Below are 112,207 nucleotides of genomic sequence, written 5' to 3'. Positions count from 1 at the left end.
GGAAGGCGTGGGTCTCGCGTCCTATCTGCTGATCGGCTTCTGGTACAAGAAGCCGTCCGCATCGGCTGCGGCCATGAAAGCGTTCATCGTCAACCGCGTCGGCGACTTCGGCTTTATCCTCGGCATCGCCGGCCTGTTCGTGCTGTTCGGCTCGATCAGCTTTGAAACCATCTTTGCCGCTGCTGCCAACTACCTGCCGGCTGAAGGTGCACCGGAAGCGACGCAGGTCGTTGCCAATATCTTCGGCATGGAACTGACACGGGCGACAGCACTCACCGTCGTCTGCCTGCTTCTGTTCATGGGAGCCATGGGCAAGTCGGCGCAGTTCCTGCTGCACACCTGGTTGCCGGACGCGATGGAAGGCCCGACCCCGGTCTCGGCCCTCATTCACGCAGCAACCATGGTCACCGCCGGCGTCTTCCTCGTCGCCCGCATGTCGCCGGTGTTTGAACTGTCGCCGGATGCGCTGACGATCGTCACCATTATCGGTGCGATCACGGCCTTCTTCGCGGCAACCGTCGGCCTCGTGCAGAACGACATCAAGCGCGTCATCGCCTATTCGACCTGTTCGCAGCTCGGCTACATGTTCGTGGCACTCGGCGTCGGCGCATATGGTGCCGCCGTATTCCACCTGTTCACCCATGCCTTCTTCAAGGCACTCCTGTTCCTCTGCGCCGGCTCGGTGATCCATGCCGTCGATGGCGAACAGGACATGCGCCACATGGGCGGCCTCCGCTCCCACATCAAGCTCACCTTCGCGATGATGCTGATCGGCACGCTTGCCATTACCGGCGTTGGCATTCCGTTCACGCCGATCGGTTTTGCAGGCTTCTTCTCGAAGGACTTCATCATCGAGGCGACCTACGCATCCCATTCGCCGGTTGCAGGCTTTGCCTTCACTCTGCTGGTCATTGCCGCGATGTTCACAAGCTTCTATTCGTGGCGCCTGATCTTCCTCACCTTCTTCGGCAAGCCGCGTGCGAGCCATGAAGTGATGCATCACGTCCATGAGAGCCCCAACGTCATGCTGGTGCCGCTCTACATCCTGGCAGCCGGCGCAGTGCTCGCTGGTGTCGTGTTCAAGGAATTCTTCTACGGCCACGACTACGACGCCTTCTGGAAGGGCGCGCTGTTCACGTCCGAGCAGAACGAACTGCTGCACGAGTTCCACCACGTGCCGGCACTGGTGGCGCTGTCGCCATTCATCGCCATGCTGATCGGACTTGTCACCGCCTGGTACTTCTACATCAAGTCGCCGGAAACCCCGAAGCGTCTCGCCGCTTCGCAGCAGGGCCTCTACCAGTTCCTGCTGAACAAGTGGTATTTCGACGAACTCTACGACTTCCTCTTCGTCCGCTCGGCCAAGGCTCTCGGCCGCTTCCTGTGGAAGAAGGGTGACGTCGCCGTCATCGATAACTACGGCCCCAACGGCGTCGCCGCCCGCGTGGTCGATATCACCGACCGGGTGGTCAAGCTGCAGTCCGGTTACCTTTATCACTACGCGTTCGCGATGCTGATCGGCGTCGCCGCCCTCGTCACATGGATGATGCTCGGGAGCTCAATGTAATGACCGACTGGCCAATTCTCTCGACGGTCACCTTCCTGCCGCTGGTTGGCGTTCTCCTCCTCTTGCTGACAAACGGCGAGGGGGCGAACGGTCGCCGCAACGTGCTCAACATCGCGCTCCTGACGACGGTCGTCACCTTCATCGTCTCTCTGTTCATCTGGATCGGTTTCGACAATTCGAACCCGGGCTTTCAGATGGTCGAGAAGCATGAGTGGCTGAGCACGGGGATTTCCTATCATCTCGGCGTCGACGGCATCTCCATGCTGTTCGTCATCCTGACGACATTCCTGATGCCGTTCTGCGTGCTTGCCAGCTGGGAAGCGATCGAGAAGCGCATCAAGGAATACATGATCGCCTTCCTGCTTCTGCAGGTGGCCATGACCGGCGTCTTCGTCGGCCTCGATATCGTTCTGTTCTACATCTTCTTCGAAGCGACGCTGATCCCGATGTTCATCATCATCGGTGTCTGGGGCGGCAAGGATCGCGTCTACGCCTCCTACAAGCTGTTCCTCTATACGCTTCTCGGTTCGGTTCTGATGATGCTGGCTGTCATGGCTATGTACTGGCAGGCCGGCACGACCGATATGACCGAGCTTCTGAAGTTCGGCTTCCCGGCCGGCGTCCAGACCTGGCTGTGGCTTGCATGCTTTGCAGCCTTCGCGGTCAAGATGCCGATGTGGCCGGTCCACACCTGGCTTCCGGATGCGCACGTTCAGGCTCCGACCGCAGGTTCGGTCATCCTGGCCGGTGTCATGCTGAAGCTCGGCGGTTACGGCATGATCCGTATCCTCTTGCAGATGTTCCCACTGGCATCCGAGTACTTCGCGCCAATGGTGTTTGCGCTGTCCGTCATTGCCATCATCTACACCTCGCTGGTGGCGATGATGCAGGACGACATCAAGAAGCTGATCGCTTACTCGTCGGTTGCCCACATGGGCTACGTCACGATGGGTATCTTTGCGGCTAACCAGCAGGGCGTGCAGGGTGCGATCTTCCAGATGCTGTCGCACGGCATCGTTTCCGGCGCGCTCTTCCTCTGCGTCGGTGTTGTCTATGACCGCCTCCATACCCGCGAGATCTCGGCTTACGGTGGTCTCGTCAACAACATGCCGAAATATGCCGTCGCCTTCATGATCCTCACCATGGCGAATGTCGGTCTTCCGGGAACGTCCGGCTTCGTCGGCGAATTCCTGACGATCATGGGCGTTTTCCGGGTCAACACCTGGGTGGCACTGTTTGCCGCTACCGGCGTCATCCTTTCCGCGTCCTATGCGCTCTGGCTTTATCGCCGGGTCATTTTCGGGGCACTGGAAAAGGAAAAGCTGAAGGCACTTCTCGACCTTTCGACGCGAGAGAAGTTCCTGCTCTACCCACTGGTCGCGCTCACGATTTTCTACGGTTTCTATCCAATGCCGGTCCTCAACGCGACCGCAGCCTCGGTGGATCTCGTGGTGAACAATTACTCCGCAGCCTTGGCCGCAGCAAAGAACCTTGCACTCAACGTGCACTGAGACGGGACGAAACTGGACATGACCGCTGAACTCTTGAGCCAAAGCCTGCGTCTGGCCCTGCCGGAAGTCATCCTGGCCGTAGGCGCGCTCGCCCTTCTGATGATTGGCGTCTTCTCCGGCGAGAAATCCGCTCCGCTGGTCACCGGTCTTGCGATCGCCCTTCTGGCGGTCGTAGGCGCCATGCTGATCTTCATGACCGGCGACGGCCAGGCCTTTGGCGGCGCCTTCGTATCGGATACGTTCGCCCGCTTCATGAAGATCCTGGCACTGATCGGATCGATCACCGCCATGGTCATGTCGATGGGACAGGCCAAGGCGCTGGAACTCGACAAGTTCGAATTCCCGGTTCTCCTGGTGCTCGCGACGCTCGGCATGATGGTGCTGATCTCGGCCAACGATCTGCTCGCCTTCTATCTCGGCCTCGAACTGATGTCGCTGGCGCTCTATGTCGTCGCCGCCTTTAGCCGCGACAACCTGCGTTCCACGGAAGCGGGCCTCAAGTACTTCGTTCTCGGCGCCCTGTCGTCGGGCATGATGCTTTACGGCATGTCGCTGGTCTACGGCTTCACCGGCAATACCGGCTTTGATGAAATCGCCACCGTTCTGTCTTCTGAAGAGCGCGGCCTCGGCCTCATCTTCGGCATGGTATTCATTCTTGCCGGCGCCTGCTTCAAGATCTCCGCCGTGCCGTTCCACATGTGGACGCCGGACGTATATGAAGGTGCACCGACCCCGGTGACCGCCTTCTTCGCATCGGCGCCCAAGGTTGCGGCCATGGCAATCCTCGTCCGCGTCGTCTCGGAAGCCTTCCTGCCGATCCTTTCCGATTGGCGCCAGATCATCGTCTTCGTGGCGATCGCATCGATGCTGCTCGGTTCCTTCGCGGCTATCGGTCAGAAGAACATCAAGCGCCTGATGGCCTATTCCTCGATCGGCCATATGGGCTACGCTCTGGTCGGCCTTTCTGCCGGCACCGAGACCGGCGTCTCCGGCGTCGTGCTCTACATGACCATCTACATGGTGATGACGCTCGGCACCTTTGCCTGCATCATGGCGATGCGCCGCGAAGACGGTACCTATGTCGAAACCGTGGAAGATCTCGCAGGTCTTTCCTCGACCAAGCCCTTCATGGCGCTGGTGCTGACGGCTCTGATGTTCTCGATGGCCGGCATTCCGCCGCTCGCAGGCTTCTTCGCCAAGTACTTCGTGTTCGTGGCGGCGATCGAAGCTAAGCTCTATGCGCTGGCAATCATCGGCGTGCTCTCCTCCGTTGTCGGGGCGTATTACTACCTACGCATCGTCAAGCTGATGTGGTTCGATGAGCCGAAGGGTCAGTTCGCCCGCGTCTCCGGCGAACTGCGTCTGATCTTCGGTCTGTCCGGCCTGTTCGTCGTCGCCTATGTGCTGATCGGTGGACCGATCGGCTCGGCCGCCAGCGCTGCAGCGAAGTCGTTCTTCTGAGGATGACGTTGAGGGGCCGAAGCCTGTCGCTCGATGCGTTTCGTCACGAAGCCCTGAACGAGGTCGGCTCCACCAACACAGAATGCCTCGCCCGCGCCCGTGGGGGCGAAGCCGGTTTGTTGTGGTTGACCGCCAGCCGCCAGACAGACGGCCGTGGTCGCCGCGGCCGCGCCTGGACGTCAGAGCCCGGCAATCTCTATGCCTCGCTGCTGCTGATCGATCCGGCGCCACCAGAGCGCCTCTCGTCGCTCCCGCTTGCTGTCGCTGTCGCTGTTCACGCCGCCCTGCGGGCCGTTCTTCCCACCGGTGGAGAGCCGCTCGAGGTCAAATGGCCGAACGATATCCTGATCGGCCGCAAGAAAACCTGCGGTATCCTCATTGAAAGCGAAGCGCTTCCGGGCGGCCACCGTGCGCTCGTGATTGGCATCGGCATCAATATTCGCCACATGCCCGATAGCGCACCCTACGGTGTCACACGTCTCCACGACCAAGGGTCTTCTGCGTCCCCAGAGGATGTCTTCGCACATCTTTTCAGGGAGATGGCGACAGTTCTGGAGGAATGGGACGAGGGTCGGGGTATTACCACAGTCGTCGACAGATGGCGCCGCGTCGCATGCGGAATTGGTGAGAAAATTACGGTAAATCTACCTGAGCGCTCGCTAAACGGCACATTCGCAGGTATCGATGACACTGGATTTCTGCTGCTTGATACCGGCCATGGCTCTTTGATGCCGATCGCAGCAGGCGATGTATTTTTTGCAAGAACGGAATAACAATAAAAATGGCTAAACAGGACGAACTGGTGTTCCTGCCGCTTGGCGGCGTGGGTGAGATCGGCATGAACCTCGCTCTCTACGGCTACGGAACGCCGGACAAGCGGCAGTGGATCATGGTCGATTGCGGCGTCACTTTTCCAGGTCCGGACCTGCCGGGCGTGGATCTTGTCCTACCCGATATCCGGTTTCTGACGGCCCAGAAGAAAAACATCAAGGCGATGATCATCACGCACGCGCATGAGGATCATTACGGCGCCATGAATGATCTGTGGCCCGGCCTCAACGTGCCGGTCTACGCCTCGCCGTTTACCGCGGGCATGCTGGAAGCAAAGCGGAATTACGAAGGCACGCGCGCCGAAATCCCGATCACCATCTTCAAGGCTGGCGACCGCATCAATGTCGGCCCGTTCGAGATCGAAGCCGTCGGCGTCAACCACTCGATCCCAGAGCCGATGTCGCTGGTCATCCGCACGCCGCTCGGAAATGTCGTCCATACCGGCGACTGGAAGATCGACCATGCGCCGTCGCTCGGGCCACTGACCGACGAGAACCGTTTCCGCGCGATCGGCGACGAGGGCGTTCTCGCACTGATGTGCGACAGCACCAATGCGCTGCGCGAAGGCGTTTCCCCCTCCGAAGAAGAAGTGTCGGAAGGCCTGCGCCAGGTCATCCAAAATGCTGCGGGCAGGGTGGCGATCACCACCTTCTCGTCGAATGTCGGCCGCATCCGCTCGATCGCCGAAGCAGCGGACGCCGCCGGCCGCGAAGTGCTGCTGCTCGGCTCGTCGCTGAAGCGCGTCGTTGCCGTTGCCCGTGATCTCGGTATCATGGAAGGCATCAAGCCCTTCATCTCCGAAGACGAGTTCGGCTACATCCCGCGCGACAAGGTCGTCGTGATCCTGACGGGCAGCCAGGGCGAGTCGCGCGCAGCGCTTGCCAAGATCTCCCGCGACGAGATGCGCAACGTCGCCTTCGCAGCTGGCGATACGGTCGTATTCTCCTCGCGCACCATTCCGGGCAACGAAAAGCCGATCATCGAGATCAAGAACGCGCTGATCGAACAGGGCATCAAGATCATCACCGACTCGGATGCGCTTGTGCATGTTTCCGGCCACCCGCGCCGCAATGAACTTCTGAAGATGTACGAGTGGACGAGACCGGAGATCCTCGTGCCTGTTCACGGCGAGGCAGCCCACCTTACCGCCCAGGCAGCGCTCGGCGCCACCGCCGGCATCAAGACCATCCCGCGCGTGCGCAACGGCAATATTTTGCGTCTCGCACCGGGCCCGGCCCAGGTCATCGACGATGCGCCACATGGCCGCGTCTTCAAGGACGGCAAGCTGATCGGCGACTTTGAGGAAATGGGTATCGGCGACCGCCGCAAGCTCTCCTTTGCCGGTCACGTCTCGGTCAACGTGCTGCTCGACAGCCGCTTCGACTTCCTGAGCGATCCCGACGTCGTTGCCTTCGGCATGCCGGAGGTCGACTATGAGGGCGAGGACATGGAGGACACGCTTTATGACGCGGTTCTCAATGCGATCGAAAGCATCCCGCGCGCCCGCCGCAAGGATCTCGACATGCTGCGCGAAGCCGTGCGTCGCTCCGTCCGTTCCGCGGCCAACCTGGCGTGGGGCAAGAAGCCGGTCGTGACGGTGTTCGTCTCCAAGGTCTAAGGCGCCGTCGCCAAACCAAGTCTGCCCGCGGCCTCCGACACCTTCTCCTCGCTGTAAGCGTCAAGAGGGTCCGGGGCTGGGCAGATGTGTCAGCATTTCAGCATGTTGGCTGCGTCTGCGGAATCAATCTCGCAGAGCTCGGCCGGACGGGAAATATCGAACCTCGTCCTTTGCGCCCGGCATCCCCTGTTCTATAGGTAGTGCGGAGGAGACACATCATGCCACTGCTGACCGTCGTTGCGATCTATTTTATTCTCTGGTGGACGGTTCTGTTCGCCGTCCTGCCGCTTGGCTATCGCAGTCAGCAGGATGATGGGGAAGTGATGATCGGGACGGTTGAAAGTGCGCCCGTTCGATTCCGCGGAGGCAGGGTCATCTTGTTGACGACCGTGATCTCGGCGGCGCTCTACCTCACCTACCATCTCGCCTCCACCTATTTCGGCTTCGGGATCGACAGCATTCCCAACTTCATGCCGACATTTGAGTAGGGCGCTGCCGGCGGACGTGTCATCCGGCTGTCATTTTCTTCAGGCATAGCAGCGACGAAATGCAGCTTTCGTTCTGGATTTCTGCAGAAGCGGCCCGGCCTGTGAGCAGGCCAAAAAAAAACAAGGCGGTTAAGCCTTGTTTTTCAGTTTCGCGTGATACTCATTCCGTTACCGGGGCTGCGACGAGCGCGCCAGAGATCTGATCCTCCCAAGACTTGACCGCGAACTGGCAAGAATTTGAACTCCTTGCCTCTTTTGTGAGCTGAACCTAGCCCAACGAATGTGCTTTGTCACTCGATTTTTTTGCATTTTTGACACAGTTTGGCAAAAATTTCCCGTGGACGAATTTGTCGCAGGGCTTGTCATCAAACCGTTGAGCTCCAGTCGTTGCAAGCGCAATCTGCTGTTCCGCAGCGTGCGCTATGGGTTCCATTTGCGCCCTCGAACGGCTATGTACGCCGTCAAAGTTTAAACCAAGAAACGGCCGATTCCCTTGTTATCTGGGGAACGCCTCGGAAACCGGAAACGTCCATGCGTCTGTCCCGCTATTTTATGCCCATCCTGAAGGAAAACCCCAAGGAAGCGGAAATCGTCTCGCACCGGCTGATGCTGCGTGCGGGCATGATCCGTCAGCAGAGCCAGGGCATCTATTCCTGGCTGCCGCTCGGCAAGCGCGTGCTGGACAAGGTCAACAAGATCGTCCGCGAGGAACAGAACCGGGCTGGCGCCGTCGAACTGATGATGCCGACGCTGCAGTCGGCCGAGCTGTGGCAGGAAAGCGGTCGCTACGACGCCTACGGTAAGGAAATGCTGCGCATCAAGGACCGCCAGGAGCGGCCGATGCTCTACGGACCGACCAACGAGGAAATGATCACGGATATCTTCCGGTCCTACGTCAAGTCCTACAAGAGCCTGCCGCTCAACCTCTACCATATCCAGCTGAAGTTCCGCGACGAGATCCGCCCGCGTTTCGGCACCATGCGCTCGCGCGAATTCCTGATGAAGGATGCCTATTCCTTCGATCTCAACAAGGAAGACGCCGTCCATTCGTATAACAAGATGTTCGCGGCCTATCTGCGCACCTTCGATCGGCTGGGCCTGCGCGCCATTCCGATGCGTGCCGATACCGGCCCGATCGGTGGCAACCACAGTCACGAGTTCATCATCCTTGCGGAAACCGGTGAGTCGGAAGTCTTCTCGCACCGCGACTTCGTCAATTTCGACATTCCCGGCGAAGACACCGATTTCGACGATGTCGCCGGCATGCAGGCGATCTTTGACAAGTGGACATCGGTCTACGCCGCGACGTCCGAAATGCACGACGAGCAGGCCTTCGATCAGATCCCGGATGCCGATCGCCTCTCGGCCCGCGGCATCGAAGTCGGCCATATCTTCTATTTCGGCACGAAATATTCCGAGCCGATGGGCGCAAAGGTGCAGGGCCCTGATGGCAAGGAACATCTTGTCCACATGGGATCCTACGGCATCGGGCCGACACGCCTTGTTCCCGCCATCATCGAAGCATCGCATGACGATAATGGAATCATCTGGCCGGCATCCGTTGCGCCGTTCGATGTCGTGGTGATCAACATGAAGCCCGGTGACGAGGCATGCGATCGTCTGTCGGAAGATCTCTATGTAAAGCTCAACAAGGCCGGCAAGGACGTGCTGCTTGACGATACCGACGAACGCGCCGGCACCAAGTTCGCGACAGCGGATCTGATCGGTGTTCCGGTACAGATAATCGTCGGTCCGCGCTCCGCCGCCAACGGCGAGGTCGAGGTCAAGGACCGCAAGTCCGCAGCCCGTGACGTCATGACGCTCGAAGCGGCGCTCAACCGCGTCGCCGGATGATCGGACACCGACGTCTCGCCGGGCCAGTCTGACGACAGGCTAGGCAGGCATATCTGATACAGCAGCGCGGGAAGCCTCCCGCGCGCTCCATGTGTAAGGAAGCGTGAATGGCGAGCATCGCGACGAGTGGTGAACCAGAGAAGGTCGACAAGTCTCCGCGGGCTGGCGCTTTCTCGTCGTTCGAGCGAATGGTCGCCTGGCGCTACCTGCGCTCGCGCCGCAAGGAAGCCTTCATCTCGGTCATCGCGGGCTTCTCTTTCGTCGGCATCATGCTTGGCGTCGCGACACTGATCATCGTGATGGCGGTCATGAACGGCTTTCGCACCGAGCTCATTTCCCGCATTCTCGGCATCAACGGCCACATGGTGATCCAGCCGATCGACCAGCCGTTCACCGATTACGCCGAACTGACCAAGAAATTCGCTGCCGTTCCCGGCGTCAAGATGGCCCTGCCGCTTGTCGAGGGGCAGACGCTGGCATCCGGCAAGGGTGGCGCCGGTTCCGGCGCTCTTGTGCGCGGCGTACGGCCGGAAGACCTTGAGAAGGTCACGGAAGTTGCTGGTAATATCAAGCAGGGCGATATCGTCGGCTTCGCGTCGGGGCAGGGCGTTCTTGTCGGCTCCAGGCTTGCCTCGCAGCTCGGCATTTCGGCCGGCGACCAGATCACGCTGATTTCGCCCGAAGGCGACGTGACACCGATGGGTGTCAATCCGCGCGTTAAATCCTATCCCGTGTCCGGCGTTTTCGAGATCGGCATGTCGGAATACGACGCGACGATCATCTACATGCCGCTTGAGGAATCGCAGCTCTATTTCAATGCCGAAGGGCTGGTGCAGTCGATCGAACTGTTCATCGATCACCCCGACAATGTCGAGGACATGCGTCCGCTGGTGGAGCAGGCTGCCGGTCGCCAGATTTTCATTACCGACTGGCGCCAACGCAACCAGACGTTCTTCTCGGCGCTTCAGGTTGAACGCAACGTGATGTTCATGATCCTGACCCTGATCGTGCTGGTCGCGGCACTCAACATCATCTCGGGCCTGATCATGCTGGTGAAGGACAAGGGCTCCGATATCGCAATCCTGCGCACGATGGGCGCGAGTTCCGGCGCCATCATGCGGATCTTCTTCATGACGGGTGCTGCTATCGGCATCGTTGGCACGTTTGCCGGCGTCGCGCTCGGCGTTATCGTCTGCCTCAACATCGAATCGATCCGACAGTTCTTCTCCTGGGTCTCGGGCACCATCCTCTTTGATCCGGAGCTCTATTTCCTCAGCCAGCTTCCGGCCGAAATGAGTTTTGGCGAGACCTTCTCGGTCGTCATCATGGCGCTGGTCCTGTCCTTCTTCGCCACCATTTTCCCGGCATGGAGAGCCTCGAAGCTCGATCCTGTCCAGGCCCTCCGATACGAATAGGTCTCCATGGCTGTCCCGCGTAAAACCGTCCTCAATCTCTCAGGCGTCGAACGTCACTACGGCCAGGGGGAGACGAGCCTGTCGATCCTCAACGGGGCAGACTTCTCGCTCGTGAGCGGCGAGATCGTGGCGCTCGTCGCCCCGTCCGGTACCGGCAAATCGACGCTCTTGCATCTGGCAGGCCTGCTTGAACATCCGGACGCTGGCGATGTGACGATCGGCGGTCGGGCCTGCAACGGATTGTCGGATGAAGAGCGCACCTCGATCCGTCGCTCCGACATCGGCTTCGTCTACCAGTTTCACCATCTCCTGCCGGAATTCACGGCGATCGAAAACATCATGATGCCGCAGTTGATTGGCGGCCTTTCGAAGGGGGAAGCGCGCGAACGCGCGGGCCAGCTTCTCGATTACATGCGAATCGGTCATCGCGGCGAACACCGCCCGTCGGAACTGTCTGGTGGTGAACAGCAGCGCGTGGCGATTGCCCGTGCGGTGGCCAACGCGCCCCGCCTTTTGCTGGCCGACGAACCCACCGGCAATCTCGACCCGAAGACGGCATCCTACGTGTTCGAAGCGCTGGAGGCGCTGGTGCGCCAGTCAGGGCTTGCTGCCCTGATTGCCACCCACAATCATGATCTCGCTGCCCGCATGGATCGTCGCGTCACGATCGAGGGCGGCAAAGTCGTCGAGTTCTAGCGAACGCACTGATCCCCAAAGCGTGCCCCTGATCCGATAGTGTCCATCGTCACATCCTCGAAGGGGCGTGCGATGGACACTGCTGCCATGGAATGACGTCACGTCAGCGATCCGCAGCGATGGCGGGCGTTTGGCTGCCGACCGCGTGCGTCGGCCGGCAACGGCTTGGTCCTATGGAGCGCTGGTTACCTCCAGCCAGCAAGCAGCATTAACCATCGGTCAGAATCTTCTATTCCCGTTTTGTTCTACTATTGACGTTGGCACGAAAAGAGAACAAAGTGCCAACATAAACGAACACGGGAGACGACGATGACTGACCTTCTTCGTGATATTGCCGCATTCGCCTCCATTGCAACTTTCGTTGCCAGCTTGTCGATGATCATGCTGGTGATGTGAGCCGGTCCGTGCTCGCCCAGCTGGCGGGCGCAAGCGGAAAGAGGTTGAGAAGACCATTCTTGACTCGACTCTGAAGCCCCCGCGCCGGACAATGACCCGATTCAAGGAATGGGTATCAGATGGCGGACGCAGCGACTTTACAATCGGAATCGGAGGATTTGGGAGCGACGCCACAGTTCGTGCATCTGCGCGTCCATTCCGCCTATTCGCTTCTGGAAGGTGCGCTGCCGCTTAAGAAAATCCTCTCCAAGGCCATCGCGGACAATCAGCCCGCGATCGCCGTCACCGATACCAACAATCTCTTCGTCGCGCTGGAATTCGCCCAAAAATCCATCGGTGATGGCATTCAGCCGATCATCGGTTGCCAGCTGTCGATTGACATGGAGGATCAGCCAGACGAGCGCCGCAACGGCCATTTGGCGAAGCTGCCGGCAATCGTTGTGCTTGCCGCCAATGCCAAGGGATACGAGCGGCTGGTGGATCTCGTCAGCCGTGCCTATCTCGATGGAGAAGGGCAGGCGGCAACGCATATCTGCCGCGCCTGGCTCGAAGATGGCGGCACCGAAGGACTGATCGCGCTGACAGGTGCTGCCGGTGGCCCTGTCGACATGGCAATGAAGGATGGCAACACCGTACTCGCAAAGGCGCGCCTCCTGTCATTGAAGCAGGCCTTTGGCGATCGTCTGTATATTGAACTGCAGCGTCACGGCACTTACGACCGCCGTCATGAGCAGCGGATGATCGATCTTGCCTACGACCAGGATGTGCCGCTGGTCGCGACCAATGAGGCCTTCTTCCCGGGCAAGTCCGATTACGACGCTCATGATGCCCTGATGGCCGTCGCGCACAATGCGATCGTATCCGACGATACCCGTTTCCGTTTGACGCCCGACCATTACCTGAAGAGCCGTGCCGAAATGGCAAAGCTGTTCGCCGATCTGCCGGAAGCGCTCGAAAACACGGTCGAGATCGCCAAACGCTGCTCGTTCATCCTGAAGACCCGCAGCCCGATCCTGCCGCGCTTCACCGGCGCCACCGATGATCCGGCAGAAGCGGAGCGCGCCGAAACGGCGGAGCTGCGCCGTCAGTCGGTCGAAGGCCTCGAGAACCGGATGGCCGAACTCGGTATCACGGCCGGCTTCACCGAGCAGGATTATCGCGAACGGCTCGATTTCGAGCTCGGCGTCATCGAGAAGATGAAGTTCCCGGGCTACTTCCTGATCGTTGCCGACTTCATTAAATGGGCAAAGCTGCAAAACATCCCGGTTGGTCCGGGCCGTGGTTCCGGTGCAGGCTCGCTGGTCGCCTATGCGCTCACGATCACCGACGTCGATCCGCTGCGCTTCTCGCTGCTGTTCGAACGCTTCCTCAATCCCGACCGCGTCTCGATGCCCGACTTCGACATCGACTTCTGCCAGGATCGCCGCGAAGAAGTGATCCGCTACGTTCAGCGCAAATATGGCCGCGAGCAGGTGGCGCAGATCATCACCTTCGGTTCGCTACAGGCCCGCGCAGCACTGCGCGACGTCGGCCGCGTTCTCGAAATGCCCTATGGCCAGGTCGATCGCATCTGCAAACTGGTGCCCAACAACCCGGCCAATCCCACCACTCTGGCAAAGGCGATCGAGGAAGAGCCAAAGTTTCAGGAAGAGGTCGACAAGGAACCGGTCGTCGGCCGTCTTCTCGATATCGCCCAGAAAATTGAAGGTCTCTACCGCCACGCCTCGACCCACGCTGCCGGTATCGTCATCGGCGACCGGCCGCTTTCGAAGCTGGTGCCGATGTACCGCGATCCGCGCTCCGACATGCCGGTCACCCAGTTCAACATGAAATGGGTCGAGCAGGCCGGTCTGGTCAAGTTCGACTTTCTCGGACTGAAGACGCTGACCGTGCTCAAGACGGCGGTCGAGTTCTGCAAGAAGCGCGATATCGTTGTGGATCTCGCCAAGATCCCGCTCGATGACGAACTGACCTACCAGATGCTGTCGCGCGGCGAGACCGTCGGCGTGTTCCAGGTGGAAAGCGCCGGCATGCGCAAGGCGCTGATCGGCATGAAGCCGGACTGTATCGAGGACATTATTGCGCTGGTGGCGCTTTATCGCCCGGGTCCGATGGAAAACATCCCGACCTACAATGCCCGCAAGCACGGCGAGGAAGAAATCGAATCGGTCCATCCGTCGATCGATTATCTGCTCAAGGAAACCCAGGGCGTCATCGTCTATCAGGAACAGGTGATGCAGATCGCCCAGGTCCTGTCGGGCTATTCGCTCGGCGAAGCCGACCTTCTGCGCCGCGCCATGGGCAAGAAGATCAAGGCCGAGATGGACCAGCAGAGCGAACGCTTTGTCAGTGGCGCCATCAAGAACGGTGTGTCGAAGCCGCAGGCGAAGAACATCTTCGAACTGCTGGCGAAATTCGCCAACTACGGCTTCAACAAATCCCACGCCGCCGCCTACGCCATCGTCTCCTACCAGACGGCCTATATGAAGGCGCATTACCCGGTCGAGTTCCTCGCCGCGTCGATGACCTACGATATGGCGAACACCGAAAAGCTGAACGATTTCCGCGAAGACGCGGGACGGCTCGGCATCAAGGTCATTCCGCCATCGGTCCAGACCTCGTTCCGCCGCTTCGAGACAGGTGACAACCGCATCTATTACGCGCTCGCCGCCATCAAGGGCGTCGGCGAAAACGCCGTCGATCACATCGTAGAAGTCCGCGGCGACACGCCATTCGCGTCGATCGAGGATTTCTGTCTGCGCATCGACCCCAAGCAGATCAACCGCCGCGTCTTTGAAAGCCTCAACGCCGCCGGCGCCTTCGATTGCTTCGGCTTCGATCGGGCGCAGCTCAGCGCCGGTATGGACCGCGTCATCGGCTATGCCCAGCGCGCCCAGGAGGAGAAGGTCTCCGGCCAGTCCGATTTCTTCGGCTCGGGCGCGGCCAGCGGTCCGGAAAAACTCGTGCTTCCAACCTTCAATCCCTGGATGCCGTCTGAAATGCTGATGCGCGAGTATCAGGTGCTCGGCTTCTACCTGTCGGCCCATCCGCTCGATACCTACGGTGCGGTGCTCGACAAGATGCGCGTCCAGACCTTCGCCGACTTCTCGACGGCGGTGAGGGCAGGCGCCACGGCGGGCCGTCTTGCCGGGACCGTCACCGGTCGCCAGGAACGCAAGACGCGCACCGGCAACAAGATGGGCATCGTCATGTTTTCCGATTCCACCGGTCAGTTCGAGGCGGTGCTGTTTTCCGAAGCGCTTGCCCAATACCGCGATCTGCTGGAACCCGGCAAATCGCTTGTCATCACAGTTCAGGCCGACGAGCGCCCGGAAGGCATTGGCCTGCGGATCCAGACAGTGCAGTCTCTCGAGGAACAGTCGGTCCGCATGCAGAAGGCGCTGCGGGTCTTCGTGCGCGACTCAGGGCCGCTGAAGACGGTCGCCCGGCATCTTAATGCCCGCGGCGATGGCCTCGTCTCGTTCATCGTCATCAAGGATGATGGCAAGCGCGAGATCGAGGTGGAACTGACGGAACGGTATCGTATCTCGCCGGAAATCGCCGCCGCTCTGAAGGCGGCGCCCGGTGTGCTGGATGTGGAACTGGTCTAACCGACCACGGTGGCGTTGGCCTCAGTAGAGGCCGACGCCGCCTTGGTAACGGATGACACTGCGCTTGGCGCGCGGCTCGGCGGCAGGCGTTGAGCCAATATCCTGAACTGCCACCATCTCGCTTTTCGACGACTTGGTCAGCGTGACGAAATCGGTGCCCTTGCCGGTCTCCGGTCCAAGCGATTCGTCGTTGATCGTGACCGACGTCCCATCCGCCATCAGCGTCTCGATCCGGTCGCGCACGTCCTGCGAAATCTCGATCCGGTCGAGTGCGGCTTTCGCGGCACCCGGCAGTTTCGCATCGGCCGCCATGGTGATCCCCAGCCGCTTCATCGTCGCATCGGACAGCACGTTCGGCAACGTCACCGCGTGCCAATCGGCTGATTCGATCGAGCGATCGATCTTGTCGACAGTGAAGAGATGCGTGCCGAGGGCCACTTCCGGCGCCTTGATGCCGACAGGGGCCTCAAACAGCGGTTCGAAATTCTGCCGCACCATGATCTGGCCGGCGGGTGGCTTCGGCTGGCCGGCAGAGGCGTAGAGCGCGTCGATGAACTCGCCGCTTATCATCGGGCCCGTCTGCTTCAGGCCTTTCCAGCGCTTGAAGCCGGCAACGGCGCTGCGGGTCAGCGGTCCGACATAGCCGTCGGAGCCGCCGGTCTCAAAGCCCATTTCTTCCAGCAACTTCTGGGCGTCCATCAGCGTCTCGCGGTCGGTACGCCGCGTGATCAGGATGCGCAGCGCGTGCGTCTGCGCTTCCTCAAGATCATCAGGTTGCGGCGGAAGAGCATCCGTGGCGCGGTTTGGATTGGCTGGCGCGACATTCATCGCCACTTCCACCGGCTTCTTTGGCGAGGCCTTGATCGACGCGGTGCGAAGATCGACATCGGTCATCAGCGCGCCGGCAGGCAAAGGCTTGCGCGGCGAAAACAGCACGACATCCTCGATGCGCTGCGGCACCACGTCCGCGTCGGTCACGATCACATGCGCACCGCGCTCGGTTAGGCCGTAAAGCTTGGTCGCAAAACCGCTCGGCAGGCGCACGCAGCCGTGCGACGCCGGATAGTTCGGAACGTTGCCCTCGTGCAGCGCGATACCCGACCAGGTGATTCGCTGCATGAACGGCATCGGTGCGTTCGAATAGATGTTCGACTCGTGGTATTTCCGCTTCTCAAGGATGGAAAAGATGCCGGTCGGCGTATCGTGCCCGGCCTTGCCGCTCGATATCCGCGACCTGGCGACCACGGTCTCGCCCTCGTAGACGGTAAGCGACTGCTTGTCCTTGGAAACGATGATCTGCAGGGGAACACTGTCCGCTGCAAACGCTGGAGGCGACAGCATCGTCGCGGACATCAGACAGAACCCCAAAACCAGGCGACGCATCATGCTAAACCTCATACGCAAAACTTGAGCCGCATTTTACCGAGCGAGGTTTAACGAAGGTTTGCATCCGCGCTGATCTCGTCACGTTTAGCAGGAAAAATTTAATCACGTTTGATTGAAACTATCGGTCGCGGCGCTTGTCGCCAAACGTATAGCCGGTCTCGACGGCCGCAGCTCCGAACTTCTCACGCAGCTTGTCCATGGCCGCTTCCGCAGCCGCCCGGCGTCCGGCCTGAACATCCACGAGATCCGGCGGATCTGCACGGGCAGGGTCGGTCAGATCGGTGACGCCGATCCCAAGCAGGCGAAATTTTGTACCATCCGTCTCCCGCTCCAGCATGGAGATACCGGTGCGAAAGATGCGGTCGGCAAGCTGGGTCGGGTCTTCCAGCCGCTTGTTGCGGGTGCGGCTCTTGAACTCCGCGGTCTTCAATTTCAACACCACCGTATGGCCTGCAAGGTCCTCGCTCTTCAGTCGTTTAGACACCTTTTCCGAAAGCCGGCGCATGATCGGGACCAGGTCGTCGTGGCGGGAGATGTCGTCGAAGAACGTGGTCTCGGCCGACACGCTTTTCGCCGGGTCGTTGAGATGCACCTCGCGGTCGTCGATACCGCGAGACAAACGATAGAGGCGCTGGCCCATCGCGCCGTAGCGGCGCATCAGGTCGGCCTCTTCCATCACTTGCAACTGGCCGATGGTGCGGATGCCGTCCGCTTCCAGAGTCGCATTGAAGGCCCGGCCGACGCCCCATATCGTCGTGACCGGCCGGGTTGCCAGAAATTCCACGGCTTCCGCGCGACCGATCACCGAAAAACCCCGCGGCTTTTCGAGGTCGGAAGCGACCTTGGCGAGGAACTTGCAGTAGGAGAGCCCGACGGAAATACTGATGCCAATCTCGGATTCGACGCGTTTTGCGAGCTTTGCGAGAATGCGGCTGGGCTGATCGTGGTGCAGACGCTGGGTGCCTGCCAGTTCCAGAAACGCCTCGTCGATCGAGATCGGCTGCACCAGCGGCGTCAGGTCCATCATCATCTGCCGCACCTGTCGGCCGGCAGTGACGTATTTTTCCATGTTCGGCTTGATGACGACCGCATCCGGGCAGAGTTCGAGCGCCTTGAACATCGGCATTGCCGACCGGACGCCGCTGATGCGGGCGATGTAGCAGGCGGTCGACACCACGCCGCGCCTTCCGCCGCCAATGATCACCGGCTTGTCGGCCAGGCTCGGGTCGTCGCGTTTCTCGATGGTGGCGTAAAAGGCATCGCAGTCGATATGGGCAAGCGTCAGGTCATGAAGTTCGCGGTGATACACCAGCCGTGGACTGCCGCAGGCGCGACACCGTCGCACCTCTGCCTTCTGCTCGGCAAAGCAGTCTCGACAGAAACCGGGCTTGTGATTTGGTACGACTGTCATCGGCGGAACAAAGGTTGAACATTCCGACAATAGGCCGTAAGCTGCAACCTCTCAAGAGTAGAACGCACATCCTTCAACCACTATTTTGCGGTTCGATGATGCGGGATGTGGGACAGGATGTAGGCGTCGATCATCTCTGCGGCATGCGGCCAGTCTGTGGCCCGGATGATCGGTTGATCAGGCTTCGGAGCAAGCTGGTGCAGAGGACTGTCCGGCATCATGTGGATCAGCAGGCAGTTCTCGACGTGGTCGCGGACCGAATGCAGGTTGTGGGCCATGTCATCGATAAAGACCGAGGGAAGGGGGCGCGCGGCATGGATCATCTGCATGACAGGGCCTTTCTTCTCCTCCGTCGCGACGAGCGGGAAGGTGAGGTCGAGCCGGTCGAGAAGCCGGCGACGCTGTTCCTGATAGCGTGGCGGCATGGCAGTGAGGAAGACGACGTCCGCATCCTTACCGATCGCCTTCAGCGTCTCGATCGAAAGCGCAGAGGGCGTCTGCCAGTCTTCCTGGCGGTCGAAGAACGCGCCGATCAGGCGTTTGACGTCCGCTTCCTCGATAGGGACCTGCGTTTCGACCGAAACGATATTGCCGGTGAGGCGGAAGGAGCGCGGCAGCAGCTCCAGCCCCTCTGCCTTGATGAACTCGGTGAAAGGTGCCGCGAAGTCCAGAACGACGTCATCGACGTCGCAGACGACCAGCGGGCGGTCGCCCAGTTGGACATGGGAGAAATCGAGGGAAATGCCGGACGAGTTCTCCATCTCAGTAGTCGCCCGAATCGAGTGCAGGCTTGGAATAATAGTGTGACGCTGCGGCAACCGTTTCCGGTCTCGTGTTTGTCGCTTCGCAAAAGGCCATCAGCGTCGGCTCGTGGCTCATCAGGAAATCGATCATTCCACCGAGAAAGCCCGGATCGTCGATCACAGAACGCAGCTGACCAGGCTGGAGGCCGGACAGCGCCAGAAACCGGGAGAACATGTCGGGCTCGTCCGCAAGCCAGCTGAGGATTGCGCCGGCCGTCTCTTCGGGGGCTGCGGCGGGTGCCTTGTTATTCAACGGATCGAACCTCATCGGCTGCTCAAGTTACCTATTTCTCAACCAAATGCCCTTAACGTGTGCGGCCAGCGGCTGAAAGAATCTCGTATTCGGAAAGCTTATAGACTGAAAGCACGCTTGCAAGGCGCGATTTAAGGAACGGATCGACATGCCCAAACGGGTCATGATTGTCGAAGACAACGAGCTGAACATGAAGCTCTTCCGCGATTTGATCGAAGCGTCCGGCTACGAGACGATCCAGACGCGCAATGGCATGGAGGCGTTGGATCTTGCCCGCCGTCACCGTCCGGATCTGATCCTGATGGATATCCAGCTGCCCGAAGTATCGGGTCTGGAAGTGACCAAGTGGCTAAAGGAAGACGACGAACTGCACGTCATACCGGTCATCGCCGTCACCGCATTCGCGATGAAGGGCGACGAGGAACGAATCCGACAGGGCGGGTGCGAAGCCTATGTTTCGAAGCCCATCTCGGTGCCGAAGTTCATCGAGACCATCAAGACGTATCTTGGCGACGCGTAAGGTCGGAGAATGACATGACGGCACGGATCCTGGTAGTCGACGACATTCCCGCAAACGTAAAGCTGCTCGAGGCACGCCTGCTTGCGGAATATTTCGATGTGTTGACTGCCGACGACGGCTACAAGGCGCTGGCGATCTGTGAACAGGCCCATGTCGATGTCATCCTGCTCGACATCATGATGCCGGGCATTGACGGGTTCGAAGTCTGCGAGCGGCTGAAAGCCAATCCGCGGACATCCCATATCCCTGTTGTCATGGTCACCGCGCTGGACCAGCCCTCCGACCGCGTGCGCGGCCTGAAAGCCGGTGCCGACGATTTTCTGACCAAGCCGGTCAACGACCTGCAGCTGATTTCCCGTGTCAAAAGCCTCGTGCGGCTGAAGACGCTGAGTGACGAGCTGCGCATCCGGTCAGACACCGCGCAGGATCTCACGCTGCAGGACATGATGAAGAGTGCAGCGGGGCAGGACGCTCAGGACGACGTCGCGCAGGTCCTACTGGTCGATGGCCGCGGAAGCTCGCAGGAACGCATCGTCAGGGCGCTGAAACCGGTCGCGGATATCACTGCGATCTCCGATCCGCAGGCAGCCCTTTTCGAAGCGGCTGAAAACCCGTTCGATCTGGTGATCGTCAATACGAATTTCGATGACTACGATCCGCTGAGGCTCTGTTCACAACTGCGATCGCTAGAGCGGACCCGATTCCTGCCGTTGCTGCTGGTGACGGAACATGGCGACGACCAGGTCATCGTCCGGGCGCTCGATCTCGGCGTCAACGACTACATCATCCGGCCGATCGATCCGAATGAACTCGTGGCCCGGACCCTGACGCAGATCAAGCGTAAGCGTTACAACGACCGCCTGCGGTTAAGCGTGCGCCATACGATCGAACTGGCTGTGACAGATGCCCTGACCGGTCTGCACAATCGCCGTTATCTCGACAATCACATGAAGGTGCTGTTTGCCCGCGCAACAGCCCGTGGGCGGCCGCTGTCCGTCTGCATCACCGACATCGATCGCTTCAAATCGGTCAACGACACGCACGGCCACGACGCCGGTGACGAGGTGCTGAAGGAAGTTGCGGCCCGTATCCGGTCCACGGTACGCGGTGCTGATCTCGCCTGCCGGTTCGGTGGCGAGGAATTCGTTGTGGTTATGCCCGATACGGATAGCGCCGCCGCGGCTTTGATTGCCGAACGATTGCGCAACATCATCGAGCAGACGCCGTTCGTGCTGAAAAGCACTGGCGCCAGCCTGAACATCACAGCTTCGCTTGGGATTGCCTGTAGCCGCAGTGGAGCGGAAACGCCGGAGCAGTTGTTGAAACAAGCCGACCGTGCGCTTTACGACGCTAAGAACAGCGGTCGCAACCGAGTCGTTGCAGCCGCCGCTTAAGATTTGCACGAGAGTCGCAGTATATTAAAATACTCTAATATAATATCTTTCGTCTTGCAGCGAGGCTTTTTGATAAAGAAGCGCTCGTCCCCCAGTTTCCTCAATTAAATTTGACGATTCGTATGCGGCTTCGATCCAAATAAAACGCATATGGGAATGGAAGACCGGTGCTTTGTTTGAGAATTACCGACTGATGTGGTAGCATCTACACACAAGCGAGGAAGTCCTGCTTCTCCTTGATGATTTATAATCGCCTTTTACTTCCGTCTCGAAGTCGGGCTAATCTTCAAGCTCGCATCGAACACCGTACGGTGGGTAAAGCTAAAAACGCTTTGGCTCAGAATAAACCTAACAATTGAAGAGCTGGAATAGCGTCTTTCTACAAAGACGCGTGTGGATTTTAACCATCATATCCAAACAGTTTCGTACTGATCTAAGTATGTGTTGATTTTCCATTGATTTTGCGCAATTTTGGTTTCAACGGGGCGAAGGGTTCCTTCAGCTTACGTCGAGATACCCCATGATGCTCAGGTCCGCCGCATCTCCTGGGTCGTGGGGTCGGTCGACTGGCAAGCAATTTCAACGGCTCCTCGTGCCGCGATTGCAAGCCGGTCGACCCCCAATCAAAGCGCCGCTGTCAGAAATGACGGTGGCGCTTTTTGCGTTTGGATACTCACGCGTAAAAACAGCAGGCAAAGAAAAAGGCGCCCGGCTGATCAGCCTGCGCCTTCTTTCATGCCTTTAAGGGACCAGATCTTACTTGATCTTGGTTTCCTTGAATTCGACGTGCTTCCGGGCAACCGGATCGTACTTCGTCTTGGTCATCTTGTCTGTCATCGTACGGCTGTTCTTCGTGGTTACGTAGAAGAAACCGGTATCAGCCGTCGACAGCAGCTTGATCTTGATGGTCGTAGCTTTTGCCATGGTCTTAGCGCCTTTAAGAAAAGTGGAGCCGCGGACGCAGACGGTCGACGGCGAAATCTGGGGCGAAATTACAAATCGCGGTCAGAATGTCAACCTTGTTTCGTTGGTAAAAACCATCGAGCCCCCGAAACAACTACGTAAAAGCCAAAGAAACCGGCCAGCGCCCAGGCAAAGCCGTCATTGCCCGCGACATCCATGGCAGCGCCGATGCCCTGTGGTCCTGCAACCGTGCCGACGGCATAGCAGAAGATGAAGGCGGCATTGGCAGCGACCAGATCGGCACCTCGAAGGCGAGCTCCCAAATGCGCGAGGCCAACGGTGTAGAGGCCGGAGATACAGCCGCCCCACATGAACAGAAGAACTGCGGTCATCATCCAGTTGCCGATCAGGAAGGGGATCGTCAGAGAGCCGAGAACGCCCAGCACGGCGAGGCCGGTCAGAAGCGGCCTGCGGTCACGCATGCGGTCCGAAATCATCCCCAGCGGGATCTGGAAGGCCATGTTGCCCAGTCCCATCACCGTCAAGAGGATGGCCGCATGCGATTCGGTCATCTGTTCGCGCAACGCATAGATCGGAAACAGCGACAGTCCGCCAACCGAGACTGCACCAAAGGCGAAGACGGCTGCCGTCGCACTGGGAACGAGGAATATATAGTGGAAGAAGTGCCGCTCGGGCTTGCTGTCTAGCTTCGGACTTTCGTGACGGGCGAGAAAGATCGGTATGATGGCCGTCATGATAATGAGTGCGCCGACGATGAACGGAAGCACGCCATCGCTGCCGAGAAGCGAAAACAGCATTGGCCCGATCGCGAACCCGACCGCCAGCACCGTTGCGTATATGCCGAGGACCAATCCGCGTCGTCTGGGTGGCGCGGCTTCATTGATCCAGAATTCGGAAAGGATGAACAGAGCCGTGGTCGCGCCATGGAACGTAAAGCGTAGCGGAAACCACATCCAGAATTGGTCAGCATAGTAGAAACAGATGGCGCTGAAGGCGGCGATCACCACGGCGATCATCATGCTGCGCGCCACACCAAAGTCATGAGCACATTTCGTCGTGATCGGGGCGGCAACCATGGCTGCAACGCCTGCCATGGCAGCGTTCAACCCGATCAGCGTCGATGAGATACCGCGTTTTTCAAGGATGATGCTCAGCAGCGGCAGGCCGAGCCCCATGGCTATTCCCACGGCGCTGACGGCGGCGGTGGCTGCGATCAGGGATGGCCAGTGGATCTCCGCGACATGGCCGTTTTCGTCGGTCGTCGGCTGAGGCATTCAGACTTCCTTACAAGTCGGCTTCGGACTGGACGTCCGTACGCATGAAATAGGACGGGAAGGTGGTAACGAACGGTGGTCCATGATCAGTTCGGTCTGTTGCTCGGACCGCTGGTCGAATCGGTCCCGTCCTCGCCGCCGCCGAACCCATGCATGCGGTTTGCCCATTGCAGGCCGATGACACCGCCCTTGATGGGCTGGATCGTCGCGATGGCGGCAAGCACCGCAAGCGGTGCCCAGATGGCGAGGTGGACCCAAGGAGAGACACGCAGGATCATATCGGTCAGCATGTAGCCGGTCATCAGCACGTGACCAACCACGACGATGACGAGATAGGCCGGAAGGTCGTCTGCACGATGGTGGGAGATATCTTCACCGCAGACGGAACAATGATCGACTGGCTTCAGGAAGGCACGGAAAAGCCGGCCCTCTCCACAGGCAGGACAGCGACAGGCGAGGCCCCGTTTGATGGAGCGGCCAAGAGGTCGATCGACCGGGTCCGACCCGCCGAAGCGGACCGTCTGTTCGCCATCTGACTGCATTGCTATCTCCTGCCGCCACGGAAGGGGCGCGTACCGGGCTTTTTGGGCCCTCCGCCAGATTTGTCTCGTCGCGCAGACTTGTGGAACGAGCGGGCGCCGCCCGGCAGCTTCTTGCCTTCGCTCAGCATTTCAAACTGAAGCGCACCGGCAAGCGGAACTGCCGCCTTCAGCTTCACATCGACGGTATCGCCGATCTGGTAGCCGAGACCGGAACGTTCGCCTGTTAGCGCCTGATGCGCCTCGTCATAGATATAGTAATCGTCGCCGATCGTTGACACCGGCACGAAACCATCTGCGCCATAGGTCGGCAGGGCCACGAACAGGCCTGCCTTGGTCACGCCGGACACGCGGCCCTGGAACTCCTCGCCGATCTTCGTCGAGAGGTGGTGCGCGACAAGACGGTTTACCGTGTCGCGTTCGGCGGCCATGGCGCGGCGCTCGAAGGTGGAGATCTCTGCCGCGATATCTTCGAGCTGGGCTTCCTCGCCCGGCGTGATTCCACCTTCGCCGAGGCCGAGCGACCCGACCAGCGCGCGATGCACGATCAAATCCGCATAGCGCCGGATCGGCGAGGTGAAATGCGCGTATTTCATCAGGTTGAGGCCAAAATGGCCGATATTGTCGGGGCTGTAGACCGCCTGGCTCTGGGAGCGCAGCACCATCTCGTTGACCATGATCTGGTGCGGCGTGCCCTGTGCCTGCGACAGGATGCCGTTGAACGAGTTGGAGCGCATCTGGCCGCCGCGAGCCATCGAAATGCCGAGCGTGTTCAGGAACTCGCGCAGCGTCTCCTGCTTGGCAAGCGAGGGGCCATCATGGATCCGGTAGATCAGCGACTGCTTCTTCTTCTCGAGCGTTTCGGCGGCGCAGACGTTTGCCTGGATCATCATCTCTTCGATGAGCCGATGCGCGTCGAGCCTCTCTGGCACGATCACACGATCCACCGTGCCATCCGGCTTCAGCATGATCTTGCGCTCGGGCATATCGAGTTCGAGCGGCTGTCGACGGTCGCGGCCGATCGTCATGATCCGGTAGGCGTCCCACAGCGGCTTCAGGACAGGCTCCAGCAACGGACCGGTCTTGTCGTCGGTCTCGCCATTGATGGCGGCCTGAGCCTGCTGGTATGAGAGCTTGGCCGCACTCTTCATCATGATGCGGTGGAACGTATGGCCGGCCTTGCGGCCTTCCTTGGAAAAGACCATGCGCACGGCCAGCGCCGGCCGGTCTTCGCCCTCGCGCAGCGAGCAGAGATCATTGGAAATGCGTTCCGGTAGCATCGGTACGACGCGGTCGGGGAAGTAGACGGAATTGCCGCGCTTCTGCGCTTCGCGGTCCAATGGCTTGCCGGTGCGGACATACCAGGAGACATCGGCGATCGCGACGGTGACGATGACGCCGCCCGGATTGTCGGGCGAGGTGTCCGGCTCGGCATAAACAGCGTCGTCGTGATCCTTGGCGTCGGCGGGATCGATTGTCAGGAGCGGCACGTCGCGCCAGTCTTCGCGCTTCGACATGCTGGCCGGCTTTGCAGCTTGCGCTTCTTCCATCACCTCGTTCGGGAAGATGTGCGGAATGCCGTGCGAATAGATGGCGATCATCGAGATCGCCTTTTCCGAACCGACGGAGCCGACAATGTTGAGGACGCGGGCGCGCGGCAGGCCGAACCGGCCGTTGCGCACGACTTCCGACTCGACCAGGTCGCCGTCCTTGGCGTCCCCGATGTCCTCGGGTTCGATCACCATTTCCTCGCCGCGCCTCTCGGTCGGCAGAAGACGCATTTCGCCGTCAGCCAGTCTCTGGACGACGCCGAGGGCCGCGCCGCGGCGCTTGTCGATGACCTTGATGACGCGGGCCGTATAGGCCGGACCTGAGCGGTCCTTGTTCGGGAAGATCTTTGCCAGAATGCGATCGTTGAGACCCGCGGCTGGCGCCTTGCCTTTTCCGCGGCTGTCATTCGACTGGCGGATGAGCACGGCCGGGGCAGCACCCAGATCCTCCGGCCACTCGGTCGGCCGGCCGATCAGTTCGCCATCCTTGTCGCGGGTGGTGATGTCGAGAACGGTGACCGGGGGCAGGGCACCCGGACGCGAGAGCGACTTGCGGTTCTTGGTGAGAAGACCGTCTTCCTCGAGCGAATGCAGCAGATCCTTGAGCTCGATCCGCGTATCGCCTTTCAGCCCGAAAGCCTTGGCAATTTCCCGTTTCGAGCCCTTGTCGGGATTGTCAGCGATGAACTGGAGCAGCACATCGCGCGGAGGAACTGCACCCTGGACAATCACCGGTCTGCTCGCCGACTGGCTGTCGCCACGGTCAGCCTTCGCGGCGCGTTTCTGCTGGCGATTGGATCGCTCGTTCGGTTCTCTCACGTGTCCGTCTTCTTCGCCTTCGATGCGGTTGTCTTTTTGGCCGGTGCCTTCTTGGCTGCGGTCTTAGCCTTGGCAGGCGACTTCTTTGTGGCGGTCTCGGTCGTTGCGTCCGCCTCTGTCTTGGCAGCAGCCTTTTTTGCCGTGGCCTTCTTGGCAGGCGCTTTCGCCTTGGCCTTGCCCGACGATGCCTTGCCGCCCTTTTCGATGATCAGCGCCATCGCCTGTTCCATCGTTACCGACTGCGGGTCCATGCCCTTCGGCAGCGTGGCATTGACCTTGGCCCAGTTGACGTAAGGCCCGTATTTGCCGTCGCGCACGGTGATCGCGCCGCCATCCGGATGCGCGCCAAGGTCCTTGAGCGCTGCCGGTGTGCCACGACCGCGTCCGCCGGGGCCTTTTTCCTTTTTCTCGGCAATCACGGTGACGGCGCGGTTGAGACCGATCGAGAACACGTCCTCGATCGTTTCCAGGTTCGCATAGCCACCGTCATGCAGCAGGAACGGCCCGTAACGGCCAAGACCTGCCGAAATCATCTTGCCCGATTCCGGATGCTTGCCCACGTCGCGCGGCAGGTTGATCAGTGCCAGCGCCTTTTCGTGGTCGATATCGTCAGGCAGCCAGCCCTTGGGCAGCGAGGAACGCTTGGCTTCCTTGCCGTCGCCGCGCTGGATATAAGGTCCGAAACGACCCGACCGCAGCGTCAGCTGCTCGCCGGTCATCGGATCGGTCCCTAGTTCCTTCGGCTCGTTGAGGCCGGAAGCTTCCGCATCCGCGCCGCCTTCGGACGACAACTGACGGGTGAAGTTGCACTCCGGATAGTTCGAGCAGCCGACGAATGCGCCGTATTTGCCGAGCTTCAGCGACAGGTTGCCGGTGCCGCAGACCTGGCAGATACGCGGATCCGAACCGTCTTCCCGCTTCGGAAAGACCAGCGGTGCCAGCGCTTCGTTCAAAGCATCCAGCACATTGGTGACGCGCAGTTCCTTGGTGTCTTCGATCTGGCCGAAGAAGTCCTGCCAGAACTCCCGCAGAACCTGCTTCCAGTCCAGTTCGCCAGCCGAGATCCTGTCGAGCTTCTCTTCGAGATCTGCCGTGAAATCGTATTCGACGTATTTCGTGAAGAAGTTCTCGAGGAACGCCGTCACCAGCCGTCCCTTGGAATGCGGGATCAGCTTGCGCTTATCCATGATCACGTATTCGCGATCGGACAGCGTCTTCAGCGTCGCGGCATAGGTGGAAGGACGGCCGATGCCGAGTTCTTCCATCTTCTTGATCAGCGATGCTTCCGAATAGCGCGGCGGTGGCTCGGTGAAATGCTGGCTCGAGTTGACCTTGTTCTTGTCGAGCTTTTCGCGAGCGTTGATCTCGGGCAGACGACCGTCTTCGTCGTCGTCCTCGCTTTTGTCATCCTCTTCGCGGCGGTCCACATAGGCGCCGAGGAAGCCGTCGAAGCGCACGACCGAACCGACGGCCCGAAGGCCAGCCTTCTCGGCGCCGTTTGTCGCCGAGATCTCCACGGTTGTGCGTTCCATCTCGGCAGATGCCATCTGGCTGGCAATGCCGCGCTTCCAGATCAGCTCGTAAAGCCGCGCCTGATCTGCATCGAGATACTGGCGAACCTTGTCTGGCGTGCGGTTGAAATCGGTCGGGCGGATCGCTTCGTGGGCTTCCTGCGCATTCTTCGCCTTGGTGGAGTAGAAGCGCGGCTTTTCCGGCATGTAACGTTCGCCGAACTGGTCGACGATGGCACGGCGCGCCTGGTCGATCGCTTCGGGTGCCATCTGAACGCCATCGGTACGCATGTAGGTAATGAGACCGACAGTCTCGCCACCGATATCGATACCTTCATAGAGCTTTTGCGCGACCTGCATCGTGCGCGACGCGCCGAAGCCGATGTTCGAGGACGCGGCCTGCTGCAGGCTCGAGGTGGTGAACGGCGGGCCGGGATTGCGCTTGACCGGCTTTGCTTCGACGGTCTCGACGCTATAGGCGGCACCATCGAGCAGCGTCTTCAGGCGGCCGGCTTCTTCGCCGTTAGTGATGGATTTGCTCTGCAGACGCTTGCCGTCGGCCTGCACCAGCTTGGCCAGGAACTCGTCGCCACGCGGTGTCTTCAGGAGCGCGGAAATGTTCCAGTATTCTTCCGAGACGAAGCGCTCGATCTCGGTTTCGCGGTCGCAGACCAGGCGAAGCGCAACCGACTGCACACGGCCGGCAGAACGGGCGCCCGGCAGCTTGCGCCACAGGACCGGAGACAGGTTGAAGCCGACGAGATAGTCGAGAGCGCGGCGGGCGAGATAGGCGTCCACCAGCGGCACGTCGATATCGCGCGGGTTGGCCATCGCATCGAGAACCGCCTTCTTGGTGATGGCGTTGAACACGACGCGCTTGACCAGCTTGTCGCCGATTACCTTCTTCTTCTTCAAGAGGTCGAGGACATGCCAGGAAATCGCTTCACCCTCGCGATCCGGGTCGGTCGCGAGATAAACGGCGTCCGAACCCTTCACGGCGTCGGCAATATCCTTCATCCGCTTCTGGGATGCGCTGTCGACTTCCCAGAGCATCTCGAAGTCCTGGTCAGGCAAAACCGACCCGTCCTTGGCAGGAAGGTCGCGGACGTGGCCGAAAGAGGCGAGAACCTTGTAACCCGAGCCAAGATACTTGTTGATGGTCTTGGCTTTGGCTGGAGATTCTACAATGACTACATTCATCTTGTTTCTCTGCAATAGAGCTTTGCCCGGTCTCGTAACGATCCAGGCGGAAATCTGGTCTCCCGACATGGCGGGCGTTTGTCCCGGGGTCAAGAGGTCATCGTTAATTAGTAGGATACAACGAACTGCAACCTGAGAGTGATGTGCAATTAGTTGCAATCTTAAATAAACATCTCTAAGCTGCGCTGATAAGGTGACGAATAGTTATATTAGGCGGTGTCGCGCCCTATTTGACAGGATGTGAAATGGTCTCTCACGGTGACAAGGACGGACGGGGCGACGAGAATTCGCGCAACATCGCCTACATCCGGCAGATGCTGGCAGAGTTGCGGCAGGTCGCGCTCAGCGAGGGGGCTGATATGCTGTGCTACCTCATCGAGATGGCCTATGTCGAGGCTGGCGACGTGCAGGCCGGGCGACGACCGCGATCAGTCTTCCATAGCAAGTGAGACCATGCCGCCCGGGTGCCGGTGCAGCCGACCGGCAAGATCGAGTTCCAGCAGAATAAGATAGACACTGGCCGCGACAACACCCGTATGGCGGATGATATCGTCGATCTCGACCGGTGTCGGACTGAGCGCCGAAATGATGCGCGTCCTGTCGTCGTCATCGGGCGGCAGGAGTGTGCTGCCTCTGCCGGGCTCTTCGATGACGGTATTTTGAAATCTATCGAGATCGGACAGCGGCGCCAACGCATCCAGCACATCCGAAGCGCCGGTCGTGACGATGGCGCCCTGCTTGAGAAGTCCGTTTGTACCGTGGCAGCGCGGATCGAGCGGCGAGCCGGGGACGGCAAACACCAGCCGGCCGAAATCGGCAGCAAGCCTTGCGGTGATCAGCGAGCCTGACCGCTCAGCCGCTTCAACGACAACCAGCCCGAGCGAAATGCCTGAAATCAGCCTGTTGCGACGGGGAAAATCCCGCGCGCGTGGCTCCCAGCCGAATGGCATTTCGGAGACGGCAAGGCCGCTGCCGGCCGTGATCTCATCGAGCAGGGAGAAGTTTTCCGGCGGATAGGGACGGTCGAGGCCGCCGGCCAGAACCGCGATCGTGCCGGTATCGAGACTGGCGCGGTGCGCCGCCGCATCGATGCCGCGAGCAAGTCCTGAAGTGATCGCATAACCGGCGCGGCCGCAATCCCTGGCAATCACCGCCGCAAACTTCGCCCCGGCGATTGAGGCGTTGCGCGAGCCGACAATGCCGACCGAGGGGCGGGTGGCGGTGGAGAGATCGCCCTTTGCCGCAACGAGCGGCGGCGCTGCCTCGATCTGTCGCAACGCGGGAGGGTAGTCGGGTTCACCGATGCCGATGAACTGTGCGCCCTGGCGGCGTGCGATCTCCAGCTCGCGTTCGGCCTCACTGGCACTGGCGATGCGGATTGCCCGTGTCGATCCGCCGCGCGCTGACAGTTCCGGCAACATGGCCAGCGCATTTTCCGCCGAGCCGCAATGATTGATGAGATCCCGGAATGTCGCCGGGCCGACATTGTCGGAGCGGATCAACCGCAGCCAGGCGATCTTCTGCCGTTCGGTGAGCGCAATTCCGATACGTCTTGCGCTGCTATCCGGCATGATCCGTCCTTTAAGGGACTAGCCCTTTTGGCCGATCTTGCTTTCGGTGCCGGCAATCAACCGCTCGATATTCGTCTTGTGCTTGATAAAGGAGATGATCGTCATGAGAGCCATGACGGCAGCAATCTTTGGTTCCTGTATGAACCACAGCACAACCGGAATGACAAGGGTTGCAACCAGGGCGGACAGCGATGAGTACTTGCTGAGCTTGGCTACCGACAGCCACACCGCGGCAAACACCAGAACCATGAGCGGAGCAACCCCCAGCAGCGTGCCGATATAGGTCGCGACACCCTTGCCACCCTTGAAGCCGAGCCAGACCGGATAGAGGTGACCCATGAAGGCGGCAAATCCCGCGATAAGGCCAGCTTCCGGCCCGAAGGCGTACCAGCCGATCAGGGCTGCGACCGTCGCCTTCAAGGCATCGAGCAGAAGCGTGCCGACGGCGAGCTTCTTATTTCCGGTGCGAAGAACGTTGGTCGCCCCGATATTGCCGGAGCCGATCGAGCGAATGTCGCCGAGACCGGCGGCGCGGGTGAGAAGCAGGCCGAACGGGATCGAGCCCAACAGATAGCCGAGAACAAGCGCGCCGGCTGCGATCGGCAGCGTGATCTGCCAGGTAAGAAGGTCGGTTATCATGTGTTTCCCCCAAAGCCCCTAGTCGGGGTTGCCCCCGTTCCAACCCTTTCGCGCAAGCGCGCGAGGGGTTGGCCCGCCCCATCTCTATCCCAGTTTATAGACGCATTTCCCGCCGACATAGGTCGCGACGGCCCGGCCGGAAAAGCGCGCGTCCTCGAACGGCGTGTTTTTCGAGCGCGACAGAAGCATATCCTTGGCGACGATCCAAGGCGCGTCGAGATCGATCAGCGTGATATCGGCCTTTGCGCCGGGTCTCAGAGTGCCCGCATCGAGACCGAAGATTTCGGCCGGGCGGGTCGACATTGCAGAGACCAGCCGCATCAGCGGCACGCGACCGTCGTGATGCAGCCGAAGGGCTGCAGACAGCATGGTTTCAAGCCCGATCGCACCATCGGCGGCATCGGCGAAGGGAAGACGCTTGGTATCGACGTCCTGCGGATCATGCGAGGACACGATGATATCGATGCTGCCGTCGGCGAGCGCCTCGACCATGGCGATTCGATCGTCTTCGGACCGCAGCGGCGGCGACAGCTTGAAGAAGCTGCGGTATTCGCCGATGTCGTTTTCATTCAGCGACAGATGGTTGATCGACACGCCGCAGGTGACGTTGGCGCCGCGTGCGTGGGCAGCCCGCATGGCTTCGGCCGATTCCGCCACCGAGATTTTTGCCGCGTGATATTTGGCGCGGGTGAGGCCGGCGATGCGCAGATCGCGTTCAAGCGGAATGATCTCCGCTTCCTTGGGCACGCCCGACAGGCCGAGCCAGGAGGCGAACAGGCCCTCGTTCATGACGCCGTTGCCAAGATATTTCTCGCGCAGTTCGAGCGAGATGACCGCATCGAACTCGCGCGCATAGGTCATCGCGCGGCGCAGCAGCAGCGAATCGGACAGGCCGTGACGACCGTTGGTAAAGGCGACGGCACCGGCTTGCTGCAACAGGCCGAACTCGGTCATTTCCTTGCCGGCAAGGCCCTTGGTGAGCGCTGCGGCGGTGTGGACATTGACGATCGCCTTGTCACGCGCCGTCTTCTGAACGAATTCGACCAGCGCGATATCGTCGAGAACAGGATCGGTATCCGGCATCATGATGAACGAGGTGACGCCACCGGCAGCAGCGGCGCGGCTGGCCGACGAGATCGTCTCACGATGCTCAGCACCCGGCTCGCCAACATAGACGCGCGCATCAACAAGCCCGGGCGTTGCGACAAGGCCCTGGCAGTCGCGGACCGTGGCGCCGTCGGGCGTACCCTGGTTCTGGGCATCCTTTCCGGCCGCAAGGATGCGACCGTCGGCTCCGATGATGATCGTACCGGTTTCGTCGAGATTGCGCGAGGGATCGATGATGCGCAGGTTCCTGAGAACGGTGCCATTGGACATGGTCGTGCTCATGCGCGCTCTCCCTGATTGGAGGTCAGGAGCGTTTCCATGACCGCCATGCGGACGGCGACGCCCATCTCGACCTGCTGCTCGATAACGCTCTGCGGACCGTCGGCGACATCGGAAGCAATCTCGACGCCGCGGTTCATCGGACCCGGATGCATGACCAGCGCGTCACCCTTGGCGACTTTGAGCTTTTCCGCATCGAGACCGTAGAAATGGAAGTATTCGCGCACCGACGGCACGAAGGAGCCGGCCATGCGCTCGCGCTGCAGGCGCAGCATCATCACCACATCCGCATCCCGCAAACCCTCTTCCATCGAGTGGAAGACCTCTACGCTCATATCGCGGATGCCTGACGGTAGAAGCGTCGATGGCGCGACGACCCGGACGCGGGCGCCCATGGCATTCAAGAGAATGATGTTGGAGCGGGCGACGCGCGAATGCAAAACATCACCGCAGATGGCGACGATGATGCCCGATAGCTTGCCCTTGGCGCGGCGGATGGTCAAAGCGTCGAGCAGCGCCTGAGTCGGATGTTCGTGCTGGCCATCGCCGGCATTGACCACCGAGCAGGTCACCTTCTGAGCAAGCAGGGCCGCGGCACCGGCCGAGGAATGCCTGAGGACCAGCACGTCCGGGTGCATGGCGTTCAGCGTCATCGCCGTATCGATCAGCGTCTCGCCCTTCTTCACCGACGAATTGCTGACGGACATATTCATCACGTCGGCGCCGAGCCGTTTGCCGGCAAGCTCGAACGAGGACTGCGTCCGCGTCGAGGCTTCGAAAAAGAGATTGATCTGGGTGAGGCCCCGAAGCGTGGACGTCTTCTTTTCCCGCTGCCGGGAAATCTGCACGGCCTCGTCGGCCTTGTCGAGAAGCGTCGTAATGTCCTGCCGGGTGAGACCCTTGATGCCAAGGAGATGGCGGTGGGGAAAGAAGACCATAGGGGGCGTCTCCGCTTGCGTTCGGCGGTCTATAAGGTCTGGGGGGAAAGGCCGCAAGCGGGATGGGAGGTTATCTACGGCTTGTTCGTCATGATCGCCCGGTAATCCCGGCCGCGATAGAAGACATTGACGATGTCGACGGCTGTTTCTACCTCGCGGTAGAGGATGACGGCATGATGCTCGAAGGGGACCATGCGAATGCCGGGACCGAGGTCTGGCCTAGCCGCGCCGCCCGCCGGTGCGTTGCCGATCCTGTCGCAACGCGCCAGAAGCCGGTCGGTAAATTGTCGAGCGGTCTGAAAACTCTGGCTTGCCTCAAGGATGTAGAGAAAGATCGCATCGATGTCGTCGAGAGCGTCCGGCCTGTATTGCACCGGCAGACGCTTCATCGGCGTCATCCCTTATGCGAGGTGTAAAGCCTGTCGAGATGGGCACGAGCCTCATTACCGCTGATACTGGGTCGCGGATCGTCCAGCGATCTTTTGACGCGGTTGCGGATGGCCGCGAGACGCTCGTCCTGTTCGGCGTCTTCCCGAAGAAGTGCATCGACCGCGGCCTGCATTGCCTCATCGGTCGAAGCGTATTGGCCGGTTTCGACACGGCTCACGATCGCGTCCGCCAATTCTTGCGGGAGCATGATGCTGAATTTTCGCAAACTCATGACTGCAACTTTCGTCTCTGCTCCGTGCCAGCATGGATTATGCGCCGGTCGTCAGCTTTTGTGAAGAACCATCGAATTCCTTCTTTGCTGCCGTTCCCACGCCCTTTAACTTCCGCTAGAACCGGCCCATGAACGACATGTCGCGCGATGAAGAAAAATTTGGCGAACTGAATCAGCCGAAGCCCTGGTCGGGAATCAATGCCTACCGCTCCGATCCCCTTGTGGTCGACCTGACCGGCGATCTGAACCGCGCGATCCGCGACGAATACGACCAGCTCGGCAATTACGTGACCTCTCCGGAAGCCCAGGAACTGGCGCGGATGGCGAACGAAAATCCGCCCAAACTGCGCACCCACGGTCCGCGCGGCGAGCGGCAGGACACGGTCGAGTTCCATCCTGCCTGGCATGCTCTGATGCGCCGCTCGATGCAAAGCGGCCTGCATTCGTCGATCTGGGAGACCATTCCCGAGCAGCGTGCCCACGAACACAAGGTTCGCGCCACGCGCTTTTATCTGTCCGCCCAGCTGGAATGCGGCCATCTGTGCCCGCTGACGATGACGAGCGCTTCGATTGCGGCGATGATGGCTTCCCCACGCGTCCACAAGGAATGGGCGCCGAAAGTTCTGTCGCGCAAATACGATTCGACCAATCGCCCGGCCATGCAGAAGTCCGCCATCACGGTCGGCATGGGCATGACCGAAAAGCAGGGCGGCACCGACGTGCGCGCCAACCGGTCTACCGCCGAGCGTGTAGGCGAGGGGATCTACCGCCTTTCCGGCCACAAGTGGTTCATGTCGGCGCCGATGAGCGACGGCTTTATCATGCTGGCAAAGACAAATGAGGGAATCGGCTGTTTCCTCGTGCCGCGGCTTCTTGAGGACGGTTCGGCCAATGGCTTGAACTTCCAGCGGCTAAAGGACAAGCTCGGCAACCGCTCGAATGCATCGTCCGAAGTCGAGTTCACCGACGCCTTCGGCTATCTGCTTGGAGAGTCTGGCGGCGGCATCCGCACCATTCTAGATATGGTGACGCTGACCCGTCTCGATTGTGCTGTCGCGTCTGCCGGCATGATGCGCGCGTCGCTGGCCGAAGCGGTCCATCATACCCGCGGTCGTGCCGTGTTCGGCAAGAACCTGATCGATCAGCCGCTGATGATGCGCGTGCTCGCCGATATGGCGCTGGATGTCGCGGCCGCGACGGCGCTGTCGTTCCGGCTGGCCGACGCGTTCGATCGCGCCCGCGGAAATCCCGGCGATGCGGCCTATGCGCGCGTCATGACGCCCGTCATCAAATACTGGAACTGCAAGATCGCGCCATCGCTGATCGCTGAGGCGATGGAATGCCTTGGCGGCAATGGCTATGTCGAGGAGCGTCCGATTGCCCGGCATTACCGCGAGGCGCCGGTGAATGCGATCTGGGAAGGCTCGGGCAGTGTCATGGCGCTCGACGTTCTGCGCGTGCTGTCGCGAGGCCGCGATCTGTTCGATACGGTTCTGGCCGGCTTCGAGCGGGACCTCGGCGCTTCCGGCAAGAAGACCGTGGAAGTCTTGCGTGCCGCGATGGCGCTGTGCGAGCGCGACGAGGGTGCTGCGAGGCTTCTGATCGAACAGCTGGCGCTGGCGGCCGGTGCCGCAGAGCTTGCGCGACTCGGTGCCGGCAAGATCGCCGACGCCTTCCTCGAAACCCGTCTCGCGGGCGGCTGGCGCTCGACCTATGGCATGCTCGATGCCCGCTTCGACGCCCGCTACATCGTCGATCTTCTCTACCCGCCAGCAGCGTAAGAAGAAGTCGCCGAAAGGAGAGACGAAGACTGCCTGTGGGGCAAGGGCATCCACTGCAGCGCATCCCCTTGTCTCTTGTGTAACGCAGCATGCGCCCGACTTCGGTCTTCTATCCTGTGCACGGCGTCCGTGTGGCGCTTGCGATGATGGGAAACGACGGGGTATCGCAACAGTTAACAAAGAGTTGCGAAACAGGCGGGCGATGCTTCAGATAGCCGAGACAAATACCGAGACCGGTGCTGCATCAGCTCAGGCCATACGTCCGCGCAACCGGGCCGGGACGGAGCGGGCGATCTTCATTGCTGCCCGCACGCTGCTGGCCGAGGAAGGGTTTCAAGGCTTCGGCGTCAATGCGGTCGCACGGCGCGCCGGCTGCGACAAGCAGCTGATCTATCGCTATTACGGCGGGCTGAACGGCCTCATCGACGCGATCGGTGCCGACCTCGGCAACTGGGTCAAGGATCGCATTCCCGAAGATACCGGCGGCATGTTTCTTCTGACCTACGGCGACCTGATGGAAAAGCTCGCCATCTATTTCATGGATGCGCTGCGCGAGGACCCGCTCGTCTGCAAGATCGTCGCCTGGGAAGTCTCGCAGGATACGCCACAGGTGCGGCGTCTGACCGAATCACGCACCAAGGCTCTCGCGAAGTGGCTGGACAAGATGCGCGGCTCGCTCACACCCCCGAAGGGTGTCGATGTCGCGACCACGAATGCCATCCTGTTCGCCGCCATCCAGCATCTGGTTGTCTCGTCTGCCGTCAGCGGCCAGTTCGCCGGCATACCGTTAAAGTCCGAGAAAGATTGGGAAAAGATAGCGTCTTCCGTCCGCCGCCTGGTTCGCGCCATCTACGGCTGAGCAGCAGACGTTCTCCACAGCGACGCTCTGGAAATTAACCATGTTTGGCGTTTTGAATTGCAGCTTTCGCCATGCAGCCTAAATCTCTGGTTAATGATTTCTTAACCAAATCGCGGCCGTCCATGGGCAAGAATGCAACTTCCACAACGAGCATCGCATTGCTGATCGTCATGACGACGATCTTTGCAGTGCTGGCGCTCGACATTGCCATTCCTGCTCTGGTTCTCAGCCTGATGGCGCTGTCGAGATGGGTCGTAACGCTGGACCTGTCTCCAGCGGAACCAGAAGGCGAAACCGCATGAAGTTGCTCTTGATTTTGTGGGCAGGGCCCGTGCTTTTGCTGGGCAGCTGGTACGGGCTTTCCTATTACGACATGAGCTTCGGCTTCTTCATGCTGACCCGTCAGACCCATGATCTGGTCTTTCAGGTCTATGGCGACGTCCTCGGAATTCCGCCCGAAACCATCCCGCCGCTGGTTGCCCGCGCAATCGCATTCGACAGTCTTGTCGTTTTCGCCATCATCGCCTTCCGCAAGCGCAAGCAGATTGCAGCCTGGTGGCGTAGCCGTCAGGTGGGGACGTCGTTGCCGGTTTCTCTGGCAAGGGACGAAAGCCTGTCCAAGGCTCCCTGAAGAATAAAGCTCGCGGCCGCCGAATCGATACGTTCGGCGCGCTTGGCCCGCGACACGTCCATCTCCAGAAGTGCCCGTTCGGCCGCGACCGTCGATAGTCTCTCGTCCCAGAAGACGAAAGGAATGGCAGTCTTGTCCGACATCGCCCGCACAAAGGCGCGGGTTGCCTGGGCGCGTGGCCCGGCCGAACCATCCATGTTCATAGGCATGCCCAGAATGAAGGCCGAGACCTTCTCCTTCTCCGCAAACGCCAGCAGAACCTCGGCATCCTTGGTGAATTTGACGCGCTTGATGACGGTGCGGGGCGTGGCAAACCGCCGGCCGAGATCGGACATCGCAAGCCCGATGGTTTTGGTACCGAGATCGAGCCCTGCAACTGCCTTGCCGGGCGCAAGTGTCGTGGCGAGTTCTTCTATGGTCAGAATTGCCATATGCTGACCTTAGGTTTTCTTGCGCACAAATTCGGTGCGCAGCACGAGGCCCTTGATCGCATCGTGCCGGCAATCGATCTCTTCCGGATTGTCGGTGAGACGGATTGAGCGGATGACGGTGCCCTGTTTCAGCGTCTGACCGGCACCCTTCACCTTGAGATCCTTGATGAGAGTGACCGCATCGCCATCGGCAAGAATATTGCCGGCTGAGTCACGCACCTCGGATGCAGCGGAAGCCTTCGCAGCCGCATCGGCTGCAGACAGCCATTCGCCGGTAGCCTCGTCATAGATATAATCGTCGTCGGCCATGTCGGTTTCCTTAGGGGTTCGGATGTGACGCAATCGCAGCGAGCATGCGACGATCATATCGGGATGCGACCGCTTAACCCAGTGGCAAGTCAGTGGCAACGTGGCGCCGCCTGTGTGTCAATTCCGATACGGGCGCTGCTCGCGCAATCATCGTCCTAGACCTTTGAAATGTGAAAGCGCCGCGTTATTTGATGAGGTGTGAGGTGAGACAACCGAGTTCAGAGTCTCATCCGCTTTCGGTGCTTCGGAACCTCCCTTCCGAAGTTTCATCTATGAATTTTGATTTGGTGTCATCACCTCTCTTTTTGCCATCCTCAAGGACACTTCCCCATGAAAATTACCTGGCTCGGCCATGCCGCCTTCCGCATCGAAACGGCAAAGGCAAAGATCCTGATCGACCCGTTCCTGACTCATAGCCCGACCTTTGCCGGCCAGGATCTGAAAGACGTGACCGAAGGTGTCACGCATATCCTTCTCACCCACGGTCATGGTGATCATGTCGGTGATACGGTCGCGATCGCCAAGGAAAAGGGCGCCATCGTTCTGGCCAACGCCGATCTTGCTTCCTGGCTGGGTGGAAAAGGCGTCGAGAAGCTCGAGATGGGCAATACCGGCGGCACAGTCGGCTTCGAGGGCTTCACCGCGACCTTCACACAGGCGCTCCATTCGTCCGGCCAGATCGACGAGCTCGGCGTGTCCCACTCGCTCGGTTCCGCGAACGGACTGATGCTGCATTTCGACGACGAGATGTCGGTTCTGCACATGGGTGATACGGATATCTTTACCGACATGGGACTCATCAACGAGTTGCACCAGCCGGATATCGGCATCGTGCCGATCGGCGACCGCTTCACCATGGGCGGTGCTGTCGCAGCCGTTGCCTGCCAGCGCTTCTTCGATTTCAAGCACGCCATTCCCTGCCACTACGGCACGTTCCCGATCATCGAGCAGACACCCGACAAGTTCGTCAAGGGCATGGAAGGCAGCCGCACCGCCGTCGAGGTGCCGGGCGTCGGTGTAACGCTGACCTGCTGAACGGGCATTTCAGTTGCAGCGCGCCAGGAAACCGGCGCCCTGCCTGTTGCGAAGGACGGACATGGCCATTATAGCGAAGGTGAATTTTACCACCGGAGCCCTGCCATGTCCGTCGATCTCGCCACCGTCAAGCGCGTCGCGCGCCTCGCCCGTATTGCGGTTACGGAGGATGAGGCCAATCGCATGGTTGGCGAATTGAACGGTATTATCGATTTCGTCGAACAACTCTCGGAAGTCGACGTTACAGGCGTCGAGCCTATGACCTCGGTGATGCCGATGGAAATGCGGTTGCGCGCCGACGTCGTCACCGACGGCAACAAGGCAGACGATATCGTCGCCAATGCGCCCGCAACCGACCGCAATTTCTTCATGGTGCCGAAGGTCGTCGAATAAGCCGCTTTAGCCCAAGCGCCGCCGACCCGTTTTAGCCTTTCGAGAGCACGAAAAATCATGACCGACCTGACCAGCCTGACCATTGCCGAAGCCCGCGACAAACTGGCATCGAAGGAATTCACCTCCGTCGACCTGACCAACGCCTATCTCGGCGCCATCGACGCTGCCAACTCTGTGTTCAACGCTTTCATCACCGTTACACCTGAGATCGCGCTCGATATGGCGAAGGCCTCCGATGCCCGTCGCGCGGCAGGCGAGGCCGGTGCGCTCGAAGGCATTCCGCTTGGCATCAAGGATCTGTTCGCCACCAAGGGCGTCCACACCCAGGCCTGCAGCCACATCCTCGACGGGTTCAAGCCGGAATACGAATCGACCGTTACCCAGAATCTGTGGGATGACGGCGCTGTCATGCTGGGCAAGCTCAACATGGACGAGTTCGCCATGGGCTCTTCCAACGAGACCTCGCATTACGGACCGGTGGTCAATCCCTGGAAAGCCGAAGGCTCGAACACTCAGCTGGTTCCGGGCGGCTCCTCGGGCGGTTCAGCCGCTGCCGTCGCCGCGCATCTTTGCGCCGGTGCGACCGCGACCGATACCGGCGGCTCGATCCGCCAGCCGGCCGCCTTTACCGGCACCGTCGGCATCAAGCCCACCTATGGCCGCTGCTCGCGCTGGGGCACTGTCGCGTTTGCATCTTCGCTCGATCAGGCCGGCCCCATTGCACGCGACGTGCGTGATGCCGCGATCATGCTGAAGTCGATGGCAAGCGTCGACCGCAAGGACACGACCTCGGTCGATCTGCCTATTCCGGATTACGAGAAGGCGCTCGGCCAGTCGGTCAAGGGCATGAAGATCGGCATTCCGAAGGAATATCGCGTCGACGGCATGCCTGAAGACATCGAGGCCCTGTGGCAGAAGGGCATTGCCTTCCTGAAGGATGCCGGTGCCGAGATCGTCGATATCTCGCTGCCGCACACGAAATACGCGCTGCCTGCCTATTACATCGTGGCGCCCGCTGAAGCCTCGTCCAACCTTGCCCGCTATGACGGCGTTCGCTACGGCCTGCGCGTCGATGGCAAGGACATTTCCGACATGTACGAAAAGACCCGCGCGGCCGGCTTCGGCACCGAGGTCAAGCGCCGCATCATGATCGGCACCTACGTCCTGTCAGCCGGCTATTACGACGCCTACTACCTGCAGGCGCAAAAAGTCCGGACGCTGATCAAGCGCGATTTCGAACTCTGCTTCCATGCCGGTGTCGACGCCATCCTGACACCAGCGACACCGTCGTCTGCCTTCGGCATTGCCGACGAGGCACTCGCTGCCGATCCGGTCGCGATGTACCTGAACGACATCTTCACCGTGACGGTCAACATGGCAGGCCTTCCCGGCATCGCCGTACCGGCCGGTCTCGACAAGAAGGGCCTGCCGCTTGGCCTGCAGCTGATCGGTAAGCCGTTCGACGAGGAAACCCTCTTCCGCACGGCACATGTGATCGAACAGGCAGCGGGCAAGTTCACACCTGCGAAATGGTGGTAGCGGCAGGTCGGCTATCCGGCCTCTGCCCCGCCAAATGCGGTTCTAGCCCGAATCGCACGCCGATGATCTACTGTTCCTGAGACAGGGGACGCCATGGCAGTCATTCGCAACGCACGCCAGGACGACGAAGCCGCGCTAGTTCAGATCGGCTTGCTCAGCTGGGAAAAAGCGATGGGCGCCGTTGGCGATCCAAGCAGCATGCGCGAAAGTGCGCTTTCCGCATTCCGCGACTTCGTTTCCTCGTCCTGGCTGACGATTTTCGTGATCGAGGCCCACGGCACGGTCGCCGGGTGGGCGGCCTGCGAGAATCGCGACGACCTGATCACCGACTTCTGGATCGACCCGCAGTTTGAGGGGCAGGGGCTCGGCAAGGCGCTGCTCGCCGATATCGAGGCCGATATCGTTCGTCGCGGGTTCGATAAGGCGAGGGTCGAGACCCATGCGCAGAACGATGGGGCAGTCGGTTTCTTCGAAAAGCAGGGATACAGCGTCCATTGGCTTTCGAGCGCCTATCAGCCGAAGATCGATCGCGACATCCAGTCCATGGGACTGTCCAAGCAACTCGTCTCTGACGATCCGGGAACTTACGGCCCGAATTTTTAAACGCCGACGAGCAGTGTCCAGATCGATGCCACCATTCCGGACGCGGCCAGGATCAGCACGATACTCACGCAGACATGCAGCGTGACGATGGCGGCAAGGATGGTCCTGAACGGTTCCTTGTGCGTCTTGTGACGCAACATGCGCTGGGCAGCGACAGCACCTAGACTTCCGCCGGCCAATGCAAGCAGGAGGAGCGTGGTTTCGCTGACCCGCCAGCGTCCATTCCCGGCGGCCCGCTTGTCGATCCAGTAGATGGAAAAGACGACTGCATTGCAGAGGATGCAGAGAACGACAAGTGTCAGCGCAAGGTTGAGGGTCATGACCCTTTGCTAACTGTGCTTCGGTTAAGAATCATCCTCTGTGGAGAGAGATGTTTCGCCCGGCAAGCCTTGGCCTACGCTTGCACCTCGCCAACATTTGCTCTACCCACAAAGCACTTCGAAACTAAGCCCGAACGAGCATAAGATGACCCTAGTTGACGTCCGCACGCCCGATCCGAAACGCTTCATTCCCGGCGCCACTGGCGATTGGGAAGTGATCATCGGCATGGAGGTGCACGCCCAGGTTCTCTCCAATTCAAAACTGTTCTCCGGCGCTTCGACCGAGTTCGGCAAGCCTGCCAATGCCAACGTCTCGCTGGTCGATGCGGCCATGCCCGGCATGCTGCCCGTGATCAACGAGGAATGCGTCCGCCAGGCTGTCCGCACCGGACTTGGTCTGAAGGCGCTGATCAACAATCGTTCGATCTTCGACCGCAAGAACTATTTCTATCCGGATCTTCCGCAGGGCTATCAGATCTCGCAGTTCAAGGATCCGATCGTCGGCGAAGGCCAGATCGTCATCTCTCTCGGTCCTGATCGTCAGGGCCAGTTCGAGGATATCGAGATCGGCATCGAGCGCCTGCATCTGGAACAGGATGCCGGCAAGTCGATGCATGACCAGCATCCGACCATGTCCTATGTCGACCTCAACCGTTCCGGCGTCGCTCTGATGGAAATCGTCTCGAAGCCGGACATGCGTTCGTCCGACGAGGCGAAGGCCTACATGACCAAGCTGCGCTCGATCGTGCGCTATCTCGGCACCTGCGACGGCAATATGGACGAAGGTTCGATGCGCGCCGACGTCAACGTGTCCGTGCGTCGTCCGGGCGAAGGTTTCGGCACGCGCTGCGAAATCAAGAACGTCAACTCGATCCGCTTCATCGGTCAGGCGATCGAATACGAAGCCCGTCGCCAGATCGCCATCCTGGAGGACGGCGGCTCGATCGACCAGGAGACCCGTCTCTTCGATCCGGGCAAGGGTGAAACGCGGTCGATGCGCTCCAAGGAAGACGCGCATGACTACCGCTATTTCCCGGATCCGGACCTGCTGCCGCTCGTCTTCGACGACGCGTTTGTCGCAGAGCTTGCCAAGGACCTGCCGGAACTGCCTGACGACAAGAAGGCCCGCTTCGTGGCTGAACTTGGCCTTTCGATCTATGACGCCTCGGTTCTGGTGTCCGAGAAGGCGATCGCCGATTACTACGAAGCCGTGGCTGAGGGACGCGACGGCAAGATGGCGGCCAACTGGGTCATCAACGACTTGCTGGGCGCCTTGAACAAAGCGGGCAAAGGCATTGAAGAGACTCCGGTTTCTCCCGCCCAGCTTGGTGGCATCATCGATCTGATCAAGTCGGAAGTCATCTCCGGCAAGATCGCCAAGGATCTGTTCGAGATCGTCTTTTCCGAAGGCGGTGACCCGGCTGACATCGTCGAGAGCCGCGGTATGAAGCAGGTCACCGATACCGGCGCCATCGAAAAAGCGGTGGACGACATCATCGCCGCCAATCCCGATCAGGTCGCCAAGGTTCTGGCCAAGCCGACGCTTGCCGGCTGGTTCGTGGGACAGGTGATGAAGTCGACCGGCGGCAAGGCTAATCCACAGGCCGTCCAGGCTCTGGTCAAGGCCAAGCTGGGCATCGAGGACTAACCTGTTGGTCTACTTCATTCGCACAGCGGGCGACGAGGACGTGGAGAAGATCCGCGTCCTTCTCGCCGAGACGTTTCATCAGTCCTACGACCCGTTCTACGGTGCAGACGCCGTCGAGAAGATGGTGCGCAACTGGCATTCGCCGGTCGCCATCCGCACGCGGCTGATCAAGAAGGACGGCGAGTTTCTCGTCGCCGACGATGGAAGCAAGATCGGCGGCATCGCTTACGCCGCAGTCTATCCCAAGATGGCAAAGACGGTGATGCTGCATCAGCTCTACGTCGCGCCGACCTGCCAGAATGACGGCATCGGTCGGGATCTGTTTGCCGAAATCGAGACCTGCTTCCCGGATGCGGAAATCATGCGGGTCGAGGTGTCGCTGCCGAATGTGCGTGCCGCCTCCTTCTACCAGCGGCTTGGCTTTGCCGAAGTCGACCGCATGGAGGAATGGGGCGCGCCGAACTCCGGCCTGCCGGCGATCATCATGGAAAAGCGGCTCCAGTCGCTTTAGACGGCTCGGATCAGGGGAGGGTGACATGGACGGCATCATCATTCGCAGGGCTCGCGAATCGGACCTCTCCCAACTGATCGCAATGTTTGCTTCCGACGATGTCGGTGGCCACGGCGATACGACCGATGCAGACGCCTACGACGATTACCTGCGCGCCTTCAACATGATCGATGCCTCCCAGAACGAGCAGCTTTTCGTTGCCGAGCGGGACGGCGACGTTGTCGGCACGTTCCAGATCCTGTTCAACCGAACGCTGACCGGTCGCGGCTCGCTGTCGATGATTATCGAAGCCGTGCAGACGAGACCCGACATGCGCGGGAAGGGGATCGGCGCGCAGATGATCGGTTACGCGATCGAAGAGGCAAAGCGGCGCGACTGCCGCCTCGTGCAACTGACCTCCAATGCGGCGCGCACGGATGCCCATCGCTTCTACGAGCGGTTGGGTTTTGCCAAGAGCCATGCGGGCTTCAAGATGAAGTTCAAATAGAGGTCTACATCTCGGAAATGCTGGACATCACCGCTGTCTGGCGGCATAAGCGGTGGAGCCAGTTCGACTGGTCACCTGTTTGCCAATCCTATGGACAAGCCCATGAAAAATCTCCTGCTGCAGATCTTCACCTGGTGGAACGGCCAAACCATGGGCACGCGTTTCTTCACCTGGCGCCATGGCAAGAAGGTGGGCGACGATGAGTTGGGCAACGTCTATTTCGAAGGCCCGATGACCTCCTGGGGTAAGCCGAAGCGCTGGGTGATCTACAAGGATTACGCCGAAGCCTCCGCGATCCCGCCAGGCTGGCACGGCTGGATGCATTACCGCACCGATACGCCTCCGTCGCAGGAGGATTACAAGGCGCGCGAATGGCAGAAGTCGCACAAGCCGAACCTCACCGGATCGCCGCTTGCATACCGGCCTCAGGGTTCTCTGTCGGCCAATGGTGAACGTCCTCGCGTCACCGGCGACTATGACGCCTGGACGCCCGGCAACTGAGCCTGACTGGCACCTGTTTTAGCCATATTCCACAACTAGTCCTCGATCGGGCATTCCCAGGACGCCTTTTCGAGACGGGACCAATAATGACACGTACCAAGCTTTCCCCACGCACACGATCGATTGGCGCCGTTCTTGCCGTCGTCTCGGTTATGGCAGGGGGAAGTGCCTCGGCTGCACGGATCGAAAATCCCGTCGCCGTCTTCAACGGCATCGACAAGATCACCGGCCGCATCACCACATTCGACGTCTATCTCAACGAGACGGTGCAGTATGGCGCGCTTCAGGTGACGCCGAAGGTCTGCTATTCCCGAGACGAAACGGAAGCCCAAAAGATCGACGGGTTTATCGAAGTCGACGAGATCACACTCGACCGCAAGATCCGCCGCATCTTCACCGGTTGGATGTTTGCGGACAGCCCCGGCCTCAACGCCGTCGAGCACCCAATCTATGACGTCTGGCTGACAGGCTGCAAGCAGACTTCCGACGTGCCGGCACCCGCCCGCGCGACCAATTGAAATCAACGATTTCCGGACAGATCAAAATTCGAGATGCGGCGAGTTGACTGCCGCATGCAGCAGCTTGAGATAGTCATCCTTCGGAACGTCGATCGCCCCGAAGGTCTTCAGGTGTTCTGTCGTGAACTGCGTATCGAGCAGCTCGAACCCCTTGGCCTTCATCCGTTCCACCAGATGCACGAGGCAGATCTTGGACGCGTCGGTTCGGCGCGAAAACATGCTCTCGCCGAAGAAAGCAGCGCCAAGCGAAACGCCGTAAAGCCCGCCGACGAGTTCATCGCCGTCATAAGCCTCGACGCTATGGGCATGGCCCATGTGGTGGAGTTCGCGATAGAGCTTGCGGATCGTCTCGTTGATCCAGGTGCTCGGCCGGTCATCGGCCGGTTGCGCGCAAAGCGCGATGACGCCCTCAAAGTCGGTGTCGAAACGGATGTCGAAGGGTTTTTTGCGGACCGTTTTCTGCAGGCTCTTGGAGACGTGAAAAGCGTCGAGCGGCAGGATACCCCGCATCTCGGGATCGACCCAGAATATCTCCGGATCATCGGCGGCTTCCGCCATCGGGAAAAGCCCGATGGAATAGGCTCGCAACAGAATTTCCGGGGTTATTGCCGGGTAATATTTGCCACGACGCCCTGCCATCGGTCTCCTTGATCCGGCCATCGCATTCCGCGCCTCATCTGGCGCGGAATGGTCGACAGCATCTTATGAACCGCTAACGGATCGTGTGGATCCGGTAGGTAGCGTCTAGTGAGACTTGTCGCCGGCCAGATGGTTCTCCAGCCAGTGAATATCGTAGTTGCCGCTCAAGATATCCGGATTGTCCACCAGTTCCTGGAAGAGGGGAAGCGTGGTCTTGATACCATCCACGACGAACTCGTCCAGCACGCGGCGAAGGCGCATCATGCATTCGGCGCGGGTGCGTCCATGCACGATGAGCTTGCCGATAAGGCTGTCATAGTAAGGCGGGATCTTGTAGCCGGCATAGGCACCCGAATCGACGCGAACGCCGAGACCGCCGGGAGCATGGAAATGCGTGATCGTGCCAGGCGACGGAACGAAGGTCCTTGGATCCTCGGCATTGATGCGGCACTCGATCGCATGGCCCTGGAACTGGATCTCGTCCTGGGTCACGGACAGGCCGTTTCCGGAGGCAACACGGATCTGCTCGTGCACCAGGTCGATATTGGTGATCGCTTCGGTGATCGGATGCTCGACCTGAAGACGGGTGTTCATTTCGATGAAATAGAACTCGCCGTTTTCGTAGAGGAACTCGACCGTACCGGCGCCGCGATACTTCATCTTCTTCATGGCGTCGGCGCAGATCTGGCCGATCTTCATGCGCTGTTCGACATCGAGGGCCGGCGAATTGGCTTCTTCCCAGACCTTCTGGTGGCGGCGCTGCAGCGAGCAGTCGCGTTCACCCAGATGAATGGCATTGCCTTCGCCATCACCGACGACCTGGATCTCGATATGCCGCGGCTTGCCGAGATACTTTTCCATGTAGACGGCATCGTTGCCGAAAGCTGCGAGCGCTTCGGAACGGGCCGTGGACACGGCCTCCTCGAGCTCGGCCTCGGTTTTTGCCACCTTCATGCCGCGGCCACCGCCGCCGGCGGTCGCCTTGATCAGAACCGGGAAACCGATTTCGCGGGCAATTTCGAGCGCGTTCTCAGGCAGAACTTCGCCGGGCGAACCCGGAACGACCGGAATGCCAAGCTCAACTGCTGTCTTCTTGGCAGTGATCTTGTCGCCCATCAGCCGGATATGCTCGGCGGTCGGTCCGATGAAGGTGATGCCGTGTGCTTCCAGAATGTCTGCGAACTTCGCGTTCTCGGACAGGAAGCCGTAACCGGGATGAACGGCGTCGGCACCGGTGATCTCGCAGGCGGCAACAATCTGGTGGATGTTGAGATAGCTGTCACGCGAAGGCGGCGGGCCGATGCAGACGCTCTCGTCGGCGAGGCGAACATGCATCGCATCCGAATCGGCCGTCGAGTGAACGGCGACGGTCGCGATGCCGAGTTCCTTGCAGGCGCGCAGGACGCGAAGTGCAATCTCGCCGCGGTTGGCTATGAGGATTTTCGAGATCATGAGATCGCCTTACTCGATGATGACGAGCGGCTGGCCATATTCGACAGGCTGCCCGTCTGTGACCAGGATTTCCGTAACCTTGCCGGACTTCGGCGAGGGGATCTGGTTCATCGTCTTCATGGCTTCGATGATGACGAGGGTCTGGCCTTCCTTCACGGTCGCGCCGACTTCGACGAAATTGCGCGAACCGGGAGCAGGTGCCAGGTAGACGGTGCCAACCATCGGAGCGGTGAGCGCGTTCTTGAGGTCCGGGCCGGCTACGGCAGCGGGTGCTGCAGCGGCGGCAGGGGCGGCCGCAAGGGCAGGCGCGGCTGCAATCGGAGCCTGAACGTACTGGGGAGTGCCTGCGCGTGAAACACGGATGCGCAGGTCATCCTGCTCAACTTCGATCTCGGTGAGATCGGTGTCGTTGAGGATGTTCGCGAGATCGCGGATCAGTCCCTTGTCGATACCGGCTTTCTTCTCAGACATGGCAAACCCTACTGTATTGTTATGTTGTCAGGCGATGGTGGTCTTCAAGGCGTGCAGCGCGAGCACGTAGCTCTGCGTGCCGAACCCGCAGATGATGCCCTTGCAGGCCGGTGCAATCATGGAATGGTGGCGGAATTCCTCCCGCGCATGCACATTCGAGATATGAAGTTCCACCACCGGTACGGAAATGGCCTTGATCGCATCGTGAAGGGCGATCGAGGTATGGGTAAAGGCGCCGGCATTGATGGCGACACCGGAAGCCCGCTCGCCGGCCTCATGCATCCAATCAATGAGCACGCCCTCGTGATTGCTCTGGCGAAACTCGACAGTCAGTCCGAGTTCGGCAGCAACGGCCGCACATTCCTGCTCGACATCGGCCAAGGTCTTGCCGCCGTAGATGCCAGGTTCGCGTTTTCCCAACATGTTGAGGTTGGGACCGTTGAGGACGAAAATCGGTTTGCTCATCGAGATAACTATTTGTTCCACCCAGAATTCAGCGGCCACGTATAAACCGCTGGGACGGCAAGGGAAAGCCCCTGACGCGCCTAAACGCCATGCATCCACCGGCGAACGGGCAAGAATGCAGCATCCCGCTCGAAATCTCGGCCGTCAGCAGCTGGCCTTTCCACAAGCGCGCACATTGGCGACCTTTTCCTCGATCGTATCGAGGCCAACAGCACCGAACACGGCCTCGTCTCCGACGACATAGGTCGGCGTGCCGGTGATGCCGATCGCGGTGGCCAACTGATAGGCCTGGCGTACGAGATCGTCGTTGGGATTGTCCTTCATCGACTTCCGCAGTGCTGCTCCGTCGATCCCAAGCGCGGTGGCGACAGAGAGCGCGGTCTCTTCGGACGCGTGCTCGGGGCTGCCGAGCAGCGTGCGGTGGAACTCGGCATACTTTGTCGGGGCGACCAGACGCACCGCATTGGCAACCTTGTGCGCGGCAATCGAGTCCGGGCCGAGGATCGGGAATTCCTTCAGCACGAAGCGGACGTTCTTGTCCTTTTTGAGAATGGTGTCCATGTCGGTCAGCGCATGCTTGCAGTAGCCGCAATTGTAATCGAAGAATTCAACGACCGTGACGTCGCCCTTCGGATTGCCAAGCGTGATGTCGGTGGGGGAGGCAAAGATCGCCTCCTTGTTGGCCGCGACCGCCTTGGTGGACTGGTCGACGCGCTGGTTCTGCTGCTTGGCCTCCAGCGCGTTCTGGACCTCGATCATCACTTCCGGGTTCTGGATAAGATATTCCCGGATGAATTCGCCCATCTCCTTCTTCTGCTGGTCATCCAGGGCAAAGGCCGGAACGGCAAACGCCGTTGCGGCCAGCATCGAACCGGCAGCAAGCGTCTTCAGTATCGGGTTGAGAAGGCGGGTCATTCGTTTCCTCGTCGGTCTATTGGGCGTGGCTTCGCGCGAAACGCCGCACCATCATGTCTGTTTGCGCCAAAACTAAGCCAGCGTGGCGCGAGGCGATAGAGTAAAAACGGCAGGGGTGCCCGGGACTGCGCAACAGTGGCCGACTCCGCAGGGCAGGCGGTAGAAAAAGCACTTGCAATCAGGGCCTTAGATCCGTTTCCGGAATCAATCAGCAAGCGACTTGAATCATTTTCTGAGGACATGCCGCAGACAAAAAAACGGCCGCGTCAGACGCGGCCGTTTCGATTTCTAGGATGGGTTACGGCTCAAAAGAAGCCGCGCTTCTGCCACCAGCCGCCCTTTTTGGGCTTGGCCGGATCGCCGTCGCTCTCGGTCGCTGCCTTGGCAGGATCGGAGCTCTTCACCACCGCTTCGCTGGACGAAGAGATGTTGGAGGCGCGGTTGGCGCGGGCAGGCTTCGAGTCGTCCGAATCGTCGGCAGCGACAGCCTGTGGAGCAGGCTCTGCGACCGGCGCTGCTTCTTCGGCCTCCGGGGCTTCTGCGACAGGTGAGGCTTCAGCGGCCGGCGTAGCTTCAGGGGCCTCGGCAGGTGTCTGTTCACCAAGGGCTGCATCGACCTGTTCCACGATCGCTGCGACCGGAGCTTCCACCGGAAGTTCGACCGGCGCAGGAGCCGGAGCTTCTGCAGCAGTCTCGACGACGGCATCAGGTTCGGCAACAGCCTCAACTTCGGACGAAACCTCTTCCGTCTTGGAAGACGCCTTGCCACGGCGCGAACGGCGTGGCTTGGGCGCAGGCTCGACCGGCGCTGCAGCAACGTCAACAGGCGCAGCTTCGGTTTCAGAACCGACATCAGCACCCGCGTCAACAGCGACCGTCTCGGCCGGACCGGCTTCGGAACCGTCACCAGCTTCTGCGGTTTCGGTCTCGTCGTCGGACACGTTCAGCTCCTGACCGTCTTCGGTCCGGTTGCGACGTCCGCCACGCTTGCCGCGACGACGGCGCTTGCGACGCGAGTTCTCGTCCGAGTCGTCGCCGTCTGCGGCAGGCGCAATTCCGTCGGCAGCGACTGCTTCGTTCTCGTCGCCGTCTTCATCGTCCTCTTCATCGGCACCCGATTCGGCATCGCTTGCGGCGTCGAGCGTCTGGCCTTCGCCATTCTTCTCGCCGTTGCGGTTGCGACGACGCCGGCGACGCTTGCGCTTGCGGCCGTTCTGATCATCGCCTTCGGTCCGCTCGCGGTCCTGCTTGGCGGCAGGCGCGGCAGCGACGATCTCCTCGTCTTCTTCCTCTTCATCAACCTCGATGATGATGTCGTCGTCCTCGTCTTCAACGGGGATCGCCGCAAACTGCATCAGGCTTTCGATCTTGACCGGGTTCTCGACGGCTTCGCCGCGATCGATCGCGAAATGGTTGGAGCCGATGGTGACGTCGGATTCGATGAAGATCGACACACCGAAGCGGTTCTCGTAATCCACAACGCTGCCGCGCTTATGGTTGAGCAGGAAGAGCGCGATGTCAGGCGTGGTCCGCACGGTGATGTCGTGCGTGGTGTTCTTAAGCAGGTATTCCTCGACGCCGCGCAGAACATGCAGCGCAACCGACGACTGCGAGCGCACATGACCTGTGCCGCCGCAATGCGAGCAGATCTGCGTGGTCGATTCGAGAACCGATGCGCGGATACGCTGGCGCGACATTTCGAGCAGGCCGAAATGCGAGATACGGCCGACCTGGATGCGGGCGCGGTCGTTCTTGAGGCAATCCTTCAGCTTCTTCTCGACAGCGCGGTTGTTGCGCTTTTCTTCCATGTCGATGAAGTCGATGACGATCAGACCGGCAAGGTCGCGCAGGCGAAGCTGACGAGCCACTTCTTCGGCGGCTTCCAGGTTCGTCTGGAGTGCTGTGTCTTCGATCGAATGTTCGCGGGTCGAGCGACCGGAGTTCACATCGACTGCAACCAGAGCTTCGGTCTGGTTGATGATGAGATAGCCGCCGGACTTCAGCGTCACCTGCGGCTGCAGCATGCGGTCGAGCTGTGCCTCGATGCCCGAACGGGAAAAGATCGGGTGAAGGTCGCGGTAGGGCTGAACCACCTTGGCATGGCTCGGCATCAGCATCTTCATGAAGTCTTTCGCTTCACGATAGCCTTCTTCGCCGGAGACGATGACCTCGTTGATGTCCTTATTATAAAGGTCGCGGATCGAGCGCTTGATCAGCGAGCCTTCCTCGTAAACGAGGCAAGGTGCGGTCGAGGCGAGCGTCAGCGTACGGACGTTCTCCCAGAGGCGCATCAGATATTCAAAGTCGCGCTTGATTTCGACGCGGGTGCGGTTGGCACCGGCGGTGCGCAGGATGACGCCCATGCCCTGCGGCACGTCCAATTCGCGAGCGACTTCCTTCAGACGCTTGCGGTCGGTCGGCTGGGTTATCTTGCGGGAAATGCCACCGCCACGTGCCGTGTTCGGCATCAGAACCGAGTAGCGGCCTGCGAGCGACAGATAGGTCGTGAGAGCTGCGCCCTTGTTGCCGCGCTCTTCCTTGGCGACCTGCACGAGCAGGATCTGGCGACGCTTGATGACTTCCTGGATGCGATACTGCTTGCGCGGCTTGCGCTGGATGCGATCCGGAACCTCTTCCATGGCGTCTTCGGCGCCAACGGATTCGATCTCTTCCTTCTCGTGGTGATCGTCGTCGTCACCATCATCGTCATCTTCGTTACCGCCACGCCCACCGGCATCCTCGGAAATCGAATCGGTGTCGACCATTGCGGCCATCTCGCCGGGCTTTGAACCCTCGTCGTCGGAAGACGGGTTTTCGTCGGAGGAGGGCGCTTCTTCTTCGGAGACAGTTTCAGTAGCTGGCGCATCTTCGGCAGTCGGCTCGACAACCTTCTTGCGCGAGCGGGTGCGCTTCGGCTTGGCCTTCTTCTCGACCACGTCTGCAACCGGTGCGTCCTCGGCAGCCGGGGCGTCTTCAACTGCAGCTTCAACCGGTTCTTCTACGGCGTTGACAGGGACGATGCCGACATCCGGCTGGTCCTGCTGGGAGAGATCGACCACCGGATCGCCAGGATCCGCCGAATCGGCTTCCGCAATGCGGCGCTGGTCTTCAGCTTCCTGCTGCATCAGCGCCTGCCGGTCGGCCAGCGGGATCTGGTAGTAGTCGGGGTGGATTTCCGCAAAAGCCAGGAAGCCGTGGCGGTTGCCACCGTAATCGACGAACGCGGCCTGCAGCGACGGCTCAACGCGCGTCACTTTGGCCAGATAGATATTGCCCCGGATCTGTTTCTTGTGTTCCGATTCAAAATCGAATTCTTCGATACGGTTGCCGCGTACAACGACTACCCGCGTCTCCTCTTCGTGAGACGCGTCGATAAGCATTTTGTCTGCCATGTAAATTCTGCTCCTCGGCGCCGAGCAAATGCACAAAAGCCTGCCGCGAGGATTTCCCCGACAACAGGCTTGTCATGCGAAATGGTCGTTCCGCCGGATAAAAAGGATCCCGTCGGGTGGGATTGTGCGGGCAACCGGAAAGAAGACGGAGCCAAAGGCGTCCCTGATCTCTCCCGGTTCTGAAAATTGTGCCGCGCCATCAAAAACCAAACGAGAATGACTTTACCATAGGCCCCAAACGGGGCCCGATGAATTTGCTCCAATGAGATTTGCTCGATGGAGCGGTGGGTGGCATGCCACCCGATATGTTTCCGGCCACCGCCGGGCGGATCGTGTATCAGGATGAAGCGTAGCGACGGCGGATGTCTGTCGGTCCATGGCGCCAGATCATTATCAGCTGGCAGCCTATCGGCAGACTATCCCGTCAACACTTCAACCTTCGCTCGCGTTGTATGGTTTATCTGTCACAATTGCAAGGGAAAAGCCGCCTTTGCCATATTGTCGATCGAATTGCCATTCTATGCAAAAACAACGGGCGGACGAGATGATTCGCATCCGATCTGCATGAAATTGCTATGTTAAAAACATGCGGCTGCAGCGGCTGCCGTTGCTGCATTCCGAATGTGCGAAGTCAGGTTAGGGGACTTATGTGAGGGTGGGCAAACCGACGGGTGCGTTGCGTGTATCACATGAGACGTCCAGATACGATTTCGCGACCGGTGCAACCGGTGTCGTAAGGCGAATCGCTTTTGGTTTGGTCATGTTGTTGGCTGGGGCAGCGTTGGCGCCTGCGATGGCGGCAACCACGAAGCCGATCCTCGCATTCGGAGCCCGCATTGCCGGCGACGCGGCACGCAGCCGCATTGTCATCGACTTCGAATCGAAGCCTGAGTTTTCAGTGCACTATGTCGGCGGCCCCGAACGCGTGATTGTCGACCTCTCGGCGACCGCCTTCGGTTTTCCACCCGAAGATCTATCGCCGCGCGGTCTGTTCAAGGATATCCGCTTCGGCACCATGGATGAACAGAGCGCCCGGATCGTGCTGACCACCAACCGGCCAGTGAAGCTCTCGACGGCGGATGTTCGGCCGGGGGAGAACGGCGTCTGGCGCCTCGTCCTCGATGCCGAGGTCGTCTCGAAGGAAGAGTTTGCCGTTCTCCTGAAAGGCCAGGACTGGCGCGCCACGACGCAAACTGACTCGGAGCCGACGCCACTGATGGCCGACGACGGCGTTTTCACCGTTGCGGTTGATGCAGGCCATGGCGGGATTGATGCCGGCGCGACTGCGTTGACGACGAAGACGCAGGAAAAGGTCATCACCCTCGATTTCGCAAAGACGCTTGCCGAGCGCCTGAACCGGCTATCCGGCGTGAAGGCATTTCTGACGCGTGACGACGACACGTTTCTCTCGCTGTCCGAGCGGGTGGCGACGGCGCGGGAACATCGCGCCGACCTTTTCATATCCCTTCACGCCGATACGCTGACGCAAAAGGATATCCGCGGTGCCACCGTCTATACCCTCTCCGACAAGGCATCGGACCGGATGGCGGAGAACCTTGCGGCGCGAGAAAACTTTTCGGACCAGCTCGCCGGCTACAGCATTCAGAACGGACCGTCGGACGTGGCGGATATCCTTCTCGACCTGACGCGGCGCGAGACCCAGGCCTTCTCGATCGCCATGGCGGACAATGTCGTCAAGTCGTTCAAGGGGCAGATCGGGCTCATCAACAACCCGCATCGGCAGGCAAGCTTCCAGGTGCTGCGGGCGCCGGATATTCCCTCCGTCCTGCTCGAGCTGGGTTTTCTGTCCAATCAGGAAGACGAAAAACTTCTGCTCGATCAGAACTGGCGCAACCGGATTGCAGACCTGATTGCCGCAGCCGTCGATCGGTATCGCGGTCACTCTGTCGCCAACGGCGGGTGAGGGGAGTGCTGCGTCGCATGCGGCGTGGCTGACGTGCAACAACGGCCCGGGAATATCCCCGTATACAAGCTAAGTTGCGGAAATACCTTGGTTGAAGCCCTATTTTACGCACATTCAGACGGTTACACCCTGCTGCACGAGGCAGGGCGGATAACGCGCCTTTTATCCTCGACGCCTTGCGCTGGCGTAATCACCGTGCAAAACGCCGAGAACCATGCGATGTTGCGCCTTGCGCAGCAACCCGAAAGCCGAACGGTAGCTTCGACATGATCAGATTGATTGGATACTTCTTTGGAATGGCCTGCGTCCTTTTTCTGGGCGTTGCTGCAGCGGTTGCCATCTATTTGAATGGTGTATCCAAGGATTTGCCCGATTATGCGGTCCTTGCTGCCTATGAGCCTCCGGTTGCCACGCGTGTCCACGCCGGCAACGGTGCACTGGTCACGGAATATGCGCGCGAGCGTCGCTTGTTCCTCCCCATCCAGGCTATCCCCGACCGGGTCAAGGCGGCCTTCCTGTCTGCTGAAGACAAGAATTTCTACAACCACCCCGGCGTCGATATCTTCGGCCTTGGCCGCGCGGTTGTGAACAATCTCCAGAACTTCGGTTCAGGCCGTCGTCCGGAAGGTGCGTCTACGATCACCCAGCAGGTGGCAAAGAACTTCCTTCTGTCGGCAGACCAGACGATGGACCGCAAGGTCAAGGAAGCGATCCTGTCGTTCCGCATCGAACAGGCCTACTCGAAGGACAAGATCCTCGAGCTCTACCTCAACGAGATCTTCTTCGGCCTTAACTCCTATGGCATCGCCGGTGCGGCGCTGACGTATTTCGACAAGTCGGTGACGGAACTGACGACGGCGGAAGCAGCCTATCTCGCGGCGCTGCCGAAAGGCCCCAACAACTATCATCCGTTCCGCCATCAGCAGGCAGCGCTTGATCGCCGCAACTGGGTTGTCGATCGCATGGCCGAAAACGGCTACATTACCCAGATGGACGCCGACGATGCCAAGACCCAGCCGCTTGGTGTCAAGCAGCGCCGGAGTGGTACACACCTGTTCGCGTCCGACTATTTCTCCGAAGAGGTCCGTCGCCAAATCATTGGCCGGTATGGCGACAAGTCGCTCTATGAAGGTGGCCTGTCCGTCCGCACCTCGATCAATCCCGAGCTTCAGCTTGCTGCGCGCGCCGCGCTGCAGAACGGGCTTCTTGATTACGACGAACGCCGCGGTTTTCAGGGCCCGGTGACCACGGTCGACATTTCACCCGATTGGGGTGTCTCGCTTGCCAAGGCGATCACCGACGGCAAGGCGCCTGACCTGCGCGATGTCCCGGAATGGCAGCTTGCCGTCGTGATCAGCGCGTCCGCCAAGTCCGCCGAGATCGGTCTGCGTCCCGCTGCCGATGGTGGCGGCAAGGTGACCGAAGAGCGCGTGACGGGAACGATCCCCGCGGACGCCATGAAATGGGCCTATCGCGACGCCAAGGGTTCTCGCCGGACGGCGAAAGGTCCCGATGGCGTGCTGAGCCCGGGCGACGTCGTCTATGTCGAGCCGATCAATGAAGAAGCCAAGACCTTTCGGCTGCGTCAGCCTCCGAAGGTCCAGGGCGGCTTTGTCGCGATGGACCCGAATACCGGCCGCGTTCTCGCCATGGTCGGCGGCTTCTCCTACGCACAGTCGGAGTTCAACCGCGCCACCCAGGCGATGCGTCAGCCAGGTTCGTCATTCAAGCCCTTCGTCTATTCTGCAGCGCTCGACAACGGCTACACCCCGGCATCGGTTGTGCTTGACGCGCCGATCGAGATCGTCACCGGAGGCCAGGTCTGGCGCCCGTCGAACTACGGCGACAAGGACGGCAACGGCCCGGCAACGCTGCGCACCGGCATCGAAAAGTCGCGAAACCAGATGACTGTCCGTCTGGCGCAGGACATGGGCATGGAACTGGTCGCCGAATATGCCGAACGCTTCGGCATCTACGACAAGATGCTGCCTGTTCTGGCCATGTCGCTCGGTTCCGGCGAAACGACCGTGATGCGGATGGTATCCGCCTATGCGGTCATCGCCAACGGCGGCAAGCAGATCAAGCCGACCGTGATCGACCGCATCCAGGATCGTTACGGCAAGACCATTTTCCGCCATGAAGAGCGCACCTGCGAAGGCTGCAATGCCAACAGTTGGGCGAACCAGGAAGAGCCGGTTCTGGCCGACAACCGCGAGCAGGTTCTCGATCCGATGACCGCCTACCAGATCACCTCGATGATGGAAGGCGTCGTGCAGCGCGGCAGCGCGGCCGGCAAGATCCATCTGACCGACCGCCCGGTCGCCGGAAAGACCGGAACGACCAATGACGAGAAGGACGCCTGGTTCGTCGGCTTCACGCCGAACATCGTGGCCGGCCTTTATATCGGCTTCGACACACCGGCTCCGCTCGGACGCGGCAGCACGGGGGGCGGACTTGCAGCGCCCATCTTCGGTCAGTTCATCGAAGCGGCGGCAAAGCATATGCCGGCTGAAAAATTCCTGGTGCCGGAAGGCATGCAGTTCGTCGCTGTCAACCGCAAGACGGGCATGATGGCCATGGAAGGCGAGCCGGATACGATCACCGAAGCCTTCAAGCCCGGCACCGGCCCGGCCGATGTCTTCCAGGTCATCGGTGGCGGCGAATACATGACGCAGGACCAGATCCTGGACTCCTCGCCACAGGCACAGCAGGCCATCACGTCCGGTGCCTCCGGCCTGTTTTGATCCTCATACTGCCGTCCTCTGGGACATCGTCGCGCCGGCCCGGGGTTTACTTCCGGGGCCGGCGCAACTATGTCCACCGCAACTTCGGTCAACAACGAAAAGACGAGAGAAGCATTACGCCATGCGCGCGGAAATCATCAACGTAACCGACGAAATCAAGCAGGCCATAAGCCTGCTGAGGAGGCATCTTTGACTGGGATCAGGCGGTAAGACGACTGGACTGGTTGAACAACAAGGCAGAGGATCCAAACCTCTGGAACGACGCCTCCGAAGCGCAGAAGCTGATGCGCGAGCGTCAGCAGCTGGATGACAGCATCAACGGCGTGCGAGCGCTCGATCAGCAGCTCAACGACAATGTCGAACTCATCGCGATGGGGGAAGACGAGGGCGACGACTCGATCGTTAAAGAGGCCGAGGAAGCGCTGAAGACGTTGCGCACTGAAGCCAACCGCCGGCAGGTGGAAGCGATGCTTTCGGGCGAGGCAGACAGCAACGATACCTATGTCGAAGTGCATTCCGGTGCCGGTGGCACGGAAAGCCAGGACTGGGCGAACATTCTGCTGCGCATGTACACCCGCTGGGCCGAGCGCCAGGGCTACAAGGTCGAGCTCTTGGAAGTGCACGATGGCGAAGAGGCCGGCATCAAGTCCGCGACCATTCTCGTCAAGGGACACAATGCCTTCGGGTGGTTGAAGACCGAGTCGGGCGTCCATCGCCTGGTGCGCATTTCGCCCTACGACAGCGCGGCACGCCGCCACACGTCGTTCTCGTCGATCTGGGTCTATCCTGTGGTCGACGACTCGATCAACATCGAGATCAACGAGAGCGATTGCCGCATCGACACCTATCGTTCGTCGGGTGCCGGCGGGCAGCACGTCAACACCACCGACTCGGCCGTGCGTATCACGCACATTCCGTCCGGTATCGTCGTCGCCTGCCAGCAGGAACGCTCGCAGCACAAGAACCGCGCCAAGGCGTGGGACATGCTACGCGCCCGTATGTACGAAGCGGAACTGATGAAGCGCGAAGCGGCCGCCAATGCGGAAGCCGCTTCGAAGAGCGACATCGGCTGGGGCCACCAGATCCGCTCCTACGTTCTGCAGCCATACCAGCTCGTGAAGGACCTGCGCACCGGTGTCGAAAGCACGGCACCCAGCGACGTTCTCGACGGCGAACTCAACGAGTTCATGGAAGCTGCCCTTGCACACCGCATCAGCGGCAAGCCCGATCTTGGCGCCGACGCCGAGTAAGGTTTGGACGCATCACGAATCACAAACGGCCGGATCTCGCGATCCGGCCGTTTGCGTTTCATGGGGTGGTCGTCAGTCGTTGAACTGCTCGGCCAAGATCCGGTCAGACCAGGAATGGTCGGAATCCGATAGAAGCCGTGCCGTCAGTTCAGTCGATTGCGCGATGCGGATATGGATGACGGATTTCACCTCGGTATTGTCGGCGACCGCGTTGACCGGTCGCTTTTCCGGCTCGAGAATCTCGATGTCGACGCAGACACGGTTTGGCAAAAGCGCTCCGCGCCAGCGACGCGGACGAAACGCACTGACGGGCGTCATCGCCAGAAGCGGCGCCTCCAGCGGCAGGATCGGCCCGTGCGCCGACAGATTGTAGGCGGTGGAGCCGGCAGGCGTCGCGACCATCAGGCCGTCGCAGATCAGTTCCTCCAGCCTTGTGTGCCCATCGACCACCACCTTCAGCTTCGCGGCCTGATAGGATTGGCGGAACAGGTAGACCTCGTTGATCGCGAGCGAGTGGGATATCGCACCCCAGGCATCGGTCGCCGTCATCTTTAGCGGGTGAAACTCGTTTTCGACGGCACGCGCGATTCGGTCGGGAAGATCGACCGTTTCGAAATCGTTCATCAGAAAGCCGACCGAGCCGCGGTTCATGCCGTAGACCCTTTTGCCGATATGCATGGTCTCGTGCAGCGTTTGCAGCATGAGCCCGTCACCACCCAAGGCCACGACCACGTCGGCCTCCACCAGGGGAACGTTTCCGTAAAGCCGGGTCAGCTCGTCAAACGCTGCCTCGGCATCGGGTGCCGTTGAGGCGATGAAAGCGAGCTTTTCGGTCGCGATCGACATGGGAAGGCCTTTGGTGTGACGCGGACATGCGCCCAGGGATACAGGTCTGAAACACCGCATCGTCAACATACGGCTTCCAGCAGGTAGCTATAGGAGAAACGACAGGACGAACAAGCCGCTTCCGTGCAGCGTCGGTACTTCGTCAGCCATTCCGGCTGCGGGTAGACCACGAGTATCTCGTTTCTCGAAAGTGTTTATCGCGATCAACGGAATTTTCGCTTTACACGAAATCAGAATCTGGTAATTCCACCCCCAGAAGTGCCCTTGTAGCTCAGTTGGTAGAGCACCTGATTTGTAATCAGGGGGTCACGAGTTCGAACCTTGTCGGGGGCACCACTTCTATCCCATTCATTTTGATCGGTTGATCATGCTTTTCTCGGGCTGAGGAGAGCAGGGTGTGACGCACGTCGCTCCGTTGTCTTTCCGGCATCTCTTCTCGTGCCGGCCAATCCTTGCAACATCGAATGCGCTCTGTCAGGATCTCTTAAATTTAAGGGGAGACTGATGGGAAAAGTCTTGATGTGGATTGGCTGGATCGGGATCGTTCTGGTGGTCTGCGCCCTCGTGGCGCTGATGGCCAGCGCCGGGCAGGGGTCCTATGCCCTGCTCGCGCTCTTGGCAGCACTGCCTTGGGCGGCACCCGCCTTCATCGGCTCTGTGCTCGTCGCAGCGTTTGGCAGCATGCTTTTGCAGCTCAATGCGATCCGAGCAGCAACCGAAAGACAGGCCGAACTCTTCGCTCAGTTATTGGACGGCAAGAAGAAGCGTGACGCAGCGGTTGAGGCCTGACGGAAACGTCAATGCATCCTTCGTGCGTCGCTATCTCGCGTTTTCAAAACCATCCGTTTGACGGTTCGCTGCTCAGTATGCTTCCAACGACCTCCCGGGCGTCGGGTATGAGGGCGAAGCAACAGAAAAAGCCGCCTCGACGAATCGGGCGGCTGTCTCTTTAGAGTATGGCAGTTGTGGAAGGGGTAGTTCTTACTTATCCATATCCTGTGCCATCTTGTAGTGATGCTCGAGGGCCGGAAGTGTCTTCGCGGCAAAGGCCTTCAGATCGGCATTTTCACCTTCTTCAGCGTAGCGCTTGAAGAGGTCTACCGCGTCTTCATGTGCTTCGACCTGATCGTCGAAATATTCCTCGATGAAATCGGCGCCTTCAAGCTTTGCCAGCTCGTCGACATCTTCCTTGTCATCTTCGGTCAATGCCGTGACAGGATTGCCCTGGACCTTGCCGCTGTCGATCAGCGCCTTGAGTTCGGCAGAAGCCTTTTCATGGTCTGTAATCATCTGCTGCGCAAATTTCTTGGTGGCGTCGTCGCCCTTGGTCAGTGCGAGCTTGCTCGACTCGATCTCGTACATACCGCTCGCAGACGCCTGCATGATAAAGTCTGCGGTGGTCGGAGCGCGACCCAGAACCGAGTTTGCGCCCGTGCTTTCTGCAGCCGACTGCGCGAAGGCTGCGGTTGCGGTCGTGAGAAATGCTGCGGTGAGAATTGTTTTTTTCATGGTCGGTATCTCCTGTGAGCCCTACCAACCCATGGAAATCAAAGAGGTTCCGCAAAGATTTTTCAACGTGGTACTTCATCTGATTGAGATAAAGCGTCGAAGCGAGGGGATGACGAAGGCGGCCATTGCGCGTTAACGAACCTGAATGGCAGACAACGGGATATTACGGATTCCGTCAGGATTCGTAGTCTAGCATAAGCACAGCAATCCGCGGCGATTCTCATGCCAGGAGCGGACCGGAGGAAACGGATGCCCACATTCTACGGCAACGATTACGACAACACCGTCTACCAGGATGATTACGATTCTGATCTCACCGTCTACACCTATGGCGGCGACGACCGGATCTTCCTCAACCTCGTCGGCAAATACGGTGGTTTCAACACGGTCTATGCAGGCGCTGACGACGATTTGGTGCAAAATTCCTTCGAAGGCGGCAACAAGATCGATCTCGGCTCCGGCAACGACAGCTACGTCGCAACAGGATTTTCGACGTCGAGCAAGCTCTATGATGTCGTCTATGCCGGCAGCGGCAACGACTCTTTCGAAGTCTCCACCTATCACAGCGACTATTACGGCGAGACGGGCAATGACGCCTTCTTCTCGGTCGGCTATCGCAACTATTTCAACGGTGGCTCGGGGACCGATACGATCAGCTATGAGACGCAGGACGAGGATGATGATCTGGCCGGTCTCGGCGTCGCCATCGATCTCGGCAAGGGCTCGGCGCAGACGCTTGGAACCAGTTACAAAGAGACGCTCGTCAGCATCGAGAATGCCATCGGGACCGGTGCGAGCGACAAGATCTACGGCTCATCCGGCGCAAACAAGCTTTGGGGCGATGATGGAAACGACTTGATCGACGGCAAGGGCGGTAATGACACGCTCTACGGCGGCGCCGGTAACGACGACCTCTACGGTGGAAGCGGCAACGACAAGCTTTACGGCGGATCCGGCAACGACCATCTCTATGGTGGATCGGGCGCCGATACATTCGTGTTCACCTCGATCGCAGACTCCAAGGCAAACAGCAGCCGCGACATCATCCAGGACTTCAGCCGCGCAGAAGACGATTATATCGATCTCCGGTCGATCGATGCGGATACGACCTTCGGCGGCAATCAGTCCTTCGATTTCATCGGTTCGAAAGGCTTTTCGGGCGAGGCGGGCGAGTTGCGCTTTAGCGGCGGCATCGTCTCAGGCGATGTGAACGGCGACGGTTATGCCGACTTCCAGATCAAGATCGCGGGCCAGACCAAAATGTACGACAGCGATTTCTTCCTCTGAGATATCGAGCTGTCTTAGGAAGGCGCTTCTGAAAGGAGGCGCCTTTTTTCGTGGTCGAGAGAATTTGGAAAACTACAGGACTTCGACCGATGCGCCGGTCGCGATGAAGTCGCCATTGGCGAAATCAGTCTCATCCGATCGACCGACCTTGCCGTACCGGAGCGGCTGTCCGTCGATAGCGCAGGTCTTGCCACCGGCGGCACGCAGGACCGCATCTCCTGCTGCCGTGTCCCATTCCATCGTCCGGCCGAACCGCGGATAAATGTCGGCGGCACCTTCCGCCAGCAGACCGAATTTCAGCGATGAACCGACGGAAAGGGTTTCGAGGTCGCCGTATTGCGCCAGGAAATCATCCGTTTCGACAGTTCGGTGGGACCGGCTGGCACAGGCGATGGGTCGCCGTGGCATGACGCGGGCACGGATCGCCTGACGGTTTTCGATGGTAAAATCGGGGGCGATCGAGAGCTTGGACGCTTGGTTCTGTGCGCCGCCATAGCCGACGTTCAGCGCCGGAGCATACACGATACCGACAGTCGGAAGGGCGTTTTCGATCAGCGCAATATTGACGGTGAAGTCATCGCGGCCGTTGATGAATTCACGTGTGCCGTCGAGCGGGTCGATCAGAAAGAAACGACCACCGGAAATATCCGGGATCTGCCCGGCGGCGACGGCTTCTTCTGCAACCGCGGGGATCGCCGGCCAATGCTGCGCAAGCGCTTCGAGAATGATCGCTTCCGCGGCTTCGTCGGCCTCCGTCACCGGCGAGTGGTCCGGCTTGTAGTGGGTATGAGCGCCACGGCCACGGATCTCAAGAATCGTGCGGCCTGCATCGAGCGCGATCGTCTCGAATATGGAAAGCATACTCATCATGAAGACGATCTACTGCCTTGCCTCCAGCAGCGCAAGCTCGTCTCGCCTCTGCATCACCGTGCCTATGCCATTGGTTGCTGACGACCGACGGCCCAGGAATTGCCAAGGTTCGCATCCGCCGCGGCCGGAAGATCCGATGCTCCGTGGCAAAGCTGGGGCCGCAGCACGCCCGCGGCGCGTCGGGCGCCGAGCCGTGCAATCATGCCGATCGTCCGGGAGAGCTCTGCCAATAATTCGCGCATGCAGGGTGTGTGTGGGCTGGCCGGCCCAGCGCCCGATGCCGCGGAGTTCGGCTCGCTCCAGCTAATCACCGGGTGGTGATATGACGGGAGTGAATCCAGTTCGCCAGCATCGGGCTCGGTATAAGCAAGGGTAAGCCCGCGTAAGCGGGGCGACTCACTGAGGCGGCGCCGGAACGGTGCGAGGGGGGCGAGGCGGTCCGGCGAGACCGGCAGGGTCGCAAGTGAGGCCGGGACGTCTTTGATTGGTTCGGCATCGATATCGGCAAGAAAGGTTTGCGGTTGAACATGAAAGCCGGCCTCGAGTGCGGCCTCAATGAAATCGGCGCGGGCAAGGGCCGCGACGCTTCGGCCCGTCAGCACGTCGCGGCACGCCATCACCGCCGCCATATGCGCTTCTGTGCGTGCGGCCGGCCATCCGCTGAGCAGCATAAGAGCGGCATCCAGCGTGCCTTGCACGATGATCGGCCCCGGTTGGCCGAAGATTTCCAGGATGACAGGTTGCTTCCAGGTCCCGCGATCCATCCAAGCTCTCCCATTTAAGATAATTAGGAAATACTCATATAAAGCTTGCGCCAGGATGGAGCGCAGCGGCCCGACGGTTTTCGTCAGGCCGCTGATGTGATTTCAGGAGATCTTCAGGAGATGCTGCCTTGTCGCGTAAAGCGCAATCGCTGCGGCATTCGAGACGTTGAGCGACTTGATCTCGCCGGGCATGTCGAGCCGGGCCAACGCATTCACCGTTTCGCGGGTCTTCTGGCGCAAGCCCTTGCCCTCGGATCCGAGGACCAAAGCAATCCGCTCACCGGAGAACGTGCCTTCCAGCGGGGCAGGACCTTCCGAATCAAGCCCGATCGTCTGGAAACCAAGCTTGTGGATCGATTCCAGCGCGTCGGCGAGGTTGGTGATCTGGATATACGGGATGAGTTCCAGTGCGCCGGACGCGGATTTTGCCAGCACGCCTGACTCGGTCGGGCTATGTCTCTGGGTGGTGATGAGAGCGCCTGCGCCGAACGCTACGGCCGATCGCATGACGGCACCGACGTTATGGGGATCCGTTACCTGGTCGAGTACCAGGAGAAGCGGGCTCTCTTTAAGGGCTTCAAGCCGGCGTACGGGCAGGGGCCGCGTTTCCAGCATCACGCCCTGGTGGATCGCCTCGGGACCCAGCACCTTATCGATATCCTGCGGCGAGACGAACTCGACGGGAAAAGACAGCTCGCTCGATTCGCCGATCTCCAGTCGCATAAAGGCGTTCTGTGTCACCGAAAGCTTGATCAGCTTGCGCTCCGGGTTCTGGATCGCAGCCCGAACCGTATGGAGACCATAGAGCAGCACCTGTTCCGGCTGCAGCTGCGGTGGCGTCCAATCCTTGGCGCCCTTGTTGGATTTGACGCGGCCCTGCTGCGGCGTCGGGATCTCGCCGCGTTCGCGCTTGGTATCGCGAACATTCCGGCGAAGCGTCGCGTAATGGGTGTCGCGGGCGGTTTTGTCTTTAGGATCTTTTGTGCTCATGCTGCCTTATATCGACGAGCGCGGTTTCGGCAAAGCCCTCCGCTCGAGCCTTCGTCGGATGGCATGACGATATCCAATTTTTTCCTCCTTTTTTCAAAGAGGTCGTGTTGACAGACGGACATGAGGCCGTCATATACGCGGCGCAGACCGAGGGGCGGCAAGCCTGACGGTCAGCAGACTTGGTCTAACGATCCAGACGAATGGAGAGATGCCCGAGTGGTTAAAGGGGACGGACTGTAAATCCGTTGGCTACGCCTACGTTGGTTCAAATCCAACTCTCTCCACCATTCGTCTTCGAGATCGGACCACCCCCGCGGGTATAGCTCAATGGTAGAGCAGCAGCCTTCCAAGCTGAATACGCGGGTTCGATTCCCGCTACCCGCTCCAATATCCCGGACAAATGATTTCTATTTTCGACCGGTTTGATCCATTCAAACATCGCGTCGATTTGTGCTCGTGTTGATCACGTGCGGCACGCGCAAAAACCGGATCGGACGTCAGGATTACGTATCAGGCCATCACCATCTCTGCGGCGGCCATACTTCCGGCAGACGGGGAGGGCGACACGCCGAGGCCTTGAAATACAGGCAGATAGAGCGCCATCTTTCGGCCTGCCCCTTGTACGGGGCGGCGGCGTAATTATGTCTTGCGCAATCCTTGGGAAAGCCTTAAACGGCGACACCAAACCCGGTCGCCGGGTCAACCTCTTATGTTCACAGGAAGCATTCAATGGCAAAGAGCAAGTTTGAGCGCAATAAGCCTCACGTCAACATTGGCACGATCGGTCACGTCGACCACGGCAAGACGTCGCTGACTGCGGCGATCACGAAGTACTTCGGCGAATTCAAGGCCTACGACCAGATCGACGCTGCTCCTGAAGAGAAGGCCCGCGGCATCACCATTTCGACGGCACACGTCGAATACGAGACGCCAAACCGCCACTACGCACACGTCGACTGCCCCGGCCACGCCGACTACGTCAAGAACATGATCACCGGTGCAGCGCAGATGGACGGCGCGATCCTGGTTTGCTCGGCTGCCGACGGCCCGATGCCACAGACCCGCGAGCACATCCTGCTTGCTCGTCAGGTTGGCGTTCCCGCGATCGTCGTGTTCCTCAACAAGGTTGACCAGGTCGACGACGAAGAGCTCCTCGAGCTCGTCGAACTGGAAGTCCGCGAACTTCTGTCGTCCTACGACTTCCCGGGCGACGACATTCCGATCGTCAAGGGTTCGGCTCTGGCCGCTCTTGAAGATTCGAACAAGAAGATCGGCGAAGACGCCGTTCGCGAACTGATGGCAGCTGTTGACGCCTACATCCCGACGCCTGAGCGTCCGATCGACCAGCCGTTCCTGCTGCCGATCGAAGACGTGTTCTCGATCTCGGGCCGTGGTACGGTTGTGACCGGTCGCGTCGAGCGTGGCATCGTCAAGGTTGGTGAAGAAGTCGAAATCGTCGGCATCCGCGCCACGACCAAGACGACTGTTACCGGCGTTGAAATGTTCCGCAAGCTGCTCGACCAGGGCCAGGCCGGCGACAACATCGGCGCTCTGATCCGTGGCGTACAGCGTGACGGCGTCGAGCGTGGCCAGATCCTGTGCAAGCCTGGTTCGGTCAAGCCGCACAAGAAGTTCATGGCAGAAGCCTACATCCTGACGAAGGAAGAAGGTGGCCGTCATACGCCGTTCTTCACGAACTACCGTCCTCAGTTCTACTTCCGTACAACGGACGTGACCGGTATCGTTTCGCTTCCTGAAGGCACGGAAATGGTTATGCCAGGCGACAACGTCACCGTTGAAGTCGAGCTGATCGTTCCGATCGCGATGGAAGAAAAGCTGCGCTTCGCGATCCGCGAAGGCGGTCGTACTGTCGGCGCCGGCATCGTTGCCTCGATCATCGAGTAATCGATAGATCAACCACTTGAAAAAGGCCTCGCGGGAAACCGCGGGGCCTTTTTCGTTACAGCGTGTTGAAATCGGTCAGGAGACGTCCGCAGGAAGCGCGTACGCCGTTCAGCCAAAGAGTTCATTCATATAGCGGAACTGCGTGCTGCCGCCTGGCTTGGCCCAGCTCTTCGGCAGGCGTGGCGCAGGCTCCATCAGCCGTGCTGCAACATTCTCGGCGCCTGCTTCAATCGCGTCTCTCCCGATGAAACCGCCGCGGACCTGCGTCGTCGCGGCAAGCGCCCGCTGGAAGGCGTCGAACAGTTCCATGTCCGGCCGTCCCGGATTCGTCCAGAACTCCGCGAGTGGCCCTTGGAACGTCAGCCCGGGGATGTCGTATACCGCAGCGCCCAGCGCAACTACCGGCTTTGCCATCGATAGCGCGGTCAGTCCGACGGTCGAGTTGACTGTGACGACGCCGGCCGCGCGGGTGATAAGGTCGTCGGTGTCGCCCCCATCCGCATAGAAGACACGGTCCGATATTCCGTGGCGGTTTGAGGCGGCCCGGATGCGCTCGGGCCAGCGCGACAGTCCATTGTCGATCGGATGGACCTTGAACAGCAGGCGGTCGTTACTGCCTGCGTGCTTTGCGAAAGAAGCAATCACCGAATCGACGATGGCGAAGAGGTCGCCGCCGGGGGCGTGACGGATGATCTGGTAATCCCCAGGAAGCTGCAATGGAAACAGGAAGACCCGAGGCAAGCGCACGCCATCCGCCGTCTGAATCGGGGTGAGGGCGGCTGTGGTCGCGAGATCGGCGTTCCGTCGCCGAGATTTCATCCTCAGCGCCTTCCAGATCCAGCCGGCATATTCCCTAACCGGATGCACGGGCCCATGGGTCCGGTAGTGGGGATGAACGAGCCATCCCAAGAGAACATTGGGAACGTGATAGACAAGATCGTAGAGCGCGTAGGTCAAGAAGCTGGAGCGGTAGCGTCCGACCCCGTCAATGGCCGGTGCGCTTTCCGCGATCATGCGGATACGCTCCGCATCCTGCGGGAAGCGAGAATGTGCCGACATGCCATCCGGCTCTATCGTCAGCCAGTCGGGCCGCAGATACCCGTGTTCGAGAATATGGACGTCAACGCCTCTGGCTGACGCAACGGCAGCCGCGCTGTGATGCGGCGCACGACCATCACCAAGCATGACGATATCGGTTACATTGTGATCGCTTATGTAGCGATCGAGATACACTGCCCAATGTTCAGCCTTTTCGCGAAACAGTTCGCTTTTGCGCGGCCACCAAAACGCCACATCACCTATGGATAGGTTGATCTTCGATACCTCCGCGCCTTTGTTTTCAATGGCTTCCGCGAGCTTCTTGAGAAACGGCGAGGCGGGTCCTTGAAGCAGCAGGAATCGGCGTTGATGCATGGCGACGTAACCTTGGGATATGCTTCGTGCGTAAAAGGCGCCATTGACGACGGTGGTGCCTTCGTGAAAGTACCGGAACTGTTTAACGGTAATTGTGTGAATTGGCATCCGTCTCACGTACGGGGAGCTGTGTATTACGTCGGGAGAACCCCGATCAGGCTAGACGACCCTCAATTTCATGATCCCGAATCAAGCGGTATTGGCTTCGAATGACAAAAGTCCTGTTTCTCCAAGGTCCACCGTCCGTGTTCTGGCGCGAGCTGGCAAACGCGTTCGAAGCGCAGGGGATCGGTACGAAACGTGTGAACTTCTCGTTCGGAGACCAGGCCTACTGGCGCAAGTCCGGAGCGATCAACTATCGCGGAACGCTGAGGGCCTGGCCACGCTATCTGGCTGAACTCATCCGTCGCGAAGGCATCACCGACATTCTCTATTATGCCGACCGGCTGCCCTACCATCGCTTTGCCGGACGCGTTGCGCGTCGGTTGGGCATTCAGTGTCATGCCGTCGAGTTCGGCTATCTTCGGCCGGACTGGATCACGCTCGAACGCAATGGCATGGGCCGCTTCTCGCACTTCCCCAACGATCCGAACGTGATTCGCAAGGTTGCCGAGCAGGTTCCCGAACCGGATCTCAAGGCGCGCTACGGCCACACGTTCGGACAGGAGGCGACAAACGAGGTCATCTACAATCTCCTGGCATATTTCGGCCGCCCGATGTTCCCTTTCTACCGCTCGGACAAGTACTACGATCCGCTGTTCGACTATCTGTCGTGGCTGCCGCGCATGTTCCGTTCGCGCCACGATCTGCCAGAGGGATTTTTCGACGGCGAAACCGGCAAGAATTTCCTCTTGGCTCTGCAATTGCAGAGCGACTACCAGATCCGAGCAAACTCTCCTTATCGGCATCTCTCTCAGATGATCGATCAGGTTATCCATTCGTTCTCGCTGCATGCGCCCGAAAGTTCACGGTTGATCGTCAAGCAGCATCCACTAGACAACGATCTCGAGGGCTGGCGCAAGGTCGTGTCGAAGATCGCCGCACGCTATCATGTGTCAAACCGGGTCGTGTTTATCGAAAAGGGCGAGCTCGGTGCGATCCTAAAGCATTCGCACGGGACGATCGTTGCCAACTCCACGACGGCGATGCACAGCCTGAGAGCCGGTCTTCCGACGATTGCGCTCGGTGCGGCAGTTTACGACATGCCCGGGTTGACCCATCAGGGCGGGATCGACTCGTTCTGGTCTGACCCCGAGCCGCTTGACGCGAACCTGCTGCGCGCTTTCATCAAGGCATTGGCCGGCACGGTACAGATCAAGGGCAATTTCTATCACGAAGAGGGCCGCGCGCTCGCGATCGAATCGATCATCACCCGCGTTCGCGACCGCACCGTCAACGAACCTGGTGCCTTCGTCGAAAAACCGCCGCGTCTGGCATGGCAACGGCTTCCGCTGCCAACAGAGAGGCGCGTGCCGGCGACCGGGACGGCGACGGGCGCTGTCGAGCTTTCAACGCGCGATCTTCTCCTGGGGAAGCCGGATCAAGTCTTGTCCCCGGTCTCGGCAAGAGATCTCGGCGACAACGTCGGCGGCAAATTCAGATAGCCTGGCAAAGTTCGAAAAACGCTCTTGCCAAGTCCGGCGCAGCGTCTTAAAGGGAGCGCCTAGCCGGTGACGGAGAGGATCTTGATGGTCCGTCAGTCTTCGGTTTGAAGGGGTATAGCTCAGTTGGTAGAGCGGCGGTCTCCAAAACCGCAGGTCGTCGGTTCAAGCCCGGCTGCCCCTGCCAGCCTTCGCACAACACATAGCTTGCGACTGTAATTGATAGGCGCTGAGCGGTTGTTGTCCAAAGTTGGGAATTTCATGTAGGCACCTTTTTCCTCTTGTTTAACGGGAAATGGGTGTTTATGTAGGGAACAACAGACACGCGGTGCGTGGGGCTGAACGATATCGGCTTTACGTGCCGTAATTGCGTGGGCAATCGATGGCATCCAAAACCAATCCGGCAACGTTCTTCAAGCAGGTTCGTTCCGAAGCGTCTAAAATCACTTGGCCATCCCGCCGTGAAACCACGATCTCGACGATTATGGTTCTGGTCATGGTCGTGGTTGCGGCGCTGTTTTTCTTCGCTGCGGACCAGCTTATTGGCTGGTTGCTCGGCTTCGTGCTGAACGTCAGCGTTTGATCCTGGAGTATTAAGATGGCGGCCCGCTGGTACATCGTCCACGCATATTCGAACTTTGAGAAAAAGGTCGCTGAGGACATCGAGAACAAGGCTCGCCAGAAGGGGCTTGAGCATTTGTTCGAACAGATCCTCGTTCCGACGGAAAAGGTTGTGGAAGTGCGTCGCGGCCGAAAGGTCGATAGCGAACGCAAGTTCTTCCCAGGCTACGTCATGGTTCGTGCGAACCTGACGGACGAAGCCTACCATCTGATCAAGAACACGCCGAAGGTTACCGGCTTCCTTGGTTCCGACAACAAGCCTGTTCCGATCCCTGACTCCGAAGCCGATCGTATCCTCGGTCAGGTTCAGGAAGGTGTCGAGCGGCCGAAGTCCTCGATCTCGTTCGAGGTTGGTGAACAGGTTCGTGTTTCCGATGGTCCGTTCGCGTCGTTCAACGGCGTTGTTCAGGATGTCGATGAAGAGCGTTCGCGCCTCAAGGTCGAAGTGTCGATCTTTGGCCGCGCCACTCCGGTGGAGCTCGAATACGCTCAGGTCGAGAAGGTCTGATTGTTTTTGAATATGGGCTGCCATTGAGTTGGCGGCCCTGTGCGGCGTTTGCCGTAACCCGCGTGGAAGGTGAGGGGTCTAGCCGGACCTCGGTAAGCCGCACCACGCAACCGCAGCCGCCGGTCAATCCGGCATTTCGGACCAAGATATCGGTCCATAACGAAAGGCAGAGAAATGGCTAAGAAAGTAGCAGGCCAGCTCAAGCTTCAGGTCAAGGCAGGATCGGCTAACCCGTCCCCGCCAATCGGCCCGGCGCTTGGTCAGCGTGGCATCAACATCATGGAATTCTGCAAGGCGTTCAATGCCGCCACGCAGGAAATGGAAAAGGGTATGCCGATCCCGGTCGTCATCACCTACTACCAGGACAAGTCCTTCACCTTCGCGATGAAGCAGCCGCCGGTTACTTACTGGCTGAAGAAGGAAGCGAAGATCACATCCGGTTCCAAGACACCAGGCAAGGGTGGCAAGGCCGGTACCATCACCAAGGCTCAGGTCCGTGCGATCGCCGAAGGTAAGATGAAGGATCTCAACGCAGCCGACGTCGAAGGCGCAATGCTGATGGTTGAGGGCTCTGCCCGCTCCATGGGCCTGGAAGTGGTGGCTTAACATGGTAAAGCTCGCAAAGCGCATGAAGAAGATCCGCGAAGGCGTGGATCCGACAACGCTCATCGCTCTCACCGAAGCCATCTCGATGGTCAAGGAACGTGCGACGGCTAAGTTCGACGAAACCGTCGAAATCTCGATGAACCTCGGCGTTGACCCGCGTCACGCAGACCAGATGGTCCGCGGCGTTGTCAACCTGCCGAACGGCACCGGCCGTGACGTTCGCGTTGCTGTTTTCGCACGTGGCGCCAAGGCTGATGAAGCCAAGGCTGCTGGTGCAGACATTGTTGGCGCAGAAGACCTGCTGGAAATCGTTCAGGGCGGCAAGATCGACTTCGATCGTTGCATCGCAACTCCTGACATGATGCCGCTCGTCGGTCGTCTCGGTAAGGTTCTCGGCCCGCGTGGTATGATGCCGAACCCGAAGGTCGGTACTGTGACCATGGACGTTGCCGGAGCCGTCAAGGCTTCCAAGGGCGGCGCTGTCGAGTTCCGCGTCGAGAAGGCCGGTATCGTTCACGCCGGCATCGGCAAGGCTTCCTTCGATGCCAAGGCACTCGAAGAAAACATCCGTGCCTTCGCTGACGCCGTCATCAAGGCAAAGCCGGCTGGCGCCAAGGGCAACTACCTAAAGCGCGTCGCGATTTCGTCGACGATGGGCCCAGGCGTCAAGATCGAACCTTCGTCGGTCACAGCCGCGTAATGAATTGCCGGAGCCTTCGGGCTCCGGCTGCATGAATTCCCTCTCCCTTCGGGGAGCGGGAATTTCCGGATAAATCCGGAATTCCTGTCCGAGATTGCAGGTGGTTTCCCTTAATCACTTGGCCTGCATGAGACGGGTAAGAACGCAGATTTTCGGCGCTCCGGCGTTGTCAATTCGGTTCGAGCCTTGTGTGCCTTAAGCCTGAAGCCTTCTTGGCGACAGAGCGGGGGGACAGGATCCTCAACCGCCACGGACGGTCCGTCAAACGATCGTTCGAGGCAAAGGCAAACCCGGTAGGGCCTGCAGGATTGCGGTCCTATCAACTGGAGACAGACAGTGGAAAGAGCGGAAAAACGCGAATTCGTCACGGAGCTGAATGAAGTCTTCAAGGCTTCTGGTTCAGTTGTCGTGGCCCACTATGCTGGTGTCACAGTTGCGCAGATGAACGACTTCCGTTCAAAAATGCGTGCTGCTGGCGGCACCGTCAAAGTCGCGAAGAACCGCCTGGCCAAGATCGCTCTTCAGGGTACGGAAGCAGAAGGGATCTCCGATCTCTTCACCGGTCAGACACTCATTGCCTACAGCAATGACCCGATCACTGCTCCCAAAGTCGTCGTGGATTTCGCCAAGACCAACGACAAGATCGTTGTCCTCGGTGGAGCCATGGGAACAACCACGCTCAACGCAGAAGCAGTCAAGTCGCTTGCGACCCTGCCTTCGCTGGACGAGCTTCGTGGCAAGCTGCTGGGCCTCTTGAACGCCCCGGCTACCCGCATTGCAACGGTTGTATCCGCACCAGCAGCTCAGCTTGCTCGCGTGTTTGCGGCTTACTCAAAGAAGGACGAAGCCGCGTAAGGCGGTTTTTCGCTGTTCAAAACCAAGTTCGAACCGAATATAAGGAACTGATAAAATGGCTGATCTCGCAAAGATCGTTGAAGACCTGTCCGCCCTGACCGTTCTGGAAGCTGCTGAGCTTTCCAAGATGCTCGAAGAAAAGTGGGGCGTTTCGGCTGCTGCTCCTGTCGCAGCTGCTGCTGCTGGCGGCGGTGCTGCTGCTGTCGTTGAAGAAGAAAAGACCGAATTCGACGTTATCCTCGTTGAAGCCGGCGCTAACAAGATCAACGTCATCAAGGAAGTCCGCGCAATCACAGGTCTCGGCCTGAAGGAAGCTAAGGACCTCGTCGAAGGCGCTCCTAAGGCTGTCAAGGAAGCCGTTTCCAAGGCTGAAGCTGCAGACCTCAAGAAGAAGCTTGAAGACGCAGGCGCCAAGGTCGACGTCAAGTAATATCGGAATACGGTGGGGGAGATCAGTCTCCCCCGCTTTCTTCCTCCGAAACTATTACCCAGGGATCGTGAAAACGGCCCCTGGGTAATGGGTTCTCAAGAGGATGGTCCTGAACCGAACCGAGAAGGCAATCCGGCCTTTCGCTTTCGGGAAGTAGGACGAGTTTGAGAATACCATGTTCGACGGGATCGACTGGCCAGCGAACCCCGTCCGTTGCAGGCCCGGATGCAATTTTGAAGGAGCGACGATGGCTCAGACCCTTTCATTTAACGGTCGCAGGCGCGTACGCAAGTTTTTCGGGAAAATCCCCGAAGTCACAGAAATGCCGAACCTTATCGAGGTTCAGAAGGCGTCTTACGATCAGTTTCTGATGGTTGAAGAGCCGAAGGGTGGTCGTCCGGACGAAGGTTTGAACTCCGTGTTCAGGTCTGTCTTCCCGATCAGCGATTTCTCCGGCGCTTCCATGCTCGAATTCGTGTCCTACGAATTCGAACCGCCGAAGTTCGACGTCGAAGAATGCCGTCAGCGCGATCTGACCTACGCAGCGCCTCTCAAGGTGACGCTGCGTCTCATCGTGTTTGATATCGACGAGGATACGGGCGCGAAGTCCATCAAGGACATCAAGGAACAGTCCGTCTACATGGGCGACATGCCGCTCATGACCGACAACGGCACGTTCATCGTGAACGGTACCGAGCGCGTCATCGTGTCTCAGATGCACCGTTCGCCAGGCGTGTTCTTCGACCACGACAAGGGCAAGAGCCACTCGTCCGGCAAGCTGCTTTTCGCTGCTCGCGTCATTCCGTATCGCGGTTCCTGGCTCGACATCGAATTCGACGCCAAGGATATCGTCTACGCGCGTATCGACCGTCGCCGCAAGATCCCCGTCTCGTCGCTGCTGATGGCACTCGGCATGGACGGCGAAGAAATCCTGTCGACGTTCTATACGAAGTCCAACTATGTTCGCGACGGCGAAGGCTGGCGCATTCCGTTCAACGCCGAAACCCTCAAGGGTGCCAAGGCGCTTTCGGAAATGGTTGACGCCGATACGGGCGAAGTCGTTGTGGAATCCGGCAAGAAGCTGACCCCGCGTCTGCTTCGTTCGCTGACCGAGAAGGGCCTCAAGGCCATCAAGGCAACGAATGACGACCTCTACGGCAACTATCTGGCCGAAGACATCGTCAACTACTCGACGGGTGAGATCTATCTCGAAGCCGGCGACGAAATCGACGAGAAGACCCTCAAGGTCATCCTCGACCACGGTTTCGACGAGATCCCGGTTCTCGGCATCGACCACATCAATGTTGGCGCCTACATCCGCAACACGCTGGCCGCAGACAAGAACGAGCATCGTCAGGATGCACTGTTCGACATCTACCGCGTCATGCGTCCGGGCGAGCCGCCGACGATGGACTCGGCCGAAGCCATGTTCAATTCGCTGTTCTTCGATTCGGAGCGTTACGATCTCTCCGCCGTCGGCCGCGTGAAAATGAACATGCGTCTCGACGTCGACGCTCCAGACACGATGCGCGTTCTGCGCAAGGACGATATCCTGGCCGTGGTCCGGATGCTCGTCGAACTGCGTGACGGCAAGGGCGAAATCGACGACATCGACAACCTCGGCAACCGCCGTGTTCGTTCCGTCGGCGAACTGATGGAAAATCAGTACCGTCTCGGCCTGCTCCGCATGGAGCGCGCCATCAAGGAACGCATGTCGTCTATCGAGATCGACACCGTCATGCCGCAGGACCTGATCAATGCGAAGCCGGCTGCTGCCGCGGTTCGCGAATTCTTCGGTTCCTCGCAGCTGTCGCAGTTCATGGACCAGGTGAACCCGCTTTCGGAAATCACCCACAAGCGTCGTCTTTCGGCACTTGGCCCGGGTGGTCTGACCCGCGAGCGCGCAGGCTTCGAAGTCCGCGACGTTCATCCGACCCACTACGGCCGTATTTGCCCGATCGAAACGCCGGAAGGCCCGAACATCGGTCTAATCAACTCGCTTGCAACCTTTGCCCGCGTCAACAAGTACGGTTTCATCGAAAGCCCGTACCGCAAGATCATCGATGGCAAGGTCACGAAGGACGTCGTCTATCTCTCCGCTATGGAAGAGGCGAAGTACTACGTTGCGCAGGCGAACTCGGAACTCACCTCCGAAGGCACCTTCGTTGAAGAGTTCGTGGTCTGCCGCCATTCCGGCGAAGTCATGCTGTCCCCGCGCGACACCGTCAACCTGATGGACGTTTCGCCAAAGCAGCTCGTCTCCGTCGCAGCGGCTCTGATCCCGTTCCTCGAAAACGACGACGCCAACCGCGCCCTCATGGGGTCCAACATGCAGCGTCAGGCGGTTCCGTTGGTTCGCGCCGAAGCGCCGTTCGTCGGCACCGGCATGGAGCCCGTGGTTGCGCGTGACTCCGGCGCGGCTATTGCTGCCCGGCGTAGCGGTGTTGTGGACCAGGTGGATGCGACCCGTATCGTTATCCGTGCGACGGAAGATCTCGAATCCGGCAAGTCCGGCGTCGATATCTACCGCCTGCAGAAGTTCCAGCGCTCCAACCAGAATACCTGCGTCAACCAGCGTCCGCTGGTCGCCGTCGGCGACATTCTGAACAAGGGCGACATCATCGCTGACGGTCCTTCGACCGACCTCGGTGACCTGGCTCTCGGCCGCAACGCGCTCGTCGCGTTCATGCCTTGGAACGGCTACAACTACGAAGACTCGATCCTCATGTCCGAGCGCATCGTGTCTGACGACGTGTTCACCTCCATCCACATCGAGGAATTCGAAGTGATGGCGCGCGACACGAAGCTTGGTCCTGAAGAAATCACGCGCGACATTCCGAACGTATCGGAAGAAGCGCTGAAGAACCTCGACGAAGCCGGCATCGTCTATATCGGCGCCGAAGTTCAGCCGGGCGACATCCTCGTCGGCAAGATCACACCGAAGGGCGAAAGCCCGATGACGCCTGAAGAAAAGCTTCTGCGCGCCATCTTCGGTGAAAAGGCTTCCGACGTTCGCGACACGTCCATGCGTATGCCTCCGGGCACGTTTGGCACCGTCGTCGAAGTTCGCGTCTTCAACCGTCACGGCGTCGAAAAGGACGAACGTGCGATGGCGATCGAACGCGAGGAAATCGAACGCCTCGCCAAGGACCGCGACGACGAACAGGCGATCCTCGACCGTAACGTCTACGGCCGTCTGATCGAGATGCTCCGTGGTCAGGCGTCTGTCGCCGGTCCGAAGGGCTTCAAGAAGGGCGTCGAGCTCTCCAACGCCGTCGTCTCCGAATATCCCCGCTCCCAGTGGTGGATGTTTGCGGTCGAAGACGAAAAGGTACAGGGCGAGATCGAAGCACTGCGTGGTCAATACGACGAGTCGAAGTCGCTGCTCGAGCATCGCTTCATGGACAAGGTCGAAAAGGTCCAGCGCGGCGACGAAATGCCTCCGGGCGTCATGAAGATGGTCAAGGTCTTTGTCGCTGTGAAGCGCAAGATCCAGCCGGGCGACAAGATGGCCGGCCGTCACGGTAACAAGGGCGTTGTTTCGCGTATCGTGCCTGTCGAAGACATGCCGTTCCTCGAAGACGGTACCCATGTCGACATCTGCTTGAACCCGCTGGGCGTGCCTTCGCGCATGAACGTCGGTCAGATCCTCGAAACCCACCTTGCCTGGGCTTGCGCCGGCATGGGTAAGAAGATCGGCGAGCTCCTCGACGAATACCGCAAGACCATGGACATCGGCGAGCTGAAGACAGTTCTGACCGACGTGTATGCCAGTGAGGCCAAGAACGAAGTCGTCGACTTCGACGATGACTCGCTGGTCAGACTTGCCGAACAGTCCCGCAAGGGCGTCTCCATCGCAACGCCGGTTTTCGACGGTGCGCATGAACCAGACGTTGCTTCGATGCTGAAGAAGGCCGGTCTGCACGAAAGCGGTCAGTCGACCCTGTACGACGGTCGTACCGGTGAAGCCTTCGACCGTCAGGTGACTGTCGGCTACATGTACATGATCAAGCTGAACCACCTTGTGGACGACAAGATCCATGCGCGTTCGATTGGTCCGTACTCGCTCGTCACCCAGCAGCCGCTCGGTGGTAAGGCTCAGTTCGGTGGTCAGCGCTTCGGGGAAATGGAAGTCTGGGCTCTGGAAGCTTACGGCGCCGCCTACACCCTGCAGGAAATGCTGACGGTGAAGTCGGACGACGTGGCAGGTCGTACCAAGGTCTACGAGGCGATCGTCCGAGGCGACGACACGTTCGAGGCAGGCATTCCGGAGAGCTTCAACGTTCTCGTCAAGGAAATGCGCTCGCTGGGTCTGTCGGTCGAACTGGAAAATTCCAAGCTCGATACGGCTGACGCACTGCCCGACGCGGCTGAATAAAATTTGACAAGGGGCGTGCGGGGGCAACCGCGCACGCCATTCCCTCCGCCGGTGGAGTTTGCATCGGGTGAGGGGAGTTTTGCCGCATTCTGCGGTTATTGTCATTTATGGATCGAGGATCGGCATCCCGGGAATTTGCCGGTACCGCGACCCGACTGAGGGCGTTACGCCCCATCAAGGAGACAGGCATGAACCAAGAGGTCATGAACCTTTTCAACCCGACAGTGCCCGCACAGCACTTCGATTCGATCCGGATCTCGATTGCGAGCCCGGAAAAGATCCTGTCGTGGTCCTACGGCGAGATCAAGAAGCCGGAAACGATCAACTATCGTACGTTCAAGCCTGAACGCGATGGTCTTTTCTGCGCGCGCATTTTCGGACCTATCAAGGACTACGAATGCCTGTGCGGCAAGTACAAGCGCATGAAGTACAAGGGCATCATCTGCGAAAAGTGCGGCGTTGAAGTCACGCTGTCGCGCGTTCGCCGCGAGCGCATGGGCCATATCGAGCTCGCTGCTCCGGTTGCCCACATCTGGTTCCTGAAGTCGCTGCCTTCGCGTATCTCGACACTGCTCGACATGACGCTGAAGGATGTCGAACGCGTTCTGTATTTCGAGAACTACATCGTCACCGAGCCTGGCCTGACGTCGCTGAAGGAAAATCAGCTTCTGTCGGAAGAGGAATACATGATCGCCATCGACGAGTTCGGTGAAGATCAGTTCACGGCGATGATCGGTGCTGAAGCCATCTACGAGATGCTGGCATCGATGAATCTCGAAAAGATCGCTGGCGACCTTCGCACGGACCTTGCTGAGACCACATCGGATCTCAAGCAGAAGAAGCTGATGAAGCGCCTGAAGATCGTCGAGAACTTCATGGAATCCGGCAACCGCCCGGAATGGATGATCATGAAGGTCGTTCCGGTCATCCCGCCGGATCTGCGCCCGCTGGTTCCGCTTGACGGCGGCCGTTTCGCGACGTCCGACCTCAACGATCTGTACCGCCGCGTCATCAACCGTAACAACCGTCTGAAGCGCCTGATCGAACTGCGCGCTCCGGGCATCATCATCCGCAACGAAAAGCGCATGCTGCAGGAATCTGTGGACGCGCTGTTCGACAACGGCCGTCGTGGCCGCGTCATCACCGGTGCCAACAAGCGTCCGCTGAAGTCGCTGTCCGACATGCTCAAGGGCAAGCAGGGCCGCTTCCGCCAGAACCTTCTCGGCAAGCGCGTCGACTATTCCGGTCGTTCGGTCATCGTGACCGGTCCGGAACTGAAGCTGCACCAGTGCGGCCTGCCGAAGAAGATGGCGCTCGAGCTGTTCAAGCCGTTCATCTACGCCCGTCTCGACGCCAAGGGTTATTCCTCGACCGTCAAGCAGGCGAAGAAGTTGGTTGAAAAGGAAAAGCCAGAAGTTTGGGATATCCTCGACGAGGTCATCCGCGAGCATCCGGTTCTTCTGAACCGCGCACCGACGCTGCACCGTCTGGGCATCCAGGCTTTCGAACCGATCCTGGTTGAAGGAAAGGCTATCCAGCTGCATCCGCTCGTCTGCACGGCCTTCAACGCCGACTTCGACGGTGACCAGATGGCTGTTCACGTGCCGCTCTCGCTGGAAGCCCAGCTAGAAGCCCGCGTGCTCATGATGTCGACGAACAACATTCTGCATCCGGCAAACGGCGCGCCGATCATCGTTCCTTCGCAGGACATGGTTCTCGGCCTGTACTACCTGTCGATCCTCAATCAGAACGAGCCGGGCGAAGGCATGGTCTTCTCGGACATGGGCGAACTGCACCATGCTCTGGAAAACAAGGTCGTCACCCTGCACGCCAAGATTCGCGGTCGTTTCAAGACGGTCGACGAGGACGGCAAGCCGGTTTCCAAGATCTATGAAACGACACCTGGTCGTATGATCATCGGCGAACTTCTGCCGAAGAACTTCAAGGTGCCGTACGAGACCTGCAACCAGGAAATGACCAAGAAGAACATCTCCAAGATGATCGACACGGTCTACCGTCACTGCGGTCAGAAGGACACGGTCATTTTCTGCGACCGTATCATGCAGCTCGGCTTCACCCACGCGTGCAAGGCTGGCATTTCGTTCGGTAAGGACGACATGATCATCCCGGACTCGAAGGTGAAGATCGTCGGTGATACCGAAGCCCTCGTGAAGGAATACGAACAGCAGTACAACGACGGCCTGATCACTCAGGGCGAGAAGTACAACAAGGTCGTAGACGCCTGGGGCAAGGCCACCGAGAAGGTTGCCGAAGACATGATGGCCCGCATTAAGGCTGTCGAATTCGACGCAGAGACCGGTCGCCAGAAGCCGATGAACGCGATCTACATGATGTCCCACTCCGGCGCCCGTGGTTCACCGAACCAGATGCGTCAGCTGGGCGGCATGCGCGGCCTGATGGCGAAGCCGTCGGGTGAAATTATCGAGACCCCGATCATCTCGAACTTCAAAGAAGGCCTGACCGTTAACGAGTACTTCAACTCGACCCACGGTGCCCGTAAGGGTCTCGCAGACACCGCCTTGAAGACGGCGAACTCCGGTTACCTGACGCGTCGTCTCGTCGACGTGGCCCAGGACTGCATCGTCAACATGGTCGATTGCGGCACCGAGAGCGGTCTCACCATGACCGCCATCGTTGACGCCGGTCAGGTCGTTGCGTCCATCGGTACCCGCGTTCTCGGTCGTACGGCCCTCGACGACATCGATCATCCGGTCACGGGTGAGCGCATCGTCGATGCTGGTCGCATGATCCTCGAGCCCGATGTCATCGAGATCGAAAAGGCCGGCATTCAGTCGATCCGTATCCGCTCTGCACTGACCTGCGAAGTTCAGACAGGCGTATGCTCGATCTGCTACGGCCGTGACCTTGCGCGCGGTACCCCGGTCAACATGGGTGAGGCTGTCGGCGTTATCGCTGCTCAGTCGATCGGTGAGCCGGGTACCCAGCTGACGATGCGTACGTTCCACTTGGGCGGTACGGCTAACGTGGTCGACTCGTCGTTCTTGGAAGCGTCCTATGAGGGCACGATCCAGATCAAGAACCGCAACATGCTGCGCAACTCGGAAAACGTTCTCGTCGCAATGGGCCGCAACATGTCGGTTACCATTCTCGACGAGCGTGGTGTCGAGCGTTCCTCGCAGCGCGTTGCCTACGGTTCGAAGCTGCATGTCGATGACGGCGACAAGGTTCGTCGTGGTCAGCGTCTTGCAGAGTGGGACCCCTACACACGCCCTATGATGACGGAAGTCGCCGGTACGGTGTTCTTCGAGGACATGGTCGACTCGATTTCGGTATCGGAATCGACCGACGAATCCACGGGTATCACCAAGCGTCAGGTTATTGACTGGCGTTCGACCCCGCGCGGTATCGATCTGAAGCCTGCAATCGTCATCAAGGACGCTTCGGGTGCGATCATGAAGCTGTCGCGTGGTGGTGACGCCCGCTTCAACCTCAACGTCGATGCCATCCTGTCCGTAGAACCGGGCAGCAAGGTATCGCAGGGCGATGTTCTGGCGCGTATCCCGATGGAAAGCGCCAAGACCAAGGACATCACCGGTGGTCTGCCGCGCGTTGCCGAACTGTTCGAAGCTCGTCGTCCGAAGGACCATGCCATTATCGCTGAGATAGATGGTACGATCCGCCTCGGCCGCGACTACAAGAACAAGCGTCGCGTCCAGATCGAGCCTGCCGAAGACGGTGTCGAAGCAGTCGAATACCTGATCCCGAAGGGCAAGCCCTTCCACCTTCAGGAAGGCGACTACATCGAAAAGGGCGACTACATCCTCGACGGTAATCCTGCGCCGCACGACATCCTGGCGATCAAGGGCGTGGAAGCACTCGCTTCCTACCTGGTCAACGAAATCCAGGAAGTCTACCGTCTGCAGGGCGTTGTCATCAACGACAAGCACATCGAAGTGATTGTTCGTCAGATGCTTCAGAAGGTCGAGATCACCGATAGCGGCGACAGCCAGTATATCGTCGGTGACAATGTCGACCGGATCGAGCTTGACGATGCCAATGACCGTCTCATCGAGGAAGGCAAGAAGCCTGCCTTTGGCGACCCGGTACTCCTCGGCATCACCAAGGCATCGCTGCAGACGCCGTCCTTCATCTCGGCTGCATCCTTCCAGGAAACCACCAAGGTTCTCACGGAAGCTGCAATTGCCGGCAAGACGGATACGCTGCAGGGTCTCAAGGAAAACGTCATCGTCGGCCGTCTCATCCCGGCTGGTACTGGCGGCACAATGACGCAGATCCGCCGCATCGCCACTTCGCGCGACGACCTCATCCTCGAGGAACGCAAGAAGGGCTCAGGCGCTGGCTCGGCTACACCGATGCTGCAGAACATGAACCCGGAAAAGACTCCGGCCGAATAAGGCTGCGAGGGTAGGGCGCCCGGAAACGGGCGCTCTCTTTTCAGGAACGCACGACAAAAAAAAACGCCCGGAGCGATCCGGGCGTTTTCTTTTATCTAAATTCAGAAACAGGTTAGTCGAAGCGGATGATCGCGACTTCGCCTTCGAGCGCACCCTGATAGGCGGATGCATGCGGCTCTTCCGGCGGCTCGTCGGTCAGGACGCCGATCTGATCGAGGTCGGCCTCCAGGAAGCCTTCTTCGGTCAGCGCGTTCAGCGCCTCGCGTACGGCGGAGTCATCGTCGGGTGCGCGCAGGATGACATGCATCTCAATGCCTTCGCCGCCCTTGGTCTCGTAAGCCTTGCCGATGATGATGAAAATCATCGGGTCATCGAGCGTGTTGTCGTTATCGGCGGGGTTTGCCATGTGCAATCTCCAGGTAAAGGGGCTGACGCTTCATTGTCATCAAGAGGCAAGAGCGAGGAATGTTCCAAAACCTCCTTTATTGCCATATTCAGTGATTCCCAAACGGAAATGCCGGGGTCAAACTTTAATGTTTTGGGGCGGCTTTTCAGGAGATCAAAAACCCCGGTAAACAAGGCTTTCCGCCATTATTTTCGGGCCAGCTCTTGACGCAGAAGGGTTAAGTCAGTAAACGCCGCGGCATCGGACACCATGTGAGACATGTGCGTCTGGGGAGTCTTTCTCCGGAGTTCGCCTCAAACAGGTTTCCAAAAAACGCACGTTGACTACAAGAATGCTGCACGCACGACGCGTTTTCAATGCGTCCTCTGCCTTATGTGGTCCATCCGGATACGGATCGGGCCACGTTTCGTGCATGAGGAGATGTGTGTGTCGCCGCCGGAAACGGCATCCGAATGGTCCCGAAAGGGGCTTGAAAGAAGATTTTGCAAGGGATGGGTATATGCCTACCGTAAACCAGCTGATCCGTAAGCCACGTCAGGCACAGGTAAAGCGCAATAAGGTTCCTGCTCTGCAGGAAAACCCGCAGAAGCGCGGCGTTTGCACCCGCGTTTATACAACGACCCCGAAGAAGCCGAACTCGGCTCTGCGTAAGGTTGCCAAGATTCGCCTCACCAATGGCTTCGAAGTCATCGGCTACATTCCGGGTGAAGGTCACAACCTGCAGGAACACTCTGTCGTCATGATCCGTGGCGGCCGCGTAAAGGACTTGCCAGGCGTTCGTTACCACGTCATCCGCGGCGTTCTCGACACCCAGGGCGTCAAGAACCGTAAGCAGCGCCGTTCGAAGTATGGTGCGAAGCGTCCGAAGTAATCCTTCGGATTTCCAATTTTCCGGCGCTGCGCGAGGTTCTCCGCGTGATAAAGCGTCTAAACCGTTTGAGAGACGAGTAATATGTCCCGACGCCATAGTGCAGAAAAGCGTGAGATCAATCCGGACCCTAAGTTCGGCGATTTGATCGTCACCAAGTTCATGAATGCCATCATGCTTCACGGCAAGAAGTCTGTCGCCGAAAGCATTGTCTACGGTGCGTTTGACTCCGTGCAGGGCAAGGCCAAGTCCGATCCGCTCGGCATCTTCCACACAGCCCTCGACAACGTCGCTCCGCACGTCGAAGTCCGTTCGCGTCGCGTTGGTGGTGCAACCTACCAGGTCCCGGTCGACGTTCGCCCGGAGCGCCGTCAGGCTCTCGCCATCCGTTGGCTGATCGCTGCTGCCCGCAAGCGTAACGAAACCACCATGATCGATCGCCTCTCGGGCGAACTCATGGATGCTTCGAACAACCGTGGCAGCGCCGTCAAGAAGCGTGAAGACACCCACAAGATGGCGGACGCAAACCGCGCATTCTCGCATTACCGTTGGTAATCTTCACCCGATCGAGTTTCGAAAGGCAGTCCTATGGCTCGCGAATATAAAATCGAAGACTACCGCAACTTTGGTATCATGGCGCATATCGACGCCGGCAAGACCACGACCACAGAGCGGATTCTTTACTACACGGGCAAGTCGCACAAGATCGGCGAAGTTCATGATGGCGCAGCCACCATGGACTGGATGGAGCAGGAGCAGGAGCGTGGGATCACCATCACCTCCGCTGCGACCACGACCTTCTGGAAGGGCCGTGACGGCAAGATGCGCCGCTTCAACATCATCGACACTCCCGGCCACGTCGACTTCACCATTGAAGTCGAACGTTCGCTGCGCGTGCTCGACGGTGCGATCGCTCTTCTCGACGCAAACGCCGGCGTAGAGCCGCAGACGGAAACCGTCTGGCGTCAGGCCGAGAAGTACCATGTCCCGCGGATGATCTTCTGCAACAAGATGGACAAGACCGGCGCTGACTTCTACCGCTCGGTAGAAATGATCAAAACCCGTCTCGGCGCCATCGCTGTTGTCATGCAGCTCCCGATCGGTGCAGAAACCGAGTTCAAGGGCGTCATCGATCTCATCGAGATGAATGCCCTGATCTGGCGCGACGAATCGCTCGGCGCTGCCTGGGACGTCGTCGAGATTCCTGACGACATGAAGGAAAAGGCTGCCGAATACCGCGAGAAGATGATCGAACAGGTCGTCGATATCGATGAAGAAGCCATGGAAAACTACTTGAACGGCATCATGCCGGACAATGACAAGATCCGTGCGCTGGTTCGTCGTGGTACCATCGACGTCAAGTTCCATCCGATGTTCTGCGGCACGGCCTTCAAGAACAAGGGCGTTCAGCCTTTGCTCGACGCCGTTGTCGAATATCTGCCTTCGCCGCTCGACATCCCGTCCATCAACGGTATCGACGTCAAGACCGAAGCCGAAATCGCCCGTCATCCGTCGGATGATGAGCCGCTTTCGATGCTTGCGTTCAAGATCATGAACGACCCCTTCGTTGGTTCGCTCACCTTCGCCCGTATCTATTCCGGCAAGCTCACCAAGGGCACGGCCGTCATGAACACGGTCAAGGAAAAGCGCGAGCGCGTCGGCCGCATGCTGCAGATGCATTCCAACTCCCGTGAAGACATCGAAGAAGCCTTTGCAGGCGACATCGTTGCTCTCGCAGGTCTCAAGGAAACCACGACCGGCGACACCCTGTGTGATCCGCTGCACCCGGTTATCCTCGAGCGCATGGAATTCCCTGAGCCGGTCATCCAGATCGCCATCGAGCCGAAGACCAAGGGCGACCAGGAAAAGATGGGCCTCGCGCTCAACCGCCTGGCTGCTGAAGATCCTTCGTTCCGCGTCAAGACGGATGAAGAATCCGGCCAGACGATCATCGCCGGGATGGGCGAACTGCATCTCGACATCCTCGTCGACCGCATGCGTCGTGAATTCAAGGTAGAAGCTACTGTCGGTGCGCCGCAGGTTGCCTACCGCGAAACCATCACACGCACGCACGAAGAAGATTACACGCACAAGAAGCAGTCCGGTGGTACCGGTCAGTTCGCGCGCGTCAAGATCGTCTTCGAACCGAACCCGGATGGCGACGAATTCAAGTTCGAATCCAAGATCGTTGGTGGTTCCATTCCGAAGGAATACATCCCCGGCGTTCAGAAGGGTATCGAGAGCGTTCTGTCTTCGGGTCCGCTCGCGGGCTTCCCGATGCTCGGCGTCAAGGCAACCCTGATGGACGGCGCCTTCCACGACGTCGACTCCTCGGTCCTCGCGTTCGAAATCGCATCGCGTGCTTGCTTCCGTGAAGCGGCAAAGAAGGCTGGCGCACAGCTTCTCGAGCCGATGATGAAGGTCGAAGTCGTGACCCCGGAAGATTACGTCGGTGACGTGATCGGCGACTTGAACTCCCGTCGTGGCCAGATCCAGGGCCAGGAACAGCGCGGCATCGCGATCGTTATCAACGCTCACGTTCCGCTCGCGAACATGTTCAAGTACGTCGACAACCTGCGCTCCATGTCGCAGGGCCGTGCACAGTATTCGATGACCTTCGATCACTACGCACCGGTTCCGTCGAACGTCGCGACCGAAATCCAGGCTAAGTATTCCGGTCAGAAGTAATCGGAATACCGATCCAAAATACGCCTCGGCCTCGTGCCGGGGCGACAACAAGAATTCGAGCCCTTGAGGGCTCACGCAAAATGGAGAGCCGGAAATGGCAAAGAGCAAGTTTGAGCGCAATAAGCCTCACGTCAACATTGGCACGATCGGTCACGTCGACCACGGCAAGACGTCGCTGACTGCGGCGATCACGAAGTACTTCGGCGAATTCAAGGCCTACGACCAGATCGACGCTGCTCCTGAAGAGAAGGCCCGCGGCATCACCATTTCGACGGCACACGTCGAATACGAGACGCCAAACCGCCACTACGCACACGTCGACTGCCCCGGCCACGCCGACTACGTCAAGAACATGATCACCGGTGCAGCGCAGATGGACGGCGCGATCCTGGTTTGCTCGGCTGCCGACGGCCCGATGCCACAGACCCGCGAGCACATCCTGCTTGCTCGTCAGGTTGGCGTTCCGGCAATCGTTGTGTTCCTCAACAAGGTTGACCAGGTCGACGACGAAGAGCTTCTCGAGCTCGTCGAACTGGAAGTCCGCGAACTTCTGTCGTCCTACGACTTCCCGGGCGACGACATTCCGATCGTAAAGGGTTCGGCTCTGGCCGCTCTTGAAGATTCGAACAAGAAGATCGGCGAAGACGCCGTTCGCGAACTTATGGCAGCTGTTGACGCCTACATCCCGACGCCTGAGCGTCCGATCGACCAGCCGTTCCTGCTGCCGATCGAAGACGTGTTCTCGATCTCGGGCCGTGGTACGGTTGTGACCGGTCGCGTCGAGCGTGGCATCGTCAAGGTTGGTGAAGAAGTCGAAATCGTCGGCATCCGCGCCACGACCAAGACGACTGTTACCGGCGTTGAAATGTTCCGCAAGCTGCTCGACCAGGGCCAGGCCGGCGACAACATCGGCGCTCTGATCCGTGGCGTACAGCGTGACGGCGTCGAGCGTGGCCAGATCCTGTGCAAGCCAGGTTCGGTCAAGCCGCACAAGAAGTTCATGGCAGAAGCCTACATCCTGACGAAGGAAGAAGGCGGCCGTCATACGCCGTTCTTCACGAACTACCGTCCTCAGTTCTACTTCCGTACAACGGACGTGACCGGTATCGTTTCGCTTCCTGAAGGCACGGAAATGGTTATGCCAGGCGACAACGTCACCGTTGAAGTCGAGCTGATCGTTCCAATCGCGATGGAAGAAAAGCTGCGCTTCGCGATCCGCGAAGGCGGTCGTACCGTCGGCGCCGGCATCGTTGCCTCGATCATCGAGTAACAAATCAGAGGGCAGGGCGGGTTCTTCGGGGCCCGCCCGGTTCACTTTTTTTAAGCAAGTTGGCCCTGCTGACTTGCTTATGACATGAAAATGTAGCAAATGGCGCGCGAGCGCTATTTGCGCCTTGCTTCGTTTTATCGAGGCAGGCAATTGCCAAAGACATTAAGGTGGGCCTTCGGCCTGGAGACGAGAACGGACTGCCGCTGTTGGCGCACCCGTTCGATCTTTGACACTGGTGGTCCCGCCTTAGGATAACGAACAACTCGTGCTGTAACGTTGGCACGTGGAAACAAGAAACAAGGATAACGTCGAATGAACGGCCAAAATATCCGCATTCGCCTGAAGGCGTTCGATCACCGCATTCTCGACGCTTCGACGCGTGAGATCGTGTCGACGGCGAAGCGCACCGGCGCAAGCGTCCGGGGCCCCGTTCCGCTTCCGACTCGCATCGAGAAGTTTACGGTTAACCGGTCCCCCCACATCGACAAGAAAAGCCGCGAGCAGTTCGAGATGCGCACACACAAGCGCCTTCTCGATATCGTAGACCCGACACCACAGACCGTGGACGCGCTGATGAAGCTCGACCTCGCCGCAGGTGTCGATGTTGAGATCAAGCTCTGAGGCTTATGTCTCGAGCTGAGTGAGAAGGATTGAACCGATGCGTTCGGGTGTAATTGCACAGAAAGTGGGAATGACCCGCGTCTATAACGACGCTGGTGAGCACATCCCGGTTACCGTTTTGCGGCTGGAGAGCTGCCAGGTCGTCGCACAGCGCACTGTTGAGAAGAATGGCTATGTTGCCGTTCAGCTCGGTGCTGGAGTCGCCAAGGTAAAGAACACCTCCAAGGCTATGCGTGGCAACTTCGCCATCGCTAACGTCGAGCCGAAGTCGAAGCTCGTTGAGTTTCGCGTTTCCGAAGAAAATCTGATCGACGTCGGCACTGAGCTGAAGGCCGATCATTTTGCTGCTGGTCAGCTGGTGGATGTCACCGGCACTTCGATCGGTAAGGGTTTTGCCGGTGCTATGAAGCGCCATAACTTCGGTGGTCTGCGGGCGACCCACGGTGTTTCCGTGTCGCACCGTTCGCACGGTTCGACTGGTAACAACCAGGATCCGGGCAAGGTCTGGAAGGGCAAGCGCATGGCTGGTCACATGGGCCAGACGCGTATCACCACGCAGAACCTCGAAATCGTCTCGACGGATGAAGACCGCGGACTGATCCTCGTCAAGGGTGCCGTTCCCGGCTCCAAGGGCGCCTGGATTGAAGTTCGCGACGCCGTCAAGTCGGCCGCGAAGTAAGGGAGCCAGCTATTATGGAATTCAACGTCAAGACCCTCGAGGGAAAAGACGCCGGCCAGGTTTCCCTGTCGGACGCGATTTTCGGCCTCGACCCACGCGAGGATATCCTCGCACGCATGGTGCGTTACCAGCTCGCTAAGAAGCAGCAGGGCACGCACAAGACCAAGAGCCGTTCCGAGATTGCTCGCACCGGTGCGAAGATGTTCAAGCAGAAGGGTACGGGCCGCGCTCGTCACCATTCGGCTCGCGCTCCGCAGTTCCGCGGCGGTGGTCGTGCACACGGCCCGGTCGTTCGCAGCCACGAGCATGATCTTCCTAAGAAGGTTCGCGCTCTTGCTCTGCGTCACGCTCTGTCTGCAAAGCTGAAGTCTGAAGATCTGATCGTCATCGACAACCTGGTTGCTTCTGAAGCAAAGACCAAGGCTCTCGTCGGTACGTTCGCATCGCTTGGCCTGACCAACGTGCTGTTCATCGGCGGTGCTGAGCTCGACAGCAACTTCAAGCTCGCAGCCCAGAACATCCCGAATGTGGACGTTCTGCCGGTCCAGGGCATCAATGTTTACGACATCCTGCGTCGCGGTAAGCTCGTGCTTTCCAAGGCTGCGGTTGAAGCCCTCGAGGAGCGTTTCAAGTGACCGACATTCGCCACTATGATGTGATCGTATCTCCTTCGATCACCGAAAAGTCGACACTGGTTTCCGAGTATAACCAGATCGTCTTCAACGTTGCCAAGACTGCTTCGAAGCCGGAAATCAAGGCTGCCGTGGAAGCTCTCTTCGGTGTGAAGGTCACTGCCGTCAATACGCTGGTCCGCAAGGGCAAGGTGAAGCGCTTCAAGGGCTTCATCGGCAAGCAGAAGGACGTCAAGAAGGCTGTCGTAACCCTGGCCGAAGGTCAGACGATCGACATCTCCACCGGTCTCTGAGGTAAAGAAAAATGGCACTGAAAAGCTATAATCCGACGACCCCGAGCCAGCGTCAGCTGGTTATCGTCGACCGTTCGGGCCTCTGGAAGGGCAAGCCCCTCAAGTCGCTGACTGAAGGTCTGTCCAAGAGCGGTGGTCGCAACAACAACGGTCGTATCACTGCCCGCTTCATCGGCGGTGGTCACAAGCGTACCTATCGCCTGGTCGACTTCAAGCGTCGCAAGTTCGACATTGAAGGCACGGTCGAGCGTCTGGAATACGACCCTAACCGTACCGCGTTCATCGCGCTCGTCACCTACACGGACGGCGAACAGGCCTACATCATCGCTCCGCAGCGTCTTGCTGCAGGCGACAAGGTCATCGCTTCCTCGAAGGCTGTCGACGTGAAGCCCGGCAACACCATGCCGCTGCAGTTCATCCCGGTTGGTTCGATCGTTCACAACGTCGAAATGAAGCCAGGCAAGGGCGGTCAGATTGCTCGCTCCGCCGGCACCTATGTGCAGCTCGTCGGCCGCGATGCCGGCATGGCGATCCTGCGCCTCAACTCTGGTGAACAGCGTCTCGTTCCGGGCTCCTGCCTGGCGTCGATCGGTGCTGTCTCCAACCCCGATCACGGCAACATCAACGACGGCAAGGCCGGTCGTACCGTATGGCGTGGCAAGCGTCCGCATAACCGCGGCGTTGTCATGAACCCGGTCGACCACCCGCACGGCGGTGGTGAAGGCCGTACCTCTGGTGGACGCCATCCGGTGTCCCCGTGGGGCAAGCCCACTAAGGGCAAGCGCACGCGTTCGAACAAGTCCACGGACAAGTTCATCATGCGCTCGCGCCACGTCAAGAAGTAAGAGAGGAAGTCGTTAAATGGCTCGTTCAGTTTGGAAAGGTCCGTTTGTTGACGGCTATCTTCTCAAGAAGGCTGAGAAGGTGCGCGAAGGCGGACGCAGTGAAGTGATCAAGATGTGGACCCGTCGGTCCACGATCTTGCCGCAGTTTGTCGGTTTGACGTTCGGCGTCTACAACGGCAACAAGCACGTGCCGGTCAGCGTCAACGAAGACATGGTCGGACACAAGTTTGGTGAATTCGCTCCCACCCGGACCTATTACGGTCACGGCGCGGACAAGAAGGCGAAGAGGAAGTAATCATGGCGAAGGCAAAGACCGAACGCCGGCTGAAGGACAACGAAGCACAGGCAGTCGCCCGTACGCTTCGCGTCAGCCCGCAGAAGCTAAACCTGGTTGCCGCCATGATCCGCGGCAAGAAGGTTGAACGCGCTCTGGCAGAACTCGAGTTCTCCCGCAAGCGCATCGCAGGCACGGTGAAGAAGACTCTCGAGTCCGCTATCGCCAACGCCGAGAACAACCATGACCTCGACGTCGACACGCTGATCGTAGCGGAAGCCTACGTCGGCAAGTCGATCACGATGAAGCGTTTCCACGCTCGCGGCCGTGGCCGTGCATCGCGGATCGAAAAGCCGTTCGCGCATCTGACGATCGTCGTTCGCGAAGTCGAGGAAAAAGGGGAGGCCGCATAATGGGTCAGAAAATCAATCCTATCGGTTTTCGCCTCGGCATCAACCGTACATGGGACAGCCGTTGGTTCGCCGACAACGCCGAATACGGCCAGCTGCTTCATGAAGACCTGAAGATCCGCGCATACCTGATGTCCGAGCTGAAGCAGGCCGGCATCGCCAAGGTGGTTATCGAGCGTCCGCACAAGAAGTGCCGCGTCACGATCCACTCGGCTCGCCCGGGTCTGATCATCGGCAAGAAGGGCGCGGACATCGAGAAGCTTCGCAAGAAGATCTCCACGATGACCAACTCCGAAACGCACCTCAACATCGTTGAAGTGCGCAAGCCGGAAGTCGACGCAACGCTCGTTGCCCAGTCGATCGCCCAGCAGCTCGAACGCCGCGTGGCTTTCCGCCGTGCGATGAAGCGTGCTGTTCAGTCCGCCATGCGTCTTGGCGCCGAAGGCATCAAGATCACTTGCGCCGGCCGTCTCGGTGGCGCGGAAATCGCTCGTACCGAATGGTACCGCGAAGGCCGCGTGCCGTTGCACACACTGCGCGCCGACATCGACTACGGTACGGCTGAAGCCGAAACCGCATTCGGTATCTGCGGCATCAAGGTCTGGATCTTCAAGGGCGAAATCCTTGAGCACGATCCGATGGCGTCGGAACGTCGCGCGCTGGAAGGCGATGCGCAGGGTCCGGCAAGCCGTGAGCGTGGCGATCGTGGCGACCGTCGCCGCGAACGTGAAAACGCTTGATTAGCGCTGGCGAAAGATAAGCTCGGAGAAGTAATAAAATGTTGCAGCCAAAGCGTACCAAGTTCCGCAAGCAGTTCAAGGGCCGCATCAAGGGCGTTGCCAAGGGTGGCTTCGACCTCGCATTCGGCGAATTCGGTCTGAAGGCTCAGGAACCGAACCGCGTCAACGCACGTGAGATCGAAGCGGCTCGCCGCGCGATCACACGTTACATGAAGCGTGCGGGTCGTGTATGGATCCGCGTATTCCCAGACGTACCGGTCACGGCAAAGCCGACCGAAGTGCGCATGGGTAAGGGTAAGGGTTCTGTCGAATACTGGGCTTGCAAGGTCAAGCCTGGTCGTATCATGTTCGAGATCGACGGCGTTTCGGAAGAGATCGCGCGCGAGGCACTTCGCCTCGGGTCTGCCAAGCTCTCGGTCACGACGCGCTTCGTACAGCGCATCGCAGATTAAGGAGAAGGCACGATGAAAGCCGAAGACGTACGCGGCCTGACCGCCGACCAGCTCAAGGACAAGCTTGCTGACCTGAAGAAGGAGCAGTTCAACCTGCGCTTCCAGAAGGCCACCGGCCAGCTCGAGAAATCCTCGCGCATCACCGAGGTCCGCAAGGATATCGCTCGCGTGAAAACCATTGCCCGCCAGAAGGCGGCAGAAGCCAAGGCCTAAAGGAAGAATAATATGCCGAAACGCATTCTGCAGGGCGTAGTCGTTTCCGACAAGAACGAGAAGACCGTTGTTGTCCGCGTCGAGCGCCGCTTCGCTCACCCTTTGCTTCAGAAGACCGTTCGCCGGTCCAAGAAGTACAAGGCCCATGACGAAAACAACCAGTTCAAGGTTGGTGACGTAGTTTCCATTCAGGAATGCGCCCCGATCTCCAAAGACAAGACCTGGACGGTTATCAACGCCCAGGCTTAAAGACTTCAGGATTTTGCGTCAGGCCCTTGCGTCGGACACAGAATCCTGTAAGAAGCACGCCACTGGCGTAGAACGCTCGGAAACGAGCGTTCTTTTGCTTTCAGCGCACGGAAGGTCCCACTTAGGGAAACCACCTTGGCAAGACCGATCCCGCGCATACTGAAAATGTGTTCATAGCCAGCTCCGTTCGTATTCATGCGCGCGGATAGTTGGTCATTAGAAAAAGGCGACCTGACATGATTCAGATGCAAACAAACCTCGACGTGGCGGATAATTCCGGCGCACGTCGTGTCATGTGCATCAAGGTGCTGGGCGGCTCCAAGCGCAAGTACGCTTCGATCGGCGACGTTATCGTCGTTTCGATCAAGGAAGCTATTCCGCGCGGCCGCGTGAAGAAGGGTGACGTGATGAAGGCGGTGGTTGTGCGTACCGCCAAGGACATCCGTCGCGCCGACGGCAGCGTCATCCGCTTCGACAACAACGCAGCGGTCCTCATCGACAACAAGAAAGAGCCGATCGGCACCCGTATCTTCGGACCGGTTCCGCGCGAACTTCGCGCCAAGAACCACATGAAGATCATCTCGCTGGCTCCTGAAGTTCTGTAAGGAGCGAGAGATATGCAGAAGATCAAGAAGGGCGACAACGTCGTCGTACTGACCGGCAAGGACAAGGGCCGCACCGGTGAAGTAATCCAGGTTATGCCGAAGGAAGACCGTGCGGTCGTTCGCGGCATCAACATGGTGAAGCGCCACCAGCGTCAGTCGCAGACGCAGGAAGCTGGCATCATCAACAAGGAAGCGTCCATCCATCTGTCGAACATCGCGGTTGCCGCGAAAGACGGTAAGCCAACTCGCGTTGGTTTCTCGGTCGTCGACGGTAAGAAGGTGCGTGTCGCCAAGCGTACGGGAGATGTGATCGATGGCTGAGTCCAAGTATGAGCCGCGGCTCAAGGCGGAATACGTTTCCCGCATCCGCGCCGCGCTGAAGGAGCAGTTTTCCTACTCCAACGACATGATGATCCCCAAGCTGGACAAGATCGTCATCAACATGGGTGTGGGCGAAGCAACTGCCGACAGCAAGAAGCCAACGGTTGCAGCAGCCGACCTCGCAGCGATCGCCGGCCAGAAGCCGGTCATCACAAAGGCACGGAATTCCATCGCGGGCTTCAAGGTTCGCGAATTCATGCCGATCGGTGCCAAGGTCACGCTTCGCGGCGCCCGCATGTACGAATTCATGGATCGACTGGTCAACATCGCGCTTCCGCGCGTTCGCGACTTTCGCGGCCTGAACCCGAAGTCCTTTGACGGCCGTGGCAACTTCGCCATGGGCATCAAGGAACACATTGTGTTCCCGGAGATCAACTACGACAAGGTTGATCAGATGTGGGGCATGGACATCATCGTTTGCACGACGGCTACCAACGACGACGAAGCACGGGCTCTCCTGAAAGAGTTCAACTTCCCGTTCCGCCAGTAACCGTAACGACGAGCGTTTAAAAGGAACTCCGATATGGCGAAAACCAGCGCAGTTGAAAAGAACAAGCGCCGCCGCAAGACCGTCGCGGACCATGCAGCCAAGCGTGCTGTATTGAAGGCGACCATCATGAACCAGGAACTTCCGATCGAAGAGCGGTTCAAGGCAACTATCAAGCTCGCTTCTCTGCCGCGCGATGGCTCGAAGACGCGTATCCGCAACCGTTGCGAAGTCACCGGTCGCCCGCGCGCTTTCTATCGCAAGCTTAAGATGTCGCGTATTGCACTTCGCGAACTCGGCAGCCTCGGCAAAGTGCCGGGCATCGTCAAGTCGAGCTGGTAAGGAGATCGTTAGATGACCATGACTGATCCCTTGGGCGATATGCTCACACGTATCCGCAACGGCGCTTCACGCCGCAAGTCGACCGTTTCGACGCCAGCCTCCAGGCTGCGCGTTCGCGTTCTCGACGTGCTGCAGGCTGAAGGCTACATCCGCGGTTACACTGAAACCGATTTCGGCAACGGCAAGGCCGAGATCGAAATCGAACTGAAGTACTACGAAGGCGCGTCGGTGATCCGTGAGATCGGCCGCGTGTCCAAGCCGGGCCGCCGAGTTTATGTCTCGGTCAAGTCCATCCCTCAGGTCGCGAACGGCCTCGGCATCACCATCCTTTCGACTCCGAAGGGCGTGATGGCCGATCACCAGGCTCGCGAACAGAACGTAGGCGGCGAGGTTCTTTGCTCGGTCTTCTAAGACTGCGCAAGGATCTCCCTAGCGAACAGACAGGATTGAATAATGTCTCGTATCGGTAAAAAGCCCGTTCAGGTTCCTGCAGGGATCACGGCCTCGGTTGATGGCCAGAAAGTCACTGCCAAGGGCCCGAAGGGCGAGCTTTTCTTCGTCGCTAACGACGAAATCAAGCTTGAAATCAAAGACAATGCCATTTCGGTGACTCCGGTCAACGATTCCAAGGATGCTCGTTCGAAGTGGGGCATGTCCCGCACGATGATCGAAAACATCCTGAAGGGTGTGAAGGACGGTTTCGAGCGCAAGCTTGAAATCAACGGCGTTGGTTACCGCGCGTCGCTGCAGGGCAAGAACCTGCAGCTGGCTCTCGGTTTCAGCCACGACGTGGTCTATCAGACCCCGGAAGGCATCACCATTGCCGTGCCGAAGCCGACGGAAATCATCGTCTCCGGCATTAATAAACAGCAGGTCGGTCAGGTAGCAGCGGAAATCCGCGAATACCGCGGTCCAGAGCCCTACAAGGGCAAAGGCGTCAAGTACGCTGAGGAACGGATCGTCCGCAAGGAAGGCAAGAAGAAGTAAGGACGCGGGATCATGGCTACCAGAAAAGAAGCACTCACAAAGCGTGCGAGCCGTGTTCGCCGTCAGATCAAGAAGGTCGCAAATGGCCGTCCGCGTCTGTCGGTTCACCGCTCCTCGAAAAACATCTACGTTCAGGTCATCGACGACGTGGCCGGCCGCACGCTTGCAGCCGCTTCCACGCTCGACGTCGATCTGCGCAAGTCGCTGAAGACCGGTGCGGACGTTGCAGCAGCTGCTGCCGTTGGCAAGTTGGTTGCAGAGCGCGCTGCCAAGGCTGGCGTGACGGAAGTCGTGTTCGACCGCGGCGCCTTCATCTACCACGGCCGCATCAAGGCTCTTGCTGAAGCTGCCCGCGAAGGCGGCCTGAGCTTCTAAGAAATTTCGCCCGGTCTGCCTGAAGAAGGGGAGGCCGGGCGATTTGCGGTTTTACCGCATCACGTCCGGTACGCCGGACAATCTCAACCTGCCGTTCCACCCGCAAAAGAAAAAGGAAAAGGACAATGGCACAGGAAAGAAGAGGTTCGGGCAACGATCGCCAGAACCGCGAAGAACGCGATAGCGAATTCGTCGACAAGCTGGTCGCGATCAACCGCGTCGCCAAGGTCGTCAAGGGCGGCCGTCGTTTCGGTTTTGCTGCTCTCGTCGTCGTCGGCGACCAGAAGGGTCGCGTTGGCTTCGGTCATGGCAAGGCACGCGAAGTGCCGGAAGCCATCCGCAAGGCAACCGAATCTGCAAAGCGCGATCTGATCTTCGTACCGCTGCGTGACGGCCGTACGCTGCATCACGACGTCAATGGTCGTCACGGCGCCGGCAAGGTTCTGCTGCGCTCGGCCAAGGCTGGTACCGGTATCATCGCCGGCGGCCCGATGCGCGCTGTATTCGAAACGCTCGGCGTCCATGACGTTGTTGCGAAGTCGACTGGTTCGTCGAACCCATACAACATGGTTCGCGCAACGTTCGACGCTCTGAAGCACCAGGTGCATCCGAAGGACGTAGCAGCTCAGCGTGGCCTCAAGTATGCCACCCTGCAGTCGCGCCGCGCCGCTTCCGGCAATGCGTCGGAAGAATAAGAGGAGTCTGAACCATGGCTAAGGCTACGCAGAAGACTGAAGCAAAGACGGTTACCGTTCAGCAGATCGGCAGCCCAATCCGCCGCCCGGCCGAACAGCGCGCGACGCTGATCGGTCTTGGCCTCAACAAGATGCATCGGACCAGCACTCTGGAAGATACTCCTTCCGTTCGTGGCATGATCCGTGCTGTCCAGCATCTCGTTCGCGTCGTCGAAGAGAAGTGAGACGGAGGAATTGACCATGAAACTGAATGAGATCAAGGACAACGAAGGCTCTTCGAAGGACCGTATCCGCGTTGGTCGCGGTATCGGTTCCGGCAAGGGCAAGACCGGTGGACGTGGCGTCAAGGGTCAGAAGGCCCGTTCAGGCGTCTCGATCAACGGCTTCGAAGGCGGTCAGATGCCAATCTACCGTCGTCTTCCGAAGCGCGGCTTCAACAACATCTTCGCATCTGAATACGCAACCGTATCGCTCGGCCGTATCCAGACTGCGATCGATGCTGGCAAACTCGACGCAAACGCGACTGTCGACGCAGCAGCTCTCAAGGCTGCCGGCGTCATCCGTCGCCTCAAGGACGGCGTTCGCGTCCTGTCCGGCGGCGAACTGACAACCAAGGTTTCGATCGAAGTCGCCGGTGCCTCCAAGGCTGCCGTCGAAAAGATCGAAAAGTCGGGCGGCTCGATCAAGCTGCTCGTGGTTGCTGAAACAGCCGCTGAATAAATCGTTTGAAAATCACCCGGTGTGAGCTTCACACCGGGTGATTTTATGTCCATATGTGAGCCTCACGATCCCCAAGGCAGTCCGGCCGGTCAGCTACCGGGATCAGACGGAAAAATGGGTGAGGCAGGCGATTGCGACAGCATCTCGCGCCCCCAGCTTTCTGAAAACAGAATCAAGACTGCGTTCCGGAAGGCACATGCCGCCGGGGGATGGGTCGGGCGGAGAATTGCATGGCTTCTGCAGCTGAACAACTGGCCTCAAATCTGAATTTCAAAACTTTCGCCAAGGCGGAAGATCTCAAGAAACGCCTGTGGTTCACGCTGGCAGCGCTTCTTGTTTATCGCTTGGGCACGCATATCCCGCTGCCAGGCCTCAACCCTGAAGCCTATGCGCAGGCCTTTAGCGGTCAGTCGGGTGGCATTCTCGGCCTCTTCAACATGTTCTCCGGCGGTGCTGTCGAGCGCATGGCGATCTTCGCCCTCGGTATCATGCCTTACATTTCCGCTTCGATTATCGTGCAGCTGATGACTTCGGTCGTCCCGTCGCTCGAGAACCTGAAGAAGGAAGGCGAGGCGGGTCGCAAAATCATCAACCAGTACACTCGCTACGGCACCGTGATTCTCGGCGCGCTTCAGGCCTACGGCATCGCTGCCGGCCTTTCGAGCGGTCAGGGCATCGTGTCCAACCCGGGCTGGTTCTTCACGCTCTCAACGGTCGTCACGCTGCTTGGCGGCACGATGTTCCTGATGTGGCTTGGTGAGCAGATCACCTCGCGCGGTATCGGCAACGGTATTTCGCTGATCATCTTTGCCGGTATTGCCGCAGGCCTTCCTGGCGCGCTCGCCAACACAATGGAACTCGGTCGTACCGGCGCTCTGCCGACGGCTCTGATTCTCACCGTTATCATCGTCGCGATCGCCGTCATTGCGCTGATCGTGTTTGTTGAACGCGCCCAGCGCCGGCTGCTGATCCAGTATCCGAAGCGTCAGGTCGGCAACCGCATGTTCCAGGGCGATACCTCGCACCTTCCGCTGAAGCTCAATACAGCGGGCGTTATTCCGGCAATCTTTGCATCCTCGCTTCTGCTTCTGCCGGCAACGGCTGCAGGCTTTGCCGGCAATTCACAGCTGCCAGACTGGGCGACGGGGATCATTGCAGCTCTTGGCCACGGCCAGCCGCTGTTTATGCTGTTCTATGCCATGCTGATCGCGTTCTTCGCCTTCTTCTACACGGCCATCGTCTTCAACCCGAAGGATACGGCTGATAACCTGAAGAAGCACGGCGGCTTCATTCCCGGCATCCGTCCCGGCGAGCGTACCGCGGAATATATCGATTACGTCCTGACCCGAATCACGGTCGTCGGCGCTATCTATCTCGTCGTGGTCTGCATTCTTCCCGAATTCCTGGTGGCCAGAACGGGCGTTCCGTTAGCCCTTGGTGGTACTTCGCTTTTGATCGTGGTCAGTGTAACCCTTGATACGGTTGCGCAGATCCAGGGACACCTCATCGCGCAGCAGTATGAGGGATTGATCAAGAAGTCGAAACTTCGCGGTGGAAAGAGGGGACGATGAGACTGATTCTTTTAGGACCGCCGGGCGCGGGCAAGGGGACCCAAGCCCAGCGGATCGTGGAGAAGCATGGCATTCCGCAGCTCTCCACTGGTGATATGCTGCGGGCAGCCGTGGCAGCTGAGACCGAAGTCGGCAAGCGCGCCAAGGCAGTCATGGATGCGGGCAATCTCGTCTCTGACGAGATCGTCAACGCGATCGTCTCAGAGCGCATAGACGCGCCTGACTGCGCGAACGGTTTCATCCTTGACGGTTTTCCCCGCACGCTCGTGCAGGCGGACGCCACTGAGGCGATGCTGTCTGCCAAGGGGCTCGATCTTTCCGTCGTGATTGAACTTCGCGTCGACGATAAGGAGCTTGTCCGTCGCGTCTCCGGTCGCTATTCCTGCGCCCAGTGCGGGACGGTCTACCACGACTCGGATAAGAAGCCTTCGTCGGAAGGCACGTGCGACAAGTGTGGCTCGACCCACTTCAAGCGTCGGCCGGACGACAACGCTGAGACCATGACCAAGCGTCTCGAGGTTTACTACAAGGAAACCTCGCCGCTCATTGGTTACTACTATGCCAAAGGCAAGCTCAAGGTTGTCGATGGCATGGCCGAGATGGATACTGTCACGGCCGATATCGAAAAGATCCTTGCCAGTCTCTGAGACTGTCTTGGATGGGTTAAAGAATCTTGGGGTGGAGCAGTTGCATTCAAGCACTGATTCCGCTACACACCGCGCCAACTCGCGACAGTTTTACAGCGATCGGCGCGGATTCCCGCAAGGACATCCGGGGCGATCATTTTGCCTGTCTCGTATGAAGTTTGAACTGGCGACCGTATCCAGAGGTCGCTTTCATGGAAGAAGTACCGCTTGCCGGATGGCAACCGGAACGCAAGGAGAATAGACGTGGCACGTATCGCTGGCGTCAACATCCCGACTGCGAAGCGCGTTGTCATCGCGCTGACCTACATTCACGGGATCGGCCCGAAATTCGCACAGGAAATTATGGAGAAGGTTGGTCTTGCCGCTGAAAAGCGCGTCCATCAGCTGACCGACTCGGAAGTCCTGCAGATCCGCGAAACCATCGACCGCGATTATCGCGTCGAAGGTGATCTTCGTCGCGAAACCGCGATGAACATCAAGCGCCTCATGGACCTCGGCTGCTATCGCGGCCTGCGTCACCGTCGTGGCCTTCCGGTCCGCGGTCAGCGCACGCACACCAATGCCCGCACCCGCAAGGGTCCGGCAAAGGCGATTGCTGGTAAGAAGAAGTAATTTTGGATCGATAGTTGCAAAGCGGGCAGGGCTCCTGTCCGCTTTTTCGTGACTGTCCGATCTGAGGTGGAGCCGCTGGCATTACGGCGGTGCAGAGATCAACGAAAGGAATACCATGGCCAAGGAAGCCACACGCGTACGCCGCCGCGAACGCAAAAATATTACGTCGGGCGTTGCCCACGTCAACTCGACGTTCAACAACACGATGATCACCATCACCGACGCACAGGGCAATGCAATTGCCTGGTCGTCTGCTGGTGCCAAGGGCTTCAAGGGTTCGCGCAAGTCGACCCCGTTCGCAGCTCAGATCGCTGCCGAAGACTGTGCCAAGAAGGCTCAGGAGCACGGCATGAAGTCGCTCGAAGTTGAAGTCTGCGGTCCGGGTTCCGGTCGCGAATCGGCTTTGCGCGCTCTGCAGGCTGCCGGCTTCATGATCACCTCGATCCGCGACGTGACCCCGATCCCGCACAACGGTTGCCGCCCGCGCAAGAAGCGCCGCGTCTAATGGACGTTTTTGGAGGTCGCTTCGCAGCGATCTTCATCTGAACCCGGTAATAGCCGCTCCGTCTCCTGAAAGAGTCGAGGCGGCTTTCACCGTATAGCCGGAAGGGTATTTCCGGTGTTCCTCGTGCTCGGTTACCACGATTGGATGGTGGTAACGAACGGAAGGTAGTAGGTCATGATCCAGAAGAACTGGCAGGAACTGATTAAGCCGAACAAGGTGGAGTTTTCCTCTTCCGGCCGTACAAAGGCAACGCTTGTTGCTGAGCCTCTCGAGCGCGGCTTCGGCCTGACGCTCGGCAACGCGCTTCGTCGCGTACTTCTGTCGTCGCTGCGCGGTGCTGCTGTTACCGCAGTGCAGATTGACGGCGTTCTGCACGAATTCTCCTCCATCCCCGGCGTTCGGGAAGATGTGACGGACATCGTGCTGAACATCAAGGAAATCGCCATCAAGATGGATGGTGACGATTCCAAGCGCATGGTCGTGCGCAAGCAGGGTCCGGGTTCGGTTACCGCTGGAGACATCCAGACGGTTGGCGATATCGAGATCCTCAACCCCGACCACGTGATCTGCACGCTCGACGAGGGTGCTGAGATCCGTATGGAATTCACGGTCAACAACGGCAAGGGCTACGTTCCTGCCGATCGTAACCGTGCGGAAGACGCTCCGATCGGTCTCATCCCGGTCGACAGCCTGTATTCCCCGGTCAAGAAAGTGTCCTACAAGGTGGAAAACACCCGTGAAGGCCAGGTTCTCGACTATGACAAGCTGACCATGACCATCGAAACCGATGGTTCGGTCTCGGGTGAAGACGCCGTAGCCTTCGCCGCTCGTATCCTTCAGGACCAGCTGTCGGTCTTCGTCAACTTCGACGAGCCGCAGAAGGAAGCAGAAGAGGAAGCCGTCACCGAACTCGCGTTCAACCCGGCACTCCTCAAGAAGGTCGACGAACTGGAACTTTCCGTCCGTTCGGCCAACTGCCTGAAGAACGACAACATCGTCTATATCGGCGACCTCATCCAGAAGACCGAAGCCGAGATGCTCCGCACTCCGAATTTCGGTCGCAAGTCGCTGAACGAGATCAAGGAAGTTCTGGCATCCATGGGCCTCCATCTTGGTATGGAAGTTCCTGCATGGCCGCCGGAAAACATCGAAGATCTCGCCAAGCGTTACGAAGACCAATACTAACAGGATCAGACTGCAGGCGAATGCCTGCAAGTGAAGGAGACACACCATGCGTCACGGAAATTCGGGCCGTAAGCTCAACCGCACCGCAAGCCACCGCAAAGCCATGTTTGCCAACATGGCGGCTTCGCTCATCACCCATGAGCAGATCGTAACAACCCTGCCGAAGGCGAAGGAAATTCGCCCGATCGTCGAAAAGCTCGTCACCCTCGGCAAGCGCGGCGACCTGCACGCTCGTCGTCAGGCGATCTCGCAGATCCAGGATCAGGACGCTGTTCGCAAGCTGTTCGATGCCATCGCTTCGCGTTACGCAACCCGCAACGGCGGCTACCTGCGCATCATGAAGGCCGGCTATCGTCAGGGCGACAACGCTCCGATGGCGGTCATCGAATTCGTCGAACGCGACGTCGATGCAAAGGGCGCAGCCGACAAGGCTCGCGTTGCTGCTGAAGCAGAAACTGCCGAAGCCGCATAATTCGATCCCAGGATCGCACTTTTCGAAAAGGCCGGGTGGAAACGCCCGGCCTTTTCTTTTGGGAAATGAGGGGGCGGGCTCGAGCATGACTGCACCACGATCCATAGGCGTTCAGCGCTGCCTCGCCACGCTGCTTGTGATCTCCGCGGGGATTCTGCTGCGCCGCTTCGGTTACGATCTCGGTCTTTCCTTCTTTGTCGTGAAATACGATGGGTCGGTTCTCTGGGGCGCGATGGTGTTTCTTGCATCGGCCACCCTGACTGGACCGGTGAATATCGGCAGGCTTGCCTTTGCGGCATTCCTCATCGCCCTGATCGTCGAATTCTCAAGGCTCTATCACACGCCCGAGTTGGATGCGTTTCGACTGACGACGGCCGGCAAACTGTTTCGGACGCGTGTTTTCCCTGTGGAATATCGCAGCTTACGCTTTCGGTATCGGGACTGCCGCATTTGTCGAGGCGTGGGGCCTCAAACGGGGACGTAGATCTTCTGTTTGATATGCTTGAGATTCGCAACGATCGTGAATGTCATCACCACCAGCAGGGACCACGAACTCCATTTCCCAAGATGCACCACCGACCAAGCCCCGATCTGGTTCGGATATTGCCAGATCCCGAAAAAGGTCGAGATGTTCTCCGCCAGCCAGATGAAGAAGCCGATCAGCACGAAGGCGACCAGAAGCGGCATCCGTCTGTCGCGATCGTAGGGCCGGTAGGTGACGGTGGTGCGGGCGTAAAGGCCGAGCGCGCAGGCAGCGATATACCAGCGATAGTCGCCGATGAAATGGTGGGTGAAGAAATTCGCGTAGATTGCAATCGCGATCAGGCCGGCCATCCAGTAGCTGGGATGGTGGTGGATCCGCAGATCGAAAAGCCGCCAGGCCTGGATGATGTAGCTCCCCACGGCGGCATACATGAAGCCGGAAAACAGCGGCACGCCAAGCACTTTCGCGTAGGCGAAGTCAGGGTAGGACCATGACTGGATGCTGCCGGAGGTCTTGAACACCTCGAGCGCAAAGCCGACCACGTGGAAAAGACCGATCGCTTTTGCCTCATCCCAGGTTTCTAGCTTGCTCCAGATCATAAGGGACTGGATTGCCAGCGCGATGATTAGCAGAACGTCGTAGCGCGGGATGCCGAGCACGCCCGTTCGCGGAACGATGAAGATCGACACAAAAAACAGGCCGGCGAACAGGCAGGCCCGCGCTTCCTTGATGCCGAAGTAGAGAAACTCGATGACGAAACGCGTGATACCGTGGATCTCTCCAAACGGCCGCTGGTTGCAAAGATAGACATCCAGCAAGGATAGTCGTCCGCCGTCCGCAGTCGATTCTGGTGTCATCAAAACATCTCCGCTGCACGGACTGAAGCCTGCGGTGACTGTGACTGTCAAGTCCGGGGGATGGCAGGCTGACCGGCCTGCCGAATGACTGAAGCTCCCTATATCGCTGTTGCCACATCCCGTTTTTTTAGCGACAATCGAGCCGTGACGCATTTGGTGGGAGGAGCCCGATGCATGACCCTGTTTCCCATGCCGACCAAGTCTACGCGTCGGCCAGTTCCCCTGTCGCGAGTTCAGCTGTAGTCGCGTCCTGGCGCCGCTGCATGACCATGCATCACTTGGCGCCAGAGGACCGGCGGATGCCGGAGCGGGTGACAGAGCAGGAACTGGACGTCGCCCGAAAACAGTCGGAGCGTCTTATCGGGCAGGCGAGGGACGAGCTCGACCGGCTGTTCTTGGTCGTCGGTCGCGCCGGCTGCTGCATCCTGATGACCGACAGCAAAGGTATCGCGCTTGACCGTCGCGGCGCAGCGGGCGACGACAAGGATTTTCGTGCGCTCGGCCTCTGGACCGGCTCAGTCTGGACCGAGGAGAGTATCGGCACCAACGGGATAGGCACCGCAATCGCCGACGACCGGCCGATATCGATCATCCGCGACCAGCACTTCTTTGCATCCAATATCGATCTGAGCTGCACGACTGCGCCCATTCGTGATCACCGTGGAGTTCTGGCCGGCGCGCTCGATGTCTCGACGTGCCGAAGTGACGCAAACGAAGGCACGATCGCCATCCTGTCGCAGACGGTGCGTGAGGCGGCATCCCGGATCGAGCTGAACCTGTTCCGAAACGCGTTTCAAGGTGCCCGTTTCGTGATGGTGCCGAGTGAGACGGGATCTCCAATGGCGCTCCTGGCTGTAGATCGCGACGACCTTGTGATTGGTGCCACGCGGGCTGCGCGCTCGGCGCTGCGTCTGGACGACGATCGGATTGCGGAAGGGATCCCGGCCTCCGATCTGCTTCACGAATCGAGCCGGGATGCGCGAGAACTCCTGGGCGATGCCGAGCGCTCGGCGCTTCTTCGGGCGTTGTCTCGTGTCCACGGCAACGTCTCGCTGGCAGCCCAGGTGCTCGGCGTCAGCCGTTCCACCCTGCATCGCAAGATGAAGCGATTTGGCATTCAATGACGGGGAGTTTTGTCGCAGACTTGCGACAGAGTGCATCGCGGTATCGCGGGTGAGGCCTGTTTTCACCACGCCAGAAGCGCAGATTCTGTTCCATCGGGTTCGCTTTGAACCTGTTCATCATGGGAGGATGACATGCTGCATCAGAAAATCGTTGAGTCACCGTTCAAGCTCAAATACGGCAACTATATCGGCGGTGAGTGGAAAGAACCGATCAGCGGCAAGTATTTCGACAACGTCACGCCGATCACCGGCGGCAAAATCTGCGAGATCCCGCGGTCTGACGAAAAGGATGTCAATGCGGCGCTCGACGCTGCACACGCCGCCAAGGAAAAATGGGGCCGCATGGCGCCGGCTGACCGCTCGAACATCCTGATGAAGATCGCCCAGCGGATGGAAGACAAGCTGGAAGTTCTGGCGCAGGCCGAAACCTGGGACAACGGCAAGCCGATCCGTGAGACAATGGCAGCCGACATCCCGCTTGCCATCGATCACTTCCGCTATTTCGCATCCTGCATCCGTGCCCAGGAAGGTTCGATCAGTGAAATCGACCACGATACGGTCGCCTATCATTTCCACGAACCGCTTGGCGTCGTCGGCCAGATCATTCCGTGGAATTTCCCGATTCTGATGGCCGCCTGGAAGCTTGCACCGGCGCTTGCCGCCGGCAACTGCGTCGTCATCAAACCGGCCGAGCAGACGCCGGCCTCGCTTCTGGTCTGGGCGGAACTCGTCGGTGACCTCCTGCCACCCGGCGTGCTGAATATCGTCAATGGTTTCGGCCTCGAAGCCGGAAAACCTCTTGCGACCAGCAACCGGATTGCCAAGATCGCCTTTACAGGAGAGACCACGACAGGCCGGCTGATCATGCAATATGCCAGCCAAAACCTTATCCCTGTCACGCTCGAACTTGGCGGCAAGTCGCCGAACATCTTCTTCGCCGATGTGATGAGTGAAGACGACGATTTCCTCGACAAGGCGCTGGAAGGCTTTGCGATGTTCGCGCTGAACCAGGGCGAAGTCTGCACATGCCCCAGCCGCGCACTGATCCAGGAATCGGTTTACGATCGTTTCATGGAGCGGGCGGTCAAACGCGTCGAAGCCATCACGCAGGGCAACCCGCTCGATAGCTCGACCATGATTGGCGCGCAGGCATCCTCGGAGCAGATGGAAAAGATTCTGTCCTATCTCGACATCGGCAAGCAGGAGGGCGCGGAAGTCCTGACCGGCGGCGTCAAGAACGATCTCGGCGGCGAGTTGGCGAACGGCTACTACATCAAGCCGACGATCTTCAAGGGCCACAACAAGATGCGGATCTTCCAGGAGGAGATCTTCGGACCGGTAGTGTCGGTGACGACCTTCAAGGATGAAAAAGAGGCGCTCGAGATCGCCAACGATACGCTGTACGGGCTCGGCGCCGGCGTGTGGACGCGCGACGGCAACCGCGCCTACCGCTTCGGCCGGGAGATCCAGGCCGGCCGCGTCTGGACAAATTGCTATCACGCCTATCCCGCGCATGCGGCATTCGGCGGGTACAAACAGTCCGGGATTGGTCGCGAAAACCACAAGATGATGCTCGACCACTACCAGCAGACCAAGAACATGCTGGTGAGCTACAGCCCGAAGAAGCTCGGGTTCTTCTGATCGATCTCAACCCAAGCATGGGCTCCCGGCTGCAGGGTCGGGAGCCTTTTCAATGTCTCGATGCGAACAGGAATGACATGATGGATGCGACAATCAACGGCGAACCGCGCGTCACGGCCACGGATTCCGCGCTGAACTTCATTGCCGAGATCCAGGCGGACCACCCGGACATCCTGTTCCACCAATCAGGCGGCTGCTGCGACGGGTCGTCACCCATGTGCTATCCGAAGGGCGATTTCATGCTTGCCGACCACGACGTGAAGCTGGGCGAAATCGGCGGCGTGCCGGTCTATATCAGCGGGAGCCAGTTCGAGGCCTGGAAGCACACACAGCTGATTATCGATGTCGTGCCCGGTAGGGGCGGCATGTTCTCGCTCGACAATGGGCGTGAAAAGCGCTTCCTCACCCGGTCACGACTATTCGGCGGCGGTGAGGCCTGCGCGATACCTGCCATACGTTGACGCCGCCCACTATGTCGTGGGGGCGGGACGTGCCGGACGGGTCTTGCCGCGCTTCCAGTTGAGGAACGGCTTCCTCAGCGGCCGGTAGGCGAGCAGCAGCCCGATCGCTGCGATATGGATAAACGGAACGAGCGTCACCGACTTCACCGCGAGCACATAGTGGAGCGCGCCGCCCAGTGCCACGAGATAGATCAGCTTGTGCATTTTCACCCAGGTCTGTCCGAGCTTGCGGATCGACCAGTTGTTGGATGTCACCGCAAGCGGGATCAGCAGCAGCAGGCAGGCAAAGCCGATTGTGATATAGGGGCGCCGCACGATATCGCTGCCAACAGCGCCGAAGTTCAGCTGCAGATCGAGCAGAAGATAGACGCTGAAATGGAACACGACGTAATAGAAGGCGAGCAGCCCTAGCGCACGGCGATAGCGGATCCAGTTGATCCCGAGAATATCGCGAAGGGGCGTGACGGCGAGCGTCAGGATGATGAAACGCAACGCCCAGATGCCGATCAGGTGCTCGAACGTCTTGACCGGATTGAAACCCAGCCCGCCCGTCGCGGCCTGATAGAAGTACCAGGCCGCGGGACAAAGCCCCACGACGTAAAGTGCCCAGATGCTGGCGGCATGGTATCGGCGGGGCAGGGCTGGGATCGAGAGCATGGTCAGTAGTTCGCTTTCAGGTCCATGCCGGTATAGAGGCTCGCCACTTCGTTCGCATAGCCGTTGAAGGGCAGGGTATCGACGCGCTTGGTTCCGAAGAAGCCGCCTTCGCCGATCCGCTGTTCGGTCGCCTGACTCCAGCGCGGATGGTCGACGGCCGGATTGACGTTGGAATAGAAACCGTATTCCCGGGCGTTCGAATTCTTCCAAGTGGTCTGTGGCTGCTCTTCGACCAGCTTGATCTTGACGATCGACTTAATCCCCTTGAACCCATACTTCCACGGCACGACGAGCCGGATCGGCGCGCCGTTCTGGTTCGGCAGCGTTTCGCCGTAGAGACCGACGGCAAGAATGGTCAGCGGATGGCGCGCTTCATCAAGGCGCAGGCCTTCGACATAGGGCCAGGGCAGGGCCTGGAAGAGACCGCCTTGGCCGGGCATTTCCTCAGGACGAACGACGGTTTCGAACTCCACATACTTGGCGCTGCCAAGCGGCTCCACCTGGTCCAGTATCGATGCCAGGGGAAAACCGATCCACGGGATTACCATCGACCAGCCCTCGACGCAGCGCATGCGGTATGTCCGCTCCTCGAGTTTCATCTTGAGGATTTCGTCGAGACCGAATTCCTTCGGCTTGCCCACCATGCCCTCGACCTTGACGGTCCAAGGTGTCGGCTTGAACGCGCCGGAATTCTGCGAGGGATCTTCCTTGCCGACCCCGAATTCGTAGAAATTGTTGTACGTGGTCACCGCCTCTTTGGGCGTCAGCTTTTCGTCCAGCTTGTAGGGGCCGGGCGCTGCACTGAGGGCTGCAGCGAGTGCGCCCGTACCTCCAAGGACAGAAAGGCCGGCGCCCGCGGCGACGGTGCCCACGAAATTTCGACGCGACAGATAGATGTCGCGCGGCGTGATCTCAGTCGGCGAAATGTGGGGTGGGCGAAATGCGGGCATTGCGGATCTCCTTCAGGCAAAAGCCTATCCTCTGCTTATACGTACCGCCGACAGGTTTGGTTTCACAGAGCCGAAGGAAAGGCATTAAACCACGTTTGCGTGAAAGAATTAGCGTTGAAACATACGCTAAGCCTTGAACCGGGAAATCGCATGCTCATTTCAGCTTTGACATTAATCAAGGATAGTGAGTATGGCGACGAAAACCTGGGATGCTGCCAGCGAACGCTTCACGGAAACCGATGCGGGCCGGATCGATCGACTGCGGCGTTTGCGGCGTATCCACGGCGTCGCCCGTATGATGGATACGGCGATCGGTATTCCCGGCACCCGGTTTCGGTTTGGTGCCGATTCCATCATGGGCCTTGTTCCGCTCGTGGGCGATGCCGGGGGCGCATTGATTGGCCTCTATATCGTCAACGAGGCCCGCCGCATGGGTGTGCCGAACGACAAGCTTGCAAAGATGATCGGCAACCTTGCGGTCGATTCTGTCGTCGGCAGCGTGCCGCTGGCCGGTGATCTGTTCGACGTCTTCTTCAAGTCGCACCGCCGCAACCTCAACATCGTTCTCGACCATTTCGGTGTGACGGCGGACGACCTCCGCGCAAAGCGATAGCGGACACGAGAAGAGGGTGAGGGACGGTGACGTTGCCTCACTCCTCAAGCGCCACGCCGAAGCAGAACCGCTATGAAACTTCGGCCTCGCCTACATCGCTGGGCAGATTTTTACCGCGCTGGTGAGAACCGTACCGTACCGTACTGTTTTTCGCCCCATTGGTAGTGACACTGGCTTTAGCCTGCAGTAGGACGGAGAAAACAAGGTCCTTTGCGCCGCGTGATCCGACGCGGTAAATAGCAATTGCTGAACGCGATCGAGGAAACACCATGCCTGTCTATCGTTCAAGAACCACGACCCACGGCCGCAACATGGCTGGCGCGCGCGGCCTCTGGCGCGCCACCGGCATGAAGGACGGCGATTTCGGCAAGCCGATCATCGCGGTGGTCAATTCCTTCACCCAGTTCGTGCCGGGCCATGTCCACCTCAAGGATCTCGGCCAGCTGGTTGCCCGCGAAATCGAGGCCGCCGGCGGCGTCGCCAAGGAGTTCAACACGATCGCCGTCGATGACGGCATCGCCATGGGCCACGACGGCATGCTGTACTCGCTGCCATCGCGCGAGATCATCGCCGACTCCGTCGAGTACATGGTCAACGCCCACTGCGCCGACGCCATGGTCTGCATCTCCAACTGCGACAAGATCACGCCCGGCATGCTGAATGCCGCCATGCGCCTGAACATCCCGGCCGTCTTCGTCTCCGGTGGCCCGATGGAGGCCGGCAAGGTGGTCCTGCACGGCAAGACCGTTGCGCTCGACCTCGTCGATGCCATGGTTGCCGCCGCCGACGACAAGATGTCGGACGAAGACGTCACCGCCATCGAAAAGGCCGCCTGTCCAACCTGCGGCTCGTGCTCCGGCATGTTCACCGCCAACTCGATGAACTGCCTGACCGAGGCGCTCGGCCTGTCGCTGCCCGGCAATGGCTCGACGCTCGCCACCCATTCGGATCGCCGTCGCCTGTTCGTCGAAGCCGGTCACCTGATCGTCGATATCGCGCGCCGCTACTACGAGCAGGATGACGAACGGGTCCTGCCGCGCAATATCGCCACCAAGGAGGCGTTCGAAAACGCCATGTCGCTCGATATCGCGATGGGCGGCTCGACCAATACGGTTCTCCATATCCTGGCGGCTGCCTATGAAGGCGGCGTCGATTTTGGCATGGAGGACATCGATAAGCTGTCGCGCAAGGTGCCGTGCCTGTCCAAGGTCGCGCCTGCCAAGAGCGATGTCCACATGGAAGACGTTCACCGCGCCGGCGGCATCATGCGTATCCTGGGCGAGTTGGAGCGCGGCGGTCTGATCAACCGGGACTGCTACACCGTGCACGAAGCAACGCTCGGCGATGCGATCGACCGGTGGGACATCACCCGCACCAATTCCGAGAGCGTCCGCAACTTCTTCAAGGCAGCACCCGGCGGCGTTCCTACTCAGGTCGCGTTCAGCCAGTCTTCGCGCTGGGACGAGCTCGATACGGATAGCGACACGGGCATCATCCGCTCGGTTGAAAATCCCTTCTCCAAGGATGGCGGCCTGGCGGTTCTCTACGGCAACATCGCGGCCGACGGCTGCATCGTGAAGACCGCGGGCGTCGATGAGTCGATCCTGAAGTTCAGCGGTCCCGCTGTCGTCTTCGAAAGCCAGGATGCGTCCGTCAAGGCGATCCTCAGCAACGAGGTCAAGGCCGGCGATGTCGTCGTTATCCGCTATGAAGGTCCAAAGGGCGGCCCGGGCATGCAGGAAATGCTCTATCCGACCAGCTATCTGAAGTCGAAGGGCCTCGGCAAGGCCTGCGCGCTGATCACCGACGGCCGCTTCTCCGGCGGTACATCCGGCCTGTCGATCGGTCACGCTTCCCCGGAAGCAGCCCAGGGCGGCGCGATCGGACTAGTCCGTCAGGGCGACATGATCGAGATCGATATCCCCAACCGCACGATCCATCTGGCGGTCTCAGACGCGGAACTCTCGGCGCGTCGCCACGAGCAGGATGCACTCGGCTGGAAGCCGTCAGCGCCCCGCAAGCGCAACGTCACGACGGCCCTCAAAGCCTATGCGGCATTTGCGTCGAGTGCGGACAAGGGCGCGGTCCGGATTCTGCCTGAGTAAGTCTCTGGTCGAACCAACCCCGCAGACAGAGATCTCAAAGACAAAGGCCTCGGTGCACAACACCGAGGCCTTTGTCTTTGATCGTTTCCAGTGAACGTCGCTTAAGGACTAAAGCGGCTCTTTGCTCAGTCCGCTAAACGCTTCCTGCAACTGCTTCATCCGCTCCGCATAGGCCGTCGTCAGGCATTGGACGTCTGCCTCGCAAGCCCGACGCTTCTTCAACCAGTCGCTTTGTTCCTGGCGCAGCTGGTCGCGATTGCCCATGGCGAGCAGGCTGGTCAGGATGTCGAATGTGGTGACCATCTTCACATCGGCATCGTTCAGCGTGCGTGTGTCGCAGATCACCTTCTCGTCGGCGACCAGATC

At 59.4% G+C, this 112,207-nt stretch carries 113 protein-coding genes, 4 tRNA genes and 1 pseudogene (2 of these 118 running past the window's edge); 82 read left to right on the top strand and 36 right to left on the bottom strand.

All coding sequences use genetic code 11. The features are described 5' to 3' along the window. From nuoL to dnaE, 10 genes are all read left to right on the top strand, one after another. Positions 1 to 1,567, top strand: partial view of an NADH-quinone oxidoreductase subunit L gene (gene nuoL, locus AC0JZ8_RS16405; protein WP_430256412.1) — the 3' portion only. 434 nt of this gene lie to the left of the window's left edge; only the last 1,567 of its 2,001 coding nucleotides appear in the window; the start codon falls outside the window, past its left edge; it ends in the stop codon at positions 1,565 to 1,567. After that, positions 1,567 to 3,078 carry an NADH-quinone oxidoreductase subunit M gene (locus AC0JZ8_RS16400; protein ID WP_062453227.1) on the top strand — a complete coding sequence of 504 codons (1,512 nt, stop codon included), beginning with the start codon at positions 1,567 to 1,569 and terminating at the stop codon, positions 3,076 to 3,078. Before nuoL ends, AC0JZ8_RS16400 begins: the two co-directional genes overlap by 1 nt. 18 nt (positions 3,079 to 3,096) lie before the next feature. Beyond that, on the top strand, positions 3,097 to 4,539 hold the full coding sequence (gene nuoN / locus AC0JZ8_RS16395) for an NADH-quinone oxidoreductase subunit NuoN (RefSeq protein ID WP_062580011.1): 1,443 nt from the start codon (positions 3,097 to 3,099) through the stop codon (positions 4,537 to 4,539). A gap of 2 nt (positions 4,540 to 4,541) precedes the next feature. Further along, positions 4,542 to 5,312: a biotin--[acetyl-CoA-carboxylase] ligase gene (locus tag AC0JZ8_RS16390; protein WP_471892961.1), complete on the top strand. Its 771-nt coding sequence runs from the start codon at positions 4,542 to 4,544 to the stop codon at positions 5,310 to 5,312. Between the two features lie 8 nt (positions 5,313 to 5,320). Next, a complete protein-coding gene (locus tag AC0JZ8_RS16385) occupies positions 5,321 to 6,988 on the top strand; it encodes a ribonuclease J (protein WP_184654927.1) in 1,668 nt (555 codons plus the stop codon). Between the two features lie 218 nt (positions 6,989 to 7,206). Beyond that, entirely contained in the window at positions 7,207 to 7,476 is a 270-nt protein-coding gene (locus AC0JZ8_RS16380) for a DUF1467 family protein (protein WP_092661996.1), read from the top strand. A 531-nt stretch (positions 7,477 to 8,007) separates the two neighbouring features. Further along, positions 8,008 to 9,330, top strand: a complete 1,323-nt coding sequence (gene proS, locus AC0JZ8_RS16375) for a proline--tRNA ligase (protein WP_430240699.1) — start codon at positions 8,008 to 8,010, stop codon at positions 9,328 to 9,330. A 107-nt stretch (positions 9,331 to 9,437) separates the two neighbouring features. After that, the gene (locus AC0JZ8_RS16370) at positions 9,438 to 10,745 is read left to right on the top strand and encodes a lipoprotein-releasing ABC transporter permease subunit (protein WP_062453221.1); all 1,308 of its coding nucleotides are present in this window, start codon (positions 9,438 to 9,440) and stop codon (positions 10,743 to 10,745) included. A gap of 6 nt (positions 10,746 to 10,751) precedes the next feature. Continuing rightward, on the top strand, positions 10,752 to 11,441 hold the full coding sequence (locus AC0JZ8_RS16365) for an ABC transporter ATP-binding protein (RefSeq protein WP_062453220.1): 690 nt from the start codon (positions 10,752 to 10,754) through the stop codon (positions 11,439 to 11,441). Positions 11,442 to 11,956: 515 nt separating this feature from the next. Next, entirely contained in the window at positions 11,957 to 15,448 is a 3,492-nt protein-coding gene (dnaE, locus tag AC0JZ8_RS16360; RefSeq protein WP_092661998.1) for a DNA polymerase III subunit alpha, read from the top strand. A 21-nt stretch (positions 15,449 to 15,469) separates the two neighbouring features. Here the strand turns inward: dnaE and AC0JZ8_RS16355 are convergent, their stop codons facing one another. From AC0JZ8_RS16355 to AC0JZ8_RS16340, 4 genes are all read right to left on the bottom strand, one after another. Then, complete coding sequence (locus tag AC0JZ8_RS16355) at positions 15,470 to 16,834, bottom strand: L,D-transpeptidase family protein (protein WP_471892960.1); 1,365 nt, start codon at positions 16,832 to 16,834, stop codon at positions 15,470 to 15,472. Between the two features lie 118 nt (positions 16,835 to 16,952). Continuing rightward, the gene (locus AC0JZ8_RS16350; RefSeq protein ID WP_471892959.1) at positions 16,953 to 18,245 is read right to left on the bottom strand and encodes a DNA polymerase IV; all 1,293 of its coding nucleotides are present in this window, start codon (positions 18,243 to 18,245) and stop codon (positions 16,953 to 16,955) included. A gap of 80 nt (positions 18,246 to 18,325) precedes the next feature. After that, positions 18,326 to 19,006 carry a hypothetical protein gene (locus tag AC0JZ8_RS16345; RefSeq protein ID WP_471892958.1) on the bottom strand — a complete coding sequence of 227 codons (681 nt, stop codon included), beginning with the start codon at positions 19,004 to 19,006 and terminating at the stop codon, positions 18,326 to 18,328. Between the two features lies 1 nt (position 19,007). Then, positions 19,008 to 19,316 carry a DUF3572 domain-containing protein gene (locus tag AC0JZ8_RS16340; RefSeq protein ID WP_062453216.1) on the bottom strand — a complete coding sequence of 103 codons (309 nt, stop codon included), beginning with the start codon at positions 19,314 to 19,316 and terminating at the stop codon, positions 19,008 to 19,010. Positions 19,317 to 19,449: 133 nt separating this feature from the next. Between AC0JZ8_RS16340 and AC0JZ8_RS16335 the strand changes: the two genes are divergently transcribed. Then, positions 19,450 to 19,821 carry a response regulator gene (locus AC0JZ8_RS16335; protein ID WP_062453215.1) on the top strand — a complete coding sequence of 124 codons (372 nt, stop codon included), beginning with the start codon at positions 19,450 to 19,452 and terminating at the stop codon, positions 19,819 to 19,821. Between the two features lie 14 nt (positions 19,822 to 19,835). Further along, positions 19,836 to 21,215 (top strand): PleD family two-component system response regulator, encoded by a 1,380-nt coding sequence (locus AC0JZ8_RS16330; RefSeq protein ID WP_062453214.1) that lies wholly within the window; start codon positions 19,836 to 19,838, stop codon positions 21,213 to 21,215. Positions 21,216 to 21,971: 756 nt separating this feature from the next. Here AC0JZ8_RS16330 and rpmG read toward each other — a convergent pair. From rpmG to topA, 5 genes are all read right to left on the bottom strand, one after another. Next, positions 21,972 to 22,139, bottom strand: coding sequence for a 50S ribosomal protein L33 (gene rpmG / locus AC0JZ8_RS16325; RefSeq protein ID WP_007626161.1), 168 nt, complete (start codon positions 22,137 to 22,139; stop codon positions 21,972 to 21,974). Positions 22,140 to 22,228: 89 nt separating this feature from the next. Next, positions 22,229 to 23,413 (bottom strand): MFS transporter, encoded by a 1,185-nt coding sequence (locus tag AC0JZ8_RS16320; RefSeq protein WP_062453213.1) that lies wholly within the window; start codon positions 23,411 to 23,413, stop codon positions 22,229 to 22,231. A gap of 86 nt (positions 23,414 to 23,499) precedes the next feature. Next, positions 23,500 to 23,955: a DUF983 domain-containing protein gene (locus AC0JZ8_RS16315; protein WP_062453212.1), complete on the bottom strand. Its 456-nt coding sequence runs from the start codon at positions 23,953 to 23,955 to the stop codon at positions 23,500 to 23,502. A gap of 2 nt (positions 23,956 to 23,957) precedes the next feature. Then, on the bottom strand, positions 23,958 to 26,321 hold the full coding sequence (gene rnr / locus AC0JZ8_RS16310; protein WP_471892957.1) for a ribonuclease R: 2,364 nt from the start codon (positions 26,319 to 26,321) through the stop codon (positions 23,958 to 23,960). Beyond that, on the bottom strand, positions 26,318 to 29,032 hold the full coding sequence (topA, locus tag AC0JZ8_RS16305; protein WP_471892956.1) for a type I DNA topoisomerase: 2,715 nt from the start codon (positions 29,030 to 29,032) through the stop codon (positions 26,318 to 26,320). Before topA ends, rnr begins: the two co-directional genes overlap by 4 nt. Positions 29,033 to 29,277: 245 nt before the next feature. On the opposite strand from topA, the gene AC0JZ8_RS16300 reads away from it, so the two are divergent. Further along, positions 29,278 to 29,481, top strand: coding sequence for a hypothetical protein (locus AC0JZ8_RS16300; protein WP_062453210.1), 204 nt, complete (start codon positions 29,278 to 29,280; stop codon positions 29,479 to 29,481). Here the strand turns inward: AC0JZ8_RS16300 and dprA are convergent. From dprA to AC0JZ8_RS16270, 6 genes are all read right to left on the bottom strand, one after another. Beyond that, complete coding sequence (dprA, locus tag AC0JZ8_RS16295; RefSeq protein ID WP_471892955.1) at positions 29,461 to 30,603, bottom strand: DNA-processing protein DprA; 1,143 nt, start codon at positions 30,601 to 30,603, stop codon at positions 29,461 to 29,463. The genes AC0JZ8_RS16300 and dprA overlap by 21 nt on opposite strands. An 18-nt stretch (positions 30,604 to 30,621) precedes the next feature. Beyond that, complete coding sequence (gene plsY / locus AC0JZ8_RS16290) at positions 30,622 to 31,242, bottom strand: glycerol-3-phosphate 1-O-acyltransferase PlsY (RefSeq protein ID WP_471892954.1); 621 nt, start codon at positions 31,240 to 31,242, stop codon at positions 30,622 to 30,624. Positions 31,243 to 31,326: 84 nt separating this feature from the next. Further along, the gene (locus AC0JZ8_RS16285; protein WP_471893383.1) at positions 31,327 to 32,619 is read right to left on the bottom strand and encodes a dihydroorotase; all 1,293 of its coding nucleotides are present in this window, start codon (positions 32,617 to 32,619) and stop codon (positions 31,327 to 31,329) included. Positions 32,620 to 32,627: 8 nt separating this feature from the next. Next, entirely contained in the window at positions 32,628 to 33,566 is a 939-nt protein-coding gene (locus AC0JZ8_RS16280) for an aspartate carbamoyltransferase catalytic subunit (RefSeq protein ID WP_062453206.1), read from the bottom strand. Between the two features lie 74 nt (positions 33,567 to 33,640). Beyond that, positions 33,641 to 33,955 (bottom strand): type II toxin-antitoxin system RelE/ParE family toxin, encoded by a 315-nt coding sequence (locus AC0JZ8_RS16275; RefSeq protein WP_430256423.1) that lies wholly within the window; start codon positions 33,953 to 33,955, stop codon positions 33,641 to 33,643. A gap of 5 nt (positions 33,956 to 33,960) precedes the next feature. Next, positions 33,961 to 34,173, bottom strand: a complete 213-nt coding sequence (locus AC0JZ8_RS16270) for a type II toxin-antitoxin system ParD family antitoxin (RefSeq protein WP_471892953.1) — start codon at positions 34,171 to 34,173, stop codon at positions 33,961 to 33,963. A gap of 182 nt (positions 34,174 to 34,355) precedes the next feature. Between AC0JZ8_RS16270 and AC0JZ8_RS16265 the strand changes: the two genes are divergently transcribed. Together AC0JZ8_RS16265 and AC0JZ8_RS16260 are read left to right on the top strand one after the other, a co-directional pair. Continuing rightward, on the top strand, positions 34,356 to 36,008 hold the full coding sequence (locus tag AC0JZ8_RS16265; protein ID WP_471892952.1) for an acyl-CoA dehydrogenase family protein: 1,653 nt from the start codon (positions 34,356 to 34,358) through the stop codon (positions 36,006 to 36,008). 202 nt (positions 36,009 to 36,210) lie between these two features. Then, a complete protein-coding gene (locus AC0JZ8_RS16260) occupies positions 36,211 to 36,867 on the top strand; it encodes a TetR/AcrR family transcriptional regulator (protein ID WP_062580043.1) in 657 nt (218 codons plus the stop codon). Between the two features lie 34 nt (positions 36,868 to 36,901). Here AC0JZ8_RS16260 and AC0JZ8_RS16255 read toward each other — a convergent pair whose 3' ends face one another. Continuing rightward, entirely contained in the window at positions 36,902 to 37,039 is a 138-nt protein-coding gene (locus AC0JZ8_RS16255; protein WP_471893409.1) for a hypothetical protein, read from the bottom strand. Between AC0JZ8_RS16255 and AC0JZ8_RS16250 the strand changes: the two genes are divergently transcribed. Beyond that, the gene (locus AC0JZ8_RS16250) at positions 36,990 to 37,169 is read left to right on the top strand and encodes a hypothetical protein (RefSeq protein ID WP_062453202.1); all 180 of its coding nucleotides are present in this window, start codon (positions 36,990 to 36,992) and stop codon (positions 37,167 to 37,169) included. The genes AC0JZ8_RS16255 and AC0JZ8_RS16250 overlap by 50 nt on opposite strands. After that, positions 37,166 to 37,498 (top strand): DUF6105 family protein, encoded by a 333-nt coding sequence (locus AC0JZ8_RS16245; protein WP_062453201.1) that lies wholly within the window; start codon positions 37,166 to 37,168, stop codon positions 37,496 to 37,498. Before AC0JZ8_RS16250 ends, AC0JZ8_RS16245 begins: the two co-directional genes overlap by 4 nt. Here AC0JZ8_RS16245 and ruvX read toward each other — a convergent pair. Further along, positions 37,435 to 37,929 carry a Holliday junction resolvase RuvX gene (gene ruvX / locus AC0JZ8_RS16240; protein WP_430240685.1) on the bottom strand — a complete coding sequence of 165 codons (495 nt, stop codon included), beginning with the start codon at positions 37,927 to 37,929 and terminating at the stop codon, positions 37,435 to 37,437. The genes AC0JZ8_RS16245 and ruvX overlap by 64 nt on opposite strands. 9 nt (positions 37,930 to 37,938) lie before the next feature. Then, positions 37,939 to 38,238, bottom strand: coding sequence for an alkylphosphonate utilization protein (locus tag AC0JZ8_RS16235; protein WP_062453199.1), 300 nt, complete (start codon positions 38,236 to 38,238; stop codon positions 37,939 to 37,941). A gap of 330 nt (positions 38,239 to 38,568) precedes the next feature. Between AC0JZ8_RS16235 and AC0JZ8_RS16230 the strand changes: the two genes are divergently transcribed. The 4 genes from AC0JZ8_RS16230 (at position 38,569) to AC0JZ8_RS16215 (ending at position 41,808) form a co-directional block, all read left to right on the top strand. Beyond that, positions 38,569 to 39,273: a metal-dependent hydrolase gene (locus AC0JZ8_RS16230; RefSeq protein ID WP_092662017.1), complete on the top strand. Its 705-nt coding sequence runs from the start codon at positions 38,569 to 38,571 to the stop codon at positions 39,271 to 39,273. A gap of 105 nt (positions 39,274 to 39,378) precedes the next feature. Beyond that, positions 39,379 to 39,666: an Asp-tRNA(Asn)/Glu-tRNA(Gln) amidotransferase subunit GatC gene (gene gatC / locus AC0JZ8_RS16225; protein WP_062453197.1), complete on the top strand. Its 288-nt coding sequence runs from the start codon at positions 39,379 to 39,381 to the stop codon at positions 39,664 to 39,666. A gap of 57 nt (positions 39,667 to 39,723) precedes the next feature. Further along, positions 39,724 to 41,205 (top strand): Asp-tRNA(Asn)/Glu-tRNA(Gln) amidotransferase subunit GatA, encoded by a 1,482-nt coding sequence (gatA, locus tag AC0JZ8_RS16220; RefSeq protein ID WP_471892951.1) that lies wholly within the window; start codon positions 39,724 to 39,726, stop codon positions 41,203 to 41,205. 93 nt (positions 41,206 to 41,298) lie between these two features. Continuing rightward, complete coding sequence (locus AC0JZ8_RS16215) at positions 41,299 to 41,808, top strand: GNAT family N-acetyltransferase (RefSeq protein ID WP_471892950.1); 510 nt, start codon at positions 41,299 to 41,301, stop codon at positions 41,806 to 41,808. Here the strand turns inward: AC0JZ8_RS16215 and AC0JZ8_RS16210 are convergent. Continuing rightward, positions 41,805 to 42,128, bottom strand: a complete 324-nt coding sequence (locus AC0JZ8_RS16210) for a DUF1294 domain-containing protein (protein WP_471892949.1) — start codon at positions 42,126 to 42,128, stop codon at positions 41,805 to 41,807. The two genes, AC0JZ8_RS16215 and AC0JZ8_RS16210, sit on opposite strands and share 4 nt — an antisense overlap. Positions 42,129 to 42,273: 145 nt before the next feature. Here AC0JZ8_RS16210 and gatB point away from each other — a divergent pair, with 145 nt between their 5' ends. The 5 genes from gatB (at position 42,274) to AC0JZ8_RS16185 (ending at position 45,793) form a co-directional block, all read left to right on the top strand. After that, positions 42,274 to 43,776, top strand: a complete 1,503-nt coding sequence (gene gatB, locus AC0JZ8_RS16205) for an Asp-tRNA(Asn)/Glu-tRNA(Gln) amidotransferase subunit GatB (protein ID WP_471892948.1) — start codon at positions 42,274 to 42,276, stop codon at positions 43,774 to 43,776. A 4-nt stretch (positions 43,777 to 43,780) separates the two neighbouring features. Continuing rightward, the gene (locus tag AC0JZ8_RS16200; protein ID WP_113111012.1) at positions 43,781 to 44,287 is read left to right on the top strand and encodes a GNAT family N-acetyltransferase; all 507 of its coding nucleotides are present in this window, start codon (positions 43,781 to 43,783) and stop codon (positions 44,285 to 44,287) included. Positions 44,288 to 44,312: 25 nt separating this feature from the next. Beyond that, the gene (locus tag AC0JZ8_RS16195) at positions 44,313 to 44,774 is read left to right on the top strand and encodes a GNAT family N-acetyltransferase (protein ID WP_062453191.1); all 462 of its coding nucleotides are present in this window, start codon (positions 44,313 to 44,315) and stop codon (positions 44,772 to 44,774) included. Between the two features lie 102 nt (positions 44,775 to 44,876). Beyond that, a complete protein-coding gene (locus tag AC0JZ8_RS16190) occupies positions 44,877 to 45,275 on the top strand; it encodes an NADH:ubiquinone oxidoreductase subunit NDUFA12 (RefSeq protein ID WP_062454718.1) in 399 nt (132 codons plus the stop codon). A gap of 86 nt (positions 45,276 to 45,361) precedes the next feature. Further along, positions 45,362 to 45,793, top strand: a complete 432-nt coding sequence (locus AC0JZ8_RS16185) for a DUF2155 domain-containing protein (protein WP_471892947.1) — start codon at positions 45,362 to 45,364, stop codon at positions 45,791 to 45,793. Between the two features lie 21 nt (positions 45,794 to 45,814). On the opposite strand, the gene aat is transcribed toward AC0JZ8_RS16185, so the two are convergent. From aat to AC0JZ8_RS16155, 6 genes are all read right to left on the bottom strand, one after another. Then, positions 45,815 to 46,432: a leucyl/phenylalanyl-tRNA--protein transferase gene (gene aat, locus AC0JZ8_RS16180; protein ID WP_062453189.1), complete on the bottom strand. Its 618-nt coding sequence runs from the start codon at positions 46,430 to 46,432 to the stop codon at positions 45,815 to 45,817. A 105-nt stretch (positions 46,433 to 46,537) separates the two neighbouring features. Next, entirely contained in the window at positions 46,538 to 47,884 is a 1,347-nt protein-coding gene (gene accC, locus AC0JZ8_RS16175) for an acetyl-CoA carboxylase biotin carboxylase subunit (RefSeq protein WP_062453188.1), read from the bottom strand. A 9-nt stretch (positions 47,885 to 47,893) separates the two neighbouring features. Next, the gene (accB, locus tag AC0JZ8_RS16170; RefSeq protein ID WP_062453187.1) at positions 47,894 to 48,355 is read right to left on the bottom strand and encodes an acetyl-CoA carboxylase biotin carboxyl carrier protein; all 462 of its coding nucleotides are present in this window, start codon (positions 48,353 to 48,355) and stop codon (positions 47,894 to 47,896) included. Positions 48,356 to 48,382: 27 nt separating this feature from the next. Further along, positions 48,383 to 48,820 (bottom strand): type II 3-dehydroquinate dehydratase, encoded by a 438-nt coding sequence (gene aroQ, locus AC0JZ8_RS16165; protein WP_062453186.1) that lies wholly within the window; start codon positions 48,818 to 48,820, stop codon positions 48,383 to 48,385. Between the two features lie 144 nt (positions 48,821 to 48,964). Next, positions 48,965 to 49,735 carry a DsbA family protein gene (locus AC0JZ8_RS16160; protein ID WP_471892946.1) on the bottom strand — a complete coding sequence of 257 codons (771 nt, stop codon included), beginning with the start codon at positions 49,733 to 49,735 and terminating at the stop codon, positions 48,965 to 48,967. A gap of 305 nt (positions 49,736 to 50,040) precedes the next feature. Then, entirely contained in the window at positions 50,041 to 53,127 is a 3,087-nt protein-coding gene (locus AC0JZ8_RS16155) for an Rne/Rng family ribonuclease (protein WP_471892945.1), read from the bottom strand. 760 nt (positions 53,128 to 53,887) lie between these two features. Here AC0JZ8_RS16155 and AC0JZ8_RS16150 point away from each other — a divergent pair. From AC0JZ8_RS16150 to prfB, 3 genes are all read left to right on the top strand, one after another. Then, the gene (locus AC0JZ8_RS16150; RefSeq protein WP_471892944.1) at positions 53,888 to 55,051 is read left to right on the top strand and encodes an N-acetylmuramoyl-L-alanine amidase; all 1,164 of its coding nucleotides are present in this window, start codon (positions 53,888 to 53,890) and stop codon (positions 55,049 to 55,051) included. Between the two features lie 266 nt (positions 55,052 to 55,317). After that, positions 55,318 to 57,795, top strand: coding sequence for a penicillin-binding protein 1A (locus tag AC0JZ8_RS16145; protein WP_062453182.1), 2,478 nt, complete (start codon positions 55,318 to 55,320; stop codon positions 57,793 to 57,795). Positions 57,796 to 57,916: 121 nt separating this feature from the next. After that, positions 57,917 to 59,045 (top strand): peptide chain release factor 2 gene (gene prfB, locus AC0JZ8_RS16140; RefSeq protein WP_113111005.1). Its coding sequence is split into 2 segments (ribosomal slippage): positions 57,917 to 57,985 and positions 57,987 to 59,045, totalling 1,128 coding nucleotides; the frame shifts between segments, so codons are not numbered across the junction. A gap of 72 nt (positions 59,046 to 59,117) precedes the next feature. On the opposite strand, the gene AC0JZ8_RS16135 is transcribed toward prfB, so the two are convergent. Further along, a complete protein-coding gene (locus tag AC0JZ8_RS16135) occupies positions 59,118 to 59,891 on the bottom strand; it encodes an NAD kinase (RefSeq protein ID WP_113167071.1) in 774 nt (257 codons plus the stop codon). A 260-nt stretch (positions 59,892 to 60,151) separates the two neighbouring features. Between AC0JZ8_RS16135 and AC0JZ8_RS16130 the strand changes: the two genes are divergently transcribed. Beyond that, positions 60,152 to 60,227 (top strand) — tRNA-Thr (locus tag AC0JZ8_RS16130). A 168-nt stretch (positions 60,228 to 60,395) separates the two neighbouring features. Continuing rightward, a complete protein-coding gene (locus AC0JZ8_RS16125) occupies positions 60,396 to 60,680 on the top strand; it encodes a hypothetical protein (RefSeq protein WP_139283848.1) in 285 nt (94 codons plus the stop codon). Positions 60,681 to 60,872: 192 nt separating this feature from the next. Here the strand turns inward: AC0JZ8_RS16125 and AC0JZ8_RS16120 are convergent, their stop codons facing one another. Continuing rightward, positions 60,873 to 61,400: a DUF4142 domain-containing protein gene (locus AC0JZ8_RS16120; RefSeq protein WP_471892943.1), complete on the bottom strand. Its 528-nt coding sequence runs from the start codon at positions 61,398 to 61,400 to the stop codon at positions 60,873 to 60,875. A 249-nt stretch (positions 61,401 to 61,649) separates the two neighbouring features. Between AC0JZ8_RS16120 and AC0JZ8_RS16115 the strand changes: the two genes are divergently transcribed. Next, on the top strand, positions 61,650 to 62,687 hold the full coding sequence (locus AC0JZ8_RS16115) for a calcium-binding protein (protein WP_062580084.1): 1,038 nt from the start codon (positions 61,650 to 61,652) through the stop codon (positions 62,685 to 62,687). A 72-nt stretch (positions 62,688 to 62,759) separates the two neighbouring features. On the opposite strand, the gene cysQ is transcribed toward AC0JZ8_RS16115, so the two are convergent. The 3 genes from cysQ to AC0JZ8_RS16100 form a co-directional block, all read right to left on the bottom strand. Further along, entirely contained in the window at positions 62,760 to 63,557 is a 798-nt protein-coding gene (cysQ, locus tag AC0JZ8_RS16110; RefSeq protein ID WP_471892942.1) for a 3'(2'),5'-bisphosphate nucleotidase CysQ, read from the bottom strand. 62 nt (positions 63,558 to 63,619) lie between these two features. After that, complete coding sequence (locus AC0JZ8_RS16105; protein ID WP_471892941.1) at positions 63,620 to 64,321, bottom strand: DUF982 domain-containing protein; 702 nt, start codon at positions 64,319 to 64,321, stop codon at positions 63,620 to 63,622. Positions 64,322 to 64,423: 102 nt separating this feature from the next. Beyond that, positions 64,424 to 65,311, bottom strand: a complete 888-nt coding sequence (locus tag AC0JZ8_RS16100; protein ID WP_092662035.1) for a TrmH family RNA methyltransferase — start codon at positions 65,309 to 65,311, stop codon at positions 64,424 to 64,426. Positions 65,312 to 65,513: 202 nt separating this feature from the next. Between AC0JZ8_RS16100 and AC0JZ8_RS16095 the strand changes: the two genes are divergently transcribed. From AC0JZ8_RS16095 to tuf (AC0JZ8_RS16085), 3 genes are all read left to right on the top strand, one after another. Next, positions 65,514 to 65,598: transfer RNA gene (locus AC0JZ8_RS16095), tRNA-Tyr, on the top strand. A gap of 26 nt (positions 65,599 to 65,624) precedes the next feature. After that, positions 65,625 to 65,698 (top strand) — tRNA-Gly (locus tag AC0JZ8_RS16090). A 342-nt stretch (positions 65,699 to 66,040) separates the two neighbouring features. Next, positions 66,041 to 67,216 (top strand): elongation factor Tu, encoded by a 1,176-nt coding sequence (tuf, locus tag AC0JZ8_RS16085; protein ID WP_092662037.1) that lies wholly within the window; start codon positions 66,041 to 66,043, stop codon positions 67,214 to 67,216. Positions 67,217 to 67,324: 108 nt separating this feature from the next. Here tuf (AC0JZ8_RS16085) and AC0JZ8_RS16080 read toward each other — a convergent pair whose 3' ends face one another. After that, a complete protein-coding gene (locus AC0JZ8_RS16080) occupies positions 67,325 to 68,629 on the bottom strand; it encodes a capsule biosynthesis protein (RefSeq protein WP_471892940.1) in 1,305 nt (434 codons plus the stop codon). Positions 68,630 to 68,838: 209 nt separating this feature from the next. Here AC0JZ8_RS16080 and AC0JZ8_RS16075 point away from each other — a divergent pair, with 209 nt between their 5' ends. The 10 genes from AC0JZ8_RS16075 (at position 68,839) to rpoC (ending at position 82,725) form a co-directional block, all read left to right on the top strand. Next, positions 68,839 to 70,233 (top strand): capsule biosynthesis protein, encoded by a 1,395-nt coding sequence (locus AC0JZ8_RS16075; RefSeq protein WP_471892939.1) that lies wholly within the window; start codon positions 68,839 to 68,841, stop codon positions 70,231 to 70,233. Positions 70,234 to 70,341: 108 nt separating this feature from the next. Then, positions 70,342 to 70,417, top strand: a tRNA-Trp gene (locus AC0JZ8_RS16070). A gap of 195 nt (positions 70,418 to 70,612) precedes the next feature. After that, positions 70,613 to 70,813 (top strand): preprotein translocase subunit SecE, encoded by a 201-nt coding sequence (secE, locus tag AC0JZ8_RS16065; protein WP_062453170.1) that lies wholly within the window; start codon positions 70,613 to 70,615, stop codon positions 70,811 to 70,813. A gap of 15 nt (positions 70,814 to 70,828) precedes the next feature. Further along, on the top strand, positions 70,829 to 71,359 hold the full coding sequence (gene nusG, locus AC0JZ8_RS16060; protein ID WP_062453169.1) for a transcription termination/antitermination protein NusG: 531 nt from the start codon (positions 70,829 to 70,831) through the stop codon (positions 71,357 to 71,359). Positions 71,360 to 71,533: 174 nt separating this feature from the next. After that, positions 71,534 to 71,965, top strand: coding sequence for a 50S ribosomal protein L11 (gene rplK / locus AC0JZ8_RS16055; protein ID WP_062453168.1), 432 nt, complete (start codon positions 71,534 to 71,536; stop codon positions 71,963 to 71,965). A 1-nt stretch (position 71,966) separates the two neighbouring features. Further along, positions 71,967 to 72,665 (top strand): 50S ribosomal protein L1, encoded by a 699-nt coding sequence (gene rplA / locus AC0JZ8_RS16050; protein WP_062453167.1) that lies wholly within the window; start codon positions 71,967 to 71,969, stop codon positions 72,663 to 72,665. Between the two features lie 336 nt (positions 72,666 to 73,001). After that, on the top strand, positions 73,002 to 73,520 hold the full coding sequence (rplJ, locus tag AC0JZ8_RS16045; protein WP_062453166.1) for a 50S ribosomal protein L10: 519 nt from the start codon (positions 73,002 to 73,004) through the stop codon (positions 73,518 to 73,520). 55 nt (positions 73,521 to 73,575) lie between these two features. After that, on the top strand, positions 73,576 to 73,950 hold the full coding sequence (gene rplL / locus AC0JZ8_RS16040; protein WP_062453165.1) for a 50S ribosomal protein L7/L12: 375 nt from the start codon (positions 73,576 to 73,578) through the stop codon (positions 73,948 to 73,950). A gap of 247 nt (positions 73,951 to 74,197) precedes the next feature. Beyond that, positions 74,198 to 78,328 carry a DNA-directed RNA polymerase subunit beta gene (rpoB, locus tag AC0JZ8_RS16035; protein WP_062454716.1) on the top strand — a complete coding sequence of 1,377 codons (4,131 nt, stop codon included), beginning with the start codon at positions 74,198 to 74,200 and terminating at the stop codon, positions 78,326 to 78,328. Between the two features lie 188 nt (positions 78,329 to 78,516). Continuing rightward, positions 78,517 to 82,725 (top strand): DNA-directed RNA polymerase subunit beta', encoded by a 4,209-nt coding sequence (rpoC, locus tag AC0JZ8_RS16030; RefSeq protein ID WP_092665502.1) that lies wholly within the window; start codon positions 78,517 to 78,519, stop codon positions 82,723 to 82,725. Between the two features lie 112 nt (positions 82,726 to 82,837). Here the strand turns inward: rpoC and AC0JZ8_RS16025 are convergent, their stop codons facing one another. Then, entirely contained in the window at positions 82,838 to 83,131 is a 294-nt protein-coding gene (locus AC0JZ8_RS16025) for a hypothetical protein (protein ID WP_062453163.1), read from the bottom strand. A 499-nt stretch (positions 83,132 to 83,630) separates the two neighbouring features. Between AC0JZ8_RS16025 and rpsL the strand changes: the two genes are divergently transcribed. The 32 genes and pseudogenes from rpsL to AC0JZ8_RS15865 all read left to right on the top strand — a co-directional run bounded on the left by rpsL (position 83,631) and on the right by AC0JZ8_RS15865 (position 103,446). Beyond that, entirely contained in the window at positions 83,631 to 84,002 is a 372-nt protein-coding gene (gene rpsL / locus AC0JZ8_RS16020) for a 30S ribosomal protein S12 (protein WP_042618537.1), read from the top strand. Positions 84,003 to 84,083: 81 nt separating this feature from the next. Continuing rightward, the gene (rpsG, locus tag AC0JZ8_RS16015) at positions 84,084 to 84,554 is read left to right on the top strand and encodes a 30S ribosomal protein S7 (RefSeq protein ID WP_062580266.1); all 471 of its coding nucleotides are present in this window, start codon (positions 84,084 to 84,086) and stop codon (positions 84,552 to 84,554) included. A gap of 33 nt (positions 84,555 to 84,587) precedes the next feature. Then, the gene (gene fusA, locus AC0JZ8_RS16010) at positions 84,588 to 86,687 is read left to right on the top strand and encodes an elongation factor G (protein ID WP_062453161.1); all 2,100 of its coding nucleotides are present in this window, start codon (positions 84,588 to 84,590) and stop codon (positions 86,685 to 86,687) included. Positions 86,688 to 86,781: 94 nt separating this feature from the next. Beyond that, positions 86,782 to 87,957 carry an elongation factor Tu gene (gene tuf, locus AC0JZ8_RS16005; protein WP_092662037.1) on the top strand — a complete coding sequence of 392 codons (1,176 nt, stop codon included), beginning with the start codon at positions 86,782 to 86,784 and terminating at the stop codon, positions 87,955 to 87,957. A gap of 312 nt (positions 87,958 to 88,269) precedes the next feature. Then, a complete protein-coding gene (gene rpsJ, locus AC0JZ8_RS16000) occupies positions 88,270 to 88,578 on the top strand; it encodes a 30S ribosomal protein S10 (protein ID WP_003547547.1) in 309 nt (102 codons plus the stop codon). Between the two features lie 37 nt (positions 88,579 to 88,615). Beyond that, positions 88,616 to 89,257 carry a 50S ribosomal protein L3 gene (rplC, locus tag AC0JZ8_RS15995; protein WP_062580268.1) on the top strand — a complete coding sequence of 214 codons (642 nt, stop codon included), beginning with the start codon at positions 88,616 to 88,618 and terminating at the stop codon, positions 89,255 to 89,257. 14 nt (positions 89,258 to 89,271) lie between these two features. Beyond that, positions 89,272 to 89,892: a 50S ribosomal protein L4 gene (rplD, locus tag AC0JZ8_RS15990; RefSeq protein WP_062457774.1), complete on the top strand. Its 621-nt coding sequence runs from the start codon at positions 89,272 to 89,274 to the stop codon at positions 89,890 to 89,892. Further along, a complete protein-coding gene (locus AC0JZ8_RS15985; protein WP_062457771.1) occupies positions 89,889 to 90,182 on the top strand; it encodes a 50S ribosomal protein L23 in 294 nt (97 codons plus the stop codon). Before rplD ends, AC0JZ8_RS15985 begins: the two co-directional genes overlap by 4 nt. Before the next feature lie 11 nt (positions 90,183 to 90,193). Further along, entirely contained in the window at positions 90,194 to 91,027 is an 834-nt protein-coding gene (gene rplB / locus AC0JZ8_RS15980; protein ID WP_062457768.1) for a 50S ribosomal protein L2, read from the top strand. A 16-nt stretch (positions 91,028 to 91,043) separates the two neighbouring features. After that, positions 91,044 to 91,322 carry a 30S ribosomal protein S19 gene (gene rpsS / locus AC0JZ8_RS15975; protein ID WP_062457765.1) on the top strand — a complete coding sequence of 93 codons (279 nt, stop codon included), beginning with the start codon at positions 91,044 to 91,046 and terminating at the stop codon, positions 91,320 to 91,322. Positions 91,323 to 91,324: 2 nt separating this feature from the next. Continuing rightward, positions 91,325 to 91,714 (top strand): 50S ribosomal protein L22, encoded by a 390-nt coding sequence (gene rplV, locus AC0JZ8_RS15970; protein WP_062457763.1) that lies wholly within the window; start codon positions 91,325 to 91,327, stop codon positions 91,712 to 91,714. Beyond that, positions 91,714 to 92,451 carry a 30S ribosomal protein S3 gene (gene rpsC, locus AC0JZ8_RS15965; protein ID WP_062457759.1) on the top strand — a complete coding sequence of 246 codons (738 nt, stop codon included), beginning with the start codon at positions 91,714 to 91,716 and terminating at the stop codon, positions 92,449 to 92,451. The genes rplV and rpsC overlap by 1 nt, the downstream gene beginning before the upstream one ends. Before the next feature lie 38 nt (positions 92,452 to 92,489). After that, positions 92,490 to 92,903, top strand: coding sequence for a 50S ribosomal protein L16 (rplP, locus tag AC0JZ8_RS15960; protein WP_062457756.1), 414 nt, complete (start codon positions 92,490 to 92,492; stop codon positions 92,901 to 92,903). Positions 92,904 to 92,915: 12 nt separating this feature from the next. Then, positions 92,916 to 93,116: a 50S ribosomal protein L29 gene (gene rpmC / locus AC0JZ8_RS15955; RefSeq protein WP_007770142.1), complete on the top strand. Its 201-nt coding sequence runs from the start codon at positions 92,916 to 92,918 to the stop codon at positions 93,114 to 93,116. Between the two features lie 12 nt (positions 93,117 to 93,128). Continuing rightward, a complete protein-coding gene (gene rpsQ, locus AC0JZ8_RS15950; RefSeq protein WP_062457753.1) occupies positions 93,129 to 93,365 on the top strand; it encodes a 30S ribosomal protein S17 in 237 nt (78 codons plus the stop codon). 236 nt (positions 93,366 to 93,601) lie between these two features. After that, the gene (rplN, locus tag AC0JZ8_RS15945) at positions 93,602 to 93,970 is read left to right on the top strand and encodes a 50S ribosomal protein L14 (protein ID WP_052638136.1); all 369 of its coding nucleotides are present in this window, start codon (positions 93,602 to 93,604) and stop codon (positions 93,968 to 93,970) included. A gap of 12 nt (positions 93,971 to 93,982) precedes the next feature. Beyond that, positions 93,983 to 94,291: a 50S ribosomal protein L24 gene (rplX, locus tag AC0JZ8_RS15940; RefSeq protein ID WP_062457750.1), complete on the top strand. Its 309-nt coding sequence runs from the start codon at positions 93,983 to 93,985 to the stop codon at positions 94,289 to 94,291. Next, complete coding sequence (rplE, locus tag AC0JZ8_RS15935) at positions 94,284 to 94,841, top strand: 50S ribosomal protein L5 (RefSeq protein ID WP_062457747.1); 558 nt, start codon at positions 94,284 to 94,286, stop codon at positions 94,839 to 94,841. Before rplX ends, rplE begins: the two co-directional genes overlap by 8 nt. 33 nt (positions 94,842 to 94,874) lie before the next feature. Next, positions 94,875 to 95,180 (top strand): 30S ribosomal protein S14, encoded by a 306-nt coding sequence (gene rpsN / locus AC0JZ8_RS15930; RefSeq protein ID WP_062457744.1) that lies wholly within the window; start codon positions 94,875 to 94,877, stop codon positions 95,178 to 95,180. A 12-nt stretch (positions 95,181 to 95,192) separates the two neighbouring features. After that, a complete protein-coding gene (gene rpsH, locus AC0JZ8_RS15925; protein WP_062457741.1) occupies positions 95,193 to 95,591 on the top strand; it encodes a 30S ribosomal protein S8 in 399 nt (132 codons plus the stop codon). Between the two features lie 42 nt (positions 95,592 to 95,633). Next, positions 95,634 to 96,167: a 50S ribosomal protein L6 gene (gene rplF / locus AC0JZ8_RS15920; RefSeq protein WP_062457738.1), complete on the top strand. Its 534-nt coding sequence runs from the start codon at positions 95,634 to 95,636 to the stop codon at positions 96,165 to 96,167. Positions 96,168 to 96,179: 12 nt separating this feature from the next. Next, positions 96,180 to 96,542: a 50S ribosomal protein L18 gene (gene rplR, locus AC0JZ8_RS15915; protein WP_062457734.1), complete on the top strand. Its 363-nt coding sequence runs from the start codon at positions 96,180 to 96,182 to the stop codon at positions 96,540 to 96,542. 125 nt (positions 96,543 to 96,667) lie between these two features. Next, positions 96,668 to 97,237 (top strand): 30S ribosomal protein S5, encoded by a 570-nt coding sequence (rpsE, locus tag AC0JZ8_RS15910; RefSeq protein ID WP_062457730.1) that lies wholly within the window; start codon positions 96,668 to 96,670, stop codon positions 97,235 to 97,237. Between the two features lie 14 nt (positions 97,238 to 97,251). Beyond that, the gene (rpmD, locus tag AC0JZ8_RS15905; RefSeq protein WP_062457727.1) at positions 97,252 to 97,461 is read left to right on the top strand and encodes a 50S ribosomal protein L30; all 210 of its coding nucleotides are present in this window, start codon (positions 97,252 to 97,254) and stop codon (positions 97,459 to 97,461) included. A 16-nt stretch (positions 97,462 to 97,477) separates the two neighbouring features. After that, on the top strand, positions 97,478 to 97,957 hold the full coding sequence (rplO, locus tag AC0JZ8_RS15900) for a 50S ribosomal protein L15 (RefSeq protein ID WP_062457725.1): 480 nt from the start codon (positions 97,478 to 97,480) through the stop codon (positions 97,955 to 97,957). Positions 97,958 to 98,187: 230 nt separating this feature from the next. After that, the gene (gene secY / locus AC0JZ8_RS15895) at positions 98,188 to 99,528 is read left to right on the top strand and encodes a preprotein translocase subunit SecY (RefSeq protein WP_062457722.1); all 1,341 of its coding nucleotides are present in this window, start codon (positions 98,188 to 98,190) and stop codon (positions 99,526 to 99,528) included. Next, on the top strand, positions 99,525 to 100,175 hold the full coding sequence (locus tag AC0JZ8_RS15890; RefSeq protein WP_062580269.1) for an adenylate kinase: 651 nt from the start codon (positions 99,525 to 99,527) through the stop codon (positions 100,173 to 100,175). The genes secY and AC0JZ8_RS15890 overlap by 4 nt, the downstream gene beginning before the upstream one ends. Before the next feature lie 243 nt (positions 100,176 to 100,418). Continuing rightward, positions 100,419 to 100,787, top strand: a complete 369-nt coding sequence (gene rpsM / locus AC0JZ8_RS15885; RefSeq protein WP_062457717.1) for a 30S ribosomal protein S13 — start codon at positions 100,419 to 100,421, stop codon at positions 100,785 to 100,787. Between the two features lie 115 nt (positions 100,788 to 100,902). Next, entirely contained in the window at positions 100,903 to 101,292 is a 390-nt protein-coding gene (gene rpsK / locus AC0JZ8_RS15880) for a 30S ribosomal protein S11 (protein ID WP_007766864.1), read from the top strand. A gap of 174 nt (positions 101,293 to 101,466) precedes the next feature. Continuing rightward, positions 101,467 to 102,477, top strand: coding sequence for a DNA-directed RNA polymerase subunit alpha (locus tag AC0JZ8_RS15875; protein ID WP_062457714.1), 1,011 nt, complete (start codon positions 101,467 to 101,469; stop codon positions 102,475 to 102,477). Between the two features lie 46 nt (positions 102,478 to 102,523). After that, positions 102,524 to 102,949: a 50S ribosomal protein L17 gene (gene rplQ, locus AC0JZ8_RS15870; protein ID WP_062457711.1), complete on the top strand. Its 426-nt coding sequence runs from the start codon at positions 102,524 to 102,526 to the stop codon at positions 102,947 to 102,949. A gap of 85 nt (positions 102,950 to 103,034) precedes the next feature. Further along, positions 103,035 to 103,446, top strand: a pseudogene (locus tag AC0JZ8_RS15865) (ribosomal maturation YjgA family protein). On the opposite strand, the gene AC0JZ8_RS15860 reads toward AC0JZ8_RS15865, so the two are convergent. Next, the gene (locus AC0JZ8_RS15860) at positions 103,418 to 104,290 is read right to left on the bottom strand and encodes a DUF817 domain-containing protein (RefSeq protein ID WP_471892938.1); all 873 of its coding nucleotides are present in this window, start codon (positions 104,288 to 104,290) and stop codon (positions 103,418 to 103,420) included. The pseudogene AC0JZ8_RS15865 and the gene AC0JZ8_RS15860 sit on opposite strands and share 29 nt — an antisense overlap. Before the next feature lie 170 nt (positions 104,291 to 104,460). Here AC0JZ8_RS15860 and AC0JZ8_RS15855 point away from each other — a divergent pair, with 170 nt between their 5' ends. From AC0JZ8_RS15855 to AC0JZ8_RS15845, 3 genes are all read left to right on the top strand, one after another. Continuing rightward, entirely contained in the window at positions 104,461 to 105,414 is a 954-nt protein-coding gene (locus tag AC0JZ8_RS15855) for a helix-turn-helix domain-containing protein (RefSeq protein ID WP_471892937.1), read from the top strand. Between the two features lie 132 nt (positions 105,415 to 105,546). After that, a complete protein-coding gene (gene adh, locus AC0JZ8_RS15850) occupies positions 105,547 to 107,055 on the top strand; it encodes an aldehyde dehydrogenase (RefSeq protein ID WP_092662043.1) in 1,509 nt (502 codons plus the stop codon). A gap of 80 nt (positions 107,056 to 107,135) precedes the next feature. Next, positions 107,136 to 107,516 carry a DUF779 domain-containing protein gene (locus AC0JZ8_RS15845; protein ID WP_062457697.1) on the top strand — a complete coding sequence of 127 codons (381 nt, stop codon included), beginning with the start codon at positions 107,136 to 107,138 and terminating at the stop codon, positions 107,514 to 107,516. Between the two features lie 9 nt (positions 107,517 to 107,525). On the opposite strand, the gene msrQ is transcribed toward AC0JZ8_RS15845, so the two are convergent. Both msrQ and msrP read right to left on the bottom strand, forming a co-directional pair. Beyond that, positions 107,526 to 108,173 carry a protein-methionine-sulfoxide reductase heme-binding subunit MsrQ gene (gene msrQ, locus AC0JZ8_RS15840; protein ID WP_471892936.1) on the bottom strand — a complete coding sequence of 216 codons (648 nt, stop codon included), beginning with the start codon at positions 108,171 to 108,173 and terminating at the stop codon, positions 107,526 to 107,528. Positions 108,174 to 108,175: 2 nt separating this feature from the next. Further along, positions 108,176 to 109,123, bottom strand: coding sequence for a protein-methionine-sulfoxide reductase catalytic subunit MsrP (gene msrP, locus AC0JZ8_RS15835; RefSeq protein WP_471892935.1), 948 nt, complete (start codon positions 109,121 to 109,123; stop codon positions 108,176 to 108,178). Between the two features lie 190 nt (positions 109,124 to 109,313). Between msrP and AC0JZ8_RS15830 the strand changes: the two genes are divergently transcribed. Next, positions 109,314 to 109,736, top strand: coding sequence for a DUF4112 domain-containing protein (locus AC0JZ8_RS15830; protein WP_062457688.1), 423 nt, complete (start codon positions 109,314 to 109,316; stop codon positions 109,734 to 109,736). A gap of 269 nt (positions 109,737 to 110,005) precedes the next feature. After that, positions 110,006 to 111,841: a dihydroxy-acid dehydratase gene (gene ilvD / locus AC0JZ8_RS15825; RefSeq protein WP_192086677.1), complete on the top strand. Its 1,836-nt coding sequence runs from the start codon at positions 110,006 to 110,008 to the stop codon at positions 111,839 to 111,841. 108 nt (positions 111,842 to 111,949) lie between these two features. On the opposite strand, the gene AC0JZ8_RS15820 is transcribed toward ilvD, so the two are convergent. Continuing rightward, positions 111,950 to 112,207 carry the 3' portion of a lysozyme inhibitor LprI family protein gene (locus AC0JZ8_RS15820; RefSeq protein ID WP_062457681.1) on the bottom strand. It continues 108 nt past the right edge of the window, so the window shows 258 of its 366 coding nt (coding positions 109-366); the start codon falls outside the window, past its right edge; its stop codon occupies positions 111,950 to 111,952.

This window comes from Velazquezella soli, assembly GCF_977018685.1.
This window is presented reverse-complemented; position numbering and strand designations above follow the sequence as displayed.

Bases quoted from the DNA above. Each gene is read 5' to 3' on its own strand.
- AC0JZ8_RS16400 (WP_062453227.1), top strand. From the start codon at position 1,567: ATGACCGACTGGCCAATTCTCTCGACGGTCACCTTCCTGCCGCTGGTT.
- nuoN (WP_062580011.1), top strand. From the start codon at position 3,097: ATGACCGCTGAACTCTTGAGCCAAAGCCTGCGTCTGGCCCTGCCGGAA.
- AC0JZ8_RS16390 (WP_471892961.1), top strand. From the start codon at position 4,542: ATGACGTTGAGGGGCCGAAGCCTGTCGCTCGATGCGTTTCGTCACGAA.
- AC0JZ8_RS16385 (WP_184654927.1), top strand. From the start codon at position 5,321: ATGGCTAAACAGGACGAACTGGTGTTCCTGCCGCTTGGCGGCGTGGGT.
- AC0JZ8_RS16380 (WP_092661996.1), top strand. From the start codon at position 7,207: ATGCCACTGCTGACCGTCGTTGCGATCTATTTTATTCTCTGGTGGACG.
- proS (WP_430240699.1), top strand. From the start codon at position 8,008: ATGCGTCTGTCCCGCTATTTTATGCCCATCCTGAAGGAAAACCCCAAG.
- AC0JZ8_RS16370 (WP_062453221.1), top strand. From the start codon at position 9,438: ATGGCGAGCATCGCGACGAGTGGTGAACCAGAGAAGGTCGACAAGTCT.
- AC0JZ8_RS16365 (WP_062453220.1), top strand. From the start codon at position 10,752: ATGGCTGTCCCGCGTAAAACCGTCCTCAATCTCTCAGGCGTCGAACGT.
- dnaE (WP_092661998.1), top strand. From the start codon at position 11,957: ATGGCGGACGCAGCGACTTTACAATCGGAATCGGAGGATTTGGGAGCG.
- AC0JZ8_RS16355 (WP_471892960.1), bottom strand. From the start codon at position 16,834: ATGATGCGTCGCCTGGTTTTGGGGTTCTGTCTGATGTCCGCGACGATG.
- AC0JZ8_RS16350 (WP_471892959.1), bottom strand. From the start codon at position 18,245: ATGACAGTCGTACCAAATCACAAGCCCGGTTTCTGTCGAGACTGCTTT.
- AC0JZ8_RS16345 (WP_471892958.1), bottom strand. From the start codon at position 19,006: ATGGAGAACTCGTCCGGCATTTCCCTCGATTTCTCCCATGTCCAACTG.
- AC0JZ8_RS16340 (WP_062453216.1), bottom strand. From the start codon at position 19,316: ATGAGGTTCGATCCGTTGAATAACAAGGCACCCGCCGCAGCCCCCGAA.
- AC0JZ8_RS16335 (WP_062453215.1), top strand. From the start codon at position 19,450: ATGCCCAAACGGGTCATGATTGTCGAAGACAACGAGCTGAACATGAAG.
- AC0JZ8_RS16330 (WP_062453214.1), top strand. From the start codon at position 19,836: ATGACGGCACGGATCCTGGTAGTCGACGACATTCCCGCAAACGTAAAG.
- rpmG (WP_007626161.1), bottom strand. From the start codon at position 22,139: ATGGCAAAAGCTACGACCATCAAGATCAAGCTGCTGTCGACGGCTGAT.
- AC0JZ8_RS16320 (WP_062453213.1), bottom strand. From the start codon at position 23,413: ATGCCTCAGCCGACGACCGACGAAAACGGCCATGTCGCGGAGATCCAC.
- AC0JZ8_RS16315 (WP_062453212.1), bottom strand. From the start codon at position 23,955: ATGCAGTCAGATGGCGAACAGACGGTCCGCTTCGGCGGGTCGGACCCG.
- topA (WP_471892956.1), bottom strand. From the start codon at position 29,032: ATGAATGTAGTCATTGTAGAATCTCCAGCCAAAGCCAAGACCATCAAC.
- AC0JZ8_RS16300 (WP_062453210.1), top strand. From the start codon at position 29,278: ATGGTCTCTCACGGTGACAAGGACGGACGGGGCGACGAGAATTCGCGC.
- dprA (WP_471892955.1), bottom strand. From the start codon at position 30,603: ATGCCGGATAGCAGCGCAAGACGTATCGGAATTGCGCTCACCGAACGG.
- plsY (WP_471892954.1), bottom strand. From the start codon at position 31,242: ATGATAACCGACCTTCTTACCTGGCAGATCACGCTGCCGATCGCAGCC.
- AC0JZ8_RS16285 (WP_471893383.1), bottom strand. From the start codon at position 32,619: ATGTCCAATGGCACCGTTCTCAGGAACCTGCGCATCATCGATCCCTCG.
- AC0JZ8_RS16280 (WP_062453206.1), bottom strand. From the start codon at position 33,566: ATGGTCTTCTTTCCCCACCGCCATCTCCTTGGCATCAAGGGTCTCACC.
- AC0JZ8_RS16275 (WP_430256423.1), bottom strand. From the start codon at position 33,955: ATGAAGCGTCTGCCGGTGCAATACAGGCCGGACGCTCTCGACGACATC.
- AC0JZ8_RS16265 (WP_471892952.1), top strand. From the start codon at position 34,356: ATGAACGACATGTCGCGCGATGAAGAAAAATTTGGCGAACTGAATCAG.
- AC0JZ8_RS16260 (WP_062580043.1), top strand. From the start codon at position 36,211: ATGCTTCAGATAGCCGAGACAAATACCGAGACCGGTGCTGCATCAGCT.
- AC0JZ8_RS16250 (WP_062453202.1), top strand. From the start codon at position 36,990: ATGGGCAAGAATGCAACTTCCACAACGAGCATCGCATTGCTGATCGTC.
- AC0JZ8_RS16255 (WP_471893409.1), bottom strand. From the start codon at position 37,039: ATGACGATCAGCAATGCGATGCTCGTTGTGGAAGTTGCATTCTTGCCC.
- AC0JZ8_RS16245 (WP_062453201.1), top strand. From the start codon at position 37,166: ATGAAGTTGCTCTTGATTTTGTGGGCAGGGCCCGTGCTTTTGCTGGGC.
- ruvX (WP_430240685.1), bottom strand. From the start codon at position 37,929: ATGGCAATTCTGACCATAGAAGAACTCGCCACGACACTTGCGCCCGGC.
- AC0JZ8_RS16235 (WP_062453199.1), bottom strand. From the start codon at position 38,238: ATGGCCGACGACGATTATATCTATGACGAGGCTACCGGCGAATGGCTG.
- AC0JZ8_RS16230 (WP_092662017.1), top strand. From the start codon at position 38,569: ATGAAAATTACCTGGCTCGGCCATGCCGCCTTCCGCATCGAAACGGCA.
- gatC (WP_062453197.1), top strand. From the start codon at position 39,379: ATGTCCGTCGATCTCGCCACCGTCAAGCGCGTCGCGCGCCTCGCCCGT.
- gatA (WP_471892951.1), top strand. From the start codon at position 39,724: ATGACCGACCTGACCAGCCTGACCATTGCCGAAGCCCGCGACAAACTG.
- AC0JZ8_RS16215 (WP_471892950.1), top strand. From the start codon at position 41,299: ATGGCAGTCATTCGCAACGCACGCCAGGACGACGAAGCCGCGCTAGTT.
- AC0JZ8_RS16210 (WP_471892949.1), bottom strand. From the start codon at position 42,128: ATGACCCTCAACCTTGCGCTGACACTTGTCGTTCTCTGCATCCTCTGC.
- gatB (WP_471892948.1), top strand. From the start codon at position 42,274: ATGACCCTAGTTGACGTCCGCACGCCCGATCCGAAACGCTTCATTCCC.
- AC0JZ8_RS16195 (WP_062453191.1), top strand. From the start codon at position 44,313: ATGGACGGCATCATCATTCGCAGGGCTCGCGAATCGGACCTCTCCCAA.
- AC0JZ8_RS16190 (WP_062454718.1), top strand. From the start codon at position 44,877: ATGAAAAATCTCCTGCTGCAGATCTTCACCTGGTGGAACGGCCAAACC.
- AC0JZ8_RS16185 (WP_471892947.1), top strand. From the start codon at position 45,362: ATGACACGTACCAAGCTTTCCCCACGCACACGATCGATTGGCGCCGTT.
- aat (WP_062453189.1), bottom strand. From the start codon at position 46,432: ATGGCAGGGCGTCGTGGCAAATATTACCCGGCAATAACCCCGGAAATT.
- accC (WP_062453188.1), bottom strand. From the start codon at position 47,884: ATGATCTCGAAAATCCTCATAGCCAACCGCGGCGAGATTGCACTTCGC.
- accB (WP_062453187.1), bottom strand. From the start codon at position 48,355: ATGTCTGAGAAGAAAGCCGGTATCGACAAGGGACTGATCCGCGATCTC.
- aroQ (WP_062453186.1), bottom strand. From the start codon at position 48,820: ATGAGCAAACCGATTTTCGTCCTCAACGGTCCCAACCTCAACATGTTG.
- AC0JZ8_RS16160 (WP_471892946.1), bottom strand. From the start codon at position 49,735: ATGACCCGCCTTCTCAACCCGATACTGAAGACGCTTGCTGCCGGTTCG.
- AC0JZ8_RS16155 (WP_471892945.1), bottom strand. From the start codon at position 53,127: ATGGCAGACAAAATGCTTATCGACGCGTCTCACGAAGAGGAGACGCGG.
- AC0JZ8_RS16150 (WP_471892944.1), top strand. From the start codon at position 53,888: ATGTTGTTGGCTGGGGCAGCGTTGGCGCCTGCGATGGCGGCAACCACG.
- AC0JZ8_RS16145 (WP_062453182.1), top strand. From the start codon at position 55,318: ATGATCAGATTGATTGGATACTTCTTTGGAATGGCCTGCGTCCTTTTT.
- AC0JZ8_RS16135 (WP_113167071.1), bottom strand. From the start codon at position 59,891: ATGTCGATCGCGACCGAAAAGCTCGCTTTCATCGCCTCAACGGCACCC.
- AC0JZ8_RS16125 (WP_139283848.1), top strand. From the start codon at position 60,396: ATGGGAAAAGTCTTGATGTGGATTGGCTGGATCGGGATCGTTCTGGTG.
- AC0JZ8_RS16120 (WP_471892943.1), bottom strand. From the start codon at position 61,400: ATGAAAAAAACAATTCTCACCGCAGCATTTCTCACGACCGCAACCGCA.
- AC0JZ8_RS16115 (WP_062580084.1), top strand. From the start codon at position 61,650: ATGCCCACATTCTACGGCAACGATTACGACAACACCGTCTACCAGGAT.
- cysQ (WP_471892942.1), bottom strand. From the start codon at position 63,557: ATGATGAGTATGCTTTCCATATTCGAGACGATCGCGCTCGATGCAGGC.
- AC0JZ8_RS16105 (WP_471892941.1), bottom strand. From the start codon at position 64,321: ATGGATCGCGGGACCTGGAAGCAACCTGTCATCCTGGAAATCTTCGGC.
- AC0JZ8_RS16100 (WP_092662035.1), bottom strand. From the start codon at position 65,311: ATGAGCACAAAAGATCCTAAAGACAAAACCGCCCGCGACACCCATTAC.
- tuf (WP_092662037.1), top strand. From the start codon at position 66,041: ATGGCAAAGAGCAAGTTTGAGCGCAATAAGCCTCACGTCAACATTGGC.
- AC0JZ8_RS16080 (WP_471892940.1), bottom strand. From the start codon at position 68,629: ATGCATCAACGCCGATTCCTGCTGCTTCAAGGACCCGCCTCGCCGTTT.
- AC0JZ8_RS16075 (WP_471892939.1), top strand. From the start codon at position 68,839: ATGACAAAAGTCCTGTTTCTCCAAGGTCCACCGTCCGTGTTCTGGCGC.
- secE (WP_062453170.1), top strand. From the start codon at position 70,613: ATGGCATCCAAAACCAATCCGGCAACGTTCTTCAAGCAGGTTCGTTCC.
- nusG (WP_062453169.1), top strand. From the start codon at position 70,829: ATGGCGGCCCGCTGGTACATCGTCCACGCATATTCGAACTTTGAGAAA.
- rplK (WP_062453168.1), top strand. From the start codon at position 71,534: ATGGCTAAGAAAGTAGCAGGCCAGCTCAAGCTTCAGGTCAAGGCAGGA.
- rplA (WP_062453167.1), top strand. From the start codon at position 71,967: ATGGTAAAGCTCGCAAAGCGCATGAAGAAGATCCGCGAAGGCGTGGAT.
- rplL (WP_062453165.1), top strand. From the start codon at position 73,576: ATGGCTGATCTCGCAAAGATCGTTGAAGACCTGTCCGCCCTGACCGTT.
- rpoB (WP_062454716.1), top strand. From the start codon at position 74,198: ATGGCTCAGACCCTTTCATTTAACGGTCGCAGGCGCGTACGCAAGTTT.
- rpoC (WP_092665502.1), top strand. From the start codon at position 78,517: ATGAACCAAGAGGTCATGAACCTTTTCAACCCGACAGTGCCCGCACAG.
- AC0JZ8_RS16025 (WP_062453163.1), bottom strand. From the start codon at position 83,131: ATGGCAAACCCCGCCGATAACGACAACACGCTCGATGACCCGATGATT.
- rpsL (WP_042618537.1), top strand. From the start codon at position 83,631: ATGCCTACCGTAAACCAGCTGATCCGTAAGCCACGTCAGGCACAGGTA.
- rpsG (WP_062580266.1), top strand. From the start codon at position 84,084: ATGTCCCGACGCCATAGTGCAGAAAAGCGTGAGATCAATCCGGACCCT.
- fusA (WP_062453161.1), top strand. From the start codon at position 84,588: ATGGCTCGCGAATATAAAATCGAAGACTACCGCAACTTTGGTATCATG.
- tuf (WP_092662037.1), top strand. From the start codon at position 86,782: ATGGCAAAGAGCAAGTTTGAGCGCAATAAGCCTCACGTCAACATTGGC.
- rpsJ (WP_003547547.1), top strand. From the start codon at position 88,270: ATGAACGGCCAAAATATCCGCATTCGCCTGAAGGCGTTCGATCACCGC.
- rplC (WP_062580268.1), top strand. From the start codon at position 88,616: ATGCGTTCGGGTGTAATTGCACAGAAAGTGGGAATGACCCGCGTCTAT.
- rplD (WP_062457774.1), top strand. From the start codon at position 89,272: ATGGAATTCAACGTCAAGACCCTCGAGGGAAAAGACGCCGGCCAGGTT.
- rplB (WP_062457768.1), top strand. From the start codon at position 90,194: ATGGCACTGAAAAGCTATAATCCGACGACCCCGAGCCAGCGTCAGCTG.
- rpsS (WP_062457765.1), top strand. From the start codon at position 91,044: ATGGCTCGTTCAGTTTGGAAAGGTCCGTTTGTTGACGGCTATCTTCTC.
- rplV (WP_062457763.1), top strand. From the start codon at position 91,325: ATGGCGAAGGCAAAGACCGAACGCCGGCTGAAGGACAACGAAGCACAG.
- rpsC (WP_062457759.1), top strand. From the start codon at position 91,714: ATGGGTCAGAAAATCAATCCTATCGGTTTTCGCCTCGGCATCAACCGT.
- rplP (WP_062457756.1), top strand. From the start codon at position 92,490: ATGTTGCAGCCAAAGCGTACCAAGTTCCGCAAGCAGTTCAAGGGCCGC.
- rpmC (WP_007770142.1), top strand. From the start codon at position 92,916: ATGAAAGCCGAAGACGTACGCGGCCTGACCGCCGACCAGCTCAAGGAC.
- rpsQ (WP_062457753.1), top strand. From the start codon at position 93,129: ATGCCGAAACGCATTCTGCAGGGCGTAGTCGTTTCCGACAAGAACGAG.
- rplN (WP_052638136.1), top strand. From the start codon at position 93,602: ATGATTCAGATGCAAACAAACCTCGACGTGGCGGATAATTCCGGCGCA.
- rplX (WP_062457750.1), top strand. From the start codon at position 93,983: ATGCAGAAGATCAAGAAGGGCGACAACGTCGTCGTACTGACCGGCAAG.
- rplE (WP_062457747.1), top strand. From the start codon at position 94,284: ATGGCTGAGTCCAAGTATGAGCCGCGGCTCAAGGCGGAATACGTTTCC.
- rpsN (WP_062457744.1), top strand. From the start codon at position 94,875: ATGGCGAAAACCAGCGCAGTTGAAAAGAACAAGCGCCGCCGCAAGACC.
- rpsH (WP_062457741.1), top strand. From the start codon at position 95,193: ATGACCATGACTGATCCCTTGGGCGATATGCTCACACGTATCCGCAAC.
- rplF (WP_062457738.1), top strand. From the start codon at position 95,634: ATGTCTCGTATCGGTAAAAAGCCCGTTCAGGTTCCTGCAGGGATCACG.
- rplR (WP_062457734.1), top strand. From the start codon at position 96,180: ATGGCTACCAGAAAAGAAGCACTCACAAAGCGTGCGAGCCGTGTTCGC.
- rpsE (WP_062457730.1), top strand. From the start codon at position 96,668: ATGGCACAGGAAAGAAGAGGTTCGGGCAACGATCGCCAGAACCGCGAA.
- rpmD (WP_062457727.1), top strand. From the start codon at position 97,252: ATGGCTAAGGCTACGCAGAAGACTGAAGCAAAGACGGTTACCGTTCAG.
- rplO (WP_062457725.1), top strand. From the start codon at position 97,478: ATGAAACTGAATGAGATCAAGGACAACGAAGGCTCTTCGAAGGACCGT.
- secY (WP_062457722.1), top strand. From the start codon at position 98,188: ATGGCTTCTGCAGCTGAACAACTGGCCTCAAATCTGAATTTCAAAACT.
- AC0JZ8_RS15890 (WP_062580269.1), top strand. From the start codon at position 99,525: ATGAGACTGATTCTTTTAGGACCGCCGGGCGCGGGCAAGGGGACCCAA.
- rpsK (WP_007766864.1), top strand. From the start codon at position 100,903: ATGGCCAAGGAAGCCACACGCGTACGCCGCCGCGAACGCAAAAATATT.
- AC0JZ8_RS15875 (WP_062457714.1), top strand. From the start codon at position 101,467: ATGATCCAGAAGAACTGGCAGGAACTGATTAAGCCGAACAAGGTGGAG.
- rplQ (WP_062457711.1), top strand. From the start codon at position 102,524: ATGCGTCACGGAAATTCGGGCCGTAAGCTCAACCGCACCGCAAGCCAC.
- AC0JZ8_RS15860 (WP_471892938.1), bottom strand. From the start codon at position 104,290: ATGACACCAGAATCGACTGCGGACGGCGGACGACTATCCTTGCTGGAT.
- AC0JZ8_RS15855 (WP_471892937.1), top strand. From the start codon at position 104,461: ATGCATGACCCTGTTTCCCATGCCGACCAAGTCTACGCGTCGGCCAGT.
- adh (WP_092662043.1), top strand. From the start codon at position 105,547: ATGCTGCATCAGAAAATCGTTGAGTCACCGTTCAAGCTCAAATACGGC.
- AC0JZ8_RS15845 (WP_062457697.1), top strand. From the start codon at position 107,136: ATGGATGCGACAATCAACGGCGAACCGCGCGTCACGGCCACGGATTCC.
- msrQ (WP_471892936.1), bottom strand. From the start codon at position 108,173: ATGCTCTCGATCCCAGCCCTGCCCCGCCGATACCATGCCGCCAGCATC.
- msrP (WP_471892935.1), bottom strand. From the start codon at position 109,123: ATGCCCGCATTTCGCCCACCCCACATTTCGCCGACTGAGATCACGCCG.
- AC0JZ8_RS15830 (WP_062457688.1), top strand. From the start codon at position 109,314: ATGGCGACGAAAACCTGGGATGCTGCCAGCGAACGCTTCACGGAAACC.
- ilvD (WP_192086677.1), top strand. From the start codon at position 110,006: ATGCCTGTCTATCGTTCAAGAACCACGACCCACGGCCGCAACATGGCT.